The 115,343-nt window shown below is 34.3% G+C and carries 112 protein-coding genes and 1 tRNA gene (2 of these 113 cut by a window edge); 68 read left to right on the forward strand and 45 right to left on the reverse strand.

The window, feature by feature from the left end:
- The 3 genes from csgH to BW983_RS19840 all read right to left on the reverse strand — a co-directional run.
- Window positions 1-472 carry the 5' portion of a curli-like amyloid fiber formation chaperone CsgH gene (gene csgH / locus BW983_RS19830; protein WP_076553547.1) on the reverse strand. It extends 260 nt beyond the left edge of the window, so only the first 472 of its 732 coding nucleotides appear in the window; its start codon is at window positions 470-472; its stop codon lies beyond the left edge, outside the window.
- A gap of 10 nt (window positions 473-482) precedes the next feature.
- Window positions 483-881: a hypothetical protein gene (locus BW983_RS19835; protein ID WP_076553548.1), complete on the reverse strand. Its 399-nt coding sequence runs from the start codon at window positions 879-881 to the stop codon at window positions 483-485.
- A 175-nt stretch (window positions 882-1,056) separates the two neighbouring features.
- Window positions 1,057-1,875: an RIP homotypic interaction motif-containing protein gene (locus tag BW983_RS19840; protein ID WP_076553549.1), complete on the reverse strand. Its 819-nt coding sequence runs from the start codon at window positions 1,873-1,875 to the stop codon at window positions 1,057-1,059.
- Between the two features lie 411 nt (window positions 1,876-2,286).
- Here BW983_RS19840 and BW983_RS19850 point away from each other — a divergent pair, with 411 nt between their 5' ends.
- The 4 genes from BW983_RS19850 to BW983_RS19865 are packed head-to-tail and all read left to right on the forward strand — an operon-like array spanning window position 2,287 to window position 5,547.
- Window positions 2,287-2,916, forward strand: coding sequence for an NUDIX hydrolase (locus BW983_RS19850; RefSeq protein ID WP_076553551.1), 630 nt, complete (start codon window positions 2,287-2,289; stop codon window positions 2,914-2,916).
- A gap of 27 nt (window positions 2,917-2,943) precedes the next feature.
- Window positions 2,944-3,750 (forward strand): lysophospholipid acyltransferase family protein, encoded by an 807-nt coding sequence (locus BW983_RS19855; RefSeq protein WP_045493822.1) that lies wholly within the window; start codon window positions 2,944-2,946, stop codon window positions 3,748-3,750.
- 15 nt (window positions 3,751-3,765) lie between these two features.
- Window positions 3,766-4,203 (forward strand): hypothetical protein, encoded by a 438-nt coding sequence (locus BW983_RS19860; protein ID WP_076553552.1) that lies wholly within the window; start codon window positions 3,766-3,768, stop codon window positions 4,201-4,203.
- Window positions 4,204-4,209: 6 nt separating this feature from the next.
- A complete protein-coding gene (locus BW983_RS19865) occupies window positions 4,210-5,547 on the forward strand; it encodes a UDP-N-acetylmuramate--L-alanine ligase (protein WP_076553553.1) in 1,338 nt (445 codons plus the stop codon).
- Window positions 5,548-5,651: 104 nt separating this feature from the next.
- On the opposite strand, the gene BW983_RS19870 is transcribed toward BW983_RS19865, so the two are convergent.
- The 4 genes from BW983_RS19870 to BW983_RS19885 form a co-directional block, all read right to left on the reverse strand.
- Window positions 5,652-6,086, reverse strand: a complete 435-nt coding sequence (locus BW983_RS19870; protein WP_076553554.1) for a lipocalin family protein — start codon at window positions 6,084-6,086, stop codon at window positions 5,652-5,654.
- Between the two features lie 72 nt (window positions 6,087-6,158).
- Window positions 6,159-6,497 (reverse strand): lipocalin family protein, encoded by a 339-nt coding sequence (locus BW983_RS19875; RefSeq protein WP_394333193.1) that lies wholly within the window; start codon window positions 6,495-6,497, stop codon window positions 6,159-6,161.
- 157 nt (window positions 6,498-6,654) lie between these two features.
- Complete coding sequence (locus BW983_RS19880; RefSeq protein ID WP_076553556.1) at window positions 6,655-7,716, reverse strand: NAD(P)H-dependent flavin oxidoreductase; 1,062 nt, start codon at window positions 7,714-7,716, stop codon at window positions 6,655-6,657.
- A 145-nt stretch (window positions 7,717-7,861) separates the two neighbouring features.
- Window positions 7,862-8,737, reverse strand: a complete 876-nt coding sequence (locus tag BW983_RS19885; RefSeq protein ID WP_076553557.1) for an aldo/keto reductase — start codon at window positions 8,735-8,737, stop codon at window positions 7,862-7,864.
- A 303-nt stretch (window positions 8,738-9,040) separates the two neighbouring features.
- Here BW983_RS19885 and BW983_RS19890 point away from each other — a divergent pair, with 303 nt between their 5' ends.
- Together BW983_RS19890 and BW983_RS19895 are read left to right on the forward strand one after the other, a co-directional pair.
- Window positions 9,041-9,475: a GNAT family N-acetyltransferase gene (locus BW983_RS19890; protein ID WP_076553558.1), complete on the forward strand. Its 435-nt coding sequence runs from the start codon at window positions 9,041-9,043 to the stop codon at window positions 9,473-9,475.
- Window position 9,476: 1 nt separating this feature from the next.
- Window positions 9,477-9,941: a GNAT family N-acetyltransferase gene (locus tag BW983_RS19895; RefSeq protein ID WP_076553559.1), complete on the forward strand. Its 465-nt coding sequence runs from the start codon at window positions 9,477-9,479 to the stop codon at window positions 9,939-9,941.
- On the opposite strand, the gene BW983_RS19900 is transcribed toward BW983_RS19895, so the two are convergent.
- Genes BW983_RS19900 through BW983_RS19910 form a run of 3 tightly spaced genes read right to left on the reverse strand, consistent with a single transcriptional unit; the run spans window position 9,938 to window position 12,154 of the window.
- Entirely contained in the window at window positions 9,938-10,453 is a 516-nt protein-coding gene (locus BW983_RS19900) for a GNAT family N-acetyltransferase (RefSeq protein ID WP_076553560.1), read from the reverse strand. The genes BW983_RS19895 and BW983_RS19900 overlap by 4 nt on opposite strands.
- Window positions 10,454-10,464: 11 nt before the next feature.
- Window positions 10,465-11,367, reverse strand: a complete 903-nt coding sequence (locus BW983_RS19905; protein WP_076553561.1) for a LysR family transcriptional regulator — start codon at window positions 11,365-11,367, stop codon at window positions 10,465-10,467.
- Between the two features lie 40 nt (window positions 11,368-11,407).
- Window positions 11,408-12,154, reverse strand: a complete 747-nt coding sequence (locus BW983_RS19910; protein WP_076553562.1) for a metallophosphoesterase family protein — start codon at window positions 12,152-12,154, stop codon at window positions 11,408-11,410.
- Between the two features lie 289 nt (window positions 12,155-12,443).
- On the opposite strand from BW983_RS19910, the gene BW983_RS19915 reads away from it, so the two are divergent.
- From BW983_RS19915 to BW983_RS19935, 5 genes are all read left to right on the forward strand, one after another.
- On the forward strand, window positions 12,444-13,058 hold the full coding sequence (locus tag BW983_RS19915; protein WP_076553563.1) for an NAD(P)H-dependent oxidoreductase: 615 nt from the start codon (window positions 12,444-12,446) through the stop codon (window positions 13,056-13,058).
- A complete protein-coding gene (locus BW983_RS19920) occupies window positions 13,058-13,345 on the forward strand; it encodes a putative quinol monooxygenase (RefSeq protein ID WP_076553564.1) in 288 nt (95 codons plus the stop codon). Before BW983_RS19915 ends, BW983_RS19920 begins: the two co-directional genes overlap by 1 nt.
- Window positions 13,346-14,098, forward strand: a complete 753-nt coding sequence (locus BW983_RS19925; protein ID WP_084184607.1) for a type 1 glutamine amidotransferase domain-containing protein — start codon at window positions 13,346-13,348, stop codon at window positions 14,096-14,098.
- 26 nt (window positions 14,099-14,124) lie between these two features.
- The gene (locus tag BW983_RS19930) at window positions 14,125-15,108 is read left to right on the forward strand and encodes an aldo/keto reductase (RefSeq protein WP_076553565.1); all 984 of its coding nucleotides are present in this window, start codon (window positions 14,125-14,127) and stop codon (window positions 15,106-15,108) included.
- Window positions 15,109-15,429: 321 nt separating this feature from the next.
- Window positions 15,430-16,398, forward strand: coding sequence for a cyclase family protein (locus BW983_RS19935; protein WP_139329326.1), 969 nt, complete (start codon window positions 15,430-15,432; stop codon window positions 16,396-16,398).
- Between the two features lie 203 nt (window positions 16,399-16,601).
- Here the strand turns inward: BW983_RS19935 and BW983_RS19940 are convergent, their stop codons facing one another.
- The 3 genes from BW983_RS19940 to BW983_RS19950 form a co-directional block, all read right to left on the reverse strand.
- Entirely contained in the window at window positions 16,602-17,045 is a 444-nt protein-coding gene (locus tag BW983_RS19940; protein WP_065396803.1) for a carboxymuconolactone decarboxylase family protein, read from the reverse strand.
- A gap of 5 nt (window positions 17,046-17,050) precedes the next feature.
- Window positions 17,051-17,482 carry a DoxX family protein gene (locus tag BW983_RS19945; protein ID WP_076553566.1) on the reverse strand — a complete coding sequence of 144 codons (432 nt, stop codon included), beginning with the start codon at window positions 17,480-17,482 and terminating at the stop codon, window positions 17,051-17,053.
- 63 nt (window positions 17,483-17,545) lie between these two features.
- Window positions 17,546-18,118, reverse strand: a complete 573-nt coding sequence (locus tag BW983_RS19950; RefSeq protein WP_076553567.1) for a Crp/Fnr family transcriptional regulator — start codon at window positions 18,116-18,118, stop codon at window positions 17,546-17,548.
- Window positions 18,119-18,184: 66 nt separating this feature from the next.
- Between BW983_RS19950 and BW983_RS19955 the strand changes: the two genes are divergently transcribed.
- Window positions 18,185-18,550 (forward strand): DUF1304 domain-containing protein, encoded by a 366-nt coding sequence (locus BW983_RS19955; protein WP_076553568.1) that lies wholly within the window; start codon window positions 18,185-18,187, stop codon window positions 18,548-18,550.
- Between the two features lie 282 nt (window positions 18,551-18,832).
- On the opposite strand, the gene BW983_RS19960 is transcribed toward BW983_RS19955, so the two are convergent.
- Window positions 18,833-19,210 (reverse strand): winged helix-turn-helix transcriptional regulator, encoded by a 378-nt coding sequence (locus BW983_RS19960; protein WP_076553649.1) that lies wholly within the window; start codon window positions 19,208-19,210, stop codon window positions 18,833-18,835.
- 91 nt (window positions 19,211-19,301) lie between these two features.
- On the opposite strand from BW983_RS19960, the gene BW983_RS19965 reads away from it, so the two are divergent.
- Both BW983_RS19965 and BW983_RS19970 read left to right on the forward strand, forming a co-directional pair.
- The gene (locus BW983_RS19965; RefSeq protein ID WP_076553569.1) at window positions 19,302-20,294 is read left to right on the forward strand and encodes an NADP-dependent oxidoreductase; all 993 of its coding nucleotides are present in this window, start codon (window positions 19,302-19,304) and stop codon (window positions 20,292-20,294) included.
- A 1-nt stretch (window position 20,295) separates the two neighbouring features.
- Window positions 20,296-20,721: a cupin domain-containing protein gene (locus tag BW983_RS19970; protein WP_228409045.1), complete on the forward strand. Its 426-nt coding sequence runs from the start codon at window positions 20,296-20,298 to the stop codon at window positions 20,719-20,721.
- A 340-nt stretch (window positions 20,722-21,061) separates the two neighbouring features.
- Here the strand turns inward: BW983_RS19970 and BW983_RS19975 are convergent, their stop codons facing one another.
- Together BW983_RS19975 and BW983_RS19980 are read right to left on the reverse strand one after the other, a co-directional pair.
- Window positions 21,062-21,469 (reverse strand): thioredoxin fold domain-containing protein, encoded by a 408-nt coding sequence (locus BW983_RS19975; protein WP_228409046.1) that lies wholly within the window; start codon window positions 21,467-21,469, stop codon window positions 21,062-21,064.
- 54 nt (window positions 21,470-21,523) lie between these two features.
- Window positions 21,524-23,593: a TonB-dependent receptor plug domain-containing protein gene (locus tag BW983_RS19980; protein ID WP_076553571.1), complete on the reverse strand. Its 2,070-nt coding sequence runs from the start codon at window positions 23,591-23,593 to the stop codon at window positions 21,524-21,526.
- A gap of 122 nt (window positions 23,594-23,715) precedes the next feature.
- Between BW983_RS19980 and BW983_RS19985 the strand changes: the two genes are divergently transcribed.
- The 6 genes from BW983_RS19985 to BW983_RS20010 all read left to right on the forward strand — a co-directional run bounded on the left by BW983_RS19985 (window position 23,716) and on the right by BW983_RS20010 (window position 30,862).
- Window positions 23,716-24,867 (forward strand): homogentisate 1,2-dioxygenase, encoded by a 1,152-nt coding sequence (locus BW983_RS19985; protein WP_076553572.1) that lies wholly within the window; start codon window positions 23,716-23,718, stop codon window positions 24,865-24,867.
- 183 nt (window positions 24,868-25,050) lie between these two features.
- Window positions 25,051-26,562, forward strand: a complete 1,512-nt coding sequence (locus BW983_RS19990; RefSeq protein WP_076553573.1) for a succinate CoA transferase — start codon at window positions 25,051-25,053, stop codon at window positions 26,560-26,562.
- Window positions 26,563-26,774: 212 nt separating this feature from the next.
- Window positions 26,775-28,049, forward strand: a complete 1,275-nt coding sequence (locus tag BW983_RS19995) for an acetyl-CoA hydrolase/transferase family protein (protein WP_076553574.1) — start codon at window positions 26,775-26,777, stop codon at window positions 28,047-28,049.
- A 127-nt stretch (window positions 28,050-28,176) separates the two neighbouring features.
- On the forward strand, window positions 28,177-28,968 hold the full coding sequence (locus BW983_RS20000) for a hypothetical protein (RefSeq protein ID WP_076553575.1): 792 nt from the start codon (window positions 28,177-28,179) through the stop codon (window positions 28,966-28,968).
- A gap of 235 nt (window positions 28,969-29,203) precedes the next feature.
- Window positions 29,204-30,334 carry a 4-hydroxyphenylpyruvate dioxygenase gene (gene hppD / locus BW983_RS20005; protein WP_076553576.1) on the forward strand — a complete coding sequence of 377 codons (1,131 nt, stop codon included), beginning with the start codon at window positions 29,204-29,206 and terminating at the stop codon, window positions 30,332-30,334.
- Between the two features lie 69 nt (window positions 30,335-30,403).
- Entirely contained in the window at window positions 30,404-30,862 is a 459-nt protein-coding gene (locus BW983_RS20010; protein ID WP_076553577.1) for a hypothetical protein, read from the forward strand.
- Between the two features lie 57 nt (window positions 30,863-30,919).
- On the opposite strand, the gene BW983_RS20015 is transcribed toward BW983_RS20010, so the two are convergent.
- Window positions 30,920-32,725, reverse strand: coding sequence for a tetratricopeptide repeat protein (locus tag BW983_RS20015; RefSeq protein WP_076553578.1), 1,806 nt, complete (start codon window positions 32,723-32,725; stop codon window positions 30,920-30,922).
- A gap of 1,445 nt (window positions 32,726-34,170) precedes the next feature.
- On the opposite strand from BW983_RS20015, the gene fahA reads away from it, so the two are divergent.
- Window positions 34,171-35,418, forward strand: coding sequence for a fumarylacetoacetase (gene fahA / locus BW983_RS20020; RefSeq protein WP_076553579.1), 1,248 nt, complete (start codon window positions 34,171-34,173; stop codon window positions 35,416-35,418).
- A gap of 162 nt (window positions 35,419-35,580) precedes the next feature.
- Window positions 35,581-36,405, forward strand: a complete 825-nt coding sequence (locus BW983_RS20025; RefSeq protein ID WP_076553580.1) for a flavin reductase family protein — start codon at window positions 35,581-35,583, stop codon at window positions 36,403-36,405.
- A 67-nt stretch (window positions 36,406-36,472) separates the two neighbouring features.
- Here the strand turns inward: BW983_RS20025 and BW983_RS20030 are convergent, their stop codons facing one another.
- Complete coding sequence (locus BW983_RS20030; protein WP_076553581.1) at window positions 36,473-36,973, reverse strand: hypothetical protein; 501 nt, start codon at window positions 36,971-36,973, stop codon at window positions 36,473-36,475.
- Between the two features lie 56 nt (window positions 36,974-37,029).
- Entirely contained in the window at window positions 37,030-37,872 is an 843-nt protein-coding gene (locus BW983_RS20035; RefSeq protein ID WP_076553582.1) for an alpha/beta hydrolase family protein, read from the reverse strand.
- Window positions 37,873-37,943: 71 nt separating this feature from the next.
- Here BW983_RS20035 and BW983_RS20040 point away from each other — a divergent pair, with 71 nt between their 5' ends.
- Both BW983_RS20040 and BW983_RS20045 read left to right on the forward strand, forming a co-directional pair.
- Complete coding sequence (locus BW983_RS20040; RefSeq protein WP_076553583.1) at window positions 37,944-38,717, forward strand: HipA family kinase; 774 nt, start codon at window positions 37,944-37,946, stop codon at window positions 38,715-38,717.
- Window positions 38,704-39,087, forward strand: coding sequence for a DUF3037 domain-containing protein (locus BW983_RS20045; RefSeq protein WP_076553584.1), 384 nt, complete (start codon window positions 38,704-38,706; stop codon window positions 39,085-39,087). The genes BW983_RS20040 and BW983_RS20045 overlap by 14 nt, the downstream gene beginning before the upstream one ends.
- Before the next feature lie 808 nt (window positions 39,088-39,895).
- Here BW983_RS20045 and BW983_RS20055 read toward each other — a convergent pair.
- Both BW983_RS20055 and BW983_RS20060 read right to left on the reverse strand, forming a co-directional pair.
- Window positions 39,896-40,234 (reverse strand): transposase, encoded by a 339-nt coding sequence (locus tag BW983_RS20055; protein WP_076553586.1) that lies wholly within the window; start codon window positions 40,232-40,234, stop codon window positions 39,896-39,898.
- A gap of 24 nt (window positions 40,235-40,258) precedes the next feature.
- Window positions 40,259-40,684 (reverse strand): transposase, encoded by a 426-nt coding sequence (locus BW983_RS20060; protein WP_076553587.1) that lies wholly within the window; start codon window positions 40,682-40,684, stop codon window positions 40,259-40,261.
- Between the two features lie 380 nt (window positions 40,685-41,064).
- Here BW983_RS20060 and BW983_RS20065 point away from each other — a divergent pair, with 380 nt between their 5' ends.
- The gene (locus BW983_RS20065; protein ID WP_076553650.1) at window positions 41,065-42,096 is read left to right on the forward strand and encodes an alpha/beta hydrolase; all 1,032 of its coding nucleotides are present in this window, start codon (window positions 41,065-41,067) and stop codon (window positions 42,094-42,096) included.
- Between the two features lie 105 nt (window positions 42,097-42,201).
- Here the strand turns inward: BW983_RS20065 and BW983_RS20070 are convergent, their stop codons facing one another.
- The 3 genes from BW983_RS20070 to BW983_RS20080 form a co-directional block, all read right to left on the reverse strand.
- Window positions 42,202-44,151, reverse strand: coding sequence for a hypothetical protein (locus BW983_RS20070; protein ID WP_076553588.1), 1,950 nt, complete (start codon window positions 44,149-44,151; stop codon window positions 42,202-42,204).
- A 188-nt stretch (window positions 44,152-44,339) separates the two neighbouring features.
- A complete protein-coding gene (locus BW983_RS20075) occupies window positions 44,340-47,117 on the reverse strand; it encodes a TonB-dependent receptor plug domain-containing protein (RefSeq protein WP_076553589.1) in 2,778 nt (925 codons plus the stop codon).
- A gap of 236 nt (window positions 47,118-47,353) precedes the next feature.
- Entirely contained in the window at window positions 47,354-49,684 is a 2,331-nt protein-coding gene (locus tag BW983_RS20080) for an ATP-dependent helicase (protein WP_076553590.1), read from the reverse strand.
- A 330-nt stretch (window positions 49,685-50,014) separates the two neighbouring features.
- Between BW983_RS20080 and BW983_RS20085 the strand changes: the two genes are divergently transcribed.
- The 3 genes from BW983_RS20085 (at window position 50,015) to secG (ending at window position 54,022) form a co-directional block, all read left to right on the forward strand.
- Entirely contained in the window at window positions 50,015-51,328 is a 1,314-nt protein-coding gene (locus tag BW983_RS20085) for a M16 family metallopeptidase (protein ID WP_076553591.1), read from the forward strand.
- 7 nt (window positions 51,329-51,335) lie between these two features.
- Entirely contained in the window at window positions 51,336-53,366 is a 2,031-nt protein-coding gene (locus BW983_RS20090; protein ID WP_076553592.1) for a M16 family metallopeptidase, read from the forward strand.
- Window positions 53,367-53,665: 299 nt separating this feature from the next.
- Window positions 53,666-54,022, forward strand: a complete 357-nt coding sequence (secG, locus tag BW983_RS20095; RefSeq protein ID WP_076553593.1) for a preprotein translocase subunit SecG — start codon at window positions 53,666-53,668, stop codon at window positions 54,020-54,022.
- A gap of 87 nt (window positions 54,023-54,109) precedes the next feature.
- Here secG and BW983_RS20100 read toward each other — a convergent pair whose 3' ends face one another.
- Both BW983_RS20100 and recR read right to left on the reverse strand, forming a co-directional pair.
- Window positions 54,110-54,949 (reverse strand): glycosyltransferase family 2 protein, encoded by an 840-nt coding sequence (locus BW983_RS20100; protein ID WP_139329328.1) that lies wholly within the window; start codon window positions 54,947-54,949, stop codon window positions 54,110-54,112.
- Window positions 54,945-55,556 carry a recombination mediator RecR gene (recR, locus tag BW983_RS20105; RefSeq protein WP_076553595.1) on the reverse strand — a complete coding sequence of 204 codons (612 nt, stop codon included), beginning with the start codon at window positions 55,554-55,556 and terminating at the stop codon, window positions 54,945-54,947. Before recR ends, BW983_RS20100 begins: the two co-directional genes overlap by 5 nt.
- A 380-nt stretch (window positions 55,557-55,936) precedes the next feature.
- Between recR and BW983_RS20110 the strand changes: the two genes are divergently transcribed.
- The 5 genes from BW983_RS20110 (at window position 55,937) to BW983_RS20130 (ending at window position 61,636) form a co-directional block, all read left to right on the forward strand.
- The gene (locus BW983_RS20110) at window positions 55,937-56,542 is read left to right on the forward strand and encodes an LURP-one-related/scramblase family protein (RefSeq protein ID WP_065396771.1); all 606 of its coding nucleotides are present in this window, start codon (window positions 55,937-55,939) and stop codon (window positions 56,540-56,542) included.
- A gap of 23 nt (window positions 56,543-56,565) precedes the next feature.
- Window positions 56,566-57,054, forward strand: coding sequence for a hypothetical protein (locus tag BW983_RS20115; protein WP_076553596.1), 489 nt, complete (start codon window positions 56,566-56,568; stop codon window positions 57,052-57,054).
- Window positions 57,055-57,164: 110 nt separating this feature from the next.
- Window positions 57,165-58,607, forward strand: coding sequence for an aminoacyl-histidine dipeptidase (locus BW983_RS20120; RefSeq protein WP_076553597.1), 1,443 nt, complete (start codon window positions 57,165-57,167; stop codon window positions 58,605-58,607).
- A gap of 178 nt (window positions 58,608-58,785) precedes the next feature.
- Complete coding sequence (locus BW983_RS20125) at window positions 58,786-59,367, forward strand: LOG family protein (RefSeq protein WP_076553598.1); 582 nt, start codon at window positions 58,786-58,788, stop codon at window positions 59,365-59,367.
- 118 nt (window positions 59,368-59,485) lie between these two features.
- Window positions 59,486-61,636 carry a prolyl oligopeptidase family serine peptidase gene (locus tag BW983_RS20130; protein WP_076553599.1) on the forward strand — a complete coding sequence of 717 codons (2,151 nt, stop codon included), beginning with the start codon at window positions 59,486-59,488 and terminating at the stop codon, window positions 61,634-61,636.
- A 75-nt stretch (window positions 61,637-61,711) separates the two neighbouring features.
- On the opposite strand, the gene BW983_RS20135 is transcribed toward BW983_RS20130, so the two are convergent.
- Both BW983_RS20135 and BW983_RS20140 read right to left on the reverse strand, forming a co-directional pair.
- Window positions 61,712-62,041: a 2Fe-2S iron-sulfur cluster-binding family protein gene (locus tag BW983_RS20135; RefSeq protein ID WP_065396766.1), complete on the reverse strand. Its 330-nt coding sequence runs from the start codon at window positions 62,039-62,041 to the stop codon at window positions 61,712-61,714.
- A 12-nt stretch (window positions 62,042-62,053) separates the two neighbouring features.
- Window positions 62,054-63,109 (reverse strand): NAD(P)/FAD-dependent oxidoreductase, encoded by a 1,056-nt coding sequence (locus BW983_RS20140; protein WP_076553600.1) that lies wholly within the window; start codon window positions 63,107-63,109, stop codon window positions 62,054-62,056.
- Between the two features lie 150 nt (window positions 63,110-63,259).
- Here BW983_RS20140 and BW983_RS20145 point away from each other — a divergent pair, with 150 nt between their 5' ends.
- Window positions 63,260-64,030 carry a DUF3108 domain-containing protein gene (locus BW983_RS20145; protein ID WP_065396764.1) on the forward strand — a complete coding sequence of 257 codons (771 nt, stop codon included), beginning with the start codon at window positions 63,260-63,262 and terminating at the stop codon, window positions 64,028-64,030.
- Between the two features lie 278 nt (window positions 64,031-64,308).
- Here the strand turns inward: BW983_RS20145 and pheS are convergent, their stop codons facing one another.
- Both pheS and BW983_RS20155 read right to left on the reverse strand, forming a co-directional pair.
- The gene (gene pheS, locus BW983_RS20150) at window positions 64,309-65,319 is read right to left on the reverse strand and encodes a phenylalanine--tRNA ligase subunit alpha (protein ID WP_076553601.1); all 1,011 of its coding nucleotides are present in this window, start codon (window positions 65,317-65,319) and stop codon (window positions 64,309-64,311) included.
- Between the two features lie 127 nt (window positions 65,320-65,446).
- A complete protein-coding gene (locus tag BW983_RS20155) occupies window positions 65,447-66,106 on the reverse strand; it encodes a YceI family protein (RefSeq protein WP_076553602.1) in 660 nt (219 codons plus the stop codon).
- 75 nt (window positions 66,107-66,181) lie between these two features.
- Between BW983_RS20155 and BW983_RS20160 the strand changes: the two genes are divergently transcribed.
- The gene (locus BW983_RS20160) at window positions 66,182-67,117 is read left to right on the forward strand and encodes a sulfate/molybdate ABC transporter ATP-binding protein (RefSeq protein WP_076553603.1); all 936 of its coding nucleotides are present in this window, start codon (window positions 66,182-66,184) and stop codon (window positions 67,115-67,117) included.
- A 273-nt stretch (window positions 67,118-67,390) separates the two neighbouring features.
- On the opposite strand, the gene BW983_RS20165 is transcribed toward BW983_RS20160, so the two are convergent.
- Complete coding sequence (locus tag BW983_RS20165) at window positions 67,391-67,735, reverse strand: zinc ribbon domain-containing protein YjdM (protein ID WP_065396760.1); 345 nt, start codon at window positions 67,733-67,735, stop codon at window positions 67,391-67,393.
- A gap of 651 nt (window positions 67,736-68,386) precedes the next feature.
- Between BW983_RS20165 and BW983_RS20170 the strand changes: the two genes are divergently transcribed.
- The 18 genes from BW983_RS20170 to BW983_RS20255 all read left to right on the forward strand — a co-directional run bounded on the left by BW983_RS20170 (window position 68,387) and on the right by BW983_RS20255 (window position 86,488).
- Window positions 68,387-69,592, forward strand: a complete 1,206-nt coding sequence (locus tag BW983_RS20170; RefSeq protein WP_065396759.1) for an RsmB/NOP family class I SAM-dependent RNA methyltransferase — start codon at window positions 68,387-68,389, stop codon at window positions 69,590-69,592.
- Window positions 69,593-69,775: 183 nt separating this feature from the next.
- Window positions 69,776-71,443 (forward strand): GLPGLI family protein, encoded by a 1,668-nt coding sequence (locus BW983_RS20175; RefSeq protein WP_076553651.1) that lies wholly within the window; start codon window positions 69,776-69,778, stop codon window positions 71,441-71,443.
- 323 nt (window positions 71,444-71,766) lie between these two features.
- On the forward strand, window positions 71,767-73,434 hold the full coding sequence (asnB, locus tag BW983_RS20180; RefSeq protein WP_076553604.1) for an asparagine synthase B: 1,668 nt from the start codon (window positions 71,767-71,769) through the stop codon (window positions 73,432-73,434).
- 439 nt (window positions 73,435-73,873) lie between these two features.
- Window positions 73,874-74,686, forward strand: a complete 813-nt coding sequence (locus tag BW983_RS20185; protein ID WP_084184609.1) for a hypothetical protein — start codon at window positions 73,874-73,876, stop codon at window positions 74,684-74,686.
- 139 nt (window positions 74,687-74,825) lie between these two features.
- Window positions 74,826-76,229: a DHA2 family efflux MFS transporter permease subunit gene (locus BW983_RS20190; protein ID WP_076553606.1), complete on the forward strand. Its 1,404-nt coding sequence runs from the start codon at window positions 74,826-74,828 to the stop codon at window positions 76,227-76,229.
- Window positions 76,230-76,384: 155 nt separating this feature from the next.
- Window positions 76,385-77,260 carry a pirin family protein gene (locus BW983_RS20195; protein WP_076553607.1) on the forward strand — a complete coding sequence of 292 codons (876 nt, stop codon included), beginning with the start codon at window positions 76,385-76,387 and terminating at the stop codon, window positions 77,258-77,260.
- Between the two features lie 171 nt (window positions 77,261-77,431).
- A complete protein-coding gene (locus BW983_RS20200) occupies window positions 77,432-77,743 on the forward strand; it encodes a GNAT family N-acetyltransferase (protein WP_065396755.1) in 312 nt (103 codons plus the stop codon).
- Between the two features lie 44 nt (window positions 77,744-77,787).
- The gene (locus BW983_RS20205) at window positions 77,788-78,687 is read left to right on the forward strand and encodes a pirin family protein (protein WP_076553608.1); all 900 of its coding nucleotides are present in this window, start codon (window positions 77,788-77,790) and stop codon (window positions 78,685-78,687) included.
- 19 nt (window positions 78,688-78,706) lie between these two features.
- Entirely contained in the window at window positions 78,707-79,246 is a 540-nt protein-coding gene (locus tag BW983_RS20210) for an NADPH-dependent FMN reductase (RefSeq protein WP_076553609.1), read from the forward strand.
- Window positions 79,247-79,399: 153 nt separating this feature from the next.
- Entirely contained in the window at window positions 79,400-79,618 is a 219-nt protein-coding gene (locus BW983_RS20215; RefSeq protein ID WP_076553610.1) for a (4Fe-4S)-binding protein, read from the forward strand.
- Entirely contained in the window at window positions 79,618-80,013 is a 396-nt protein-coding gene (locus BW983_RS20220) for an OsmC family protein (protein ID WP_076553611.1), read from the forward strand. The genes BW983_RS20215 and BW983_RS20220 overlap by 1 nt, the downstream gene beginning before the upstream one ends.
- A gap of 3 nt (window positions 80,014-80,016) precedes the next feature.
- On the forward strand, window positions 80,017-80,304 hold the full coding sequence (locus BW983_RS20225; protein ID WP_185116876.1) for a GNAT family N-acetyltransferase: 288 nt from the start codon (window positions 80,017-80,019) through the stop codon (window positions 80,302-80,304).
- Window positions 80,305-80,575: 271 nt separating this feature from the next.
- Complete coding sequence (locus BW983_RS20230) at window positions 80,576-82,135, forward strand: sodium:solute symporter (protein ID WP_076553612.1); 1,560 nt, start codon at window positions 80,576-80,578, stop codon at window positions 82,133-82,135.
- A gap of 27 nt (window positions 82,136-82,162) precedes the next feature.
- Window positions 82,163-82,852 (forward strand): SGNH/GDSL hydrolase family protein, encoded by a 690-nt coding sequence (locus BW983_RS20235; RefSeq protein ID WP_076553613.1) that lies wholly within the window; start codon window positions 82,163-82,165, stop codon window positions 82,850-82,852.
- 23 nt (window positions 82,853-82,875) lie between these two features.
- On the forward strand, window positions 82,876-83,394 hold the full coding sequence (locus BW983_RS20240; protein WP_076553614.1) for a hypothetical protein: 519 nt from the start codon (window positions 82,876-82,878) through the stop codon (window positions 83,392-83,394).
- A 107-nt stretch (window positions 83,395-83,501) separates the two neighbouring features.
- The gene (locus BW983_RS20245) at window positions 83,502-84,356 is read left to right on the forward strand and encodes a transketolase (RefSeq protein WP_262484598.1); all 855 of its coding nucleotides are present in this window, start codon (window positions 83,502-83,504) and stop codon (window positions 84,354-84,356) included.
- 30 nt (window positions 84,357-84,386) lie between these two features.
- Window positions 84,387-85,529, forward strand: coding sequence for a hypothetical protein (locus BW983_RS20250; protein WP_076553616.1), 1,143 nt, complete (start codon window positions 84,387-84,389; stop codon window positions 85,527-85,529).
- Window positions 85,530-85,540: 11 nt separating this feature from the next.
- On the forward strand, window positions 85,541-86,488 hold the full coding sequence (locus tag BW983_RS20255) for a transketolase family protein (protein ID WP_065396745.1): 948 nt from the start codon (window positions 85,541-85,543) through the stop codon (window positions 86,486-86,488).
- Between the two features lie 211 nt (window positions 86,489-86,699).
- On the opposite strand, the gene BW983_RS20260 is transcribed toward BW983_RS20255, so the two are convergent.
- From BW983_RS20260 to BW983_RS20285, 7 genes are all read right to left on the reverse strand, one after another.
- Window positions 86,700-87,212 (reverse strand): hypothetical protein, encoded by a 513-nt coding sequence (locus BW983_RS20260; RefSeq protein WP_228409047.1) that lies wholly within the window; start codon window positions 87,210-87,212, stop codon window positions 86,700-86,702.
- On the reverse strand, window positions 87,190-87,669 hold the full coding sequence (locus tag BW983_RS20265; protein ID WP_076553617.1) for a hypothetical protein: 480 nt from the start codon (window positions 87,667-87,669) through the stop codon (window positions 87,190-87,192). The genes BW983_RS20260 and BW983_RS20265 overlap by 23 nt, the downstream gene beginning before the upstream one ends.
- Before the next feature lie 243 nt (window positions 87,670-87,912).
- Entirely contained in the window at window positions 87,913-88,446 is a 534-nt protein-coding gene (locus BW983_RS20270; RefSeq protein WP_084184611.1) for a DUF4303 domain-containing protein, read from the reverse strand.
- Between the two features lie 89 nt (window positions 88,447-88,535).
- Window positions 88,536-88,712 (reverse strand): hypothetical protein, encoded by a 177-nt coding sequence (locus BW983_RS24200; protein ID WP_167370018.1) that lies wholly within the window; start codon window positions 88,710-88,712, stop codon window positions 88,536-88,538.
- Between the two features lie 22 nt (window positions 88,713-88,734).
- Window positions 88,735-89,688 carry a YiiG family protein gene (locus BW983_RS20275; protein WP_076553619.1) on the reverse strand — a complete coding sequence of 318 codons (954 nt, stop codon included), beginning with the start codon at window positions 89,686-89,688 and terminating at the stop codon, window positions 88,735-88,737.
- Between the two features lie 25 nt (window positions 89,689-89,713).
- Window positions 89,714-90,172, reverse strand: a complete 459-nt coding sequence (locus tag BW983_RS20280) for a hypothetical protein (protein WP_076553620.1) — start codon at window positions 90,170-90,172, stop codon at window positions 89,714-89,716.
- A gap of 20 nt (window positions 90,173-90,192) precedes the next feature.
- Window positions 90,193-90,513 (reverse strand): magnetosome magnetite crystal formation protein family, encoded by a 321-nt coding sequence (locus BW983_RS20285; protein WP_076553621.1) that lies wholly within the window; start codon window positions 90,511-90,513, stop codon window positions 90,193-90,195.
- A gap of 241 nt (window positions 90,514-90,754) precedes the next feature.
- Between BW983_RS20285 and BW983_RS20290 the strand changes: the two genes are divergently transcribed.
- From BW983_RS20290 to gwsS, 5 genes are all read left to right on the forward strand, one after another.
- Complete coding sequence (locus BW983_RS20290) at window positions 90,755-92,605, forward strand: helix-turn-helix transcriptional regulator (protein WP_076553622.1); 1,851 nt, start codon at window positions 90,755-90,757, stop codon at window positions 92,603-92,605.
- Between the two features lie 486 nt (window positions 92,606-93,091).
- Entirely contained in the window at window positions 93,092-93,292 is a 201-nt protein-coding gene (locus tag BW983_RS20295; RefSeq protein ID WP_076553623.1) for a grasp-with-spasm system A modified peptide, read from the forward strand.
- A gap of 60 nt (window positions 93,293-93,352) precedes the next feature.
- Window positions 93,353-94,243 (forward strand): hypothetical protein, encoded by an 891-nt coding sequence (locus BW983_RS20300; RefSeq protein WP_076553624.1) that lies wholly within the window; start codon window positions 93,353-93,355, stop codon window positions 94,241-94,243.
- 47 nt (window positions 94,244-94,290) lie between these two features.
- Window positions 94,291-95,193, forward strand: a complete 903-nt coding sequence (gwsG, locus tag BW983_RS20305) for a grasp-with-spasm system ATP-grasp peptide maturase (RefSeq protein ID WP_076553625.1) — start codon at window positions 94,291-94,293, stop codon at window positions 95,191-95,193.
- A gap of 319 nt (window positions 95,194-95,512) precedes the next feature.
- Window positions 95,513-96,583 carry a grasp-with-spasm system SPASM domain peptide maturase gene (gene gwsS, locus BW983_RS20310; protein ID WP_076553626.1) on the forward strand — a complete coding sequence of 357 codons (1,071 nt, stop codon included), beginning with the start codon at window positions 95,513-95,515 and terminating at the stop codon, window positions 96,581-96,583.
- Window positions 96,584-96,668: 85 nt separating this feature from the next.
- Here gwsS and BW983_RS20315 read toward each other — a convergent pair whose 3' ends face one another.
- The 3 genes from BW983_RS20315 to BW983_RS20325 form a co-directional block, all read right to left on the reverse strand.
- A complete protein-coding gene (locus BW983_RS20315) occupies window positions 96,669-97,046 on the reverse strand; it encodes a hypothetical protein (protein ID WP_076553627.1) in 378 nt (125 codons plus the stop codon).
- 69 nt (window positions 97,047-97,115) lie between these two features.
- Window positions 97,116-97,586: an Lrp/AsnC family transcriptional regulator gene (locus BW983_RS20320; RefSeq protein WP_034682046.1), complete on the reverse strand. Its 471-nt coding sequence runs from the start codon at window positions 97,584-97,586 to the stop codon at window positions 97,116-97,118.
- Between the two features lie 134 nt (window positions 97,587-97,720).
- The gene (locus BW983_RS20325) at window positions 97,721-102,529 is read right to left on the reverse strand and encodes a translocation/assembly module TamB domain-containing protein (RefSeq protein ID WP_076553628.1); all 4,809 of its coding nucleotides are present in this window, start codon (window positions 102,527-102,529) and stop codon (window positions 97,721-97,723) included.
- A 4-nt stretch (window positions 102,530-102,533) separates the two neighbouring features.
- On the opposite strand from BW983_RS20325, the gene tsaD reads away from it, so the two are divergent.
- The 3 genes from tsaD to BW983_RS20340 are packed head-to-tail and all read left to right on the forward strand — an operon-like array spanning window position 102,534 to window position 104,634.
- Window positions 102,534-103,550 (forward strand): tRNA (adenosine(37)-N6)-threonylcarbamoyltransferase complex transferase subunit TsaD, encoded by a 1,017-nt coding sequence (gene tsaD / locus BW983_RS20330; RefSeq protein WP_076553629.1) that lies wholly within the window; start codon window positions 102,534-102,536, stop codon window positions 103,548-103,550.
- The gene (locus BW983_RS20335; RefSeq protein ID WP_076553630.1) at window positions 103,547-103,942 is read left to right on the forward strand and encodes a hypothetical protein; all 396 of its coding nucleotides are present in this window, start codon (window positions 103,547-103,549) and stop codon (window positions 103,940-103,942) included. Before tsaD ends, BW983_RS20335 begins: the two co-directional genes overlap by 4 nt.
- Complete coding sequence (locus tag BW983_RS20340; protein WP_076553631.1) at window positions 103,939-104,634, forward strand: RsmE family RNA methyltransferase; 696 nt, start codon at window positions 103,939-103,941, stop codon at window positions 104,632-104,634. Before BW983_RS20335 ends, BW983_RS20340 begins: the two co-directional genes overlap by 4 nt.
- A gap of 81 nt (window positions 104,635-104,715) precedes the next feature.
- Here BW983_RS20340 and BW983_RS20345 read toward each other — a convergent pair whose 3' ends face one another.
- Window positions 104,716-105,396: a TrmH family RNA methyltransferase gene (locus tag BW983_RS20345; RefSeq protein ID WP_076553632.1), complete on the reverse strand. Its 681-nt coding sequence runs from the start codon at window positions 105,394-105,396 to the stop codon at window positions 104,716-104,718.
- 160 nt (window positions 105,397-105,556) lie between these two features.
- On the opposite strand from BW983_RS20345, the gene BW983_RS20350 reads away from it, so the two are divergent.
- The 4 genes from BW983_RS20350 to BW983_RS20365 all read left to right on the forward strand — a co-directional run bounded on the left by BW983_RS20350 (window position 105,557) and on the right by BW983_RS20365 (window position 108,373).
- Window positions 105,557-106,585, forward strand: a complete 1,029-nt coding sequence (locus BW983_RS20350) for an asparaginase (protein WP_076553633.1) — start codon at window positions 105,557-105,559, stop codon at window positions 106,583-106,585.
- Between the two features lie 46 nt (window positions 106,586-106,631).
- Window positions 106,632-106,718 (forward strand) — tRNA-Ser (locus tag BW983_RS20355).
- 375 nt (window positions 106,719-107,093) lie between these two features.
- Window positions 107,094-107,507, forward strand: coding sequence for a hypothetical protein (locus BW983_RS20360; RefSeq protein ID WP_065396730.1), 414 nt, complete (start codon window positions 107,094-107,096; stop codon window positions 107,505-107,507).
- Between the two features lie 131 nt (window positions 107,508-107,638).
- Complete coding sequence (locus BW983_RS20365) at window positions 107,639-108,373, forward strand: hypothetical protein (protein WP_076553634.1); 735 nt, start codon at window positions 107,639-107,641, stop codon at window positions 108,371-108,373.
- 77 nt (window positions 108,374-108,450) lie between these two features.
- Here BW983_RS20365 and BW983_RS20370 read toward each other — a convergent pair whose 3' ends face one another.
- Entirely contained in the window at window positions 108,451-110,922 is a 2,472-nt protein-coding gene (locus BW983_RS20370) for a TonB-dependent receptor domain-containing protein (protein ID WP_076553635.1), read from the reverse strand.
- 358 nt (window positions 110,923-111,280) lie between these two features.
- Between BW983_RS20370 and BW983_RS20375 the strand changes: the two genes are divergently transcribed.
- From BW983_RS20375 to BW983_RS20385, 3 genes are all read left to right on the forward strand, one after another.
- Window positions 111,281-111,823, forward strand: coding sequence for a helix-turn-helix domain-containing protein (locus BW983_RS20375; RefSeq protein ID WP_076553636.1), 543 nt, complete (start codon window positions 111,281-111,283; stop codon window positions 111,821-111,823).
- A gap of 87 nt (window positions 111,824-111,910) precedes the next feature.
- A complete protein-coding gene (locus tag BW983_RS20380; protein WP_076553637.1) occupies window positions 111,911-112,825 on the forward strand; it encodes a hypothetical protein in 915 nt (304 codons plus the stop codon).
- A gap of 197 nt (window positions 112,826-113,022) precedes the next feature.
- Window positions 113,023-113,850, forward strand: a complete 828-nt coding sequence (locus BW983_RS20385) for a porin family protein (protein ID WP_084184613.1) — start codon at window positions 113,023-113,025, stop codon at window positions 113,848-113,850.
- Between the two features lie 100 nt (window positions 113,851-113,950).
- Here BW983_RS20385 and BW983_RS20390 read toward each other — a convergent pair whose 3' ends face one another.
- Both BW983_RS20390 and BW983_RS20395 read right to left on the reverse strand, forming a co-directional pair.
- The gene (locus BW983_RS20390; protein WP_076553639.1) at window positions 113,951-114,646 is read right to left on the reverse strand and encodes a hypothetical protein; all 696 of its coding nucleotides are present in this window, start codon (window positions 114,644-114,646) and stop codon (window positions 113,951-113,953) included.
- A gap of 401 nt (window positions 114,647-115,047) precedes the next feature.
- On the reverse strand, window positions 115,048-115,343 hold the final stretch of the coding sequence (locus BW983_RS20395; protein WP_076553640.1) for a M20/M25/M40 family metallo-hydrolase. The gene runs 1,237 nt beyond the window's last position; the window shows 296 of its 1,533 coding nt (coding positions 1,238-1,533); its start codon lies off the right edge, out of view; its stop codon occupies window positions 115,048-115,050.

Raw genomic sequence — 115,343 nt, forward strand, 5'->3', positions numbered from 1 at the left:
CCTTTGTTTTAGTTTCATCGATTGTAAGTCCTTTAAGCTCATAAACTGCATCTTCTTCTATTTTTGCTGCTTTCTTTTTAAAAAGATCATTATTAAGCTCAAGGCTGTCTTTTGCCACTAAAGTCCGGGTTTCTTCATCTCTGATATAAAGGAAAGCTTTCAGGGCATCTTTGGGTTCAAGATTTACACTTATTTCTGATAATGCTTTCACCTCATTAGGGTTTACAGAAAACTTACCACTCTGCTGATTGTTGGAAAGGTTTCCTCCATCGCCCTTTTTTATAGATACCAAAAGATAATTAAGTTCTTTGTAAACAGCGGTATTATTGATGACAATAGCTTTTAACTTTATTTGGTTTTCAATGTGGCTGCTTTCTATTTTTGCGGTTACTTTTTTATCCTCCTGCCCATAAGCCAGTACAGACAGGAAGATAAATAAAGCACCCAGACTAAGGGAATATAAAATTTTCATCACCCGTGTTTTAATAATTTCTCATGAAGACTGTTTTATTATCTCCCTTTACATTAACCTGAATTCCATCTGAAATACTGTTGCTTCCCGTAATATCAATGATATTATTACTTCCTTGTGTAGTAATCGCAGTTTTGGTTTCTTTATCCGTAAATGAATTATTAAAATAAAGGGCATTAAAGTCACCGAACTGCTTTACAGCAATATTACTTTTGTTATTAAGAGAAAGTTCAGCATTATTATAATCACCTATCTGAATGATAGTGGAATGATAGGCATTCTGATCAATATCCTGTCTGGTTATAAGATTAAAGACTGTATTACTGTTTACCTTATTCCAGTCTATTTCCTGAGCATACAATGGCAGTACTGCAAAAAGAGCCAAAACACTCCATCTCAAGTTAAGCATGGCATTATATTTTTATTAAAGGTACATCAATAGAGTATTGAATAAAACACGCCCAGTAGGTAGTCATGTAAAATCACGGTTTCTGGGTATATTTGATCTTTAAGATGAAAAAAGGAGAAACCACAACCTGTAGCTTCTCCCTTCCATTTTAAAGATTACAGTATAATTACAGGGCTTAGTTAGACTGATTCACAATCATTGAGTTTCCGTTACCTATTTGAGTTCCTATGTGAATATGAGAATCACCGGACTGAGATACCCAGGTAAAGTTTCCGTTACCCATCTGAAGATCAAGGGCTGTATTTGAATTTCCTGCCTGAAGTTGATACAATTGGTTATTACTTCCTACTTGTAGTCCCATAGCGTTGTTGTCATCACCTACCTGAGCAGAGACCGCTAAGTTACCACTACCTACTTGTGTATGATCTGCATTGTTATCATCACCAGCCTGGAATTGAACAAGTACGTTGTTTGCACCTATCTGAACACCGTTGGCATCATTTCTTCTTCCAACCTGAATTTGATAAGCTTCATTACCACTTCCTAACTGTAAAGCTGAAGCTTCATTTCTTCTTCCGTCCTGATATTGATAAACAGAGTTACCTAGACCTATCTGAATTGAAGAAGCATCGTTTCGTCTTCCGATCTGAGTTTGTTCAGTAGAGTTTAAAACTCCTAATTGCCAGGTTGAAGCAGAGTTTCTGTTTCCAGTCTGAGTCACAACATTAGAGTTAGCAATACCTACCTGATCTACATCTATCGAGTTTCTGTTTCCATTGCTTACTGCAGTATTCATATTTAAGATCCCTACCTGATCAATGTCTGCAGTATTACGGTTCCCATTCTGTGTTAAAGAATTAATGTTCAAAAGACCTGTCTGGTCTACTGTAGCTACATTTAAGTTTCCTGTTTGTGTAGTCACATCAATGTTTAATTGAGCGAAACTGAAACTCATGGCGATTAGTGTAAACACACCTGCAAGTAAATTTTTCATCTTAGTAAAAATTAATTGGTTAATAGTAAGACAAAGGTATACCCTACATCAAAATGAAAAACCACCGCCAAAGTGTAAATTATAAAAATCATGGTATACAGTTTCTAAAGTCACCATTTGTGGTATCTATAGGGTCATGGATTTCCGTTACGTAGAAATACGGTATCCATTGCGTAAAGTAAGTGTTAATGGTAAACGGCGTTTGTCAATTAAATCCAATGTCCTGAGTTTGACGTTCAATGTTTTGGGTTCAATATTTAATGTTATGGCAGATAATTCACTTTCGGAGCAAAATTTACGATTCATTTTACAAAGCAAAAATTGTTCAAAGGATTTCTCTCAATCAGTACTTCATAGGTTAATTAATGTTAAGGCATTTATTTCTTCAAGATATATTGTTAAATTTGAACTATGGAAAGTTTTGGAAAAGATTTATTACGGAAAATAAAAAGTGTAGAACTTCCCGGCGAACATGCCCATGGAATATTTTCTCCTCCCTACCGTCCCGTTTTTACGTATGATGAAGTACTCGCAAAAAATCCCAAGTTTGCAGCAGTGAATATTGTATTATATTTAAAAAATAACGAGTGGTATTTCCCTTTGATCCAAAGAACCATCAATGAGCATGACAGACATAGCGGGCAAATCTCATTGCCAGGAGGAAAACGTGAGGAAATGGATCGTGATTTTGCAGAAACAGCTGTACGAGAAACTTCTGAAGAAATTGGGATAGATAAACATTATGTAAGAGTTATCAGAGAAATGTCTCCTATTTATATTCCACCAAGTAATTTTTACGTATATCCTTATATTTCGTATACTAAAAAGAATCCTCTCTTCGTTCTTCAGCAGAGTGAAGCGGTAGAAACCATTGAATTTCCTATCACTTCTTTCTTGAACCTATCTGATACCCCAGAAATCATGGCACTTCCAACCGCAGGAGGTCATGAAGTTCCTGTAATCAATTTCAACGGATACATTATTTGGGGTGCCACAGCAATGATATTAAGTGAATTCAGCCAGTTGCTGAAAAAAATGTAACTTTGCACAACCGTGTTTAATTGAAAAATGGCGAAGAAAAATATTTTCACCGATGCATTCGGAACACCTTATTTTTTGAAAAGGTTTATTATTTTTATTTTAGGAGTTGTATCATACAGAAGATTCAACGGCTTTAATAAGTTAAAAATAACCGGAACTGAGCATCTTGTGGATCTTCCGGACTCTAACGTACTCTTTGTATCTAATCATCAGACCTATTTTGCGGATGTAGCAGCCATGTATCATGCTTTCTGTGCCGTAAATAATGGATATTTAAATACGATCAAAAATCCGATCTATCTATTGAATCCAAAGATTGATTTTTACTATGTAGCAGCAGAAGAAACCATGAATAAAGGTATTCTTCCTAAAATCTTCAAAATTGCAGGAGCTGTAACGGTAAAAAGAACATGGAGAGCAGAAGGAAAAAATGTCAACAGAATGGTAGACATGAGTGAGGTAGATAATATCATGAAGGCACTGGACAACGGCTGGGTAGCAACCTTCCCACAGGGAACCACATCTGCTTTTGCACAGGGAAGAAGAGGAACTGCTAAATTGGTAAAGAACCAACGCCCTATTGTAATCCCGATCAAGATCAACGGATTCAGAAGAGCATTCGATAAAAAAGGACTCCGTGTAAAGGTAACCGGTGTAAAACCTACGATGGAGTTCAAAGCACCTTTAGACATCGATTATGATAATGAAAAAGCACCGGAAATCCTATTGAAGATCATGACTGCCATTGAGCAGACAGAAGACTTCAATGTCCTACACAATTATGATGAAGAACTTAAAGCTAAAAAATTAGAACAAAAGGACTCAAATAATTAAAGTACATTAAAAATTATGAACAGAATAATTGGAATCTTATTCGCTATCATAGTATTAGTTTCGTGCAACAGCCAAAAGGTATATTCGGATTTCGATATCAGCTATTCGAAAAGCGGTGGCTACGCTCCTATATATGAAAACCTGCTAATCAAAGGGAATAATGTTCACTATTCTTTTGAAGGACAAGGGAAAAAGCACAAACAGGATTTTAAAATTTCCAATGAAGATTTAAAGAAACTGGATCAGGTTCTTTCCCAGAATAATTTCAGAAGAATTCAGGAAGACCGTAAAAAACTGTACGATAACGTTTCGACTTCCATCAATGTGAAGAGAGGTCCTAATGAAGGCAGCAAAACTGATGCTAGTCTTATCATTCCAAATTACCAGACCAATTGGAATAATATTCTTGAAGCATTCCAGAACATCATTAATACTAATGTTAAAAAACAGTAAATACAATTGAAAACCCACTTCATTGCTATAGGCGGAAGCGCCATGCACAATCTTGCCATCGCATTAAAAGATAAAGGATATCAGGTTACAGGTTCAGATGATGCTATTTTTGAGCCTTCAAAATCCAGATTAGAAAAAAAAGGAATTCTACCTATGGAAATGGGCTGGTTTCCGGAAAAAATCACCTCGGATATTGATGCTGTCATTCTTGGAATGCATGCCCACCAGGACAACCCGGAATTGGCAAGAGCAAAAGAATTAGGGTTAAAAATATATTCTTACCCGGAATTCCTGTACGAACAGTCTAAAAATAAAACAAGAGTTGTTATTGCAGGATCACATGGTAAAACTACCATCACTTCAATGATCCTCCATGTACTGAATTTCCATCAGAAAGATGTAGATTTCATGGTAGGTGCTCAGCTGGAAGGTTTTGACTGTATGGTAAAGCTTACTCAGGATAATGACTTTATGGTTTTGGAAGGTGATGAATACCTTTCCTCTCCTATTGATCTACGTTCCAAGTTTTTATTATACCAACCGAACATCGCTCTAATGAGTGGAATCGCATGGGATCATATCAATGTTTTTAAAACATTTGATGATTATATTGAACAGTTTAGAAAATTTGTGGCAAGCATTACAGCCGGTGGTGTTTTAGTATACAATGAAGAAGATCCTGAAGTAGTAAAAGTGGTGGAAAACGCTGAAAATTATTTCAGAAAAATCCCTTACAAAACTCCTGAATATGAGATCAACAACGGAAAAGTATATTTAAAAACTGAAATGGGTGATGTTCCCCTTTCTGTTTTTGGAGCATACAACCTGTTGAATCTGGAAGGAGCAAGACACATCTGCCTGCAGCTTGGTATTATGGATGAAGACTTCTATGAAGCAATCATGAGCTTTAAAGGAGCCTCCAAACGTCTTGAAAAAGTAGAAAGAGAAGATAAAGGAACATTATATAAAGACTTTGCTCACGCACCAAGCAAGGTAAAGGCGGCTGTAAAAGCATTTGTTGAGCAGTTTAAAAATGAAAAGAAATACGGATTCCTTGAACTTCATACTTATTCAAGCTTAAATCCTGCCTTTTTGGAGCAATACGACCACGCAATGGACGGATTGGATGAAGCAGTTGTATTCTATTCTGAAGATGCTTTAAAAATCAAAAGAATGGAACCTATTTCTCCAGAATTTATTAAGGAAAAATTCAAGAATGAAAATCTGAGAGTTTTCACCAACGCAGAAGACCTTCATGCCTACTGGAATACTTTAGATAAAACCAACGGTGTTTATCTGATGATGAGCTCTGGAAACTTTGGCGGGCTGGATCTGACGAAATAAATTGAATTTGAAAATGGGTTAATTTGAGAATTTGAAAATAATCATACCTCAAATTCCATAATAAAATAAAAATTCCTTTCATATTTTTGAAAGGAATTTTTATTTTATTTGACTTTGGTAAAGTAGGTCTTGATAATATCTGGAACACCATCCATATCTATATCTAAGCGTTCTTCAATAACCATATTCATTTTAGTTAACTCTATAACCGTATTAGAAATATTCATATCATCCTCAAGCTTCATCTTCTTTGTCTGAGGATTATAGCTATACTTCATAGTAACAGCAAAATCTTCAACACATTTGTTATCTTTAGCAGCATACCTTACTAATCTTGCCTCATACTCACTGAAATCAATCGTATTGAGTACATTACAACCGTTTGGTTCCTGAGTTATCGTTTTTTCTGTACTGGTTTGATAAGTTATTGACTTTCCTATTCTCCATGTTCCAACAATCGTTGGTTCTGGAGCAACATCATCATCACTACAAGAAACTATAGCAGAAAATATGGCAAGAGATAGAAAAAAAATTTTCATAGTTATTTTTAAATGTAAAGGAGAAAGTAATCTATAATCTATATGTAGATGCCATTCTTTTTCTTCAAGTTTTTATTTGATTCTTCTAAAATAGAATTTGATAACATCTTTTATTCCGTCACCATCTACATCCGCGAGATGATCTTCAAACACCATATCCGTTTGGGTTAATTGAGAAATGATATAAGAAAAATCTTGTTCTGCCTCATACCAAAACTTTTTAGATACCGGATCATAGGTGTAATTTCGGGTAACAACATCCGTCTGTACACAGTTATTGTTTTCAGGAGCGAAAGTAATGGATGTCATATCCTTTTCTCTAAATTCGTGAGTACTCTTTTTCTCACACTCACTGAAAACCTGAACCTCCGTTTGTTTATTTCCTGATGTATATTTTTCAGCTTTATCTATATATCATTTTCCAACAATAGAAGCATTATTGGCTTGTGTTTCATCATCTTTGCTACTGCAGGATACCATTGCTGAAAACACAGCAAATGGAAGAAATAATTTTTTCATGATTATAATTTAAAATTGTATTTAAAGCCCTAAAGTAATACAATTTTATTTACTTCTCCATTGTTTGAAGTATGAGATTTCTCAGAATATCTTCCGTAGAAAGTTCACTGTACTTATGAATAGACTGCCCCGCCCAGATTCCTACAAAGTCCAGATTCTGCTGAGATTTTGCTGCTTTGCGTAATGCATTTGTCAGTTTATTCTGATACGGGTAAGGTAAAATATAGTCTGAATTTTCCACAATCTCAGTATATTTATTTTGAATCCCTCTTGCATATCGCCCGGAAAAGCTTTTCATTAAAATAATCTCATCTTCATTTATCTTTTTAAGTTTATCTTTTTCAAAAGGCTCTAAAGCACTTTCCTGAGAAGCTAATAATAGATTTCCAACTTGAAATCCTTGTGCCCCCAGCTCTTTTACCGCCTGTAGAGTTTTCGCATTATAAATTCCACCTGCATAAATCAATGGAACCTTTGTATGATCATAAACCTGTGATAATAAAGACAATCCTCCTATCTGCGGAACATAATCAGGATCAAAAGTTCCTCTGTGTCCTCCGGCTTCCGTTCCTTGTACACAAATGATATCAATTCCTGATTTTTCGAGAATTACAGCCTCTTTTACAGAAGTGCAGGTTCCGATAAGCGTTACTTCATTTTCCTTTAATTTCTGAATGCTCTGGTCGTCAAGATTTCCAAAAGTAAAGCTTACAATTTTACATTCCTCTTCTATAATTACATCGATCAATTCATGATACCCATTTATGGTAAGAGCTGATAAATCAGGAAGTTTAACCTCAATATTATTTTCTTTGGCTAATTGTTCAAGGAAATTCTTTGTTTTAAAAAATTGATCTTTTAAAGCATCTGTGATTTCAGGAATATAATGAGCAAAAATATTGACTGCGAAAGGTTTATCTGTCAGTTTTTTTGTTGCCCGAATCAATTCAGTAGATTCATTCGATGAAAGATCTCCCAATGCCAATGAACCTAAACAATCTGCTCTCGCAGCCGCTGCTACCATCTGTATCGTACTCACGCCAAACATCGGAGCCTGAATGACAGGATATTTTACGCCTACTCTTTTACTAATTGTATCTGACCAAAACATAACAAATTATTTTAATTAAAAAGGTACAAAAAATAGGACGATCTCAGTTTCAACAGAATATGACATTCCTCACCATTACATAAAATAAAAATCCCGCAGATCTCACAATATGTGTAATCTACGGGAAATATTTAATTAATTAAGCTTAAATATCTGCTACAGCATTCAGCATTTTCTGCTCCCATTCAGGATCTTTCGGATCAAAGAACAATCGTTTTCCTGTATCTAAAGAACGAACGATATTCATTTCATCTTCTGTCAGTTCAAAATCAAATACATTAAAGTTTTCTTCAATTCTTGACGGAGTTACAGATTTTGGAATTACAACAAAGCCTTCCTGCAAATGCCATCTCAGAATTACCTGAGCTACTGTTTTACCATATTTTTCAGCAATTGCTTTTAATTCTTCATTGGATAAAAGGTTTGCATTTCCGTTTCCAAGTGGGCTCCAAGGCTGAGTAATGATATTATTTTCTCTATCATAAACCTGCAACTCTTTTTGCTGGAATACCGGATGTAACTCAATTTGATTGATCACCGGAAGAACTGTAGAATTTGCTTTCAATTCCTCTAGTTTTTCAACTGTAAAATTACAAACACCAATTGCTTTGATTTTTCCTTCGTTATAAAGTTCCTCTAAAGCTTTCCATGTTCCCAGAAAATCTCCGTAAGGCCAGTGGATAAGATACATATCCAGGTAATCCATCTGCAATCTGTCTAATGTTCTTTGAAAAGCACTTTTTGCCTTTTCATACCCATGATCCTGAACCCAAACTTTTGAAGTAATAAACAATTCATCTCTATTCACCCCACTATTTTTCACCGCTGCCCCTACCGCAGTTTCATTCTGGTAAATAGCTGCCGTATCAATCATTCTGTATCCAGTTTGAATTGCTTTGATAACTGCATTTTCACATTCTTTCAGATCTTCCATCTGCCATACTCCAAAGCCTAAAGCAGGAATATCTACTCCATTATTTAAGGTAACTACAGGCTGCCCTGCATATATTTTCTTTTGCATAAATCTTTATTTTAATGATTAATATAAAGTGATTAAACAAATTTGCAACAAAAAATCGGAAGTTGCGCTTACCAATTTTACTGTTTCCTGTTAAAAGTTGCTTTTAAACTGCCACTAATGCACGAATATTTTTTTTAACAGTTAAAAAATAATCAATCATTTATTAATGCATTCGTGGCAAAAAATCAATTGTATATTAAAATCCATCATTATTGCTTTTTTAAAACTAAAAAATCTTCTATACTATCCCTAATCTCTGACTTCAACACCTTATTTTCGTTATTTTTGTAAAAATTTAAAATCATGTCACATCAATTCAGACTCGCCAATACAGAAGACTATCCAAAAATCATGGAGATTTGGGAATCTGCAGTAAAAGCCACTCACGACTTCCTTGCCCAAGAAGATTTCAATGAGTTCAAAGAAGCTATTCCAAGAGATTATCTTCCCCATCTGGAAGTTTACTTAATTACAGAAAATAATGATCCAAAGGGTTTTGCTTCCGTAGCTGAAGGCAATCTTGAAATGCTTTTCATTCATGATGACATGCGTGGAAAAGGATATGGTAAAAGGCTTTATCAATTTATGAAAGAGCAAACCGGGCTTACAAAAGTAGATGTTAACGAACAAAATCCTCTAGCAATTGGGTTTTATGAAAAGATGGGCTTCAAAAAGGTAGGAAGATCAGAAAAAGACGGCTCAGGGAAAGATTATCCGCTTATCCATATGAGTTTGTAATATGGAAGAGTTTAGCTTTAATAAAATCGATAAAGACTCGGGAATCCCTTATGAACTGTTGTTGTTAGCAGATGAAACAAGAGATGCTATTGATCAGTATATTTTTAAATGTGATATCTATTTGCTCTACGACGGAACGGAAAGTATTGCTGTAATGGCTTTATATAAGAACGGTGATTCTGAGCTTGAAATTAAAAACATTGCCGTTATTGAAAGTTATAGAAGTAAAGGAATAGGAAGCATTTTAATCAAAAAAGCGAAAGAAATTGCCCTTGACAGTCATTACAAAATTCTGAGTGTCGGGACTTCCGATACCGGATTTCAGCAGATCAGGTTTTATGAAAAAAATAGTTTCAAAAAAACAGGGATACGTAAAGATTTCTTTATTGAAAATTACCCATCCCCGATTTATGAAAACGGTTTGCAGATGCGGGATATGATTATTTTAGAATTTTCTTTATCTTAAACTTGCCAATCTGCCTGTTGAATCGCATAAATTAAACCTTTATGCCCATCAAAATCGAATTCTTTATTAAAAGTCAGCCCTAGCTTCTGCAATACCATTATAGAAGCTATATTTTCAGACATAACCCTTCCAATAACTTTTTCAAGACGCAACTGTTCAAATCCATATTTCAAACAGGCAGTAGCACTTTCTGTGGCTAATCCTTTATTCCAATGCTCCTCAAAGAATCTAAAGCCAATATCCGTTTCATTCTTAGAACGGTCATATTTCAACCCACACCATCCTAAAAATTCATGACTTAATTGATCAATTACAGCCCACCTTCCATACCCATTGACTTTATAATCTTTATAATTTTTCAAAAAAGTATAGGCATCTTCAATATTTTTAAAAGATGAATCTCCGGTATATCTTATAACATTCGGATTTTCATTCAGTTTACAAAAATTAATCGCATCTTCAACCGTTAATTCCCTTAGCAGAAGTCGATCTGTTTCCAAAATTTTCTTCATTTCAAACTGTATTAATTTTTACCCATCATCTTACGGAATAATCCTTTTATATGATCTATTTCTGTTTGATAATTAGTCTTTTTTCTGGAACCAAAATATAAGGTATTTTCCAGTTTTTTCTTGCCTTCCCAGATTAATTTTACTTCTCCGTTATCTATCTCATTTTTACATAAAAAATCGGGAACTACAGCCAATCCAGCACCTCCTTTCAGACAACGGATGATTGAATTTAAGTTAGGAACGATATAATTCGGGCGGAAGTTTGGTTTGTGACCAAAATTCAAGGTCCAGAATTGAAAAAGATGTTCCATATCTCCTGTGGTTCCGTACCATTTCTCATTCTTCAGCCACTCTTCAATCTGTTCTGCATCTTTTGTTTTTAAAACCTTTTTGAATGCATCCGTATCCACATCTTTTCCGCCTACCAGAATGATCTGCTCAGAAGAAAACGCTTCATGTTCTATATTGGGCGAAGAGCCTTTTTTAGGAGTAATGATAAGGTCCAAAATCCCTTTATCCAACTGATCCAACATTTCAGGATATTCTCCAAAACTAATGATAAGGTTGAAGGGTAATGAAGATACATATTGCTCCAAAGTCGTCTGGAAGGTTTCAAAGCACATTCCCACACTGATCGTAGGTGTATGCTTTTCCGTAGATTTCTGAAAATTCTTTTCTACATCTTCCAATTTCGTAAGAGGTTCTGCTACGGCATTAAATAATACCTTTCCTCTTTCCGTAGGAATCATTTTTCTCCCGGTTCTGTCAAACAGCTTATATCCGACATATGCTTCCAGTGAGCTTAAATGCAAACTCACACCCGGTTGTGAAATAAATAAAGAATCTGCCGCTCCCGTCAATGTCCCGGTTTTATAGATCGCCTTAAAAGTACGATACCATTCTAAATTAACCATGACTTAATTATTAATATTATGATACAAAGTTACAAAATAATTATAATATTAATACATTATCATTTTTCAGAAAGGAAGCGTAATAATCTGGAATCTCACTTTCTTTAATCTTTTGTATCACTTCCTCAATCGGATAGCTTAGTTGTATAATTTCCGGGATAATCTTTTCTTCAGTTAAGTACAATATTAAATAAGATGCCAGTCGGTTCTCTTCCTTAGATCTACCCACAGAACCACAATTGACAGCCCATTTTTTATTTTCAAACTGCTTTTGGAATGATAAATGAGTGTGTCCCATTACAATCAGATCTGCTTTTGAATCTTCCAGCATACTCAGAAATACTTCATCAGTTTCAGATTCATATAAATAAGTATCATTACTTGTCAGACTGGAGTGTACCAACTGAATATCCCAGTGTCTTTTTCCTACTTTATAATTTAATTTTAAATGAAAAGGAAGTTCAGACAGGAAAATTTTATTTTCAGCGTTGATGTATTTTTTAGAATGATCTATTGCAATAAATCTTGCTTCTGTTTCTTCTTGAGAATGTTTAGACAAGGGAAAAACAGGTATATCAAAAGCAATTCTTTCATCATGATTTCCCATCAGGCAAGGAGTATTTAAACTCTTAATCCTTTCTATAACTTCGTTTCCCCAAGGGGCAAAATCCACAAGATCTCCCAAACAGAATTTCTGATGAATTCCCCTTTGTTCAATATCTTTCAACACCGCTTCCAACGCAGGAAGATTTCCATGTACATCACTGAAAATCGCTATCTGTATCATTCTCTGTCAATTTGTTAATCAAATGTACAAGACGAATGGGAATTACGGTTCAAATATAACATGACATTTTACCATGAAATAACGAATAATTATAGTGAGTTTTTGCTTCTCAAAGTGAATTATCAATTGGCACAAATCATAAAAATTGATAAGTGAAGCGAATTCACTATTCTCCTTATATAAAATTTTAAATATAAATATTCTGATACATTACTATAATTTATATTATTTTAATTATACAATACTCTAATGTAACTTTGCAGAGTAAAATTTAAACAATCATAAAGAAATGAAAAAAGTACTTATCATCAACGGAGGACAAAATTTCGGACATTCCGGAGGAAAATATAATCAGACTATCGCAGAAAATACATTAGCTGTTCTTAAAGAATTTGAGAATGTAGAGGTAAAGATAACAAACGTAAGTGAAAATTATGACAAACATGAAGAAGTAGAAAAGTTTGTCTGGGCAGATTATATTATTTACCATACCCCAATCTGGTGGTTCCAGCTTCCGAACGGACTTAAAAAATACATTGATGAAGTTTTCACGGCTGGTCACGCTAAAGGTATCTATAAAAGTGATGGAAGAAATGCTGAGAATCCTGAAATCAATTACGGTACAGGAGGAATGCTTGGTGGTAGAAAATATATGTTGACTACAAGCTGGAATGCTCCGGCAACAGCATTTACTCTTCCTGGGGAATTTTTTAATGAAAAAAGTGTAGATGAAGGACCTTTATTTGGGTTCCATAGAATGAACGCCTTTGTATCCTTAGAAAAAATGGAAAGTTTCCACTTCCATGATGTAGAAAAGAATGCCAATATAGAGCGCGATATGAAACTCTACAGAGAGCACGTTAAAAATGTATTTGAAAAAGAATTAACACATGAATTAGTATAATGAAAATTCACCTTACCGCAGTTATTAAAGCCAAAGAAGAACATCAGGCAGAAGTTTTGGAAGTTCTTCAGAATATGGTAAAAGAAACAAGAAAAGAAGAAGCTTGCGAACTGTATAACCTTCATCAGGGAATTGAAGACAAAAATCATTTTGTATTTTATGAAATCTGGAAAAATAAAGAGGGATTAGCACAGCATAATGAACAACCATATATTAAAGCTTTCGGTGCTTTGATTGATGAAAAGCTTCAGGAAACACCTCAGATTTACACTACAAATCTTATTTAAATGAAAAAACTAACACTTTTATTTCTTAGCCTTTTCACCATAGGATTTATTCAGGCACAGCAACAAAAATCCCATGCTATGAAAAAGAAAATCTTATTCGTTGTCACCAGCCATGATAAAAAAGGCAGTACAGGTGAAAACACTGGATATTACTTAGGAGAAGTTTCTCATCCGTGGGAAGTTCTTCACAAAGCAGGATATGAAATTGATTTTGTAAGTCCAAAAGGCGGAACTCCTCCGATAGACGGATTTGATTTAAAAGATCCTGTTAACAAAGAGTTTTGGGAAAACAAAGAATACAGATATAAAATCGATCATTCTTTAAAACCATCACAAGTAAACTCAAAAGATTATTCAACGATCTTTTATGCCGGCGGACACGGAGCTATGTGGGATTTCGCTGATAATACAGAACTGTCAGCTATCGCTTCCAAAATCTATGAGAATGGAGGTATTGTCGCAGGAGTATGTCACGGTCCGGCTGGTTTGGTAAACATCAAGCTGAGTAATGGAAAGTATCTGGTAGATGGCAAAAAAATCAATGCTTTCACTAATGAAGAGGAATCAGCAGTAAAATTAACAGATGTTGTTCCTTTCTTATTAGAAGATAAATTAATAGAAAGAGGAGCAAAATTTGAAAAATCAGGGCTTTGGCAGAATCATGTGGTAACTGACCAAAGAGTGATTACCGGACAGAATCCGCAATCTGCAAAAAGTGTGGGAGAAGCTATTTTAAAAGTATTAAATAAATAATCACAATCAATTTTAAAAATAAAAAAATGGAATATAGAAAATTAGGAAACACAGATTTGGAATTATCAACAATTACTCACGGAGCTTTTGCCATTGGCGGAAATATGTGGGGAGGTAATGAAAAACGGGATTCTATCAACTCTATTCATGCATCATTAGATCACGGAGTAACTTCTATTGATACGGCTCCTTTTTACGGTTTCGGATTAAGTGAAGAAATGATTGGTGAAGCAATTAAAGGAAAAGACCGTTCTAAAATTCAATTATTAACAAAATTCGGATTGGTATGGGACGGAAGTAATAACGGAAAAGGAGAATTTTTCTTTGACGCTGAAGATGAAGGAAAAGTAATTCCTGTTTATAAATTCGCTTCTAAAGAGAACATCATCAAAGAGGTTGAAGAAAGTTTACAAAGACTAGGAACTGATTATATTGATCTCTTACAGCTTCACTGGCCAGACAGCACAACAGCTATCAGCGAAACAATGGAGGCTATGGAGCTATTGATTCAACAAGGAAAAGTTCGTGCTGCCGGAGTAAGTAACTATAGTGTTTCACAAATGGAAGAAGCTAACAGAACTTTACAATTAGCGAGCAACCAGGTTTCTTACAGTATGCTAAACCGCGCTATTGAAAGCGATCTTGTTCCTTATTCGTTGGAAAATAATTCAGGGATCATCGTATACAGCCCAATGGAAAGAGGTCTGTTAACAGGTAAATATTTCAAGGATAATAAATTAAAAGACAACGATCACAGAAATGGTTATTTCTCACAATTTGATCTGAATAAAGTAAAAACTTTCTTAGAAAAAATTGAGCCGATCGCTCAGGAAAAAGGAGCAAGCCTTTCTCAATTGGTATTAAGGTGGACTACACTACAGCCGGCAATTACAGTAGTATTGGCAGGTGCAAGAAATGCAGAGCAAGCCATTGATAACGCAAAAGCAATGGATATCAACCTTTCTCAGGAAGAACTGAACTTTATCAATGTAGCTTTAAGCGAGATTTAATATAAAAGCTGGGAGATGGAAGCTGGAGGATTGAAGTACTGTCAGGATATTGATAAATTTCAATCTTTTGATTCAAATTATCAGACTGTAAGGAGAAAATATGAAGATGCAAGCACTAGCGTGTATGATAAACTTACAATCTGTTATATCTAATCAATAAAATACCAATTATTGTAAGACTTCAAAAACATCCAACTCCCATCTTCCATTCTTTCATCAACCGGAAGCTTCATTTCAATAAACGGAATCCCAGTTGTAAAACGACATCAACAACTCCCCTCTTCCAGCTTCCCTTCTTATTCAACTCATAAATCGTAAAAAATGAAAAATAATCTGATCAAAATGTTCGGGTTAACAACCCTATTGACTATAAACAGCATTGTATTAAATGCTCAAACTCTTGTCAATCCTGAAGACAAATCATGGTATCCATCAGCTTATGGAGCTCAGGATGAGATTGGAGCGGCTAATTTATTAACTCCTGAAGTTGTAAAACAGGCACTTGGATTGGTAAAACAAGGCAAAACATTAGCACTCGCTGTTCCTATTGATAAAAACTTACCGGCTTTCAGACACAGAAGCTTTAATTTATATAATATCCAACCCGGTGAACAAGGCGGAAAAAGCATCGGTCCCAATAAATTTACATTCAATGACGAATTGGTAAACGGATGGACCGGAGTAGGAACCCAGCTTAATGGTATCGGGCACATCGGAATTGATAATGTTTACTACAACGGAAATAAAGCTACTGATTTTGTAACAGTAGAAGGTGTAAAAAAACTTGGTGTTGAAAAAGTACCACCATTTGTTACCCGTGGTGTAGTCCTTGACATGGTCGCTCATTACGGAAAAGCAATTGTATCCGGAGGAACTGAGTTTGCTGTTGAAGACATCAAGGCTGTTTTAAAGAAACAAGGGCTTACGCTGAGAAAAGGAGATGTAATTCTTTTCAATACAGGATGGCTTGAACTGGTAGGTAAAGACAATAAACAATTCTTAGAAACCGAGCCGGGAATCGGGATGGATGCGGCAAAATGGCTGGCTGATCAAGGCATTGTTGCTTTTGGTGGCGATACCTGGGCTTCCGAAGTGTATCCGAATCCAAAAAGTAAGGAAGAGTTTCCTATCAACCAATATATGCTTGCAAAAAAAGGAATTTATAACTTAGAACTGATTGACAGCCGCCCATTGGTAAAACAAAAAATATGGGAATTCCTATTTGTATTGGGACAGCCTTTATATGTAGGATCTACACAGGTAAATGTAAATCCTGTGGCTATTTATTAATTATAATTTTTTATAACAATTAATACCTTGGGAAAGCAAAACAAACGAAGAATTCTCCGTAATAAACTTAATAATTACCATTAAGATTTATTTTAGAATTAATATAAACGGAATCTTCTCATTTTGCAATTCACAACAATATAAAAAGAGCTTTTCTACTTTGAAAAGCTCTTTTTGGTATGCTTAGTATTACTTACTTTCTTCTACTTAGCTATCGGTAAATGTGTACTCACAGCAATTCTGTTCCATGCATTAATGGTGATAATTGCCATAATGATCTGTGCAATCTGCGCCTCATCAAAGAATGATTTAGCTTTCTGGTAAGTTTCCTCCGTTAAGCCTTTTTGGCTGATCAAAGTAATTTCTTCCGTCATTGCCAAAAGTACTTGTTCTTCTTCTGTAAAAAATTCCTTTGCTTCCGTCCATCCATCAAGAATGAAGATTCTCTGAGGAGTTTCCCCATATTTAATGGCATCTTTAGTATGCATATCAAGACAGAAAGCACATTTATTGATCTGGGAAGCCCTGATTTTGATTAATTCCTTTTGAATATGGGTTAAAGATGTATTCTGTAAATACCCTTCCAGTCCCAGCATTGCTTTATAAGCTGCGGCATCAGTAGTTGCCATGTTAAATCTTGCACTCATTATATTTATTTTTTGGTTAATTGATCTATACTAAAAGAATATTGTTGCTGAACAGCCAGTAAAAGAGCCGCCGCACTTCCCACCCAAACCGAATAATTGAGTGGAGCCTTAGAACCTAACGCAACTGTCATTGATACAGCAAAAATCAACAATAAGATACTGCTTCCGTAGGCTGCAATTTTAGTTTTAAAGCCAACAATCAGCATTAGTGGAAAAAGTATTTCTAACAAAGTAGCGGCATATGCTGAACATGTACTCAGAGTTTCAGGAAGGAAAAAAGTAAGTGATCTTGTATATTCTTCAAAGCTCTTCATATTTCCCCAAGAAGAATTTTCCGCGCTCCACCATCCGAATCTATCGGCAACTGCAGAAAGCATAGTCACAGAAAGAGCAAGTCTTAAAAATAACTGCGGAAATTGATTTTTTGTATCTGTCATTGCATTCGCTTTTAATTACTTGACAAATTTCCGACTTCTGATCCGTAAAAAACTTAAACTGGTTTAAGAACGTAATTTTGCTTTAATTTCGCTCAAATATTCCGGAGTAAAACCAAGAAAAGAAGCGATAAGATACTGAGGAATCCTCTGAATAAACCAAGGATATAATGTACTGAAATGTACATACAATTCTTCTCTTGAATATTCAGTCAGATAACGTAATTTTCTTTCGGAAGCTGCGTATGCCCTCTGATAGATAATTCTAAAATATTTTTCCATGACAGGATGTTTCTCCAACAATAACTCCTGATTTTTAAAATCAATGACAAGAATAGTAGACTTTTCCACAGACTGGATATTGAAATCTGTCTGCAATTGTCTCTCATAAGCAAATGTATCAGTAATCCACCAGTTTTCAATAGCAAACTGAGTGGTATGCTCTACTCCTTTTTCATTAATAAAATATTTTCTCAGGCAGCCTTCCACTACAAAATACATATTTCTGCAAATCTCACCATCCAGCATCAGGGTTTGCTTCTTCTTCACCTTCAATACTTCAAAGAATGAAAAAATTGAAACATACTCTTCCTCATTTACCGTAATGAATTTATTTAAATGTGCCTTGAAATTATCCATCTTTAGAATTGATTACTCAAACTTAACTTTATTTTTTTAGTTTTACAATGTCAAAAACATTAAATCATGGAAGTCATTGCCAAAATTCTGATCGCTATTGTTGCACTTGAGCACCTTTATATTCTTTGGATGGAAATGTTTGCCTGGGAAACCAAAGGCAAGGAAGTTTTCAAAGCTGCATTACCAGCAGAGATGTTTAAGCCTACAAAAGGATTAGCAGCCAACCAGGGATTATACAATGGTTTTCTTGCGGCTGGGTTAATCTGGTCTTTCCTTATTAAAGATCCACAATGGCAGGATAATATTGCCTTATTCTTTTTAGGATGTGTAGCTGTGGCGGGTATTTACGGAGCTATTTCTGCTACGAAGAAGATATTTTTTGTTCAGGCATTGCCTGCGATATTGGCTATCATTGCTGTTTTACTGAAATAGTCTGCTGAAAATGTGTTGGAAAATGCTAAGATGCAATTTCTTTATTTTAATGCTTCAGAGTTAAGGCGCAAAGATTTTATTTGCGATAAAATTTTATACCGATTCTTTTGCCACGAATGCACTAATAAAATGATGCGTATGTAATTTCACATAGAATTTTGTGGAAAGTAAACGTTTTTTATTCGTGTATCCGTGGCAAAATAATAGCAGTCTATTTAAGGCTCTCGCAGATTTTTTGCATCTGTGAGATTTGTGGGAAGTAACTTTTAATCTTAAAATATATTACCCCATTGAAGCTTTAATCTTCTCTCTATGGAGTATTCCCCAGTTCACCAGTGTTTCTGTTACTGGAAATACAGATTTCCCATATTCCGTCACTGCATAGGTGACAGTAATAGGTTTCGTATCCTGAATGGTTCTTGTGATCAGAAGATTTGTTTCTAATTCTTTCAGCTCTTTGCTCAACATTTTAGCGGAAATTCCCTCAATACCACGTTCCAGCTTTTTAAAATGAATCTGTTGATCCGTTCTGTTAGTCAGATAACGTAAAATCATCAGCTTCCATTTTCCACCCAATACATCAAGACTGTCGCGCATTGCGAACAATTCTTCAGTACAGCTTGCCTCTCTTTCTACACCGTTTTCAATAATTTTTGCCATAATAGTTTCATGGAGGTAACTAGTTACCATTTGTTAACTAGTAGCAAATATAAACTATTCACTCTTTACATTTGTACATCAAATCAATCGTATGAAAGTAGTTATTTTAAATCAGAATTTTGAACTTGAGGATGGTTTTACAGAAAAGCCTAAACCTAAGAATAATGAAGTATTAATTCAGATCAAAGCAAGTGGTTTTAATCCTATAGATTATCAGATGTTAGAAAATGAATTGGAACGAAAACTAATCAGCTCTCCTATATTGGGTCGGGAATTATCGGGAATTGTTGTAGAAAAAGGCAGCAATGTGACGGAATTTAATATTGGTGATGAAGTTTTCTGCGGAAGTGGTTCTATGGGAAGTAACGGAACTTATGCAGAATATATTTCAGTTCCTGATACTATTGTTTCATTAAAACCTAAAAATATTTCCTTTGAACAGGCAGCCGCTATTCCATCCGCAGGACTTACTTCTCTTCAAATCTTTAAAAGGTTACAACTACAACCGGAACAGACTATTCTTATCACAGGAGCTTCCGGAGGTGTAGGTTCTTTTTTATTAAGAATTTTACGGGCTCATCATATTCATAATTTCATTGTAACTGTAGGGAGTGAAGAAAATAAACAAATGCTTCTTAAAATAGGTTTAAAAGACCATCAGATTATCAATTACAGGCATGAAAATCTTGTACAAAATCTTTTAAAAGCGAATAACAATCAGCCTTTTGACGTAGGAATTGATCTGGTTGGAAATTATATGGCTGAAGTAACCGCTGAAGTTTTAAAACTTAACGGAACTTACGTAGACGTAACTGCTCTTGTTACTAAAGATGCTCATGAAATTCTTTTTAATAAAGGAACTTTAATAATGAATATCTCTAATTATGCATACAGTATGATTAAAAAGTATGATTATTATAAAAATAGTTTGGAAGAAATATCAAGAATGATTGAAAATGGAAATCTTATTCCTTCCCAGTACAAAACCATAGGTAATCTTTCTCTGAAAACTGTTCTACAGGCACATGATTTACTTAAAAACAATAAGACACAAGGTCATAAACTCATCATGAAACATTCATAAAATGAACAATATACCAAGACGTATCGTAACAGGTATCAAAGACGGGAAATCAGTAATTACAGAAGACCAACAGGTAGAAAATGCTGTAGAGCATTTCCCGGGTTTGATCATTTCAGATATCTGGAACACTCAAAAAACCCCAGCAACCCTAGATTTTGAAAAAAGAATTCCCAATACAGGATTTCCACAAACACCTAAAAACGGGACTTACTTCAGATATGTCGTTATTCCTCCAGATAAGGATTTAGGTGTGGAATTAAAAAAAGGGGAACCTCATCCCATGATGCATAAAACCCTGACATTGGATTATATCATTATTCTTTCCGGTGAGCTTCATCTTATTATGGATGAAGGCGAAACCCTTCTAAGACCGGGAGATATTGTTATCCAAAGAGGAACCAATCATGCATTCAACTGGCTGTTTTAATAGACGCTGAAGTTAAATAGTAAAAGATGCCCCACAGATCATATAAATTTCACAGATGCAAAAAGATCTGCGAAATCTGTTCAATCTGCGAGAGCTTTAAATAAACTGCTACTATTTTGCCACGAATGCACGCATAAAATACGTTTACTTTCCACAAAATTCTCTGTAACGATATGATTTAATTTTTTGAACCACATAGAGATAGATTGTATACGCGAAATTACATATGCATCATTTTATTAGTGCATTCGTAGCATTAAAATAATCAATATTTAATTGTATCATAGATAAAAGACGTGCCGAAAAGAAAAGACTTTATGCGTTAGCAGTTTTCAACCAATCACAAAGCCAAAATCTCCAGCAATTTCTGTTTCATTTTTTCAGGATTCAATAATCCTTCATGATAATACACCAGATTCTGATTCTTATCTAAGAAAATCCACAACGGATAAACCGGTTGTTCTTTATTTTTAGACAATGCCAACGCCAACTCATGAATTCCGGAACTTCCGTTAGATAAATACTCAAAATCCCGTCCCTGAAATCTAATTTTTTCCTTTGTCTTTTCAGCTTCAAAATTGATAAGATAAAAATTCTCATTCATGATCTTCACCAAATCTTTATCCTTATTTAGATGGAAGGATTCTATTTTACAGACCGAACACCAATCTGTATAAATATGAATAACAATAGGTTTTGAAGACTCTTTTTGTTGAAGTTCCAATTCAGAAAAAGTCCCTGTCTTCATCTGAGACAGATAAAAACAGGGCACTAACATTAAAAATAAAGCAAAAATTTTCATTTACTTCAAAGTATATTTTACTCCCAAGAACCCTCTGATTCCTTGCATAGGTGCATAGCCATATGCGGTATCGAAAGTATAATGGTTTGGATTATTGAAAGGATCATCAACATGTTTATCAAACGGGTCAAAAGGTCTCATCAAGGGATCTTTAGGAGTAAAGTTGAATAAGTTTTTCACACCTCCATACACTTCAAAACCGGATTTAAAACTCTTCGACACCTGAATATTGGCAAGAGAGTAAAACGGTGAATATTCCGGACGGAAGTCATTCGGTAAAACAGGAAGTCTCATTGGTCCGTAAAATTGTCCGGTAAAATCTACAGTCAGATTGTGAGGAAATTTATACGTCAGATTATAAGTTCCACTCCATTTGGGAGCATGAAGTTGCTGTGTTTTTTGATTTTCATTATCATACTTTTGGTATACATCAAGATAAGTTACTCCGAGATTTACACTTAATGGAAACTGAAAAGTAAAATCAACATTCAGAGAAGCTCCTCTGGAAATACCATACCCATGAAGATTATCATAAATAATTTTATTTGGATCAGATTCAAAATCACCTACAATTTTATTACTGAAATAGGTATAAAATGCAGAAGCATCAAGATGTAACATTCGGGTTCCTACAGGAATTTTCCAGATATAATTCAGATTTCCGTTCACTGATCTTTCAGGTTCCAGGTTAGATTTTACAACTACTTCTCTTGAACCCGTCAAAGCCGCATGATCTTCTGTAAAAAGATTCACAACTCTGAATCCGGTCCCAAAATTGAAACGTAAAGTATGATAAGGATTCGGTGAAAACTTCCATGCTAATCTTGGAGAATGTACGGAATGATGTACCTTATCATAATCATAACGATAGCCAAGTAACAACGTATTCTTTTCATTGATCTCCCATTGATCCTGAATAAACGCTCCCCATATCGGAGACTTCATCGGTGCATTGGAGATTCCGTCAGAAGCCAGTGTTCCCGGAGTATTGTCATCATAAAAGGTTCTTTTAAAAGTAAATCCAGCGGTGATATCATGCTTTCCAAAACTTCGGTCCCAATAGGTTTGCACAAAAGCTACTTTCTGAAGAGCATTAAAAGGATTTGATCCATAAAAAGAATTCTGATCATGATAATTATAAGAAAACTGAGTGACAATATGCTCCCTCATTGGCCATTCATACAAACCAAAAACTTCCGCTCTGTTGGTATAAATACTTTCACCATATACCTCATCACTGCCACGAAAAGATTTATTCCACTGCATTTCACCACCAAAACGATCCTCATACAAATACCTCATTGCAAAACTTGCCTGTCTGTTTTCCTTTCTTTTAAAGTTCCATTTATTAAAAACCGAAATCCTGCTCTGTAAAGTTGTATCCGTAAAATTGTCTTTATTCTGATCTATTCTTTCTTTAAAACTGAAATAGTTTAAACTTAATAATGAAGCAGCATTCTTTCCAAGATTAAATTTTGTGGAAAGGTCAAGATTATTTTCAGCCCACGAGCTGGTCATCATATCTACACTTAATTTTGGAGCCGTCAAAGCATTTTTTGTGATAATATTAATCACCCCTCCCATCGCTTCTGAACCATAAATGGAAGATGCAGGACCTTTTACGACTTCTATCCTATCCACAAGACTATTAGGAATACCACTCAATCCATATACTGTAGAAAGTGAACTTACAATCGGCATTCCGTCAATAAGTATCATCGTATACGGACCTTCCAACCCATTGATATGAATATCTCCGGTATTACAAACGGAGCAATTCAGTTGAGGTTTTACCCCATTTACCATTCCGATGGCTTCAAAGATACTGGGTGTAGGATTTTTCTGGAAAAATTTCTGGCTATAGATCTCTACCGCTACCGGACTTTTCGATCTGCTCATAGGTTTTATGGTTCCCGTCACCACTACATCCTCAATATTACTCGTTTTGATCTCTTTATTGAAAACCCTTGCAGAATCAATATTTTTTGGTTGATTTAAACGTAAACTGTCGGTCTCCTGGGCAAAACAATACGAGGATAAAAAAGTAATAGAAAATAATATTCGCTTCATGAAATTAAAATTGTTAGACAAATCTAACAATTATTTTTGATATACAAAACTTGTGCGTTTTTTTTTGATTAAGCCAATTCATGAAAAATGATTAAATTTGAGAAACTACATATGAAAGTAAAATGAGATATCATCTAGCGGGAAATATCCCACAAAAAAGACATACAGTCTTTAAATCTCCGGAAGATAAATTTTACTATGAACAGCTTTTCGGAACGGAAGGTTTTCACGGTATTTCTTCTCTGCTCTACCATATTCACCGCCCTACACAGATCAAATCAATCGGAGAACCGAAAGATGTGACTCCCAAAATAGCGGTAGAAAAAAACATTACACCAAGAATGTTCAAAGGAATGAATGTAACTCCTGAGGACGATTTCATGGACAGCCGTAAGATTCTTTTGATGAACAACGACCTGAAAATGGGATTGGCAAAACCTAGAAAATCAATGGATTATTTCTACAAAAATGCGGAGTGTGATGAACTTTTATTTGTTCATAAAGGAACAGGAATTTTAAAAACATTTGTAGGAGACCTTGAATTTGGGGTTGGCGATTACCTTATCATTCCAAGAGGAACTATTTACCAGGTAGAACTAACATCTGAAAATACAGTATTCTTCGTATTGGAAAGCCACTCTCCTATCTATACCCCAAAAAGATACAGAAATGAATTCGGGCAGCTACTGGAACACTCTCCGTTCTGCGAAAGAGACATGATTGCTCCTGTTTTCAAAGAACCTGTAGACGAAAAAGGAGAATTTTTAATTAAAGTAAAGAAAGAAAATCAGATCACAGACTTCATTTATGCAACACATCCGTTTGATGTTGTTGGCTGGGACGGATATTTCTATCCTTATAAATTCAATATCAAAAACTTTGAACCGATTACAGGAAGAATTCACCAACCACCACCGGTTCACCAGAATTTTGAGGCACATAACTTTGTAGTATGCTCATTCTGTGCAAGAATGTACGATTATCATCCACAGGCTATTCCTGCACCTTATAACCACTCCAATATTGATTCCGATGAGGTATTGTTCTATACCGAAGGAGATTTTATGAGTCGTAACCATATTGATCTTATGGACTTTACCCTTCACCCGGGAGGAATTGTACACGGACCTCATCCAGGTGCTATGGAAAGGAGTATTGGTAAAAAATTCACAGAAGAATATGCCGTAATGGTAGATCCTTTCCGCCCTTTAAAAATCACGGAAGAAGCTCTAAAAGTGGAAGATCCGTCCTACAAAACTTCTTGGTTAGAATAAAACAGTAAAAATCTTTTTCATCATAGAGAAAAACTATTACTGAATACATACAAAAGACGCTTTAAATCCTTTATTTAAAGCGTCTTTTTTTGTAAATTTGTAAGGTATGGTTCACATATATTACCATCATTATTTTTCATAACGCATCCTAAGTAATGGTGGTTTAATAAAAATCAATATTACATGTTAGAAAGAATCAGATTAGAAAGTTTACACGAAAAGGTAACTACAGCCGAGAACGCTGTAAAAATGATTAAAGACGGTATGACCATAGGGTCAAGCGGCTTTACAAAAGCAGGTGACAGCAAAGCAATTTTGCCGGCACTGGCAGAAAGAGGAAAAACAGAAGACCTTAAAGTCACTTTAATGACCGGAGCTTCACTGGGACATGGTACCGACGGAAAACTAGCAGAAGCGAATGTTCTTAAAAAAAGAATGCCATTTCAGGTAGATCCTATTTTGAGGAACAAAATCAATAATGGTGAAATTCTTTTCATCGATCAGCATTTGAGTGAAAGCGCCGAGCTTCTTCATACCAAAAATCTTCAAAGCATCGACGTAGCAGTTATCGAAGCTGCTTATATTGAAAGAGACGGAAGCATTGTTCCTACAACATCAGTAGGAAATTCTGTTACTTTTGCTGCTTTAGCTAAAAAAATCATCATTGAAATCAATACCGAAGTTCCGGAAGAAGTTTACGGAATTCACGATATCTATCAGGCAGAAGATTACCCTTACAGAAATGTTATTCCAATTGTTGCGCCTTGGAACAAAATCGGTAGAAAAAGCATTCCAGTAGATCCTAATAAAATTGAAGCCATTGTTTTCACCAATCTTAAAGACAGCCCTGCAGACATTGCTGAACCAGACGAAAAAACAACAGCCATCGCAAAACACCTTCTTGAATTCTTTGAAAATGAAGTTCGTTTAGGACGTCTTACAGACAGATTACTTCCTCTTCAGGCGGGTATTGGTAAAGTTGCCAACGCTGTACTTACAGGATTTAAGGATAGTAACTTCTATGATTTAACGATGTTCTCTGAGGTTCTTCAGGACAGTACATTTGATTTAATAGATTCAGGTAAACTAAGTTTTGCTTCTGCATCATCAATCACTGTTTCAAAAGAATGTTATGAAAGAGTCTTAGGAAACCTTTCAAAATATAAAGATAAATTCGTTTTAAGACCTCAAAATATTTCCAATACTCCTGGATTGATCAGAAGATTAGGAGTAATAGCCATCAATACAGCCATTGAATTCGATATCTATGGAAACGTAAACTCCACACATATTGGAGGAACAAAAATTATGAATGGAATCGGTGGTTCCGGTGACTTTGCCAGAAATGCATACTTAAGTATTTTCGTAACTCAGGCTGCTTCAAAAGGGAACAATATTTCACACGTTCTTCCAATGGTTTCTCACACAGACCACACAGAGCATGACGTTGATATTTTGGTTACTGATGTAGGATTGGCTGATTTAAGAGGCTTAGCTCCAAGAGAAAGAGCCGAGAAAATTATTGATAACTGTGTTCACCCGGAATATAAAGAAGAATTACAGTCTTATTTCGACAGAGCTTGTGAAAGAGGTGGACACACTCCTCATTTACTGGAAGAAGCATTCAGTTGGCATTTACGTTTCTCCGAAACAGGAAGCATGAAACAGGCAGCAGCCGTGGAAATTTCCAACTAAAAATTTTACAAATATCTAATATTAAAGACCGGATGTAATGCATTCGGTCTTTATTTTTTATTAAATTTATATAATTCATTCATATGATAAAAGTCTTTTAATATCATTTAAAATATTTGAAATAAATAATGATATAAAAGTTATCTTTGAGAAAGGTTAGGCATTTTATGAAATAAAAATAAGTCAGAAACATTATAATAAAAAGATAAAATATGCATAATTATATCAGCGCTGAAGAAGCAATGTATACTATAAAAAGCGGTAACCGTGTATTTTTTCACGGAAGCGCATGTACTCCTAATTACCTGATTGATGAGCTTGCAAGACAGGCTCACAGATTGGAAAATGTAGAAATGGTTTCTATTACCCAACAGGGAAATATAGAAATCGCAAAACCTGAGTATAAAGATAATTTTTTTGTCAATTCTTTATTTGTTTCTACACCAGTACGGGATGCTGTAAATTCAGACAGAGGTGACTTCGTACCTGTATTTTTAAGTGAGATTCCCATCTTATTCAGAAAAAATATACTTCCGTTGGATGTAGCTCTTATAACCGTTTCTCCACCGGACAGACATGGTTTTTGTACATTGGGAACTTCAGTAGATATCGCAAGAGCAGCCGTAGATACTGCAAAAACCATCGTTGCAATGGTTAATCCAAGAATGCCAAGAACACATGGAGACGGTATGATTCATATTAGTAGGATCCATAAACTGGTATGGCATGAAGAAGAGCTTCACACCGTAGATTATGGCTCAAAAGTAGGTCATGAAGAAATGCTTGTAGGTAAAAATGTAGCCGAGCTTATTGAGGACAAATCTACCCTTCAAATGGGTATTGGTACTATTCCGGATGCCGTTCTGCAATGCCTTCACAGTCACAAAGACCTTGGAATTCACACCGAGATGTTAAGTGATGGAGTTATTGATCTTATTCAAAATGATGTAATCAATAATAAATACAAAGGTTATAATGACAATAAAACGATCACCAGTTTCTGCTTCGGAACCAGAAAATTATACGATTATGTAGATGACAATACTGTTTTTGCCTTTAGGGATGTAAGTGAGGTTAATTTCCCCATCAACATCATGAAGAATAAGAAAATGGTAGCCATCAATTCCGCTATTGAAATAGACCTTACCGGGCAGGTATGCGCTGACTCCATCGGAACCTTACAGTATAGCGGTATCGGAGGACAAATGGACTTTATGAGAGGCGCTGCATTAAGTGATGATGGAAAACCTATTATTGCTATTACTTCAAGAACCAAAAAAGGGATATCCAGAATTGTTCCCTATCTTAAACAAGGAGCTGGAGTGGTTACAACAAGAGGACATATTCACTATGTTGTTACCGAATACGGAACTGCCTATTTATATGGAAAAAACCTTCGTCAGAGGGCACAGGAGCTCATCAGCATAGCACACCCGGATGACAGAGAAATGTTGGAGCGAGCCGCTTTTGAAAGATTTAAACACTGATAATCAGTTCTTAACATTTTAAAAAAGTTATTTTTATTAAGAATTTAAAAAAAGTTTTGTCATTCAGGCTAAAAAACTTTAACATTTTGGCAGTATTTTTGATAAAACTCTTTCTAAAACGAGGAAATTGAAGACTATATATAATTCGATACGAGAGGAAGTTGTAAAGCATTCGAAGGTAAGGAATTCTGTTTTGGGGAATGTGAATGAATGGAAGAGAAGCCATTATATTATTCTTTCCGAAATCATTAAAGAAGAACTATCTGAAGCTGAAGAACTTAAAGGAGGTAAAAAATTCGAGATTGGAACCACCATTTCTCATGTTACCTTACAGCGTTTCTTTGAAAACGACTATCAGGACAAAACCCACAGTGATTTAAGATTCTTAAAAACCCTGGATAAAATATGTATTTTCCTGGGCTATAAAGATCTGAATGATTATATTCTTTCAGCCAGACAAAAAAAACAGAATCATAAAGAAACTGACAGCCATTCATTCCTGACGCAAATGGTTTATGACTATTGTGCTACAGCATTTGAATTCTGTAAACAATTTCCAACCCACAATACAGAGATTTTTAAAGATTTCGTATTTGATGATTCTCCATTTTTGGAAAGAGTATCACAATTCAGTAAAGAACTGTGTGACAAAGACTTTCATTTGGTAACAAAAAATAACCGTTCCAATTATGAAGTTTTTGATATTCATATTGTTACTGATGAACCGGACAAAAAAATACTAGAATCCCAGGAATTCTGGAACCTTTTATTTAAAGTAGGAGAAACCGGAGAAGAACATTTTGTGAATCAACTCAGTACACAGATTTATTTTATTAAAAAAATAGATGATACCTGGAAGATCTGGGACAATTATAACCCGGATGCCGGAACCTTAAACAGGAAAATAGAAACACAATAAATAAGAAAGCCGCAGAGATGATCTGCGGCTTTCATGTTCGAAATATTTTTTTCTCACTTGTTTTTGTAATACAAATGTACTCCGCTTATTTCAAATTTAAGAAACTTAAATATACTTAAGTGAACACTTCTTGAACTTTATGTTAAATATATTCAATGAATCAGCGGTAATATTTTCGCTATATCCAAGAATTTTGTAATTTGCATACCAATAAAATAAAAGTAAAAGAGAAAATATGTCAACACTTACATTTGCCGAGAAGATTGCTCAAGCAGAAAATTTCTTACCAATTAATGGTACAGATTATATTGAGTTTTACGTAGGAAATGCAAAACAGGCTGCCCATTATTATAAGACCGCTTTCGGTTTTCAGTCTGTAGCTTATGCTGGTCCTGAAACAGGAGTAAGAGACCGTGCATCTTATGTGCTTCAACAGGGAAAGATCAGATTAGTACTTACAACTGGACTTAAGTCTGATTCTCCTATCAACGAACACGTAAAAAAACATGGTGACGGAGTAAAAATCTTAGCACTTTGGGTAGATGACGCCTACGCAGCATTTGAAGAAACTACGAAAAGAGGTGGAAAACCATATTTAGAGCCAGTAACTTTAACTGATGAGCAAGGTGAAGTAAGAATGTCCGGAATTTATACTTACGGAGAAACAATTCACATGTTTATCGAAAGAAAAAACTATAACGGAGCTTTTATGCCAGGATATGAAAAGTGGGAAAGCGCTTATAATCCTGAAGAAGCAGGTTTATTATACGTAGACCACTGTGTAGGAAACGTAGACTGGAACAGAATGATTCCTACTGTAGAATGGTATGAAAAAGTAATGGGATTTGTAAACATCCTTTCTTTTGATGACAAGCAGATCAATACAGAATATTCTGCATTGATGTCCAAAGTAATGTCAAACGGAAACGGATATGCAAAATTCCCGATCAACGAGCCTGCAGAAGGTAAAAAGAAATCTCAGGTAGAAGAATACCTTGATTTCTACGAAGGAGAAGGTGTACAGCACATTGCTGTTGCAACAAAAGATATTATCCACACAGTTACTGAACTTAAAAAGCGTGGTGTAGAGTTCCTTTCTGCTCCACCGGAAGCATATTATGACATGGTTCCTGAAAGAGTAGGTCATATTGATGAAGATCTTAAAAAATTACAAGACTTAGGTATACTTATTGATCATGATGAAGAAGGATATCTATTACAGATCTTTACCAAACCTGTAGAAGACCGTCCTACCCTATTCTTCGAAATCATTGAAAGACATGGTGCACAGAGTTTTGGTGCCGGAAATTTCAAAGCTTTATTCGAAGCATTAGAAAGAGAACAAGAAAGAAGAGGTAATCTTTAATTTTACATAAAATATTAAGTTTTGTCAGGATATTAATTCTGGCAAAACTTTTTTTATAAAACACAGCATATGAGAAAATTTTTAATCGGAATGTTATTATTCGGAGCCTTAGGCTTAAAAGCACAATATGGAACTCTGAATGCCATTCTGGACAAACTTGAAGCAAGAAAAGGTATCAATCAAAATCTTGAAGCCGTAAACATTGATAACAAAAAGTTTATATTCATTAAAGACGAAGCAGACCACACGGAAAGAGATTTTATTGTTATCAAAGGAAACAACGCTACCTATGTAGAGATTTTTGATGACAAAGCTACAGGAGAAAGCAGCTCCAATGTATTCTCCGGTGATATTATAAGAAAAAAGAATATCGTTTCTTTAAGAGCAGACGTGCTTGAAGGCAAAAAAATCCCAATGCCTGTAACAAAAACATTATTACTTACCAAACAGGATAATATCCTCTACCTCATCGACGTCAATACAAGAGACAGATGGATTGATGAAGCTTCTTATGCTAAGAAAAAATAAAAAAACGAGAATTTATCCTCGTTTTTTTACATATATCTAAATGAATCGATTAATGATTTAAAGCTTAAGATTTTGTATAAAATTTTTCAGATCATCATTTTTATCAAGACCTAATTTCTGCTTTAATCTATATTTAGTCATTCTGACAGCCATAGGACTGGATTTTAAAATATTGGATATCTGTTGATTATCCATATTAAGATAAATATATGAGGCATATCTTAGATCTTGATTAGTAAGCTTAGTTACCGCTATTTCCTGAAGACGTTTAAAAAAATCAGGATGTACATCCTGCACCATTTTCTGCATTACGTTAAAGTCATGATCGATAAGTTGTTCTTCTTTTAAAGCACGGCTGATACTGGTATTTTTATCCCCCTTTGCCTTCTCTTTTATTTCATTAATAAAAGTATTTTTCTGATCCAGCTGTAATGAAGTTGCCATAGCATGTTTCTGAAGCTGCTCTTGTTGTATTTCCAGAAGCTCCTGTTCTGCTTTCAGTCGTTCCTGCTCTTTTTGAGTCAATTGTAATAACAAATTGGCTTCACTTTTTTCAGCTTCAAGGAGGCTTATCTTTTGTTTACTAAGCTTTTGTCTGTAACGAAGCATATAAAAAAGGAAGATAACCCCAACTATTGAAAGTAAGATAATAAATAAAGAAAGCAATTTATATTTATTGTACATCTTATCTTTTTCCTCCAACTGTCTGATCTGATTATCTTTCTTTTCCGTCTCATAAAATAATTCCAGAGATTTTGTACTATTTTCAAATTTCTCTAAATATCCCTGTTTTTCAAAACTTCTTGCTTCTTTCAAATATTTCAGCTCTTTCTCAGGCTGATGCATCTTTTCATAAAAATTAGCAAATTTCTCTAAAAATGAAACAATTTTGACAGTAGAAAATTCATAATTATTGGCTACTTTACTTTTAGGAATTAACTCATATGCTTTAAGATAATACTCTTCTGCAAGCTTATTCTTATTTTCATTTTCATATAATATAGCAATATTATTATAGGTAGCGCATCTTAATTCTTTAAAAGAATCGTCATTTTCAGTTAAATCTAATATTTTATCATAAAGCTTTAGACTTTCCGAAACACTTTCAGTAGAACTATCAGCAAGACTATTAAGATTAAAATAGTAGGTTATCAAAGCCCTTTTATTGGCTGTTTTATCTTTTAGGTTTTGAATATGGGAATACGTTTTTTGGATATAAATAACTGCAGAATCACGATATTTTTTAGAATCAGCACCACTCATTGTAAGATGTTGATAGGCATAATAAGCACAAACATTATTAGCACTTTGAAAGATCAGAAAATCATTTTTAGACTTCAAAGCATAATTGTACGCCGAGATACAAGCCATTTTGGTATATTTCTCATCTCTATTTAATTTATTTTTAGACAAATACAAAAATTTACTTGTGAACAGAGCACTAAGAATGAAATTTTCCTTCGGAAATTTACTGAATGTACTGATACTTTCGTTGACGGTTTTTACAAAAAAATCATTCTTTTCTAAATAAGCATAGTACAAAGCGTAACCATACTTAACATATGCCATATCGATTTCATTTCGTGTTTTCAATGCTATTTTTTTAGCATTTTCTAAAGCCTCAATCTTTTTACTTTCATCTTTTGGTTTGTCATAACATCTTGATAAATATACATAGCCGATTACTTTTCGCGAGTTGTCATCTGATTTTAGTAATCTGGATTCGACTATTTCTTTAGCTTTGATAAAATTTTTAGCAAATAATAAGAGAGAGATTTGATGTTGATCTTCATCTACATCACTTTGTGCGAAACCAAAGCAAGGAAGGAAAAATAAAATTAGTAATAAAAATATTTTATTCAATCTGATTAGTTTAAATGGTTAGGTAATAAATATAGAAATATATACTACATAATTTTAATTAATTAATAAATAATTTTCAATTCATTTCTATACCAACATACAATTTTCACTACAAAACCATCTACAGTACATTTTTAGAAAATCATTCATTTATATTTTTAAAATGGTTTGCAAAACTCATAAAAAAAAGAACTAACAAGCAAATTAATAACATTTCAAAACGTATACATAAAGTAACAATACATATACAAATAAAATTAAAATACTATTAATCAGTTGTTTAAAAAAAATAACTAAAAATATAAATAAGACAAATCAAAGAATAAAACTTATAAAAATATATTTCAAGTATAGAAAATCAACATAAACAAATAAAACATTAATAACCAGATAATTATAAATCGTAAATAATTTAAAACACAAATAAAACCTTCTCGAAAACAATATAAGTATTTGATAAACAAATAATTATATAACATGTATATATTCTACACTCCTCTATCTATAAAATGTAAACAAAGTGAAACGACACATATTCTTATGATAACACAATTTTCATTCAACTTTGCAACATCAAAAAAACACAATTTAAATAAAGATAGGTCAAGGTATAATATCTCTAACCTATTAAAAAAATGAAAGGTGTTATGGATTCAAATTATTTCGAGACATTACGCCTTTCTTTTTATTTATTTCGATACTAAGAAAGATGACATATAAAACAAAATGATAAAAAACGAAGTGTAACAGTTCCAATTTGTTATTAAATTTTTATGATCATATTACAACAAAAGCATTGCTGAAAAATAATATCTAAAGGATTAATTAAGCTCTATAGCCAATAATTAAAATGGGATCTCAACGCGCAGTATTTATTAATGCAAGATCCAAAAATAGAAACAGTAATAGGTTACAAGTATGGGAATGGTACTGAAATCTGGAAATAAAATCATGATATTGTCCAAAATTAACAATCTACCAAAAACTATAGCAAAATCCAGCCGGAATATAATTGTATATAACCTGAACAATAATTATATCACAACATTCAATACCATCCAGTGAACGTTCTGAAAATTAAAACTGGAAGGAGATAATTTTAATACAATTTCTTATTTAACATCATATTAAAGTTGGTGTGTTTTTTCCTGTAGAACTGAAATCCGAGATTTCAGTTCTACTTTTTTATATAAAAATAAATTTCTAACATTTATTATTTAGGGCTACAATACATTCATAATAAACGTAATTAAATCAAATAATTCCAATTTCATTTCCTTTTCTTCATGTAGTAAATATTATAAATAAATTTTAAGTATTTTTGGAAGGAAAACATTTGAATTTTATTATATTAACATCATATTAATAAATCGGGTTTTCAGAACGTAAACGATTAGTTTTAAATCTATATAAAAAGTATAATTCATATTAATAATTCCAGACTTATGAAATCATTTGTAGACTATTCCTCAAATTCAGATTTTTCTATACATAATATTCCTTTCGGAGTAGCAGTTTTTAATAAAGAATATATCGGATGCTGTACGAGAATCGGAGATCAGGTTGTTGATCTTGCCACGTTGTATGACCTTGGTTATTTTGAAGATATTGAAGGATTAGACGACAATGTTTTTGAGGCTTATACCATCAACGAATTTATTGAACTGGGTAAACCTGTTACCAATGCTGTCCGTACAAAACTTCAGACATTGTTACAGGAAGGGTCTGCCCTTTCAAAAGATCAGAAGACCATTGAAGAAGCATTTTATGATCTGGATAAGGTCAAAATGATGATGCCTGTTCACATTCCAAACTATACTGATTTTTACAGCAGTATTGATCATGCTACCAACGTTGGAAAGATGCTCCGAGATCCTGCTAATGCGTTATTTCCAAACTGGAAGCATCTTCCTGTAGGATATCACGGTAGAGCATCATCTATTGTAGTTTCGGGAACGGAAATCAATCGCCCGAAAGGTCAGATGAAACCTGCTGATGCTGACAAACCTATTTTCGGTCCATGTAAACAACTGGATTTTGAATTGGAGATGGCTTTCATCGTTAATAAAAATACTGAGATGGGTGAAAGTATTTCTACAAAGGACGCAGAAGATGCCATTTTCGGAATGGTAGTTTTCAACGACTGGTCTGCAAGAGATATCCAAGCTTGGGAATATGTTCCACTGGGACCATTCCTTGCGAAAAACTTTGGTTCTTCTATATCTCCATGGGTGGTTACTCTGGAAGCTCTGGAACCATTCAGAACAACTTCTCCTAATCAGGATCCTGAAGTTTTAGATTATTTAAAATTTGAAGGAGACAAAAACTATGATATCAACCTTGAAGTGTATATCCAACCGGAAAATGGTGATCAAAACCTGATCTGTGAAAGCAATTACAAACATATGTACTGGAATATGAACCAGCAATTGGCTCATCATACTATAAATGGATGTAATGTAGAAGTTGGTGACATGTATGCCAGCGGAACTATTTCAGGAACAGATCCAAAATCTTTTGGCTCTATGATGGAATTAACATGGAGAGGTCAAAATCCTTTATCATTAAACAATGGTGAAGAAAGAAAATTCATTGAAGATAATGATACCGTTACCATGAAGGCATGGGCTGAAAAAGATGGAATAAGAGTAGGTTTCGGTGAAGTTTCCGGTAAAATTATTCCAACGCTTTAAGATAAAAAATAAACGTTAGATGCTTCGACTTCGCTAGCATGACATCCCTAGAAATATGCTGTAAAATAACAGTTAGTATTAGATTTGTCATGCTGAACGTAGCCGAAGCATCTTTTTTAATATAAATTGAATACTTAAATGTAATTAAGTACCAAATAAAATATGAAAACAGTAATACCTTCCGATCTAACCTCCGTACAACTCCAAACCATTATGCAGACTGCCGTTTCACCACGTCCAATTGCATTGGCTTCTACGGTGGATAAAGACGGTAATAATAATTTATCTCCTTTTAGTTTTTTCAATATGTTCAGTACGGTTCCTCCGATTCTGATCTTTTCACCATCAAGAAGGGTACGTGATAATACTACAAAACACACGTTGGAAAATGTATTGGAAGTTCCGGAAGTTGTGATTGGAACAGTAAATTTTCCAATTGTACAGCAGATTTCATTAGCTTCTACAGAATATGGAACAGGCGTAAATGAGTTTATCAAATCTGGGCTTACCATGAAAGACGCGGATCTTGTAAAGCCTAAACTTATCGAAGAATGCCCAGTAAACTTTGAATGTAAGGTTTTAGAGGTAAAATCTTTAGGTGATCAAGGTGGTGCTGGTAATCTGGTAATCTGTGAAGTTCAGAAAATTCACATCAGGGAAGAATATCTGAATGAGACAGGAAATCTTGATCAGAAAAAACTGGACATGGTAGCACGTTTAGGTAGCAACTGGTATTCAAGAAGTAATGAAAATAGCCTTTTTGAAGTTCCAAAACCTTTAGTAACCAAAGGTATCGGATTTGATCTGTTGCCAGATTCTATTAAATACAGCAAAGTATTCACCGGAAATGATCTTGGGATGCTTGCCAATGTCGAAGTACTTCCAGCAGAAAACTTCCATGTAGATGAAAATATTCATCTTGATGCTCAAAAACTGCTTCTGGAAAGTAAAGTGGAAGAAGCATGGACCTTACTTACCATTAAGTAATCCTATAAAAATAAAAAACAGCCTGAATATTTCAGGCTGTTTTTGTTTTATACTTATATATCTTCTACTACTCATTCAAAGCTTCAGTACCAGCAATCTTCCCTTTTTCATTAAAATCAGAGATTTTACCATTATTGTCAATGGAAACATTCAGGTTATCATTTTTAGAATCATAATAGATTTTGGTAGAATATCCCGGGCAGTCATGTTGTTTACATCCTGTAAGTTTATAAACATTATGTTCTGAGGATATTGGAGATGTAACATCAAAATATTTCACCATTTCATCATATTGGCTTCCTACTAGTTTTTTCAATCTTTCTGTAATGTTTTTATCTTCGAAGAATTTGATGTCATGAGGATATTTTCCTACGTTTTTGGTAATAATATTCTCACTAACAGCAGTAGTTGCAGCAGAATCTGTTTTTGGAGCTACTGTAGAATCTTTAGGCATAACTGTAGCCAAGGTATCTTTACTTACTGAAGATTGTGTTTGAGTTTCTTTTTTACAGGAAACAACCATTGTCAATAGGGTAAGTGCCAATGCACCATAAATCATTTTTTTCATAATTATATCATATAGAGGTTAATATAGAATAACGACATTAAAATAACATTATTCTCTTAGTTCATTTTATCATTAATAAATTTAATACACTTCTCAGTAACTGTATTAAGATCATTTGGCAGTTTAAGTTCTGTCCAGGGTTCTTTCGCTCCAAAGGTATGGTTTCCATTTTCAATAAGAAAAAGGTCAGATCCTGGATTAAGGATATGAAGGTGTTCTGCATGCTTTATATCTACAGCTTCATCCTTTGTACCGTGAATGATCAGCATATGAGCTTTAGCCATTTCTGCAGCCCGTTCTACATCAAAACGATGAATATTATGTTCATAATCTTCATAAAATTGATAATAATGTGGCATTTCTTGTTTGGTTCGACCATTTAAAGCGTAATAGACCCCTTCTTTTTTCCAGGTTTCAAATAGCTCTCCTTTAGGAAAACGATCCAAAGTGTCTACGCTTGCCAGAGTAATCAATCCATTAATTCTTTCGTCTTCAAAAGTTTTAATAATAGAAAGCCCTCCTCCTCTACTATGACCGATAAGAATAATCTTTTCCGCATCTACATTGGGTGCTTGGATAAAATGATCAATAACGAACCCAAGATCGGAAAGTTCTTTAGAATAATTATTATTTCCGAATGCTTCCAGATCTGCAAAGTTATTAGGATCTTCTATAGTAGTTCCATTATGGGAGAAGTTAAATTTCACAAAGAAAAATCCGGCTTCAGCGAATTTTTCAGCCATTAAATCCCATGCTCCCCAGTCTTTATATCCTTTATATCCATGAACGAAAATGATCAATGGCAATTTTTCTTCTGTTTCAGTATAGTATGCATCTGCAAGAAAACTTTTTGTTTCATTATTTTTCAGATGTATATTCTTTTTAATAATCAAGCTCATAAAACATAGTCATTTAATTTAAATCGAAATTTATGAAAAAAACTATCAAAAAATAACCTTAATTTTGCTTTATGCAGAATTTAAGAACGGTAACTGTAATACGTTACATTCTGCCTTTGAGAGAGGGAGGTTCTCTTCCCGCTTTGGCAGAAGCTGATGATGATTTTAAATATGTTTTAAAATTCCGTGGCGCAGGTCATGGAGTAAAAATGCTGATCTCTGAACTTTTAGGAGGAAAGATTACGGAAGCTTTGGGATTAAAAATTCCCGAACTGGTTTTTATAAATCTTGATGCTGATTTTGGAAGAACTGAAGCAGATGAGGAAATTCAGGACTTACTGAAATTTTCAGAGGGATTGAATCTTGGGTTACATTATCTTTCTGAGGCTATTACTTATGATCCGGGAGTAAATGTTGATCCTCTTCTGGCTTCAAAGATTGTTTGGCTTGATGCTTTCATTACGAATATTGACCGTACTTATAAGAATACAAATATGCTGATGTGGCATAAAGAGCTTTGGATCATTGATAACGGAGCGTCATTCTATTTCCATCACTCCTGGCAAAACTTTGATACTGCTGCAAAAACGCCTTTCAAGTATGTAAAGGACCACGTACTATTACCGAAGGCTACAAAATTGGATGAAGCGGATAAATTTGCCCATGAAGTACTGAATGAAACACTTTTCAGGGATATTGTCAATTCAATTCCTGAAGACTGGTTACATTGGAATGATGCTGATGAAACTCCTGAAGAAATTCGTGAGATTTACTTTCAGTTTTTGAAAACCCGATTCGAAAATTCACAAATCTTTGTAAACGAAGCTAAAAATGCAAGAGGATAAAATATATGAATATGCGGTAATACGCTTGGTGCCAAAAGTTGAAAGAGAGGAATTTTTCAATATAGGATTGGTTATGTTTTCCAAAAAGGAAAAGTTCATCCGGGTAGAATTTTATTTATGTCCCGACAAATTTAAACTGATGCGCAGCAAACTGGATTACGAGGATGTCGTTCAAAATCTGCAAAGTTTCCAGAAAATTGCCAATGGTGATAAAAGTGGTGGTCCTATTGCTTTGTTTGAAATCCCCGAACGTTTCCGATGGCTTACTGCTGTAAGAAGTGCGGTTATACAAACTTCCAGACCTCATCCAGGAAAATCCAAGGACCTGAATATCACTTTTGATAAGCTTTTTGAGGAGCTTGTAAAATAGTTCATCATATAAAAAAAGAATCTACAGATTATTGTAGATTCTTTTTTATAAAATTTCAGTCTTGGTTAGTATAAGATCAATTAATATAAAATTTAGCGAAAACATATGTCATAATTTATAAGTAATAAAAATAAATTATATGGACATATTTTTTGTGTTTATTTTTTATTCTCTACTTTTTCTAAAGTTTTTTACGATTAAAATAAGTGAACTTATTATAAAGATAGATGCTGGTATTATAAAAGACATTGGTAAAATTCGCTTGTAATAGTTATAAGAGTTTAAAATTCCTGTTAGAATAATTATAGAAAGAAACAACGCAATAATACATACTAACTCAATATATCGATCTTTATATTGAGCACACTTATAAAATGTAATTAATGTTCCAATAATAAGAATAGGAAAAATAATTCCTTCCCAGAAAATATCATCAATATTTCCATAATAGAATAATTCTTGAAAGGCAACAAAAGAATAAATTATTAGTGTTATCAATATTGGAAATCCTTTCTGATCAATTGAACAAATTAACAAAAAAGAAATTATGACTATTACTTTAAGAATTTTTATATTCATTATTTACAATTTCTTTTTATTTGGGGTATTGCCATTCGTACTGGTAATAATTATATAGTATTTGCAAAGGTAGTAGGGAGTATCAACACCTATAAGGGTAAACTTTTTTCTACATAATCTAATACAGTTAAAGTAAAATCAACACAATTACTAAAACCAACATCATAAATACTATCCGAATTTATTGATTGTTTAAAAATTTTATTTCATTTACGATTTAAATTCCTACTTAGTGTACAAAAACATCTTTCCATTTTTTAACCGTATTTCGGCTTAATTTAAAGTGTCTTGCTATTTCAGAGTTATTCAATTTATTTTTTCTTTGATAGTCTAATATCTGAAGTATGTCTGATTTTAGGTATGAACGATATTTCTGGTTCGAATTAGATTCTGACTCTTCTGTTCTCTCTTGTTTTCCGAAAAGATCTTCATTAAGCTTTATCACATCCAGTGCAGATAGCTCTTCTTTCTGAAACATAGTATGATATTTTTCAATTTTATCCGGAAATTTCTTCGTCATCATGTCCAAATAAATCCTTTTATAATAAGGTCGCGAACTGTTTTCCATATTTTAGTGTTTTTTTATTTATGATTATTTTCTATACTTCTCAATCCACTTATATAAAGTTGTTTTAGGGATACGATAATCCTTAATCACTTCTGATTTTGTTTTCTCACCTGTCTTTATTAGGTCCAACAGAAAATCTATAATTTCCTTAGTATAAATATTCTTTCTGAACTTAGGAAGTTCCGAAACATTTGAATTTTTCACACTGTATATAGCTTCTCTTTGAGGAGAAAATAGAATCAAATGATGTGAATAAATTCTAAAAAAATCATATTCAAGAAGTTTACTCCATTTTAGAACGATATCTGTTGGCAAATTGCTTTGGGTATACATCTCCTCAACCTCATCTTCCGTACATTTCATAAACTTGGAAATTCTCTCCAAATCTATATTGGTTTCATCAACTCTGGTTTTTATGATCTGCCCGATATGAATATCTTTAAAATTCATTTTCAAATAAATAACATTGTTAAAACTAAATAACAAAGCTAAAGACAACACTACTTTAATAAATTTATACCATGACTATATTTTGTATACAAAATTTTTTTCCCGTGTATACAAAACATATACTTACTATCAATAAAAACAACACAAAATACTGTATAACAATAAATTAATTAAAAAACACAAACAATAAACTATTTTTTTTAAAAAACATGAATCTAAAATACTTCTGGAAATAATTTTATTAAATGAAAATAAGATTATAAAGATTAAAATTAATATCCATAGAGACTTTTGTAGTCTGAAAAATCACATTCATAGATAGGAATTTGGTAAGCTTTTTGAGGTATAAACAATCAACACAATACTTAAAAAGTTCCATTATGAAAGCATATCTCGATATATCAATTTACAAGTTATTCACAAAACTATTTTTTGTTTTATTTTTAAGTTCTTCTCCTTTATTTTTTTCGCAGTCCTTTTCACAATCGCCGGTCAAAGCACCAAGGGTAAAAAGCACTTTACTTCCTGAGATCGCTTCCGTTACTGAAAATATTGTTTATAAAACCAGTAAAAAAGGTGATTCAATTTCTCTTGACCTTTATTCTCCTAAAAATATATCAACAGAAAAGTTTCCGGTTTTAATCTATGTACACGGCGGGGGCTGGGTAGAAGGAGATAAAGTGATTCTTGCCGATGATTACGTAGAAAACACCATCAAAAAATTAATTGCAAAACAATATGCCGTGATTAGTATCAATTATACACTTCTGAATGAGACCACTCACTTCCCACTGCCTTTGGAGGATACTAAAGATGCGATAAAATGGGTGAGAAAAAATGCTGAAAAATATAATTTTGATACAAATAACATCGGACTTTTTGGAGCTTCGGCAGGGACACATCTTTCTTTGCTTGCCGCTTATACACCTGAAGATACGTTCAAGGGAAGCTCAGAACTCTTACCTTACTCTGCAAAGGTAAATTATGTGATTGATCATTACGGTCCGGCTGATTTAAATAAGCTTTTCCATACCAGAGCGGGCACCATTCCTGTTTCTATGATTGGATTAATTTCAAAAAAGATCATCACTCTGCAACAAAATCTGGTAAAGGGACTTTCCGGACTGGATGTTAATAAAGATCAGGACAGAGTAATAGAATATTTTAAAACGATCTCTCCTGTAAGCTTTACTTCAAGTGGTGTTCCCACTCTTATTGTACAGGGTAATGCAGATAAAGTAGTTCCTTTAAACCAATCTAAAAAGCTTTACAGAAGATTGAAAAGAGCAAAAGTGGAAACATCATTAATTATTATTGACAAAGGTGTTCACAGCTTTTCAACAACGGATAAGGATCGTCTTGATAAAATGACGGATCAGATGGTGGATTTTGTTGTTTCACAGAAAAAGTAAAAAAGAGCCTGTTTAGATGTCTAAACAGGCTTTTAAAATAAGATAACAAGATGTTTATTATCTTTACATATCAATTGTCTATCATTTAATGTATGCCAATAGAAATTAAATAGTTTGCCAGTTATTAAGTTCTTTAAAAACTTCAAATAATTTATTATCTCTATTGAACCTTACTTCTCCTAAAAATCCATGGTACTTTCTTGTAGCTGTAGTATGACTGCCACTAATGGAGATCATATCCTCATTGCTAACCGTACCAAGAACATTAATAAGAATATTATCATTCGCAAAATCAAATCCTGTAATATTCTCAATTGCAGCGCGGAAAGCTACCTGAAGCGGATCTGTTGATTTAAATATATTTGTTGAAATTCTTACATTATTACAATAAGGTACTTTTAAAGAATCATCGTTACCATTAAGTTCATCTTCATGAATATAAGGATCTGTATCAATAGAATGATGTTTAAACTTTAAATCGTTGTTCTGAATGATCACATTATCATTTTGAGCAACTAAAAATATATTTCTGTACTGAACACTTTCAAGCTTATTTCCTTCTATAATAACATTAGCGGTCTTATGACCACCACATATAATATTCTGTTCACCAGGTATATCAACCTTAGAATAATTATTTATGATTTTCACATCACTAGCCCATCCAACTTCAGCCAAAATATATTCTCCATCTCTTTCTACAGGTGAAGTCTTTTGAAGAGTAAGGTTTTTAACTCTATAAAATCCGGTAGCATTTAAAACTGAACCACATTTTACTTTATTATTAAAGCAGTACACATCTTCTATAATTCCATATCCTGCCACTAAATTAATTGCATGTCCATCCCTATTTTCAGAACATATCAATGTATTATTTGTAATACTTATCCCTTTTACCCCATCCAAGACACCTAAACAAGATATTGCATGATTACATGCAGGTGCGTATACATAGTTTTTATCTACAAAAATATTTCTCATCATTAGCCCCGGAGTTATCCACGGATCCATTTCCAAATCAATTGGAGCTACAAAATCATTTGCTTTTTCCATATGATTGCGTTCAATAATAATATCGATACCAGAAATTACTGCGACATTACTTCTACGAGGATTGAGCAAAACATTATCATAGATATGAATATCTTTATTATACTCCTGTGAATGTTTATTTTCTGTGTGAAGCAACTGAATACAATCTCCAAGAACATTTTCCATTCTGTTCTTGAATATTTTAATATTATTGGAAGATTGAATACCAATAAGAGCCTGTTGCTCACTTTCATTGGTTATACCATCCCATGAACCATCAAGATGTAGACCACTTATTTCGATATATTCTTTACTTGTCTTTTTAGTAATATAGAATATACTATAAGTAAAATAACCCAATTCTGTAATACTCTTACTATTAATTTCTTCCGTGACTTTTAATTTTGGAAGCCCATGTCCTATCGCAGAATGATATAATGTTACTTTTCCAAAAAACTTATAGTAAGAATCAGAATTAACATTACGAATAGATAATGGTAATTTTAAATTGGCTGCTCTCTGAAAAATAGGAGTATTATTGGTAGTTCCATCCTGCTTTGCACCAAAATAGACTACATCCACTTCTTTAATAAACTGATGAAATAATCTAATTGTTCCCACTGTTACTAAACTTCCGTCATCATCCGGTTCTGTACTGTCAGATACATAATAATGAATAGGATCAGGGGTATCTCCTTTGATATAATATCCACTAAGCCTTACTCCCTTATAAACTTTCATCTTCAGTAACAGAACTTCAGTATTGCTCAGAGATTTCATTTCTGCCATAGTATCCTTTTCCAGGTACTCATTTTCATTGGAGGAAATTCTAACATAATAGTCATTCCCTTTTTTTCTGTAAATAACACCATCTGTTTTAGAGTCATCCATTACCGTGTTATCATACCATTGTGTTACTTTTTTAAAGTTTACATTTCTATACGTATTGCTATCGACCAATTGAACAATATTGTCATTTGGAAAGTTACTGTTCAAGGCGAAAAATTCGTCTGTAAAAATCATAATAATATTTTTTCTTAAGGTTTACATTGCGAAGATAATGGCTGTGCACGACAGAACTTGACGTATAATATATAATCTGAAATTTTTGAAATATTTTTTTTGGAAACTTTCCGAAAGATGTATGGATAAGCATAAAAAAAACAGCCTGAAAATTTCAGGCTGTTTTTATGGAATATATTGATATCAATTTAAAAATTGAAATTCAATCTTGAGAAAACATATCTTCCGTTCTGTCCAAATTGTGAAGTAGAACGTGAATAAACGAACTGATCATTATTGCTGGACGCAGGCAGGTTTTTAGTAGGATAAATATCAAACAGATTGTTTACACCTAAAGTCAGCCCAATATTTTTGGTAAACTGATAGGCAATGGAAATATCTGTAATAATCTTATCTCCTATTTTCTGGTGTTCATTGAATTCTATGATTCCGTCTCCGTTGGCATCAAGAACATCAGCTCCCGTTACTTTTCCGAAATAAGTGTTTCTAAGATAGAAACTAAGGTCTTTCCATGTCAATGTATGAGATAAACTTGCTTTTACTCTCGGGACTGCTTCTTCCAGATATACTCTAGATTTTTCTGAGAAATAAATTTTTTCCAGTGTTGGAGATTTTAGCATTCCTGCTGAATGGATATCTCCGACTTGTTTTGTCTGGTTCAGATTAATTGCAAAATTATTATCAAGCTTGATACCTGAGAATCTTGCATTATGGGAAATAACTATATCTATTCCTTTGGTTTCCGTATCAATGGCATTGGTAAAAAACTGAGCGCCATTGATATTTAATTTTTCAAATTCCAATTGTGCTTCCACAGGCACATCTTTCTTTAAAAACTGATCTGTAAGAATGATTCTGTTGTCAATTTTTGTAAAGTATCCATCGGCTGTAAATGTCAGATTCACAGATGGTATTTTATATGTAAATCCAATACTTGCCGATTTAGAAGTTTCCTGCTTCAACTTAGGCATATTTAATTGTTCAGCCAGTTTGGAATCATTACTGAATGTCCCTACTTCCATAAGCTGATTATTTGTATATAAAGTAGAAGTTACATTATAATAAATCTGGTGAATAGACGGTGCTCTGAATCCTGTAGATCCCGCTAATCTTACATTGAAATTAGGAGCTATCTTAATCCTTGAAGCTAATTTATAATTGAACGTAGATCCGAAATCTGAATAATTTTCATATCTCGCGGCTGCGTCTACCAGTAACCAATCGGTAAAGTTTAATTCTACATCTGCATAAGCTGCCAATGACTGTCTGTTTTTATTGACTGCATTTTCCGGTCTAAATCCGTTAAAAACCTGTGAACCTCCTGGTAAAGCCTGTCCAAAGAAGTCTGTAGCTCTTATGTTAGGATTTCCGTTCCATATATTTCCATACTGATCATAAGTCTGATAAGAATCTCTTTCTCCTTCAGTTATTTTAAAATTCTCAAAACGATGCTCTCCTCCAAATGCCACATTCATTCCTTCCAGTATATCATATTTTTTAGAGAAATCTAAATTGATTGTGTTTTGTGTAAATCGTAATCCTCCGGCATCAAATTCACTTGGAGAGGCAAAACGCATTGAAGTATTTCCAGTATTTCCGATATTGTAAGTAAAGGAATTCTGCCCAAATGTATTACTGAAATCAATATGCCAGCCCTCCCATTTTCCTTTAATTCCCGCAGATAATGAAATATCCTGAATATCTGTTCCTATCTGTGGTAGATATCCGTTAGGATACAATGCAGTAAATGTTCTGCTTTCTCTTGGTTTTCTGTAAAATCCTCCGGAAGTACCGTGTCTCAAGCTGTAACCGCCAAAAGTATATACTTTCCAATCATCACTTACAGGAATCTCAGCATTGATAAAAAGCTGATGATTATTAAGCTTAGACTGCCCTACCTGCATATTGAAATCTTTTCTTGTTAACCCTCTGTAGGCAAGCTCCTGATCAGTAACATCGGCACTTAATAAAGACCAGAGTCCTTTTTGAGGATTTCCAGCTCCGTCTGTAAAATCTGTAAATGTATTGGCATTCTGAATGTCTGATAACTGGGTTGCACTAAAATAATTTACGCCCTGAGCATATTGATGTACATAATCAATGATCTGCTGAGAATTGGGAGTATCTTTTATATTGGTAAAAAGAGAAGACAGATTTACTCCGTCCTGCATAGCTCTTTGTTCAATAGCATTATAGGCATTGAAAATAGGACCTTTCTCTGTTCCCGCTCTGTAAGTAGGATTTCTGAACTGTGAAGACCAGGTAATATTGAAGAAACCACCTTTGGTCCCGATTTTAGTCCCATAGTTTAAATCCAGCTGAATATTCTGTCCGTCAAAATTTCCTGTATGATCATTTGCTGTAGGCGTTAAATTTCCACCATAACTGATCTGCCCGGCTAATTTTCCTGTATCTCTTTTGAGTTCAAGGTTCATTACTCCGGCAATTGCATCAGAACCATATTGTGCAGCCGCTCCATCCCTAAGAACTTCAATTCTGTTCAATGCAAAGGAAGGGATAGCATTAAGGTCTGTACCCACTGTTCCTCTTCCCGGTGTACCGTTTACGTTCACCAAAGCTGAAGTGTGTCTTCTTTTTCCATTCACCAAAACCAATACCTGATCTGGTCCCAATCCTCTAAGCTGAGCAGGATCCAGATGGTCTGTTCCATCCGAATTGGTCTGAACTGTAGAAGTAAATGAAGGTGCAATAGCATTCAGGATCTGTCCTATATTCGATTGCGGAAGAATTACCGAAGCTTCCTTTAGATTGAATACATCTACAGGAACAGGACTATCTGTCTTTGATCGTGCTCCGGCTCTTGACCCCAGAATAACGACTTCCTCTACATTATTTGTTATTACGCTGTCTTTTTTTGTTGAAGCACTGTCTTTTTCCTGCCCGTAAGTAAAAACACCCAGAAAAAATAGAACAGAAGCGGAAAGAATAGTTTTTTTATTTCTCATATCATTTGATCAATTTGATTAAACATTTATGTTTTTTGCAGGTGCAAATGTAAAGTTTATTTATTAGTCCACAAAAACAATAGACTTTGTTTTTGTAAAAAATGTTAATCGTTTCTATCTATCCCTTATTAAAAGTACTAATTTTTAAAACAAATTATAAAAAATCCAATAAAAAAAACGAATCCAAAAAATTGAATCCGTTTTTATGTTGTATTAAAACATCTAAAGTTTTTACCTTAAATCTTTGTAAGCTTAGCGTATTTCAAGATCAGGTTTTTTTCTCCTTCATGAATGAAAATAACTTTTGCCTTGATGTTCTGAGGATCTGTCCCATCCAGGAAAGTAACTTCTCCTATTCCAAAACGATCATGTCTTACTTTATCTCCCACTTCAATATCCTGAGAGGAAGCGCCACTTGGATTAATAATTTTCGCTGTACTTACCGGTTTCAGCTTTCTTGTTTCCGGAGCTGGTTTTGAAGCATCACCTCTATCAATTGTCTTTTTCTCTACTTTTTTGTAAGATCTTACCTCGGACGGATGTTCATCAAAGATATTAGACTTTACTCCAGAATTATTGATAAATCTTTTTTCTAATGCCGGATTAAGGAATTCTATATATTCATCATCAATCTCACTAAGGAATCTTGATGGTTCTGCATCTGTAATTTTTCCCCATTGGAAACGTGAAACTGCATAGGAGAAGAACACTTGTTTTTCGGCTCTGGTTAATGCCACATAGAACAGTCGTCTTTCTTCTTCAAGATCTTCTCTTGTTGCGGAACTCATAAAACTTGGGAAAAGGTTTTCTTCAAGACCTACAAGATGTACAACCGGAAACTCAAGTCCTTTGGAAAGGTGAATCGTCATCAAAGAAACCATATCATCTTCAAGTTCTTTATCCTGAGTATCTGCCGAAAGAGCAATATTTTCAAGGAAATTAGAAAGGCTAGGATCTCCGTCTTCCAGCTGCATCTGTTCTTCAATGAAACCTTGCATAGAGTTCATCAATTCCTGTACGTTTTCTACTCTGGAAATACCTTCGGGAGTTTGATCATCTTTTAAAAACTTGATGAGCCCGCTGCGTTTTGCCACTTCCATTGCAACACTGTATGCTGTTTCTGTCTTCAATAGCACCTGGAATGCTTTGATCATGGACCAGAAGTCATTCAGTTTGTTTAAAACCCCGTTATTAAGTCCTAATTGAGGGGCATACATTGGTAAATTATCCAAAACTTTTGATACAGCAATGTTCTGGGCATCAGCAAAAACGATTAGTTTATTCTGAGTTGTATCTCCAATACCTCTTGCAGGATAATTAATGATTCTCATTAAAGCCTCTGAGTCATTTTCATTGATCAAAAGACGCAGGTAACCTATTAAATCTTTAACTTCTTTTCTTTGATAGAAAGAAAGTCCACCATATACCTTGTAAGGGATATTTTTACGTCTAAGGGCATCTTCAAATGCTCTGGTCTGAGAGTTTGTTCTGTATAAAATAGCAAAATCACTGTATTTTCTCTGATCGCGGTTACGAAGTTCCCAGATATTTCCCGCAACAAAGTTCGCTTCATCCGCATCGGAAAGAGAACGGTAAATTTTGATCTTATCTCCTTCTTCATTATCACTGAAAACATTTTTCTTGAACTGCTGTAAATTCTTCGCAATAACAACATTCGCTGCGTTTACGATATTTTGTGTAGAGCGGTAATTTTGTTCCAATGATACAGTGATTGCATCCGGATAATCCTTTTTAAAGTTCAGGATGTTATAAATATTCGCTCCACGGAAAGAGTAAATAGACTGTGCATCATCTCCTACCACACAAATATTTTCAAACTTGGAAGCCAGTGCTTTCACAATAAGATACTGAGAATGGTTGGTATCCTGGTACTCATCTACCATGATATATCTGAACCTGTCCTGATATTTAGCTAACACTTCAGGAAAACGCGTCAACAATTCATTGGTTTTCAACAATAAATCATCAAAATCCATTGATCCATTTCTGAAACATGCATCTACATATCTCTGATAGATTTGCCCGATGAATTTCATATTTGCCTTTTCATCCGCCTCCATCAATTCAGGATTGTTGAAATAAGCTTTCACCGTAATCAGGTTGTTTTTATAGGTTGAAATTCTTGCCTGAACTTTTTTTGGTTTATAAAGATCAGCATCAATGTTCATATCCTTCAATACCTTTTTGATGACATTCAGTGCATCCTGTTGGTCATAAATGGTAAAATTGGAAGGATAGCCTAATAAATGAGCTTCAATTCTTAAAATTCTTGCAAACACCGAGTGAAAAGTTCCCATCCAAAGACTTCTTGCATTGCTGTCTCCTACTACCTTTGCAATACGTTCTTTCATCTCACGAGCTGCTTTATTGGTAAAGGTAAGTGCCAGAATATTGAAAGGGTCTATTCCATTATGGATAAGGTGAGCTATACGCATGGTAAGCACACGTGTTTTTCCGGAACCTGCTCCTGCAAGTACCATCAGAGGTCCCTGTAGTGAGGTAACGGCTTCATATTGTGATTCATTGAGTCCTTTCAAATAGTCCATACTGCAAAAAATTTTGGGAACACAAAATTAATGTATTCAGAGGAGAATTCAAATTATGAAATGTCAATAGTCAATTTTGCATTGCAAATAAATAGTGAATGGCTGCTGTTTATATAAGTAGAGAAGTTCGTTGAAAGAAACATTTATCTTATTTTCAATCTATTTTAAATGTGAGCGGTCAATTTGCTTTGCAATTGAATAGTGAATGCGTGGATGACAAAATTGACAAGCGAAGCCAATTAACCATTCACCATTGACTAATCATCTCCTTAAGATTTCTGTAACATTTAATTCACTTTTCCTACTAATTGAGAAACAATTTCTAACTTTATGAAAAAGCGACTTATTTCTGCTGCTGCCGTAGCTTTCTTCGGGCTAATGCTGAACGCACAGCAAATCAAATTCGAAGAGTATGATCTTCCCAACGGTCTTCATGTAATTCTTCATCAGGATAATTCGGCTCCTGTAGTAACAACGGGCGTAATGTATCATGTAGGAGCAAAGGATGAAGTAAAGGGCAGAACAGGTTTTGCTCACTTCTTTGAACATCTTTTATTCGAAGGAACTCCCAATATTAAAAGAGGCGAATGGTTTAAGATCGTTTCATCCAACGGAGGACAAAATAATGCCAACACCACCAACGACAGAACATATTACTACGAAACTTTCCCTTCCAATAATGAACAACTTGGATTGTGGATGGAAGCCGAAAGAATGCGTCATGCCGTAATCAATCAGGTTGGTGTAGACACACAGAGAGAAGTGGTAAAGGAAGAAAAAAGACTGAGAATGGATAATCAACCTTACGGAAATCTTTTCTCAACTATTCAGAAAAACCTGTTTACCAATCACCCATATAACTGGCCTACAATTGGTTCTATGGAAGATCTTAATGCGGCAAAGCTTGAAGAATTCCAGGCGTTCTACAAGAAATTTTATGTACCAAACAATGCAACTTTAGTGGTCGCAGGAGACATTAAACCTGATCAGACTAAAAAATGGATTGAAGAGTATTACGGAGGTATTCCGAAGGGAACAATTTACCCTAAGGATTTCCCTAAAGATGCTCCTATCACTCAGGAAAAAGAAGTTACAGCTACTGATCCGAACATCCAGCTTCCGGCATATGTTTTTGCTTACAGAACACCTGCCAATAAAGAAAAGGACGCATATGTTTTAGATATGCTTTCTTCTTATTTAAGTAATGGTAAATCTTCTGTTTTATATAAGAAACTAGTGGATCAGGAGAAAAAAGCGCTTCAGGTAGCGGCTTTCAATCAGGGACTTGAGGATTACAGTATTTTTGCATTCTTTGCTATTCCGATGGGACAGACGACTAAGCAAACTTTACAGGCTGATATTGATGCTGAGATCAAAAAACTTCAGACGACTTTAATTTCTGATGAGGATTATCAAAAAATTCAGAATCAGTTTGAAAACCAATTTGTAAATCAGAATTCAAGCATTCAGGGGATTGCTGCTTCTTTAGCAACCAACCATGTATTGATGGGAAATACAAATCTTATCAATAAGGAAATCGACATTTACAGATCTATCACTAAACAGGATATTCAAAATGCGGCTAAAAAGTATCTGAATTCCAACCAAAGAATCATCATCAACTACGTTCCTGAGAAAAAATAATTTACCCATGAAAAAGCAATTTACATATATAGCAGCGGCATTTTTATTTGCAGGAATGCTTTCTGCCCAAAAAATAGATCTTAATGCAATGCCTAAACCGGGACCTACTCCTGCCATCAACATTGCGAAACCAAAAACTTTTCAGCTAAGCAACGGATTAACCGTAATGGTAGTTGAAAACAATAAACTGCCAAGAGTAAACACTACTCTTTCTATGGACAGACCTCCATATTATGAAGGAAATATCTCCGGAGTAAGCCAGGTAATGGCAGAACAGCTTGATAACGGAACAACTAATCTAAGTAAGGATGAATTCAACAAAAAAGTAGACTTTTTAGGGGCAAACTTAAGCTTTTCATCTAATGGAGCGTCATCAAATTCATTGTCAAAATATTTCCCTGAAGTATTGGGTTTAATGGCGGATGCTATTGTGAATCCGAAGTTTTCTGCTCAAGAAATTCAGAATGCAAAGGAAAGAATCATTGAAGGATTAAAAGCTGATGAAAAAAATGCTTCTTCTATTGCTGAAAGAGTATCAAATGCATTGATGTACGGAAAAAACACTTCGAGAGGAGAATTTGAAACCGTAGAATCAATCAGTAAAATACAGCTAGCGGATGTTCAGAATGTTTACAATAAATATTATGCTCCTGATAATGCTTATTTAGTTATTGTAGGAGATGTAAAGTTCGATCAGATCAAGCCTTTAGTTGAAAAAGCTTTTGGAAACTGGAAAAAATCAAATACGAAATTTGCAGCATTAGAACCCGCTTCTAATGTTTCAAAAACTGAAATCAATGTAGTGGATGTACCATCTGCAGTACAATCTGTATTGGCAGTTGGAAATCTGAACACGCTTAAGATGAAAGATCCGAATTACTTCCCTGCTACAATTGCCAACTATATCTTAGGCGGTGGTGGTGAAGCAAGGCTTTTCATGAACCTTAGAGAAAAGAACGGATTTACTTATGGCGCTTACTCAAGTATGAATGCAAGCAAGTATTCACCAGATTTTTCAGCTGAAACCAGCGTAAGAAATGAAGTTACAGATAAAGCCATTAAGGAATTAATGAACGAGCTTAATGCTATTTCTACTGTAAAACCTGATGAGCTAGACAATGCCAAAGCAAAGCTGAAAGGTTCTTTCATTATGTCTTTGGAAAAGCCTGAAACGATTGCAAAATTTGCATTAAATCAAAAGGTTCAGGATCTTCCGGGAGATTTCTATACCAATTATTTAAAATCTATTGACAAAGTAAGTGCTGCCGATGTTTCTAATGCTGTAAAAGCAACAATTCTTCCCAACCAAAGCAGAATTTTTGTTGCAGGTAAGGCGTCTGATATTTCTGAAAGTTTAGAGAAATTGGGATATCCGGTAAAATACTTCGATAAGGAAGCTAATCCGGTAGCAAAGCCAGCTGCACAAAAGGTTGATGCGAATGTTACTATTGCTTCTGTTGCGGATAAATACATCAATGCAATCGGAGGTTTAGCAGCTGTTCAAAAAGTAACTTCTATTACCGCTAATGCAACTACCAAAGTTCAGAAAATGGATATGACCATGAAGCTGATTCAGGGCAAAGGTGGAAAAATGCTGATGGAAATGAAAATGATGGGTAATACACTTCAAAAAATTGTTTTCGACGGTAAAGATGGCTATATGGAAGGACAAGGACAGAAAATACCTCTGAATGATCAACAAAAAGCATCCATGACAGAGCCTGAACTTTTCCCGGAGCTTACTTTTGCCAAAGCAACAGATATAAAATTAGCAGGAATTGAAAAGTATAACAATGAAGATTGTTATGTTGTAAAAGGTCCGAAACAAACATATTACTACAGTATAAAAACAGGTTTAAAAACCGGAGAAGTAAAAGCTGGAGAAGGTGGTTCTATCCCTACAAGCTATGCTGATTACAAAGAGGTATCAGGAGTAAAACTTCCATTTACCATTATCCAGAATATGGGTGGAATGGATATTAATCTTGCTGTACAATCTTATCAGATTAATCAGGCTAAAGACTCTGATTTTAAATAAAAAGTATTTTTTTATAATAGAAAGCTGTCTCACTTTGAGGCAGCTTTTTTTTGCCACTAATGCAAGAATTGATTATTCCTGGTCTCTATGCATTTTATTTTATACACAAAACTGCGCGCATTTTATTCGCGAATTCGTGGCTTTTAAACAAGTACAAAGTTCTCTTTTCACCTTATTTTTAGTCTAAAATCATTATCTGATCTTTAAACTTTCGGTATTGTTTCATATTTCTCCTCATCTTTTTTTGTTGTTCAGTAAAAAAAGATTAAATTTGCCCATTCAAAAAGATATCAGAATTAATGGATACTATATTTACACTATTGATGGTTCTTATTATGATTGCCAGTGTTTTATTGGTAATTGTCGTTATGGCTCAAAACCCTAAAGGTGGAGGTCTTTCCAGTACTTTCGGAGGGGCATCATCTGCACAGTTTGGAGTACAGAGAACCAATGATTTCATGGAAAAAGCAACATGGACTCTAGGCGGAACTATCATCGTTCTTATCCTTTTAAGCGTTGTTATTACAGGTAAACCGTCACAATCTGCGGCTACTCAACAACAACCAGCTAAAAAAGAAGCTCCGGCAAAACAATCTGCTCCTGCTTCTTCTACAACTACCACTCCGGCACCAGCACCAGTTGCACCGGCTAAATAAGAAGATTATTTTTCTACATATAACAAAAGCAACTCAAATTGAGTTGCTTTTTTATTTTATTATTTTTCAACAATTTCTCTGACTTTTCTACTTCAGCCTGATCTTTTCTATCTGGTGACGCAGCTTTAATCCAGCCTTTAAGAAAGAATACTGCATTGGTTTCGACTCTTTATAATATTTATCAATAAAGATCTGCATAGCACCATAAAATCGATTCAGGTAAACTTCATCTTTCACCGTACTTTCTCCTTTATGGTGAAGAAGGGAAGCTTTTCCATAATAATAATTTTTGTATCCTTTTCTTAATAAAGTATAGCAAAGATCAATGTCTTCACCATACATAAAATAAGATTCATCTAACCCTCCAATTTCTTCATAAACTTTCTTTTTAACCAATAAAAAAGCTCCTGTCATAACTTCTATCTCAGCAATAGCATCTTCCCCTATATCATTTCTGTAATATGACTTGGAATTATTCTTTTTTAAGTTAGTAAATAATTTTTCAAAGGAATTGAACATATCCGGTACTGAACGCTTGCTTTCCGGGAGAAAATTCCCTTCTGCGTCATGCATTCTCACTCCAAGACATCCAAAATCCTTTTTAGAGTCAGAAAAATCAAGGAGTTCTTTCATATAAAAACCTTCCAATTCTGTATCAGGATTTAGAAGCAATATATATTCTCCATTAGCTGTTTGTATAGCTTTATTGTTTGCCTTTGAAAACCCTCCGTTAATGTCCGAGGAAATAAAATGTACAGTTGAAAATTCAAGAATAAGATCTTTCCAGGAAGTGTCTGTAGAAGCATTGTCAATGACTATCACTTCATAATCCACATCTTTTATATATTTCTGAAGAGATAAAAGACAGTTTCTGAGTAATTGGGTAACATTATAATTAACAATAATAACAGACAGCTTCATATTAATCCTTTTCGTTGTATGGTAATCTATTAATGATGGATCTTCCGAGTGAAACTTCATCAGCATATTCCAGTTCATCACCTACAGAGATCCCCCTTGCAATGCTTGAAAAATTCACATTAAAATTCTTAAACTTCTTATAAATATAATAAGCCGTTGTATCTCCTTCCATAGTGGCACTCAAAGCAAAAATAAATTCTTTCACTTTGCCATCAGTCAGTTTCCTTTCAATACTTGGGATATTCAACTGGCTTGGTCCCACTCCTTCCATTGGAGAAATTTTTCCGCCTAAAATCAAATACTTCCCTGTATATTTCCCTGTGTTTTCAATAGCAATAACGTCCCGAACATCTTCTACAATACAAATCAGTTCCCCGTTTCTCTTTTCATTGCTGCAAATCTCACAGACGTCAAAATCAGAAAAATTATGACACTCTTTACAGTATTTTATTTCATTAACAAGGTTGATCAGAGAGTTCCCAAGACTTACCGCTCTGGAACTAGGTTGTTTCAATAAATGCAATGCCAATCTCAAAGCTGTTTTCCTTCCGATTCCAGGTAATCCTGAAATCTCATCCACTGCCTTTGCCAAAACTTTACTTGGGTAATCCATAGCCACAAAAATAAGGATTATTTGAGGAAAATGATCTATTACCAAGTGGAGTTTTTAAGCTTTAAAATGCAGGAAAGTGAATGATCAATTGTCAATTCGCTTTGCCAGTCAATTTGGATATTTAAAGTTCAAAGTTTAATGTTATTACAGTCTTATCAATTCAATATTCACATTTAGAATTAAAAAACTACAATTGTTATTACTACACCCAATGTCAATTATCCTTCATCTATTATCTAGCTTTCTCCAATTTCTTACTTGTAATTTTCGCCAACCCAATGTCTCATTTTGATATTTTAAATATCACTCCTATCCTTATTTATTATAACTCTAAAAAAACAGCTATATTTGCGGCTTAAATATGAGAAAAATAAACTAACATGGTACTTAAAAATTTAAATTATCCTCTGGATTTCAAATTCAAAATCTCTACATTAGCTAGTGATTTTAACATTACTGACAAAAATGGAAGCTACGTAGCATACGTACGTCAGAAAATGTTCAAATTAAAAGAGGATGTGATTGTTTTCAATGATGAAACCAAATCTAAAGAACTTTTCAGAATCAGAGCTAATAAATGGATTGATTTCAATGCTTCTTATTCTTTAAATGACATTGTTGACAATAAAAATTATGGTAGATTAGCAAGAAAAGGGATGCGTTCTCTTTGGAAATCAAGCTATGATATTCTAGATGCTAATGACCAGCCTAAATTCAAAGTACAGGAAGATAATGCATGGGTAAGATTTTGGGATAGCTTTGTAGGTGAACTTCCTATTATTGGAATGTTTACAGGATATTTCCTTAATCCATCTTATACGGTTACCGGTATTGATGGTAAAGCTTACTTTAAACTGAAAAAAATGCCTTCATTCTTTGGAAGAAGATTCCAATTGGATAGATTGATTGACATTGATGATGAGGAAGAAAGTTTAGTAATTCTTTCACTATTAATGATGACCCTTCTTGAGAGAGCAAGAGGCTAAAAAAATAATAAAACCACAAACAAATGAAATACCTAATCATTTTCTTTTCCGCATTTCTATTGGTTGCCTGTAAAAAGGACAAAGAAACAGTTTCAGAACCATCTTCCGATTCTTTAAGCGTAGTAAAAGATTCTGCTACAGCAAGCATTCCTTCTGGAAAAATTCAGATTGAAACCATTTCATTCCCTGAAGAAATCAAGGAATGTTCATGTTATTTCGCCAGAAATAAAGCTGATTTTGAAGCGGAAAAATATATCTACGCAGATGATGCCGGAAAAACCGCCTATATGAAACTGGACGGTAAAAGACTGGCAATGAATCTTATTTCCTCAAGTGATATGGAAGTTGAAGACGAACTGACTAAGGAAATAGAAAGTAATGATTATAAAATCTCTGTAAAGGGTAAAAAAATAAAAGGTGAAGAAGCTTTGTTATTTGAAGGTACACTTACCATTGAAAAACCGGACGGCTCTGTTATTTCAACACCTATCTACGGAGAATGTGGATGTTAATAAAAAGGATAAGCTAATTTGCCTTTTCACTTTTTAGCGATCAATAAAAAATGCTTCTGTATCCCACGGAAGCATTTTTTATTTCGTAAATTTGAGAAAAATAAATTTCAATGGCATTATCTAATATAGAACCGCAGATAATCTGGAAAAACTTCTCCAAATTAAATGCTGTTCCAAGACCATCTAAAAAAGAGGAAAAAGTAATTGCTTTCATCAAAGGATTTGGTGAAGATTTGGGACTTGAAACTACTGTAGATGAGGTAGGAAACGTAATTATCAAAAAGCCTGCAACTGCAGGAATGGAAAACAAAAAATCCATCGTTCTTCAATCACACCTGGATATGGTTTGCCAGAAGAACAACGATGTTAATTTCGATTTTGAGACAGAAGGGATTAAAATGGAGATTGATGGTGACTGGGTAAAGGCAAAAGGAACAACTTTAGGAGCTGATAACGGTTTAGGAGTTGCGACTATCATGTCTATCCTTGAAAGTTCAGATATTCCTCATCCTGCTCTGGAAGCCTTACTCACTATTGATGAAGAAACAGGAATGACGGGAGCTATTGGTTTAAAACCAGGACAGCTTACAGGAGAAATTTTATTAAACCTAGATACAGAAGAAGATGATGAAATTGACATAGGCTGTGCCGGAGGTGTAGACGTTACCATCACCCAAAACTATGCTGTAGAAGCTCCGAAAGGACAGGTTGTAAGAATTGAAGTAAAAGGTTTACAAGGTGGACACTCAGGAATGGATATCCATAAAGGTTTCGGAAACGCAAACATTATCTTAGGAAGACTTCTTTACACTGGATTGGCTAAGCAGAACCTTGAAGTAATTTCAATTGATGGTGGTGGATTAAGAAACGCTATTCCAAGAGAAGGTGTTGCAATTATTGCGGTAAGAAATGCTCACGAATTCATCGCAGAAGCGACAAATCTTAAAAAAGAGATTCTTGAAGAGTTTGCTTCTGTAGAACCAGGTCTTCAGATCAATATTGAAAACTCTACGTCTTCTGACAAAGCTATTTCAGAAGCAGATTCTAAAAAAGTAATTCTTACTTTAAAAGCTCTTCACAACGGAGTATACAGAATGAGCCCTGATGTAGCAAACCTTGTTGAAGCATCTAATAATGTTGCAAGAGTAGAATTAAAAGGAGGTGAACTTAAAATCTTAAACCTTACAAGATCATCCGTAGATTCTTCTAAATATTCTACAGCAGAGCAACTGAAGTCTGTAGCAGAATTAGCAGGAATGAATATAGTATTCAGCGGTTCATACCCAGGATGGAAACCAAAGCCAGGTTCTGAAATTGTACAGATCATGGAAAAAATCTATACTGAAAAGTTCAATGAAAAGCCTCATGTAGTAGCTTGTCACGCAGGTTTAGAATGTGGTATCATTGGAGCTAATTATCCTGAAATGGAAATGGTAAGTTTTGGACCTACCATCAGAGGAGCACACTCACCTGATGAAAAAGCAAACATCCCATCTACACAGAAATTCTGGAGCTTCCTAAAAGATATTTTAGCGAATATTCCTCAGAAATAGAACATTAAAATAATGATATTGAATATCCAAAGTCTTATGATTTTGGATATTTTTAATTTTTATGAAGATTAAGATTCTATAGATAGATTAAATAAGCGTAACAATTAAGATAATTATAAATATTTTCTTATCTTTTTTAATCACTTAAATATCTTAATGATTCCAAAAACATTTAAATATGAAAAGTATAACTGTATTCTGCGGCTCAAGTTTTGGCACAGATAAAATTTATGAAGAACAGGCTTTCCTACTTGGTAAAACTCTAGCCAAACAAAGTATACAATTAATTTACGGTGGTTCACAAACAGGTTTAATGGGAACCATTGCAGATGGTACCTTAAGTGAAAATGGTAAAGTGACCGGAGTTCTCCCCCATTTTTTACAGTCAAAAGAAATTGCTCATAAAAATCTTACTGAACTGATTTTGGTAGAAACCATGCACGAAAGAAAAACCAAAATGAATGATCTTTGTGATGGTGTGATTGTTCTTCCTGGTGGATACGGAACTTTAGAAGAATTCTTTGAAATGATTACCTGGGCACAACTCGGACTTCATAAAAAGCCCATCGGTATTTTAAATATTGATGGATTTTACAATGATCTGATCAGTCTTGTTCAGAATATGGTTGATAAAGGATTTTTAAAGTCTGTAAATCGTGATATGCTTCTCATCAGTGACAATATTGATGATCTGCTTGAGAAAATGAGGAATTATCAGGCTCCTACGGTTGGAAAATGGATTTCTAAAGAAGAAATTTAATCATAAAAAGAAGGAATATTTTCAGAATATTCCTTCTTTTCATATATATCACCATTTGTTATACATAGTTTAGTACTTTTGTAAGTAAAACTTTATCACTATTAAAAGAAATAATACTATGAAAAATATATTTCTAACAAGCTGCCTATTTTTGAGTCAGATCAGCTATGCTCAATATAATTATCCAAAAACTCCGGAAATACCTGTAACGAATGATTATTTTGGAACAAAGATTGCCGACAATTATCAATGGCTGGAAGACCTGAAAAGTCCTGAAGTACAAACATGGTTTAAAGCAGAATCAGACTACAGCCATATTATTATTGATAAAATCCCTAATCGCGAAACTCTTTATAATCGTATGAAGCAGGTTCAGGAAATGGGCGGTGACTCCTACAGCTATGCAAAACAAAGAGGAAACTTGTATTTCTATATTAAAACAAAAAAGAACGAGAAACTTTCCAAACTATACACAAGGGACATTTCTACAGGAAAAGAAACATTGATATTTGATCCCGAAACCTATAAGAAGAATGCTCAGATCACTAATTTTTCAATAGATTCCAAAGGCAATAAAGTAGCATTACTATTTTCCCAATCCGGTGGCGAAATTTGTGAGCTTAAGATTTTAAACTTACAGACAAAGAAAATACTTGACGATACTCTTACTCCTATTTGGAGTGAGTTCAACTTTGAATTTACCCCGGATGATCAATCTATTATTTACACTAAGATGAGTACCGGAGATCCCAACAGCAATATGCTCCTTAAAGAAATGAAAGCAATGCTGCACAAGATAGGAACCCATTCTGACCAGGATATTGTACTGGCATCAAGAGAGGCAAATCCTGAAATCAATATGCTAACGGAACAGTTTCCAATGGTTGAGTTTTCTGAAGATTATCAATACATCTTATTGGATATAGGTTCTACCAAATCGGAAAGTCCTCTATTTTATGCTCCTTATTCAGCTCTAAAGGATAAAAAAATTACGTGGAAACAGTTTGTAAAAACTTCAGACGATATTACTCAAACCTTTATTAAAGGAGATCAGCTATTTTTCCTTAGTCATAAAAATGCTCCAAATTACAAAATAGGAGTTACAAGCCTGTCAAACCCTGACTTTGATAATGCTAAAATCATCGTTCCGGAAGGTAATGCTGTAATCAGATCAATACACAATTCTAAAAATTATTTATTCTATGCTTTAAACAATGGTATTACTCAGGAGAAATATCAGATTGACCTTAAAACATTAGCTATAAAAAAGGTTCCTTTACCTGACGGAGTAAATAGTTCCGCCTCCCTTAACTCCCGTGAAAACGATCATCTACAGTGCAATAACAGCAACTGGCTTACCCCAAATACATTCTACGAATATACCCCTCAGGATGGGAAAGTTGTTAAAAGTAAATATTTCAATGGGGATAGCAATTACCCAGATTATTATGCATCCTATGAGGTAAAAGAAGTGGAAGTTAAAAGTCACGACGGTGCTATGGTTCCTCTTTCTATTATCTATCCTAAAAACATGAAAATGGATGGCAGTACTCCTGCTTACATCACCGGATATGGCGGCTACGGAATCTCTTCTACTCCACGTTTTTCCAACAGGCTGTCTGTACTGCTTGAGCAAGGCGTAGTTGTTGCTATTGCTCATGTGAGAGGAGGTGGAGAAAAAGGTGAAAACTGGCATAAAGACGGAATGAAAGCTAAAAAACCCAATACATGGAAAGATTTCATTGCCTGCTCAGAATATCTCGTTGACCAAAAATACACTTCTCCTTCAAAATTAATTGGTAACGGAGTAAGCATGGGAGGTGTTCTTATCGGAAGAGCCATCACGGAAAGACCAGATTTATTTGCGGTTGCTATCGCTGAAGTGGGAATGACTAATGCTCTTCGTTCTCAAAACTCAGCCAATGGGGATAATCAGATTCCAGAAATAGGAAGTATAAAAAATGCTGTGGATATTAAAAGTCTGATCGAAATGGATGCACAAAGCAAAGTTAAAAAAGGAGTAAAATATCCTGCTGTCATTGTCCGTACCGGAATGAATGATTCCAGAATTACCCCTTGGGAGCCAGCCAAATTTGCAGCAGCACTACAAAATAGCACAGCATCTGAAAAACCTGTTTTGTTGTATGTCAATTACGAAAACGGTCATTTCACAAGTGATCTGGATGTAGTTTTCAAAGAATATTCTGATATTTTTGCTTTTGCATTATGGCAAGTAGGACACCCGAAATTCCAGCCAGCTAAGAAATAGAGTAAAGAATTCATAAAAACAAAAACCCGTTCGAAAAACTCGAACGGGTTTCTTATTAAGATTAAAAAATATTTTCTAAGGATAAGGAGCAATTTCCACTTCAAGTCCCTCCATTTCATTAACCATGTGCAGCTGGCATCCTAATCTGCTGTTATCTTTCACATGGAAAGCTTCAGCAAGCATTGCATCTTCTTCATCGCCCATTGGCTCCAATCCAGGATCATTAATTACATAAACCTGACATGATGCACACATCGCCATTCCGCCGCATACACCAATAGTACCTTCTTCAGCCAATTCATAGGAACGGATAATTTCCATTAAGTTCATGGACATATCCGTAGGAGCTACGACATCATGGGTTACCCCTTCTCTGTCGGTGATTTTAATATTAATATCTGACATAATTCTGCAAAATTAGTCAATTTTTTTCACAACAGCCTTCTCTGCTTCTTTACGGCTTCCATCAAATCCGTCTACTCCACTTACAGTTGTATATTTCAATACGAATTTTTTACCAGGATTCAGTCTGTTATAAACACTCTGACACATTAAAGTAGCCTCGTGGAAACCACAAAGAATCAACTTCAATTTCCCTGGATAGGTATTGATATCTCCGATTGCGTAGATACCATCAATGTTTGTCTGATAATCAAGAGCATTGTTTACAACAATAGCATTCTTTTCAATATTTAACCCCCAGTTTCCGATCTCACCCAACTTAGGAGTCAATCCGAATAATGGAATAAAATAATCAGTTTCAATTTCAAAAGCATCCTCACCATCCTTCTGTACAGTGATTGCCTCTACTTTTCCATCACCTCTGATACCGGTAACTTCAGCAGGAGTAATTAATTTAATTTTCCCTGCATTTTTCAGATCCTGAACTTTTTCTACAGAATCCAAAGCTCCTCTGAATTCATTTCTTCTGTGAATCAAAGTCACTTCACTTGCTACATTAGAAAGGAAAATACTCCAGTCAAGGGCAGAATCTCCACCTCCGGCAATTACTACTTTTTTATTTCTGAAGTGCTCAGGTTCTTTAACGAAATACTCAAGTCCTTTTTCTTCATAATCAGCTACATTCTCGAAAGTAGGTTTTCTAGGTTCAAAAGTACCCAATCCTCCTGCAATAGCAATAGCCTTACATCTGTGAACAGTTCCTTTGTTCGTTACTACTTCAAACCATTCATCATCTACCTTTGTGTAAGAAACAGCGGTTTCTCCTAAAGTAAATCCAGGCTGGAACTGCTTAATCTGCTCCATCAAATTATCCACCAATTCTCCAGCGTTCACTGAAGGATACCCCGGAATATCGAAAATAGGTTTTTTAGGATAAAGTTCTGCCAATTGCCCTCCCGGCTGTGGAAGCGCATCAATAATGTGGCACTTCATTTTTAAAAGACCTGCTTCAAAAACTGCAAAAAGTCCTGTAGGACCTGCTCCTATGATCAATATATCAGTGGTTATCATAATTTAGATAATTTAATTATACATGTAGCTGCAAATTTACTAATTTTAATGCGAAGCATATTTAATTGATTCTAAATAAAAACCTGAGATTTGTCAAATATCTATCAATTAAGATTTTAAATTTGGCAATGTATTTGTAAATGACATATTATGAAGAAAATTTTAAACCTATTAGCAGTCTTTGTATTTTTTCTAGGCTCGGCACAGATTGATAACGTTGCAGACGGAGAATCAATCACTCTTAGAATTCACTACGGATTCTTAAATGCCGGAACAGCCAATCTTACCACCAAAAAAACAACGTATAAAGGTACCCCTCATTTATATGTAAAAGGCACAGGTGAAACCACTGGTGCTGTAAAAGCATTCTTCAAAGTAGAAGATTTATATGAAAGCTTCATTGATACTGCTACTGGTTTACCAAGCTTCTATGTTCGAAATGTACGTGAGGGAAGTTATCGTCAGCATCTTGAAACAGCCTTCAATCATGATAATAATACATTAATACTAACAGACAAAAAAACGCCTGCAAATGGCTCTAAAGTCATAAAATCTGTAAAAGGTGTACAGGATATGCTTTCATGTTTCTATTATCTGCGAAGCAAAAGCCCGGATGAATTAAAAGTAGGAACCATTATTAATATGAATGTATGGATAGATGACGAAATGTTCCCTTTCCAATTAAAAGTAGCAGGAACAGAAAACCTTAAGACTAAATTTGGTACAATCAATTGCTTGAAGATTATTCCTTCTGTAAAAAGCGGAAGAGTATTTAAAGAAAAAGAAGGAGTTACCATGTGGGTTTCCAATGATGCCAATCATATTCCTATGCTTTTGAAAGCTGAGCTTGCTGTAGGCTCACTGAAAGCAAGTATTGATAGCTATAAAAACGTAAAATATCCTTTAAAGTTTAGTAAGTAAACGATGAAGTTTTTTCAATAATATAATGTCTGTAATTTTTACAGACATTTTTTTATGTTGAATGTAATAGATAAAGAGCACCGATTGTCTTTATAATAGAAGCAGCAAGAAGGCTGCAATGTCAATACTTTACTCGGTTCCTCGGATTTGAACTGAAGTATGGACATAAGAGACAGACACGTGTAAATTTTTCAATAAGATCAGTTTTTAATTGCGTTTTGTTTCTTAGGTCAGTAATTAAAAACAAAAACCTCCGGAGCTCCGGAGGTTTGATTTTTTTATAAAGTCTTGAATTGCTCCAAGGTTCTGATGTCATTTTCAAAAAACATTCTGATGTCACTCATTTGGTAAAGAAGCATTGTTATTCTTTCAATCCCCATTCCGAATGCATATCCTGAATATTTCTCAGAATCAATGTTTACATTCTTTAATACGGCAGGATCTACCATTCCACAACCCATGATTTCTAACCAACCTGTTCCTTTTGTAATTCTGTAGTCAGTTTCAGAGTTTAATCCCCAATATACATCAATCTCAGCACTTGGCTCAGTGAACGGGAAATAAGAAGGTCTCATTCTGATTTTAGACTTTCCGAAAAGTTCAGTAGTAAAGAACTGGATCGTCTGCTTTAAATCTGCAAAGCTTACATTCTCATCAATATATAATCCTTCAATCTGGTGGAAGATACAGTGAGAACGTGAAGAGATCGCTTCATTTCTAAATACTCTTCCCGGAGATAAAATTCTGATAGGCGGCTGATTTTCTTCCATAAAACGAGTCTGTACAGAAGAAGTATGCGTTCTCAAAAGAATATCCGGATTTTGCTCAATAAAGAATGTATCCTGCATATCTCTTGCCGGGTGATATTCCGGAAGATTCAGTGCAGTAAAGTTATGCCAGTCATCTTCAATCTCAGGACCATCTGCAACCGCAAACCCAATTGATTTAAAGATTTCAATAATTCTGTTTTTAACCAGATTAATCGGATGTCTTGATCCTAAATCCAATGGAAAAGCAGGTCTTGTAAGATCTTCTTTTTCTACGATAATAGAAGATGCAGAAGCATTTTTCAAATCTTCTAATTTCACAGCCACAGCCTGCTTCAGAGTATTGATCTTCTGTCCGAATTCTTTCTTCTGGTCGTTAGGAACTTCTTTAAATTTTTCAAAAAAATCATTCAGAACTCCTTTTTTACCGTTGTACTTGATACGGAAGTTTTCTATCTCTTCCTTAGAGCTAGCATTGAAGCCGTTTACTTCGATCAGTAGTTCTTCTATCTTTTCTATCATTATTTTACCCTTTCAAAATGTTTTGCAAAAATACGACTTTTAAGTTGAATATTAAGTCCGTCATAAAAAAATCTGCCCCTTTTTCTGGAGGCAGACTTCAATCACTTATTTCACTTAAATAAAAAAATTATTTCTTTTCTAAAGCTTTAACGTTGATCTGAAGAGTTACCTCATCTTTAATTACCCCGTTTTCAGCAGGAGCCTGAAACTTCACTCCAAACTCTTCTCTTTTAATGTCTTTCGGCTCAGTAGCTACACTTACCTCTCCTTCTTTCACAGAAACATTAGCTTTAAACTGAACTGGTTTTGTAATTCCTTTAATTGTTAAATTACCATCCAAAAGAGTATTATAATCACCTTCCGTAACAGGAGTAACCTTTGTAATTTCATAAGAAGCCGTTGGGAATTTCTCTACTTCAAAGAAATCACCACTTTTAAGGTGACCATTTAATTTCCCCATATCCTCAGGACTGTCTTTCAAGTCTACAGAAGTAAGAGAGTTCATATCAGCAACGAATTTACCGCTTTCCAGTTTTCCATCCTTCACCGTTACATCTCCACTTTCAAACTTAATTGTTCCAAAATGGCTTGTATTTTCTGATTTAAATACTTTGTATCCCTTCCATTCAACCTTACTGTTTAGCGTATCCAAAGTGTACTGGCTACCATCTTTGGTAGTTGTCACCTCATTACTTTCACTGCTAAGCGGTTTATCTTTTTTACAAGAAACCATTACAGCAGCAATAAATAAAGCAGGAATAGCTAGTGAAAACAGTTTTTTTCTCATTTTTGATATATTTTTATTACTTCCGCTAATATAATAAAAAAAATTATTTTTTCATAAAAACCTTACATTTGTAATATGCTACTAGAAATAAACAATTTATTTTTCTCTCACACCAAAGACAAACCGTTGTTTCAGAACCTTAATTTAAGATTTGAAGCCAATAAAATCATTGCTCTTGCCGGAGAAAGCGGATGTGGAAAGTCTACCCTTTTAAGCTTGATGTACGGGCTCCTTGATTGGGAAAGTGGAGACATTATTTTTGATGGAATCAGACTTCTTGGTCCCAAAGGAAATCTTGTTCCCGGAGAATCTGAAATGAAGTTTGTAGCTCAGAATTTTGATCTTATGCCTTATGCTACTGTGGCAGAAAATGTAGGTAAATTTATTTCAAATATCAATCTAACAAAGAAAAGAGAAACCGTTATGGAACTTCTTGAAGTAGTAGGACTTCAGGAGTTTGCTAATGTTCTTCCTAAATACTTAAGCGGAGGACAGCAGCAAAGAGTAGCCATTGCAAGAGCGCTTTCCGTTTTACCAAAACTGCTTATTTTAGATGAACCATTCAGTAATCTGGATTTTCCAAGAAAAATAGAACTTAGGGAAAGACTTTTTAAGTATGTAAAAGAACATCAGGTTTCCCTCATTATTTCCACTCATGAACTTCAGGATATCATGCCTTGGCTGGATCAGATTGTTATTCTTCAGGATGGAAGGTTAATTCAGAATGAAACCCCTGAAGAAACCTATCGAAATCCATACAATCCCTATGTTGCCAAATTATTTGGAGAAGTAAATATTTTCAACGAGACAGAAATGGCAGATTTCCAGCTTCCAAAATTCTCTTATTATCCGAAAGAAATAAAAATTTCAGAAAACGGACTTGAAGCAGAAGTACTGGAAAGCAGATTTGCAGGAAATTATTATTGGAATAAAATCAGAGTAAAAAATAAAGAATTGGTAATGTTCACTGATGAAAAACTAAACGACTCAATTAATATTTCGTTTGTTTAAATCAAAAATGAATTCCTCAAATTTCTGATGTCAAAGCCTTAGCTGCTTCAGGTTTCTCAGCTTTCACAAAAAAAACATAACTCATACATTCACTTATACTTATAAATAAAAAAAACACAAACATAAGAAATTGTTGTAAAACTTTTTCTTACATTTGTATTTCCACAGCATAAGGAAATTTTTGGTTAATTCTCTTTCTGCCTTCTAGACGGACATTAGCAATCTTGCAATTAGGTCTATTGAAAGATTACACTGTCCAATTTTTTCCTTTTTTTATGCTTTCTTCACAAATTCGGACTTTAAAGCCATTGCTCCGAAACCATCTATTTTACAATCAATGTTGTGATCACTTCCTGGTCTTAAGCGGATATTTTTCACTTTAGTTCCTGCTTTCACTGGTTTTGGAGCTCCTTTTACAGGAAGATCTTTTACTACAACTACAGAGTCACCATCCTGAAGTTCATTTCCGTTAGAGTCCAATATCTTACCCTCGTTTGCTGATTCAGCGGCAACTTCTTCCGGATTCCATTCGTAGAAACACTGAGAACATACCATCATATTATCGCTCGGGTATGTAAACTCGGAGCTACATTTCGGACAAAGTACTGTATCACTCATATTTTAATTTTTCACAAAGGTAGTTTTTTTTAAAGGTTAAAGTCAAGAGATAAAGATCAGTATAGTAGACAATAAGCAGGTTTTGTTTTTACACTAGTAAGTGAATTAAATAAAATGAATTAAGCTAAACGTAAAGAAAATAAAGGATATTGGTAAACCATGTATATTTTGTTTGTCATTTTTCTTCATTTAAGCAAAAAAAGGAGTTCCATCATCTCTGAATGAAAAGCCACCATTACCGAATAAAAAAATTAAATTTTCAGAAAAAATCTTTAAAAATTCAGTAAAATTTATTCAGATCATTTACCTCACAAATTAAATGTTATGTATAATTCTTCTTCAATCGATACCATTAAACTTTAAACGCTAATGTTCGAAAGGGAGGATATTCATATTATATATTATTTGTCCGCAAAGGCGCTTCACTCAGCCAAGGTAAATGAGTCACCCTTCCCTGAGCGAAGCGCCCTTGCGAACTCTGTGTTGAAATTTATTAATGTAAAAAAAACTCACAGACAAAACAGATACGAAATTCTTTGTTTGCCAGTATTCATAAACTCTACACCCTCCTCTTCTCAAACTCTCCCATTCAAATCCACAACTCTCAACTTTAATTCGTATTTTTGCAGATTCAAACAGCGAAGCAAATTTATGGAACTTATTCACAGAAACCTGGCTATCGGAATTCACGATGCCTTACAAGAAACATTTTTTGAGAAAAACAAGTATGCTGATAAAGTTATTGAAAGACTTTTGAAAGCAAACAGAAAATGGGGAAGCCAGGACAGAGCCGTTGTTTCTGAGATCTTCTACAATATTATCCGTTGGAAAAAACGCCTTGAATATTATATGGGCGAAGGGGTAAAACCTAACAACATCTATAAACTTATCATTGCTTACCTTCTTTGGAGCAAGACTAATTATAAAAAGTTTGAAGAATTTGATGGAATCAAGATTGCAGACATTCTTACCAAACTTAAAAAGAACACGGTTCCTACAAAAGCAATAGAGCACTCTATTCCGGACTGGTTAGCAGAAACTCTTGAAAAAGAGCTTGGAGCAAATTGGGAAAGAGAAATGATTGCTTTAAACGAGCAGGCTCCTACAGTTTTAAGAACCAACTCTCTGAAAACAACTACAAAAGAACTTATTTCTGATCTTTCAGACGAAGGAGTAGTATCCTTCTCTATCAAAAATTATCCGGATGCAGTACAGCTTGAGGAAAAAAAGAATGTTTTCCTTACCACAGCTTTCAAAGAAGGATTATTTGAAGTTCAGGATGCTTCTTCTCAAAAAATCGGGTATTTCCTTGATGTAAAAGAAGGACAAAGAGTTATAGATGCATGTGCCGGTGCCGGTGGAAAAACACTTCACCTGGCTGCATTGATGAAAAACAAAGGACAGATTATTGCTTTAGATATTTTCGAATGGAAGCTTGCCGAGTTGAAGCGTCGTGCAAAAAGAGCCGGTGCTCACAATATTGAAACTCGTATGATTGCTGATAATAAAGTAATCAAGCGTCTTCATGAAAAAGCAGACAGATTATTGATCGATGCACCATGTTCAGGTCTTGGAGTTTTGAAAAGAAACCCGGACAGCAAATGGAAAATTGATCAGGACTTCATTGACAGAATCAAGAAAGAGCAACAACAAATCCTTCAGGACTATTCAAAAATGGTAAAAAAAGGAGGAAAAATGGTGTATGCAACATGTTCTATTCTTCCATCTGAAAACAACTTACAAGTTGAAGAATTTATCAAGAACAATCCTGGATTCAAAATGATTAAAGATGAGAAAGTTATGCCTAGTCAAGGATACGATGGATTCTACATGGCATTGATTGAAAGAGTATCTTAATCTCTCTTAAAATATAATATAAAAACTACTCTATGGGGTAGTTTTTTTGTTTTTAACTGTTAATTTTTAAAAATAAAGTGTAACATTTTACATCCATTCCCTACTAACTCTATAGATTAAACCCGTTTTGAACCGTAAAGTTAGTTTATAAAATTAAATAACTCTATGGTAAACTTATCCGATATGTATAAAAGAATTGTATTAAGCATAGTATTCATTTTCTCTGTATGTCTGTTTTCTGCACAGACCTATGAAATTCAATACACCAGTTCTTATAACGGAAAAGTAGTATCTGATCAGCCTGCAACTATTGCCTGGGTCAGTGAAAAAGACAATTTTATACTCAATAATACCATTAAAGAACAAAAAAGCTCCTTCCCTTTTGAAATTACTAAAGTGGAAAAGCCATCGAATACTGTTCTTTCCTATGCTTTTTTAAAACCTGGTGAAATCATTTCCAGCACAGATTCCGAGTCTGTAGGAAAACAAAATTTTGAGCTTACAAATGAAACAAAGAAAATCCTGGGTTATACCTGTAAAAAAGCGGTTACGAAAGTAAATTCCAACACTATTGAAGTTTGGTATACCAATGATCTGAAATTACAGGGAGGACCGTCTGTTTTAGGACAGAATTTAGGATTGGTTTTAGAAATTGAAAGAAATAAAAACTCTTTGGTCACAGCGAGTTCAATTAAAAAGGTTAAAAATACAGGAATCGAGAATATTATCAAAGGTTCCGTTCAGTCAGTAGATCTTTTAAGCTATAAGGATCTTTTATGGAAAAGCAGATTTATTACGTTAAAAGTTTTCGATAATGAAATCATTAATTTTTCTGATGCTTCAAAGTCTGATGATCAGGTAAAAAGATATGCCAACGGAACTATTATTCTAAAAAAAATTAAATTTCCAACTATAGCAGAAGGTGAAAATATCTTTGTAGAGTTAAAACAACAATCCAATGGTGACGCTTATGACAGAACCGGCACTGTATTTTTCATTCCTCAGGATAAAGAAAAATCTTTTTTTGATGGATTGGAAAAGGGAGCAAAAACCCTTCCTGTGTTTGAAAATGGCAACGGAAAACAGTATTACGGAATAACAGCTACAGAAAAGTATGCTCCGGCAACGGAAATGATGAGATTCTTTACAGCCTTTGGAACTCATAAGTTCAATCATATCCAGCTTAAAGATAAAAACTGGCAGACTATTAGCCCTTTCCGACAAGATATTACAGAATTGAAACCTTCACTATCAAATAAAGAACTTTGGGTGGGGACATTCATTGGTAATTATGATAAAGGCGGGCACAAAGTAAGTCTGGAAATCACAATCCACAAAAGCGATCAAACGGTTCATAAAAATAATGTATCTATTCCTTTATTCAATACTTTAAATATTATGGAAATGGCTGGACAGGATTATTCAACGATGTTCAATCAGGATAAAGGACTTCTTGTAGACTTTACTTTGGACAAAGATTTAAAAAATGCTCAGCTAAGATATACTACAACCGGACATGGAGGTTGGGAAAATGGGGATGAATTTCTTCCTAAGCCTAATTCTATTTTTGTAGATGGAAAATCTGTATTTTCTTTTATTCCATGGAGAACAGATTGCGGTTCATATCGTTTGTACAACCCAGCTTCGGGAAATTTTCAGGATGGACTTTCTTCTTCAGACCTCAGCAGATCAAACTGGTGCCCGGGAACAGTGACCAATCCAAACTTTATTCCTCTGGGGGATTTAAAAGCAGGAAAACATACCGTTCAAATAAAGATTCCACAAGGACCAACAGAAGGAACAAGTTTCAGTTCATGGAATGTTTCAGGAATTTTACTAGGAACCCAATAAAAACAAAACCTTCTTGCATGAGAATTGCAAGAAGGTAAAAACACAAATGATGAAAAAAAATTATTTCGAGCCACAAAGTAAGGGCTAAAATTCATATAATAAATTACCATAGATTAATAAATATGTCATTTTTATTTCGTATGGAAATCATCATTTTTTTAGGCTAACGAAAAAAATCAATCAAAAACATACTAATTCTAATAAATAGTTAATAATTTTCTTTAAATAAAACTAATTAATGAAAATTATTAACTTATTTAAATTTTTAATTGTTATTTATAAACATCACTTATATTTTTGTTCCATAAATAAATAATAAAAATATGTGTGGAATTGTATGTCTATTTGACGCCAAACAGAAAACCGATATATTAAGACCTCAGGTTTTGGAAATGTCAAAAAAAATCCGTCATAGAGGACCGGATTGGAGCGGGGTTTTTCAGGATGAAAAAGTAGTTTTCTCTCATGAAAGACTTGCTATTGTAGATCCTACTTCAGGAAAGCAACCCTTATTTACCAAAGATGGAAAAATTGTATTAGCCGTAAACGGTGAAATTTACAACCATAGAGAATTAAAAGAAGAATTTCCTGATTATGAGTTTCAGACTCAATCTGACTGTGAGGTAATCCTTGCTCTTTACCAAAAATATGGAAAAGATTTTGTTGAAAAACTGAATGGTATTTTCGCATTCTCATTATATGATACTGAAAATGATGTATACCTTATTGCCAGAGATCATATGGGAATCTGCCCCCTTTATCAAGGTTGGGACAAAAACGGAAACTATTACGTTGCCTCTGAATTAAAGGCACTGGAAGGTATATGCAAAACTATTGAAACATTTTTACCAGGGCACCTTGTTTACAGCAAAGATGGTAGCGAACTTCAACAATGGTATGCAAGAGAATGGGATAGTTTTGATCATGTAAAAGAAAATCAAACTGATATTGCTGCTTTAAGAAAAGGGCTTGAAGATGCTGTTCACAGACAATTGATGAGTGATGTACCATACGGAGTTTTACTTTCCGGAGGTCTGGATTCTTCTGTTATTTCAGCTATCACAGCGAAGTTTGCCAGACAGAGAATTGAAAGCGGTGACACTCAGGAAGCATGGTATCCGAGACTTCACAGTTTTGCTGTAGGGCTTGTGGGATCACCTGACTTGGCTGCAGCACAAAAAGCAGCGGAGCACATCGGATCTGTTCACCATGAGGTTAACTTTACAGTTCAGGAAGGACTGGATGCTGTACGCGACGTAATCTATCATTTGGAAACATATGATGTAACGACAATCAGAGCTTCTACTCCAATGTATCTTTTGGCAAGAGTAATCAAATCTATGGGAATCAAAATGGTTCTTTCCGGAGAAGGTTCAGATGAGCTGTTTGGAGGATATTTATATTTCCACAAAGCTCCTAACGCCAAAGAATTCCATGATGAAACGGTAAGAAAGCTTGGAAAACTTCACCTTTATGATTGTTTAAGAGCTAACAAGGCATTAATGAGTTGGGGAATAGAAGGAAGAGTTCCTTTCCTAGACAAAGAATTTATGGATATCGCCATGACTATTAACCCACAGGATAAGATGATCAACGTTTCTGAAGGCAAAATTGAGAAATGGGTATTAAGAAAAGCCTTTGAAGATCTTCTTCCTGAATCTATTGTATGGAGACAGAAAGAACAGTTTTCAGATGGTGTAGGTTATTCATGGATTGATACTTTAAAAGAAGTTGCAGAAAAAGAAGTTACGGACGAGATGATGATAAATGCAAGATTCCGATTTCCTCTAAACACTCCGCAAAACAAGGAAGAATACAGATACAGAACTATTTTTGAAGAGCATTTCCCAAGTGAAACTGCAGCAGCAACAGTTCCGTCAGTTCCATCCGTGGCTTGTTCCACTCCTATTGCCCTTGAGTGGGATGAAGCTTTCAAAAAAATGAATGATCCGAGCGGAAGAGCTGTAAAAGTGCATGAGACATCATATTAAAGATATGAGATTCACCTTAATAGATAAATAGTGAATGATCAATTTTAGATGAATAAATTTTAACGCTGGATTTGCAGGGATTTTCTTAAAATTTGCATTTTTTAAGATCTTCAGGGCGTATCACTCAGCAAAGTATATATATTCTGAATAAAGGTAAAATATTTCTGAAAACACTGCGTTTAATTTATACATTCAGGTAATTATCGAATAATATTAATTGACAATTGTGTATCAAAGCTTTGAGTTTAAAATTCAAATTGCATAATAGATAGTGTAAATTTCAGTTTCAAAATTCCACCACAATAATTTATTAATCCTGTAGTAATACGGGATTATTTTTTGAATTAACAATAACAATATGGGATAATTTAACTGACAATCAAAAATAATATCTAATAAATAATTATATTTGGAAATCGAAAATATCAATTATAAAAAAATGAGAAGAAACCTTACTGTTTTATTTGCCTTATTAACCATCAGTTTTGCTTTTGGACAGGGAAAATATGGCAAATACCTGAACTCAAAAAAGCTTGCTTTGGCTTATAAAACTGTGAAAGACGCTGATAAAGACGATTACTATCAACAATTTTACTGGTTGGTAACAGCTGAGCAACTTAAAACGTATCCTCACCTTAAGGACATCAAGCCTATCGTTTTATATGAATTTGTAAAATATGTAAATCCTCAGAATCCTACAAAAAAATTAGACAGCAGAGGAAAAGAGCTTAGAGCAACTGCAGAATTATCTTTAAATCAATATTTTAAAAACAAGAAGTTTGAAAATAACTCTGTTTTAATGTATAACCTCGAAACGTATGTTGACCCTTCAAAAGGACAGTATTACACAAAGGTTGATCCTGAAAAAATCAAAGAATTGGTTCCGAAAGAATTATTTGCGTTCAATTCTTTTAATAGAAACATGGGGGAAGAAAAGACGTATTACCTTTGGATTGATAAGAAAAAAGATGATTTAAATATTGTTGATATCATTCCTAGCGAGAAAGATGATAAAGCATTTTACACAAGGTTAAAACAATATCTTCCAAGTTATAAATTCTCTAAATATGTTCCTTCTGTGAAAAAAGGAAACAAATCTGATAAAACAGACTTAGAATATTACTACATTATGCCTTTCGAACAGAATACCGATAATATTGAATATAAAACCAAGGATTTCAAAAATTTCACTTTAAGCCAGTATAGAAAAGCCGGTGATGAATGGAAAGGAGTAGAAAAGCCTAGAAAATAAATTAAAAAGTCCTGTGATATTTCACAGGACTTTTTTAATTTTATAAGGATTTCTTTATGTAAGAATCAAGATGCTTAAAGCAAGTATTTTTTCAAATTAAATAAGTCTGGAAATTTTTAAATATTTCAGCCTACACAAAATGATAGAAACAAATCCTCAACAGAATTCAGTAAAGAAAATTCTACCACTCATTCTGGCTACTGCTATTTTTATGCAAATGCTGGATTCTACGATTCTGAACACTTCTCTTCCTTCCATCGCAAAGGACCTTCATGAGTCTCCTTTAAATATGCAGAATGCTATTATCAGTTATGTTCTGACATTAGCCGTTTTTATGCCCGCAAGTGGATTCCTTGCTGATAGATTCGGGACTAAAAAAGTATTTATCTTCTCATTGATATTATTCAGTTTAGGTTCATTGTTTTGTTCTTTATCACAAAACCTTACTCATTTGGTAATCTCAAGGGTTATTCAGGGGGTAGGAGGAAGTCTGATGACTCCGGTTGGAAAATTGGCACTCATCAAGACCTTTGATAAAAGTGAATTACTGAAAGCTATGAACTTTGCTATTATTCCTGCGCTTATAGGTCCCGTTCTCGGTCCATTGGTAGGAGGTTATATGGTAGATTATCTTTCATGGCACTGGATATTCCTGATCAATATTCCGATTGGGATTTTAGGGATTGTTTTAGGATTAAAGTTTATGCCTGATTATAAATCTGACGATGTAGATTTTGATTTTAAAGGATTTTTAATCTTTGCAGCGGCCTCTCTCCTACTTTCTGTTTCATTAGAACTTTTCGGAGACATGCAAAATATAACACCAGTCCTCATAGTATTCATCCTTGGATTTCTATTTCTCTATTACTACTATAAACATGCAAAAAAGGAAGGGCACCCTATTTTTCCATTGAATCTGTTTCAAGTAAGAACTTTCCGTGTAGGAATTGTAGGAAATCTAGCCACAAGATTAGGGATCAGCTCTGTTCCTTTATTGCTTCCTTTGATGATCCAGATCGCCTATAAACAATCAGCTGTAACTTCAGGCTGGATTATCGCGCCTATGGCTTTAACGGCTATATTCGGAAAATCTTCTGTTATTAAAATCCTTGATAAATACGGATACCGTCAGACATTAATGATCAATACCTTTATCATTGGAACATTGATCTGTATGCTGGCAATTCCTGACATTCACACCTCTTTATATTGGTTTATTCCAATTATTGCTGTTTTGGGCTTCTTCAACTCTATACAGTTTACTTCTATGAACACTATTTCTATTGCTGATCTTCGAAATTTCCAAACCAGCAGTGGTAATTCATTAATTTCTGTAAATCAGCAGCTAGCCATCGGATTCGGAATCGCATTCGGATTGATTGTTTTAAAAATATTTGAAAATTCGGATCTCATCAAAGGAGAAACTCATAATGCTTTCCGATATACTTTTCTAACTGTAGGAATACTGACAATTTTATCAGGATTAGTCTTTAAAAGGTTACATATTTCGGATGGAAAGAACATGAAATCTAAGGAAGAATAATGATATTTTAATATAAGTTTAAACAGATGCTTTTAAAAATTCATTTACTTTTCGCATTCATACTTTTCACTTTCAGCCCCCTATCGATCTTATCACAGATCAATGTTTTTTCCTCTTAGCTGTGGTATTTTTGTGTATATAAAATCAACAATATGATGACAACTAAAAAAGTACAAACAGTAGTAGCACCAAGACCTGCACATTTTGTAGGCGATGGATTTAGAGTTCATAATTTTATCCCTGGAGTACCTGGATTAGATATGAAAAGAATGGACCCATTCATTATGCTTGACTATAATTCAAAATTCCACTTCAATGGTTCGGACAGACCAAAAGGTGTAGGTGTTCATCCACACAGAGGTTTTGAAACAGTAACGATAGCATATAACGGAAAAGTAGAACACCATGACAGCGCTGGCGGAGGAGGAATCATCGGACAGGGTGATGTACAGTGGATGACTGCCGCAAAGGGAATTCTTCACAAAGAGTATCATGAAACAGAATGGGCAAAAGAAGGCGGAATCTTTCAAATGGTTCAGCTTTGGGTAAATCTTCCTGCAAAAGACAAAATGAGCAATCCAAAATACCAGGCAATTGAAAATTCAAATATGGAAAGAATTGACCTTGGCGAAAACGGATTCATAGAGCTTATTGCTGGAGAATATGATGGGCATAAGGGTCCTGCATTTACTTTTACTCCCGTTCACATGATGAATGCAAAGCTTAAAGCAGGAGGTAAAGCAGAATTTAATTTCCCTGCTCACTTCAATACAGCAGCTTTGATTATTGAGGGAAGTATCACAATTAACGGAGAAGAACATGTAAAAGCTGATCATTTTGCTTTGTTTAAAAATGAAGGTGAGACATTCACTATTCAGGCAAATGAAGATGCCGTAGTTTTAATCATCAGTGGTGAGCCTATCAATGAGCCTATATTCCCTCACGGACCATTTGTAATGAACTCCAGAGAGGAAATTATGCAAGCTTTTGAGGACTTCAACACCGGGAAATTTGGTTATTTAGAAGATTAAAAAGTTAGAATTAAATTTATCTTAATCTTTAATTATTCCTTTTTTACTAACTTTATAATATACAATTATAACGGATTAAATATAAGAGATCAGAGTTTAATATTGTAAACAATAAACTACAATTACAAATTCTGATCTCTTATAAAAATCCAAACTTTTAATACATAAATTATGAAAACTGAATTTGAAAACATTCCACTTGTAAAAACTGAGAAAAGATTTGAAATAGAATTCAATGGGCATTATGCCTTTATTGATTATCATGAAACATCTCATCAGATTTCCTTAATACATACTGAAGCAGAGCCTGAACTGGCTGGAACCGGTGCAGCGGCGGCAGTAGTGGAAAAAACTCTTCATTACATTGAAGAAAGTGGCAAAAAGCTTCTTCCATTCTGTCCTTATGTTTTTGCCTTCATTAAAAAACACCCTGAATGGAAACGTATCGTTGATGAAAAATTTAATGCGTACGATAAACTTTAGACTTTTATATACACTTAATTAAACTTTAAAAGCATTACATCATTATGTCAAATATTGGACTTATCATCGAAGAAAAGGCAGCAGATATAGGAAATTTTCTTGTAGGAAGACTTCTTCCGTTTCGTGAAAAAAGAGCTGTTGGTCCTTTTGTTTTTATTGATCATATGGGACCTTCGGAATTAAAGGATTATCAAAACCTTGATGTTCCCCCACATCCACATGTAGGATTATCCACACTGACTTATCTGCTTGAAGGATCTATTTTCCACAGAGACAGTATTGGAAATGCCATAGAAATAAAACCGGGTGCTGTAAACTGGATGACTGCCGGTAAAGGAGTGGTACACTCTGAAAGAACACCAGAATATTTAAGACACAGCGATAAAAGACTTCACGGATTTCAGATCTGGGTAGGTCTTCCCAAGCATCTTGAGCAATCCGAACCCACTTTTCATCATATTGAAGCTGATGATATTCCTGTTTGGGAAGAAGACGGAGTTCAGTATAAGCTCATTGCAGGAGAAGCATTTGGCAAAAAATCTCTTGTTCCGGTACACAGTAAATTATTCTTTATTGAAATTAAAACTAAAGAACCGAAGAAAATAAGTATTGGTAAAGACCTTTATGGCGAAGCTGCAATGTATGTTTTGGAAGGAACAGTAACTACGGATGGTAACTCTTATGGTTCAAAACAGTTGATGATTGCCAAGGACACAAAACTTTGTGAATTTGACATGAGTGAAAACGGTACGGTTTATCTTTTTGGAGGAGAACCTTTTGATGAAGAACGATTTATATTCTGGAATTTTGTGAATTCCGATAAGGAAATCATTGATCAGGCAAAGGTAAACTGGCATGACCAGAACCATGATGCGTTTCCTTTGGTTCCTGGTGATGATCAGGAATATGTTCCATTACCAAAAGCAGTTTTAAACAAAAAGTAGTTTTACTTATAGAAAAATCATGAAAATATTAGCATTTGCAGGAAGTACTTCATCTACTTCCATTAACAGAGAACTTGTAAAATTTGTTTTAAAAGATTTTAAAGAAGAAGAAATCAACCTTATTGACCTCAACGATTTTACTATGCCTGTTTTCTCTGTAGACCTGGAGAAGAAAGGATTTCCGGACGAAGCTCACAAATTTTTAAAGGTTATTGAAGAATGTTATGTCATTATCTGCTCGCTTGCAGAGCACAACAGATCTTACAGTGCTGCTTTTAAAAACGTTTTCGATTGGGCATCAAGGATCAATGTAAAAGTATTTCAAAACAAGTCTATGCTTCTTATGAGCACTTCTCCCGGCGGTTATGGTGGTGGCAATGTCATGAACACGGCAAAAACATTCTTTCCTCAATTCGGAGCTGACATCAAGGAAACTTTTTCATTGTCTAAGTTTTATGAAAATTTTGACCTTGAAAGCGGAGTGATCAATCCTGAAATGCTAAACGACTTAAAAACAAAAATTGAAAACTTTAAAAAACTAGTTAAAACAGAAGATTAAAGAAAAGTATAGTCTTCAATGTTCCTTTATATTTTATATTAAGGAACTGCTATTTCTTTTTTTTATCCTTATATTGCCATAGGTTTTTATTATATCGTGGCTCTTAGTATGACTCGTTTTCTAAAGAATCATAATCATTAAAAGACAATTGATATGGAAATACACGAATACCAGAATGGTGACATTACTGTTATCTGGCAGCCAAAAAAATGCATTCACTCGGCTGTATGCGTAAAATTATTACCCAAAGTCTATAATCCCAAAAACAGACCTTGGATAAAAGCAGAAAATGCAACACCTGAAGAACTTAAAAATCAAATAGATCAATGCCCTTCAGGAGCATTAAGTTATAAATTCAATACAGAAATATAATGGCGATAACGGTAAAAGCAAGTTTAGGAAAAACGAAATATTATACTGAGGTAACAGCAGGAGAAAACAAGATCATTACCGATGAGCCTTTAGATAAAGGCGGACAAAACAAAGGGTTTAATCCTATGGAAATTCTTGCTACCTCTTTAGCAAGCTGTACAGCAGCTACATTAAGAATGTACATCGAAAGAAAAGAATGGGATGTAGAAAACATCAATGTGGAAGTGGAACTTGAAAATTATCCATTGACCAAAAGAGCAATTTTCAAAAGAGATATTACTTTTGATGGGGTATTAGATACTGAACAAATGAAAAGACTTCACACGATTGCAGATGCCTGTCCTATTCATAAAATATTAACAAACGACATAGAAATACTAACTAAATTCTCATAAAATATGATCGAAGTAAAACAAAACAACGACGAAAAACACGGAAGTTTTGAAGCTTTCATAGATGGAAGACGCGCAGGAATGATGACTTACACCTGGGCAGGAGAAGAAAGATTTATTATAGACCACACGGAGGTGGAAGAAGCCTACAACGGAAAAGGTGTAGGTAAGGAAATGCTTCTGGCTGCTGTAAATTTTGCAAGGAAAAACGGGAAGAAAATTATTCCTCTTTGTCCGTTCGCGAAAGCCAGTTTCCAGAAGAGTGAGGAATTGCAGGATGTTTTGGTAAATTAATTACTGCTTCCACCCTTACAATACAAGCCTTTCAGAGTAAATCTGGAAGGTTTTTTTATGCGTATTTTTTATTCTGTAACACTGCGGTCCCAAAGATTTTTTGAGTAAAATACCGTAACGAGGTCACTAAGGCGTTTCACTCAGCAAAGTTTAAATTATATTCAATTTTTAATAACTTCTCTAAAGTAATTGTATAAAAATCTCCTCTGAACAAAATTCACGATTCACGATAGTTCTTTTTTATATATTTGCTAAAATTTAAAATTTAAGCATGAATCCAGGAACTATCCTTTTGCTATTCGTTTTTATCTACTTTATCGGTCTTTTGGTGATCTCTTATTTCACCAGCCGAAATTCTGATAACCAGTCATTCTTTATTGGTAATAAAAAAAGTAAATGGTGGCTTGTGGCATTCGGGATGATCGGAACCAGTTTAAGTGGGGTGACCTTCATTTCAGTTCCGGGAACAGTAGGAAAAATGACCGGCTCTGAATATATTTATGGAGGTTTCGAATATTATATGATGGTGATTGGTTTTTTCATTGGATATTTTATTGTCGCAGCCATACTGCTTCCGTTGTATTATAAAATGAATCTGACTTCTATTTATACCTATTTAGGGAAAAGATTCAATGTGGAAGCGCATAAAATCGGTTCAATATTTTTTATTATTTCGAGAGCTATTGGAGCTACAGCGAGATTATATCTGGTAGTGAATGTTTTACAGATATTCCTGTTGGAAGGACTGGGAGTGCCGTTTTGGGTTACTTCTCTTGTACTTTTACTGATGGTACTTCTTTATACTTTTGAAGGAGGGGTGAAAACTATTGTGATCACGGATACTTTACAGACTTCTTTTATGATCATCAGTTTGGTAGCTTGTATCGTTTATATTTTATCCAATCTGAATCTGTCTTTCGGGGAAGCTTATACTATTTTAGAGCAGAAAAATTATACTCACTTTATCAATTTTGATCCAAATTCCAAAACCTTCTTCCTTAAAACCATCTTGGGAGGAATCTTCATTACAATCGCCATGACTGGATTGGATCAGGAAATGATGCAGAAAAATATTTCCGTGGATAACCTTAAGAATTCAAAGAAAAACATGCTGACGTTTGCAGGAACTCTTCTTTTGGTCAACCTTGCTTTTCTATTTTTAGGCGGGTTACTTTATCTTTTCGCATTACAGCATGGTGCAGGATACGGAACTACAGGAACTGATCCTGTGACTAATATCTTTGGTTTCAAAGATGCTGCAGGAAATATTAAGAACGTTATGGGAGATGACCTTTTCCCTGCTTTATCACTTCAGGGATATTTCCCGATGACAATTTCCGTTATTTTCATCATCGGATTAATCTCGGCATTATTCCCTTCTGCTGATGGAGCTTTGACAGCGGTTACAAGTTCTTATTGTGTAGATTTATTAAACCTAAATGAAGATAAAACCAAAACAGAAAAAGAAAAGAAAAGGCTTCGTATGAAAGTGCATTTAACATTCACTGTAGTTTTCTTCATCCTGATCATGGTTTTTAAGGCATTAAATGACAAATCAATTGTTTATCTGATCATGGAAGTTGCAGGTTACACTTACGGACCGTTATTAGGGCTTTTTGCTTTTGGAATTTTCACCAAGTTCCAGATTTCAAAGAAGTATTCTATTCTTACAGTGACAATCCTGGCTCCGATATTCACATATCTCATCAACTATGCAGTAACAACTTATACAGACTACAGAATTGGTGTAGAACTTATTGTTCTTAACGGGTTATTGACCTTTATTGGGCTATGGCTGGTAAAAAACAAGCAACATTTGAGAGTTGTATAATTAAGCATAACCATAAAATTATCAGTTATGAAATTATTCATTTTTATAGCCTTTAATCTGTTTTCCTGCATATTTATAAATGCACAAAGCGCAGTTGATTTTGCCAATCTTACAAGGTATAAGGATGAAAATACAAACATTTTAAGTTCCAAGAAAAAAGTGGATGTTGTCTTTATGGGTAATTCCATTACGGAAGGTTGGGTAAAGAGTCATCCTGAGTTTTTCTCTGAAAACAATTATACAGGCAGAGGGATCAGTGGGCAAACTACATCACAGATGTTGCTTCGTTTTCAGAATGATGTTGTTGCTTTACACCCCAAGCTGGTCATCATTAATGCAGGAATCAATGATATTGCTCAGAATACGGGCATATATGAACCTTATTTCACTTTTAACAACATCAAAGCTATGGCTGATATTGCTCAAAAAAACGGAATTAAAGTAATTATTACTTCCGTATTGCCTGCAGCAGAATTTCCATGGCGTAAAGAAATAACAGATGCTCCTCAAAAAGTAGATGCACTGAATAAAAGATTAAAGCAATATGCAGACAACAATAAACTCATATTTGTAGATTATAATACCGCAATGAGGGATTCAAAAGGCGGAATGCGTGAAGGGCTTTCAAAAGATGGCATACATCCGGTTCCTGTAGGATATACAATCATGGAACCAATGATTAAAAATGCAATCAATAAAACATTAGGAAAAAAATAAAATTTAAAAAACATTTACTAACTATGAAAAAAATTATTTCACTTTTCATTTTCGTACTGACATTTGGATCTATGAGTGCTCAGGAGAATTTTGAAATATCCACTTTAAGAATTGGTCCTTACAAGATCTTTATGGAAAAAAGTGAGGCAGAAAAAATTGCAGGTATAAAACTGAAAACTTCTGATAGCGAAAGTAAGAATGTTGTGAAATACAATGGAGAGATCATTAATATTGAAATCTTTCAGGGTTATGGTGGAGCAGCAAAACCTGATGCCGTTACCATTGCAGGAATGACAACTACCAGTAAAAAATTCAGAACAAAAAGCGGAATGGGTGTTGGAAGTACCAGAGATGAGCTTATCAATGCTTACAGGAATTATCCTATATTCAGTGTTCACCCCGAAGTTGATGATAATGGCAAACGTATTAAAGATGCAGGATACTTTAACATTGAGGATTATGATGCAGGAACACAACTTACCTTTAAATTTGTTAATAATATTGTGACTGAAATTACAGTTTACATCAACGAAGGCTGCTAAAAGAGGGAAAATATTCAAATAATTAAAAATCCGGGTTTTTATATCCGGATTTTTGCATTTCCATAAGCCGGTAAAAAATTGTAAATTCGCGTGCAAATAAATCAGATATAATGAGTAAAAGTATTGAAGAGTTAAAATCTCTTACTACGCAGATCAGAAGAGACATTTTAAGAATGGTTCACGCTGTAAATTCAGGACACCCGGGTGGTAGCTTAGGTTGTACAGAGTATTTCACAGCACTTTACGGAAAGGTAATGAACTATAATCTTCCTTTCACTATGGAGGGCAAAAATGAAGATCATTTTTATCTATCAAACGGGCACATTTCACCGGTATTCTATTCTACTTTGGCGAGATTCAACTTCTTCCCGGTAGAGGAACTGAAAACTTTCAGAAAACTTGATTCAAGATTACAAGGACACCCTACTACTCACGAAGGACTTCCTGGAATCAGAATCGCTTCAGGTTCTCTTGGGCAAGGTCTTTCTGTAGCACTTGGTGTGGCTCAAGGTAAAAAATTGGATGGAGATCAGTCTCTTGTTTACTCTCTTCACGGAGATGGTGAGCTTCAGGAAGGTCAAGTCTGGGAAGCATTGATGTATGCTGCTGCTAAAAAAGTAGACAATATTATTTCTACAATCGATTACAACGGACGTCAGATCGATGGAGATACTGATGATGTATTAAGCCTAGGAAATCTTCATGCTAAGCTTGAAGCTTTCGGATGGATTGTTTTAGAAGAGAAAAACGGTAACGATCTTGAAGCTGTAATCGCAATCCTTGAGAAAGCTAAAACAGAGACAGGAAAAGGTAAGCCGGTAGCAATCATTCTTCACACAGAAATGGGTGCAGGAGTAGACTTTATGATGGGAAGTCATGCTTGGCATGGTAAAGCTCCTAATGATGAGCAATTGGAAACAGCATTCAAACAATTGTATTTAGAAGCTCCTGCTGACTACTAATATCTTTAAAAAATCAGTCATCAAATTTTCATGAAAAAATTCATTTTAATCTGCTTTCTTACCAGTTTTATTCTTGGTATTGCTCAGGAAAAGAAGGTTTCTTTTGCAAAGGAACTTACCTATCAGATGATGGGAAATCAACTGTCCAATTCTCAGGTGAAAATGTATGTTAGCAATAATAATGAATTTTTCACCAATGTTACCTTCAAGGATATTCCGATGTATTTCTTTACGGATGCATTGGCTACAAGCCCTGTAAGTCTGGAAATAAACAACCGTCTTACCGGTGAAGGTATGGGAAAGCATTTTTGGAGTTCTATACAAAGTTCTTACTCAGAAAATACTGATAAGGAATATGTTTTTGAAACGAAAAAGCTGAATACCAAAGAAACCATCTTAGGGATTCCATGCAACCATTATCTGGTTAATTTCAAACCCAAAAAGGACCCGCAATATACTCGTAAGGATGATTTCTTAAAGGTATGTATTGATGAAACTTCTCCTTATAACAGTTTTACTGTTTTCAACGGATTAGTGAAGCAATACCTTACAATACCTAAGCTTGAAAAATCCGGGTTAAAGGGACTTATTCTGAAAGTAGCACCTGAAAAGGATTATGATCGTGAGTATCTTGTCATGAAATCTATAGCAGATTCTAAAGATTTTATTTCTGTAGATCATAAGAAAATTATTACAGATCAGCAGAGAAGACGGGATTCTATAATGCTTGCTTATCAAAAAGAGCTGGATGAATATAATACAACCAGTGCAGACTCGGCAGTTGTGGCAGCTGATTCCGCAGCAGTAGAATTTGAAGAATATTCATTCGTCATTGATTATGTCTCTGACTATAAGAAAAAGCTTTCTTCAGAAGACGGTTTAGCAATTCATAATATCCATAATGATAAGCTTTGGAAAGGATTACCTCAACACTGCGTTAATTTTGAGAAAAATATTCCTCAATTCAAGAATAAAGAATTAAAGGAACACTTGAGAAATTATACAGGACAAACGTGCGACATGTATCTTTCACAGTTTGAACCACATTCTGTAGGTATTAAAGCAACATTGGATGAAATAAGACGGGAAGTTTTATACTTCAACGAAATTCAGGAAAAACTTGATCCGGCTGATAAAAAGAAATTAAACAACTATTTAAACAATCTCGATTAATAAAAATAAAAATGAAATATACATATACAGAAAAAAAGGACACTCGTTCAGGATTCGGAGCCGGATTAGCGGAACTTGCTGACAAAAATCCTAATGTAGTAGCACTTTGTGCAGACCTTATCGGTTCTTTGAAAATGGAGAAATTCATTGAAAAAGCTCCTGAAAGATTCTTCCAGGTAGGTATTGCAGAAGCAAACATGATGGGACTTGCTGCAGGTCTTAGCATCACTGGAAAAATTCCTTTCACAGGAACTTTTGCTAACTTCTCTACTTCAAGAGTATATGACCAAATCCGTCAGTCTATCGCTTACTCTGGTAAGAATGTAAAAATCTGTGCATCTCACGCAGGTCTTACTTTAGGAGAAGATGGAGCTACTCACCAGGTATTGGAAGATATCGGGATGATGAAAATGCTTCCTGGAATGACAGTAATCAACCCTTGTGACTACAACCAGACAAAAGCGGCTACAATCGCTATTGCTGAGCACGAAGGTCCTGTATATTTAAGATTCGGTAGACCAACTGTTCCTGTATTCATCCCTGAAGATATGCCTTTCGAAATTGGAAAAGGAATCATGCTTCAGGAAGGTACTGATGTAACGATTGTTGCAACAGGACACCTTGTATGGGAATCTCTTGTAGCTGCTGATGAGCTTGAGAAAGAAGGTATTTCTTGTGAGGTGATCAACATCCACACGATTAAGCCTCTTGATGAAGAGATCATCTTAAAATCTGTAGAAAAAACAGGTAAGATTGTAACGGCTGAGGAGCACAACTACCTTGGTGGTTTAGGAGAATCTGTTGCGGGAATGCTTGCAAGAAGAAGACCTACAAGACAGGAATTTGTAGCTGTAAATGATACTTTCGGAGAGTCTGCAACACCTGCTGAACTGATGAAGAAGTATAAGATTGATGCTGCTGCAGTGAAAGAAGCTGTAAAAAGAATTTTAGCTAACTAATCAGCTTTCTTTAATAATATAACTTGGGGCTGTTTCTTCGAAACAGCCCCAAGTCTTTTTTGAATGATTCAATGTTGAAGATTTGTACAAAGCTTTAACCACCCCGTCAAAAATTCTTTGAATTTTTGCCACCCCTCCAGCGAAGAGGAATGGTTATACTTATAGTTGTCATGGTTGTAGCTTCTACCCTACTTATCGTTTTTGTTTATAATTACCGTTCGTTGAAAGGAATTCCTACAGCGATCAGAATTGGGCATAATATTTCTTTTATATATTCATCTTCTCTCTCAACGGATTTCTTAGATCCTGAAAAGTAATTGCTGATCCTATAATTTTTCACAAACTGATTTCTTTTTTTCCCGATGGAATAGTAATATCCGCCTCTTTCTTCATTGATAAAATAAGCCATTTCATCAAAGGTCATGATCTTCCTGGACAACATCCATTTTTTATAAATACACCGCTCGGATTTATCAAAGATAAACTTCACAGGAACCCTGAAAAACAGATCAAAGAGTAAATATCCCATACAGACAATCCAAATTGCAAAAACAACCCTAAAGGCATCCCCGGACATTTGATCCATAAAGTAATACATGATCGCAGGAAGCACAATGATACCCAATACCAGCCACCCTATTAAAGTACTTAAGGAACTATAATTAGGCATAAAGCTTATTTCGCTTCCGTTCTCTTCAAACTTATAACGGTCTGTTATATTCATTGCCCTGCTCATTCAGTTTCATAATATCTTCGGTTTCATTTACCATTTCCTGTATTCCTCTTTGTGTAAGAGACTGCCCAATAGTAAGCTGCTTCTCCTTTCCATCTACCTCAAAGTAAATAGACAACACAACATTAGTGGTAATAAAGCCCATATACTTTGTAGCCAATACATGAAAGTTGGTAAAATCCTTTATATCGTACGTTCTTTCCGGAACGAAGATGGTATGCTTTCCTGTAATGGTTTTCCGGTCCATATCAATGATAAATTTCTTCGTAAAGAAATTAACAGCAATAAGCACTACCAATGCAATGAGAATAAGACTAAGAATTCTTACATCCTTAAAGATCAGTCCTGCTATTATTAAAAAGAAAAGACATAAAACAGAGACAAAAACCGGTTGATTTTTAAAGATATATTGGTTTCCTTCCTGTTTGTAAAATTTATATGAGTTCATAAAGATTTGGGTTTATATATTTGATTTAGGTTTATAAAAATTCAATGTTGAGCTTTTTTAAATCTTCCATAGACTGAATCTTTTTACATGATTACATAATCTGTTGATTTTCCGTTCAATGAAGTTTTCCAATGTTAAAAATCACATTAAGAGTATTATTACTCTTGTAAGATGTATCTGAGACAATTATTTTATCCTGCTTCATACGATATATTTAAGTGTGTTTTTTTGTTTTACATCCTTTTAATTGCCCCAGGTTTCCATCCAATCCAGATATTCACTTTTATATTCATTATCATTAAGCCTGATAATAATATTCTTCAGATCGTGTTTCTCAAATTCATAATCTGAAACGGTGAAAATCAGGAAAATATCTTTCCCTATAATATTTTTGAAAAAGTTCTCATTTTTAAGTTTTTCAAGTACTTCAATGCAGGTTGCATAAAGTTTAGCCTGAAATCTCTGAAACCACTCATCATCTTCCTCATTTTTCTCAAGCTCTGTTCTCAGAATTGTACAAATGTCATTAAATTCTTTATCTGCTCCTTCCATTTCATACGTCCATTCTGCAGGCTCATATTTATAATACATTGTATCATCTTCATCTACCTCTTTAAGCATTTCCTGTGTATTAGAAGAAGGACATACCGTCATTGCTCCTTCATCACTGTATAAAGCAAAGCTGTAAATTCCTTCAGCACCGTGCTTTTCATACATTTCTAAAAAAGCTTTTCTTGCCGCTGATTCTATCTGTTGTTTCAACGTTTCAAAATCCATACTTATTTTTCTTCTTTAAAATGGGCGGTAAAATTACCCTTATCCGGCTATTATATTCTTTTAAAGTATAGCCAATTTCATGAATATAGCTATCTGTTTTTATTATACATAATCATCCCAGGGATCAAAATTGCGGCTCCCGCGAGTATAGGGGGTAATTCTCCATATTTGAATAACCATGATGTTTCTTTGGATGGTCCTATTTTAATGATTACCACCAAACAGAACCCGATAATGATCAGAATAATTCCTAATATTTTTTTCATAATGTCAAATTTTAATTATAGATCAATCAACAAAATAATTATAACGGTCTAGAATATATCCGGATTCTCTCTCCAGATCATCAAGATTACGATTAAGTTCTGGACTGTCTTCATTCAGACTTCGCTGTACAATTCTCATTTTTCCAAGGAAGTCATTTACAGAATTATTAAAAGCTGTATAGCTGCTTTCCTTCTGTTTTTCGGATGAAGGAATACTTTCGTCCATATTTCTTTTATACAGCTTTTCCATTTGTACATATTGTTGGGAGAATTTCTGTTTGTAAGCATTAAGGTCTTTCACATCATAAGAATCATCAATGATTTTCTGAGCAAACTCCATTGTTTCTCTGGATTGGAGGATCTGTTTTTTCAATGGATGATCTTTAAGAGCTTCTGTTTCTGCCTTTTCAGCTCTTGGTGCCAGCTTTGCAAATAGTTCATCAGCAGCTTTTCTGTTTTCCTTAATAAGTTTACTTGCTTTTTCACTGATTTCCGTTACTTTTTTACCTTTATCATCCTTCCAGTCTTCTGCATCTTTATAAGCTTCCAGTTCTTTTTTCAAGGTCTGTAATTGTGAAGCGGTTTCTTTCATTTTATCTACAGAAGTCTGGTATTCTTTTCCCAGGACATCCGGAGCTTTAATCTCCTGATTTGCCCACATCATAACAACTGGGGTAAATATCGGAGGGATCCCGGAAAACTGTGGATTTACAGCTACATTCTTTACATAAGCGTCCATTTGTTCCAATGAGTTCTGAAAGTTCTTAATGAAATCTGAGTGGGCATCATCCATCTTTACCACCTTATTATTAAAAGCGATAATATCTCTCGTTTCATCTCCTGAATTAACACTAAAAGGATTTGCCTGCTTGGTATTATTCTGTGATAATTTATCTTTAATCTTCTCAAGTTTGTCACAAGAGATTACGGACAAACCCAGAATAAGCATTCCTGCAATAATCAATGGTCTTTTCATAATATAATATTAATGTTAGGTGTTCTTACTGTGTTTTTTTAAGATCTTCAAGTTCATTGATAATTTCCTGCATCTTCTTTTTACTGAAAGACTGGGATATTACAGGACGTTTAAAATGTGAAACATTTTTAAAATCTGCATAGAGAAAACATCCTAAAGGAATGATAGCGAAGCGTATTGTCTGTAACCCAAATCCTTCAAAATCATTAAGCTCGTATGTAAATTTTCTGCGATTTAATCCTCTATTGGCGACAGTAAGATTTTTAGATATAAAATTAAAGGAAACTCTGGGAGGCATAAAAGCAACAAACGTCAGCAGAAGTGAAAATATCAGCATGATAATCCCTGTTTTCAGATAGCTTGTATTGATGATCACAACGATTGAGATCAATGCCCAAATCATTACAATAATATGCTGTAAAGACACATACTGTTTCACTATATAATCTGTACCTTCTCTTTCTAAATGCTTAAAACCTTCCATAGCTGCAACTATATTTATTTTTATCCGATAAATGAAAACTTACCTTCAAACATTTTTCCGATCAAAGGCAAAGGTTTCTCCACGTCATTCGCTACATTTATAATTCCAATAATGGATAATATTAATGGAAGAACTCCGAAAAAGGTAAATACGCCCATGTGGGTAACGGCGAGTACAATTCTAATAGCAATTGATAAAAGAGCCGTAAAAATTACTAAACCTAAAGACTGCTTAAGATGATATTTCAAAAAGCCGCTAGGTTTGTCTTTTCCCAATACATAGGAAATTATCCACCCAAAAACTGTAATATAGGATACGATAGATAATGTTTTGTTGTCCATGATAGATAGTTTTTTAAATTAATATTTTCTGTTTTTTTTCTTGTTTCAAAATTGCTACAGAAAAACAAAACTTCCATTTTTCATATTACTACAAAACAACCTCAACTCAAAAAACAAGTGACTACAAAACGACTACAACATAAACTAATTATTTAATTTACAGTAAATTAAAAACGAACCACCCTTTCCCTTTTTTATACAGATAATTGATAAGTGTCTACAATTTTTGTACTTTCACTTCATGAAACTGAAGTACTCTTTTTTATACTTAATAATTTTCATCTGCACGCTTTGTCCAGCCCAAAATGCCTTTATTGATAACCTTAAAAATCAGTTGAACCAAGACAATACTTCGGTAGCAGAAAAGTTTCAAATTTATAATGACCTTACAGAATACTATAGAATCAGTGATCAGTACCCTACTGCTGAAAAATATATCCAACAGCAATTAAAGCTTGCGAAAAATGAACATAATAATACTGAAGAAGTAAAAGCATTAGTACAGGACGGAATTATTAAATTGAACAAAACTGAATATAATAAAGTCCCTCCGATCATAGATGCAGCTAATGCTATAGCACAAAAAAGCAAAGATAAAACGGCTCTTCTTTATGCTGATTATTTGAATATTTATTATAATAATACACTCGGTGAATCTGAGAACACCATTAAGCTTATCCAAAAAACATTGCCTCAAGTAGAAAAACTACCTGCAGAAATTTTATTAAATGCTAAGCTTAACTACCTGCTTTACGGAATTCACTCGGAGCGGGATGATGCTGAAAACGCTACAAAATATGCTCAAAAAGCTGTAGATCTTGCACAAAAATCAGGGAATAAAAATATGTTGAGCTCTGCTTATTCTGCTTTAGCAGTGTGCTACTCATTCCGATATGAAAAAACAAAAGACCTGAAAGACCTAAATGCTGTCATAGAAATGTGTAAAAAAGCGGTTGCGCTTTATCAGCAGTTTCCCGGTCATGTTTCTCCGCACGCTCAGTCATTGGCTTTGCTTAATCTCAATAACTATTATTTAAGCTACCCAACCATCACACCGGAGATTCGTAAAGAAATTCATAATAATACCAACGAAATTCTTACGCTTACTCAGCATACCACTTATAATCAAAGTATTCAGGCTGGAGCTCTTGGTATTCTAAGCAATCTTGCTACCCGTGATCAGAATCATATTCAGGCGGAGCAATATCTTCTAAAAGCCGAACAACTTCTTCTTACTCAAACCCCGGTCTATTACCATGTGATGATCAATGTTGTAAGTGATCTTGCCCAATTATATGAAAGGCAAAAAAACTATCAAAAAGCGTATGAATATCAGGCAAAAGTAACTGAATATAACAACATTCTTTACAATGAAGGTCAGGCAGAAACTGTAAAAAGACTAGAAGCGCAATTTCAATCACAGAAAAGAGATGCTGAACTGAAAGTCCTAACTGAAAAAACATCCAGTTTAAAGAAAGAAAAGCTTCTTTATATTGGATTAGGAATTATAGGATTGATCGGAGCATTTTTTATGTTTCGTTCTTATCATTACAAATTGCGATATTCTATTGAAAGAGAGAAAAAACTGAATACTGAAAAACATGATGCTGAAATACAGGTAAAACTACAGGAAGAAGAGCAGGCAAGATTAAAGGCAGAACAGGAATTACTTACTTTACAGCAGCAAAGACTTCAAAGTGAGGTCTTAGCCAGCCAGCTTCATATTCAGCATAAAAATGAGGTTCTTCAGCAGCTTCAGACAAAACTTTCTGATACAGACATTAATATTCATCAGGTTGTAAAAGAAGAAAACCGTGTGGATAATGATTTTGAGAAGATTAAATTCACCATTCAGGAGCTACATCCTGATTTCTTTAAGAAAATCAATGATAAAGCCAGACAAAAGCTTACTGCACTAGATCTGAAATACTGTGCCTACCTCTACCTAGGAATGGATACCAAGCAGATTGCCAACCTTCTGAACGTAGAACCCAAAAGTGTAAGAATGACCAAATACCGACTAAAAAAGAAGTTTAAGCTAGATGAGAACACTGCGTTAGATACTTTTTTCCAAGGTATATTTTCTGAATAATTCTTTTATTTTCAAAATATTTTAATTCTTAAGCTATTTTAAGAGATCCCTTTTTGAAAGTCATTTTTGAAACTTCATGCAAATTCTCGTACAAATCAAGGGAAGTACATTTTTTTGTACAAAAGAATGTGATTTTAACTTTCGTTATATTCATTTGATATTTTACTTCTATTCTACAAAACAACAATTTATACTTTTGGAGATTTCTGTCGCATGATTAAATAATTCTTCATTTTTCATCATTATTTTTCTGTACAAATTCAGCTGTTAGTTATGGCAAACAGTAAAGAAATACACATGTAATTCACAATATTTATCACCTTAAAGTGACGTATTATTTTTTAGTTTTGAAACCATCAACGTTGATGAAATATTTTTCACTTTTGGATTGTATGTGTACAGTACAAGATAAATATGAGAATAATGCGCCCACAATGTCAGGGATTATATGACACAAATGATTTATTAAATTAAAAATTTACCATCATGAAAAAATTAAATGGAATGAAGAGTGATTTCTCTTCTTTAGAAAACAAAAAGTTAGCAAATACAAAAAGTATTATTGGTGGAGGATCCACAAACGAAAAAACAACTTCTGAAACTGGACCTAGTGGTAAGCCAGGGAATACTGGTGATACTGTAATTTGTGTTGATGGAAAACAGGTAGCTGTACTATCAATTGATTAAAAAATGACAGGAGGGGACAATCCCCTCCTATCTTCATAAGACAGGAATACAAATTCAACCATGAAAATAAAAATAAACGTCATACTGCTTATACTGCTGTTTTTCTTTTCCTGTAAAAGTAAAAAGCTAAACTATATTGAATATTATCACGAAGTATATACTATAGACAGTATTCATAGGGTAAATAAGGATACTCTGGCTACAATAAAAAAGTATAAAAGGTTATTTAGAAAATATTCCCCTGTTCAAAATGAAAGAATAGAAGAATATGAAAACTATATCAAATATGCTGACCGATATAATAAAAACTTCGGTGGACAAAAAAGTCTGGACAAATTAATAGCACAGGTAGCCCCCTATTGGAAATACAAAAGAGAAGATGCCGAATTTTTTAAGCTCTATAAAAAATATGGTATTGATAGTATGACTGTAGAACAGAAAGTGAGTGAATGGAAGAAAGGTTTAAATAAAAAATTGATTGATTCTTTCAGTGTTGCATTTGAAAGAGATCAATATAATGAACGACGTGGACCAACAGTTGAAATCAATGATAGAAAAAATGCAAGTCTCCTCTTATGGACATTTAAAAATTATGGGTATCCATCAAAGCAAAAAATCGGATTAACAGGGAATAATAACAGCTTTATGCCAATGGGTGTCTTATTTAATCATATGGCAGGCTCTCAGAACTATGAATATTTTAAAATAAAGTTACTGGAGTATGTAAGATCCGGGGAATGCACTCCCAGAGATTATATAGAGATGGTAGATAAACATCAATATATTAACTATTCCGAATCTATTTATGGAATATTCAACCATTATTCTACTCCTGATTTTAATGCTTCGGACTCAGCACGCATCAATAGAAACCGGAAAGCTATTGGGTTTCCAAGCTTAAAACAATCTTCAAATATTACCAAAGATTTTCAAAAGAAGATCACACAGTAATATACCTATCACCTGTAATTTACTCTATTTTTTTAAGAAAAACACCTATGATACTTATTATCTCTCAAAAAAATGAAACAGCTACAATAGATGTAATCAGGCATTTGATGATTCTGAAAAAAAAATTTATCCGGGTTCATGAAGATGAAGTATTTGAGATAAAAACTATAAAAAAAAGAATCCTAATTGAAAGCAGCCGCAATAGATTTTTTATTGATGAAATTGAAAGCGTTTGGTACAGGAGAGGTGGATTAAACTTCAGCAGATTAAAATACAGCAATCATTCAATTCTTCTTCATATGAATGAAACTCAATATTGGCTTGAAGATTATATACAGAAAACGCTTGAATCTAAAAGACATATCAATAAAGAAAGCACTTCACTTATCAATAAACTTATTGTACTTGATAAAGCCAGAGAACTAGGCTTCGACATCCCTGAATATTTTTTGGCAGAGAATACAGATCAGGTGAAGCTCAATAAAACTATTCTAAAAACAATTAATGGAAATGTGACTTTGGATGAAATTAAAAAAGATTTCAGCGGATTCATGTATACAACATTAGTTGAAGAGCGCGAAAGTCAGGATTTTTTCATCACTTTTTTTCAAGAAAAAATTGAAAAAGACTTTGAAATAAGAACTTTTTATTTGAATGACCACTGTTGGTCTATGGCTATTTTCTCGCAGAATGATGAACAAACAAAAACAGACTTTAGAAAATACAATAAAAAGAATCCCAATAGAAACGTACCGTATGTTCTTCCAAAATATATAGAAGAAAAAATCAACTTATTAATGAAGTCTTTAGATATCAATTGTGGTTCTTTAGATTTTATAAAGAAAGGAGAAAAATATTATTTTTTAGAAATCAATCCAATTGGTCAGTTTTCAAGCTTATCTCATACATGTAATTATGCATTGGAACAAAAATTAGCTGAATATTTATGAAAAGATTATATAAAGAAAAGAATAAATTACCATTAACATTTAAATATCTTGATCTATTTAAAACAAAGAATACCGGCAAATTAAATAGTGACTCTTTATACTATTTAAATTCAGACAAATTTCAAACGGTCTTTTATCCTAGAGAAAAACCCTTTAAATCGTTACATCGATTATTATAAAATATTTTCTAGTGTCAGATTGAGATGAACCTATTGAAAACAATCTGCAAAGCTGAACACAGGTATACCCCCATTGAATTCAGTCACAAAATTGAGCATAAATAACTTTAAGATCATTCTTTATATAAAATTATTACCTAATGACCTATTTCAATCTATTCAGCAACATTCTACCCACTAAAGGTCCAACGCGTATACTTATCTCAGATTTGCAGAGAAACACGTCAGAATTACATCCTTTGGAGCTGTATGAGATTATTGTGGAATTAAAATCCCATTCTATTGAAGACATGATGAAAAATTATGATGAAGCGTCTAAAGAAATTGTTCAGGAATACCTCAACCTTTTGTTAGAAAAAGAATATGGATTCATCAGTAAAAATGATTGGGACCGTAATTTTCCTCCCCTTTCTCATGAATATCATGAACCCAGTACCATAAACCATATCTTTATAGAACTGGAAGAAATAGGATTACTCAATAAGATAAAATCCTCTATAGAAAACCTAGGAATCAGACATTTGGTTATTTATTGTTTAAAACCACTCACTGCAAAGGAATTGATCGAGATTGATAATACCTTTAAAACCTCCGTTTTATCCGGTATAGAAATATTTTCCCCTTTTCATAAGGATGTGGATCTTTCTTTTATACAGGCTATTCATCAGAATACAGTGAGAATATACAGTCTCATTTTCTACAATTGTTCCCAACCACCTTTCAAAGCTAAAAATGAATTCAGATTTTCATTAAGATTCCTCAAAGATGAGCTACAACTATCTGCCTGTGGAAAAGTGGAACTGAAATATTTTAATACCAACATCAGTAAAGTATTGGAAGCTATCAATCACAATTCCTGCCTTCACAAGAAAATCGGTATTGATAAAAACGGAAATATTAAAAACTGTCCTTTAATGCTGGAAAGCTTTGGTAATATCCAAACAACAAGTCTTGAAACAGCACTGAATCAACCTGGTTTCAAAAAATATTGGAACTTAACCAAAGACAGCGTAGAGATCTGTAAAGACTGTGAATTCCGATATGTATGTACAGATTGCAGAGCCTATACGGAAGGCAGCGATAAAAACAAAGCAGGTCTTGATATCTCAAAGCCTCTGAAATGCGGCTATAATCCTTATACAGGAAAATGGAAAGATTGGACAAAAAATCCTTTAAAGAAGAAAATATTCAATTCGTTGAAGATCAGATAATGTTCTTTACTCCTTTTATTATTCACAAACCGCTTTTAAATAGAATTTAAAAGCGGTTCGTTATATTTATAATATCGGTTATTTTTTATTTAAAAAATTTCCATTTAGGAATAATGGCAAGCATTCCAAAGCCTGTAAAAAGGAAAAGGTTTGTCACATCCGTATACAGGAAAGTAGAAAGGTAATAATTATGCATAAAGAAATGCAGTACCAATAACACCGGGAACATAATGATCCCTACTTTTCTGTAAAAGAACATCAGTACCAATCCTATCATCATCAACGCATCAATTGAAAAGATAATGTAAAAGTACCATCTCGGTATATCAAGATATTCATGCTGAAGATATTCATCAACATCAATTCCCAAGCCCATTACGGTAAACAACATTAAGGCAGCAAATGCCAGTACAAATCCCCATCCTTTTTTAGGATCTTCGTCAAAATAGCTGTATTCTTCCATAGGTACAAAAATAAAGAACTTATGAGAGATTTCATAAGTTCTTTTATAGTTATTCGTTTAAAATTTGAATTAAATAGAGATAGCGTTGATCAGTCTATTTTTGTCACTTAAGTACTCTTCCATAGAAATCATACTTTCAGTTCTCATTACATCCTGAATGTCATCGATCTGATAAATAATTCTTTTTGCGTCATCAGTGTTTTTCGCTCTTACTTTACAGAAAATATTATATTTTCCGGAAATAACACTAGCTTCGATTACGTTAGGAATAGTTGACAATTCTTTCAATACTTCCTGAGTACGGTTTGATTTTGTCAAAAGGATTCCGATGAAAGCTGTAAAGTGATAGTCCAGCTTACCATAATCGATGTTAAGAGATGATCCCAAAATAATACCTGCATCTTCCATCTTTTTCACTCTTACGTGAATTGTTCCAGCAGAAACATCCATCTGCTTAGCAATTTCAGTAAAAGGCATTCTTGTGTTTTCTACTAAGAAATCAAGAATCTTCTTGTCTATTTCGTCCAGTTGATAGTTCATATTAGTTAAATTACAATTTCTTTAAAAAATCTATGTATTTTTTGCAAATTTACAAAAAATAATTTAACTAAAAAAAATATATCAAATATTAACAATAATTAACACGGATGATAAAAATCATTAAAATATTCAAATTATTTACTGTTTGATTTTATAGAATCTGTTTTTATTTCGGTCTTGGCATCTACAGGTTTTTTGTCTTTTTTCTTCTTTTTAAACAAAGAATTGAAGCTTTTGCTCCACATCACCCCTACTCCATAGGCTTGATTTGCAGAACCGTTAGTACTTGCCATTCCCATCCCAATATTGGTAGGTTTAGAGTAACCACGAACCAATAAAGTACCGTCATTCTTTTTGGATAGATCATATTCAATAGATCCTTCACCAGACAGATAATTGTTTTGTGCACCGCTATTATTCGCGTCAGTTTTAGACAAGGGAATCCCTAATCCTGTTTTAATATTTACTCTAGGTGAAACGGCTACACTGAACCCGGCATTCGCTCTGTCTCCAATGTTAGCATTCTGATCACCTTTTACATAATTAAGGTCAATCTGGAATTCATTACTCATTGTATTCAATACAGAACCTAACTGTTTCAGAAGCATATTATATCCGGAAGATTCCGCTACGTTTCCTACATTCACATCCACTCCACCGCTATTCGATACATTGAATGTACTTAATAAAAGAACGGAACCAAACTGAAGTACTTTCTCTCCTTCCTGGCTCATTTTTGCAGCTAAGGTTTCCCTTACCTGGCTGGATACATCTAAAGCTGTTACATTAAGTTCTACTTTAGGATCTGTAAGAGATTGGGTAATATTAGCCTGTAATAAAATACTGATAGGCTGTAGTTTTCCCATACTCAGGTATTCACCGGCATTAGAAACCATTCTTACATAGTTTGCTGTAATATCCAGAGCTGGCTTCATCGCGTCACCATCCCATCTTATACTACTGTTTCTTTCAATCTGGAATGTTTTATTAAGAATTGCCTTGGAAACGAATGTTCCGTTATCTACTTTATATGTTCCGCTCATGGCAATATTTCCCTGTCTGTTCATCTGGAACTTCAGCGGATCTGCGACCCCCTGCACCGTAATATTTCCAACATCATCTCCTACAAGTACATTTACAGTTGTTCCTTTATCTACAGCCAAATTGAAATCAATATTCATATTGGCACCGGTCTTTTTCTTTTCATCTAAAGTAACCAAACCGTCTTTTCCTTCTTTCAGGAACCTCAGCATCTTGAATTCTTCAACATTTGAGGTCGAACTCGAATTAAAGGTGAAAGTACTTCCGTTAAGTGCCTTCATATTTGGTGTGGTTATACTTAATCCTGAAACCGGACCATCCACATACAGATCTCCCTGTCCGTAAACTCTTCCCCAGAAAAGATCAAAATCTTTTTGAGAGGTATTAAGCATTAATAGATTATCAGCTCTCATTACGAGCGACACCCCCATGGAAGAAAGGGTTTCAAACTGAATCGCCCCGGAAATATTCCCTTTTGAATTGGATCTTCCATCATGTACTTCAATATTATTCAGGATCGCAAGTCCTCTTGTCAGCTGAATTACCGTATCATCAAATGAATAATCTACTCCCGTAAATAAAAGTTTTAATCCAAAATCTTTTAAAGCAATATCTCCACTATAATCAAGGTCGTTAATCTTCCCGTTAATCTTAAGATCACCCGTTGCTTTTCCTCTCATATTTCCAAAGATCGTCTGAACAAACTGCTGTGTGAAAGATAAATCAAAATCACGCATTTCTGCTGTAAGATCAATTACAGGTGAAGATGTATTGTTATTTACTGTTCCGGTAAGGTTCAGGCTGTTATTTCCTAAAACGCCGGCAGAATGTACTTTTACATCAATATCATATACATTAAGAGAGAAGCCGTTGGTTGCTGAAATGGAAATATCTCCCATATCATTACCATTCATTTTGATATCATCCACAGTAAGATCTACAAGTGGCTGTAAAGTGCTTTTATCCATTTTGATCTTTACACTTCCGTTGGCAAGCCCCTGGATATTCATACCATTTCCTCCGGACTGCATTTCCAATAGTTTTTCTATAGCAAAGTCATTGATATCAGCATCTACATAAAAGTCTTTTGCAGATTTAAATTGAGCTTCCTTAATAAACAAAGCACTTTTATCTGAATAAACCCTTAGATTCCGAATATCAAAATCTCCGGTATTTTTTCTGTAAGTAATGGAATGATTCAATTCCGGACTGGTATCTATTGCCCATGTTACTTCATTGAATTTAACCTCAGTAGGTTCAAACCTAAAAACATAATCACCTGCAGCATCTGTAGACTGATCAACATTGATCGCATATTCTTTAAGTTTTTCATTGATCTCGTCATCCGGGCTTCCGTGTTTAAATACAGTTGCAAGATGAAGGGTATTTCCGTTTTCGTTATTCCCTTTAAGTTCGAAATCTTTGATAATATTTTTATTGTATTCTAATCTGTTGATTCGTGCATATATCTGCTGATCAAGATTAGCCGTATTTATCCTTACCTTCACACTGTCTACCATAGCACTATCACGGCTAAGGTTTTTCCTTTCATTCACCTTATAATCAGGATTGGAATCTGCTAAAGCCTTATCAGCATCAGTAATTTCTTCCTCTTTGGTCATAAGATATTTCAATGCTGCAGCATCAAGGTTCAGAATCAGATTATTGGAATTACCATCATATTCTCCGTCTACCAAAGCACCATTAGGAAGCTTAAGATCGGGTAAAAAATAATTAACCAATCCTTGCTGAACATCAAATTTCATGGCAAAATTCTGCCCTCTGTATAATTTTCTAGGTGGTGGTCCTACAAGAATTTTTCCAATTCCGTTTTCTACCATTCCCGCAAGGTCGGCAAGACTATATCTTCCGGATATTTTTCCTGTTGCAGCTCCCGGTGCATCTACATCAATGACACGACCTCCGCCATCTACAAATGTTTTTAATTTAGCATTCGGAATATTATATTTTTGAGTCGCGGTAGCAAAGTTCAGATTATTAGCATTCACATCCAATGTAAGATCATTAATGGATGACATAGACATTTTCCCTTCTACCTGTCCGCTCACGATCTGACTTCCTGGTTTATTGGTGAAGTAATTCATGTTCAGATATCTTACATCTGCGTTTACATCCATTGCTATTTTGGAGGTACTGAAATCAATCAGCCCTTTAATAGTAGCTTTTGCCTGTTCATCGTCTACTGTTATAAGTCCGTTATATTTTTTATGATCAAGCAATCCGTCCAGATAAAGATTATTAATCTCCTTATCCATAATTTCAATGCTGGCGATCTGGGATTTTGTAGTAAGACGCATGGTATTTACATCAAAGCTCTGTCCGTTAAGATCAAATTTCCCTGAGATCAGCCCTACTGCTTTATTTTTGGTAATTACAGAAGTATTTAGATCTTTCACTTCAAGATAACCTGAATATTTTGGCATTGCCGTACTGTAACCTGTCAGAGAAAGCTTTGAAATTTTTGCCTGTCCTATTCCTGTGATCAGATTTCCGTTATCCACATACACCTGATTAGGATTTACTTTTGCTGTTCCATTATATTTCAGCTTTCCAAAATCATCCGCAAAATTTTTCATTTTTTTGGAAATAAAGGAAGGCATCATCGCCTTTAAATCTTTATAGGTAAAATCTGCAGAGAGATCCTTCGTTTCTATGGAGAAATTTCCTTTCAGCAGGTTATCAACCTTCATCGTTTTGGTAGCAATATTTACATCAGGATTTCGGATGAGAAAGTTTTCCAAATGAAACTTATTCAATGGTCCTGTCATTACTCCTGAAAGGTTAAATGGCTTAATATTGTCCCAGTTAGTTACAAAATAGCTGATATCATAACCGCTTACCTGGCTTCCCTGTTCAATATTCATATCCCAGCGGACTTTATCCGCAAAATCTGCCCATGAACCATCGTGAAGATTAAATTTAATATCTCCCTGAAGTAAAGTATGATCTGTATTTAAAGTAAGGTCTTTTAATGATAAAAACTGCTTGGTTAAAGACAGTTCCGTTGAAAACGTGTCTACAATATGAGATTTCCCCCATCTTGTCGTCACAAAAGACATATTGTTAATTAAAGCAGAAATATTCGGTCCGTTGACCTTAACATTGGGTGCTTTTAAATTAAATTTTGTTGCGGTAAGCCACTTCCCCTGCTCGCCTGGAGAATTTTCGTTGACAATGGAAACTTTAGAATCAAGAATCTGAACTCTTGAATTCAATTGAAAAGGTGGTTTTTTAGGATCTCTTTTTTTACCGTCATCAAAAAGTTCAGTAAATCGTACAAAGTTGGAAATACTATCACCTTTATAAGTAATGACTTTTACATCAGCATTAACAAGGGTAAGGGAATTGAAGCTTAAAGAATTACTTTTTCCTGAAATAGCATTCACTGCAAGGGAAATCCAGTCTGAGTCTGCACGGAACTCACGTGCCTGAATAAAGTCTAATCCTTTGTAATCTTTTACTTTTAATCCTTTTATCGTTACATCTCCGAAATAGTTTACATCTACACTCTCTGTAGAAAATCCGGACTTAAAATCATTATTTACAAGTTTTAAAGCCTGATCTGCTGCCCATTGTTTCGTAACCGGAAGATTGACCGTTATAAGAATTCCTGCTACAAGAAAAAGACCTAGCCAAAATAGAATAAGAAGAAGCTTTGCCCACCAGCTATAGCTGGTAACATCTTTAATTGCCTGTTTTCCGAATTCTTCTGCTGTTTCTACAGGATGATTAATAGCGTCCGAAGCCAGTTCGGATGCTTCTTTCACTGTTTCCCGTACCTTTCCCTCTACATTCTCCACAGTTTTCTGTACCTGATCCCCTAGGTTTTCAGCTACTGATTTTTTATTCTCATTCTCGTTATTATTCTCTAACTTTGCCATTATTATGAGCGACTCTATAATTTTAGGTATTGAATCGTCTTGCGACGACACCTCAGCAGCTATCATCAAGGGGAATTCTATTCTTTCAAACATTGCTGCGAATCAGGCTATCCATAAAGAATATGGAGGTGTGGTTCCTGAATTGGCTTCGCGAGCCCATCAACAAAATATAATTCCCGTTGTTGAAAAATCTTTTACCAAAGCAAATATACAACAAAATGCAATTTCCGCTATAGGATTTACACGTGGACCCGGACTTCTGGGATCTCTTCTTGTAGGAACATCATTTGCTAAGTCTTTGGCTATGAGCCTTAATGTTCCATTAATTGAAGTAAATCACCTTCAAGCGCACATTCTTGCCCATTTCATCGAGGATGCAAATCCTGTGCCGCCTACTTTTCCGTTCCTTTGCCTTACTGTAAGTGGAGGACATACGATGATCGTCCTTGTTAAAGACTATTTCGACATGGAAATTATCGGGAAAACTATTGATGATGCAGCAGGTGAAGCTTTTGATAAAATCGGAAAGATTTTTGACCTTGATTATCCTGCGGGACCTATTATCGACAGGCTTGCTAAAGAAGGAAATCCTGATGCTTTTAAATTTAATAAACCTAAGTTAGAAAATTACGATTATTCTTTCAGTGGTATTAAAACATCTGTTTTATATTTCATCCAGAAAGAGGTAAGAAAAAATCCTGATTTTATTAAAGAAAACCTTAATGATCTTTGTGCTTCTGTACAAAAAACGATCATTGAAATCCTGATGAATAAGCTTGAAAAAGCTGCAAAAGAACTTAATGTAAAAGAAGTTGCTATTGCCGGAGGAGTTTCTGCCAATTCTGCACTGAGAAAAGCAATGGAAGATAATAAGGAAAAATTAGGATGGAATATTTACATTCCAAAATTTGAATATACAACGGATAATGCTGCGATGATTGCTATGGTAGCACAACTGAAGTTTGAAAGAGGTGAATTTACCGATCTGAGAACGACAGCAACAGCAAAATACGACTTATGAAAATACTCTTAGAAGAAAAAATACTGGGAACTCACTCTAAAAAGAACTCCAAATATTACTGGGTTCTGGAAACAGTGACTGGTAAAAATGAAGATTCAGACAATCCTATGGATTATTTTCCAGCAAGTTCTGAAACAGGATACATCCAGGATATAAAAGAAGAAATTCTTGAAAAAATAAACACAGAACATCTTTTTAGCTTTCCTTATACTCCTAAAGAAGGTGATTATCTATCCATAAAGAATAACTTGAGAAAACAGGAATATTTAAACCTGATTTTCCTGAATGATAAATGGATAGAAGAAATATACATGTGCAGCTACCGTGAATGTGATACGGATGTTTATACAACAATCAAAACAGGAGTTGCATTTTTAACGCAGGATATATGAAATTATTTTACGGAGAGATAGCAGATGATAAAGTCATCATCAATGACGAGGAACAGCAGCACATCGTAAAAGTTCTTCGTATGAAGGATGGTGAAGAAATTCATGTAACGGATGGAAATGGAGCTCTGGCTTCAGGGAAACTGGTTATAGAAGGGAAAAAAGCTGGTATTGAGGTTTCAGAAATTAAAAACAATCTTCCGGGGTTCAATCCTAAGCTTCATATCGCTATTGCTCCTACAAAGAATATTGACCGTATAGAGTTTTTCGTGGAGAAAGCTGTGGAAATGGGTATTTCTGAGATCAGTATTATCGTTACAGAAAAAACCGAGCGAAAGAATATCAATATTGATAAGATCAGAAAACAGGCTGTTGCAGCCTCCAAACAGAGCTTAAGATTTCTCTTCCCTGTCATCAATGATTCTGTAAAGCTCCCTGACTTTTTGAAAACCATCAATTCTGAGCATACTTTTGTAGCTCATTGCCACGAAAATCTGGAAAGAATGGAGCTTAAAAATATTCCACAAATGGAAGAGATTACTTTTTTAATTGGTCCTGAAGGAGACTTTTCTGAAAAGGAAATTGCATTTCTGGCTGAGCATAAAATAAAAGCGGTTTCATTAGGAAATCAAAGATTAAGAACAGAAACGGCAGGTGTATTTGTAGCTGCTTGGAATTACTACAATATGATATAGTACAATAAATAGTTTTATTATCTATTTACAACAAAAATAAAGGAGGTTAGTTTACTAGCCTCCTATTTTATTTTGAATTCATTATTTCCAGCCAATATTATTTTCTCTGAGATATTTATCAAAAATCTGCTGTCCGCTTCTGATTGAATTTACCGTCCAAAGGATTTTCATTCTTAAAAGCTTCTCCTCATTCAATTTATAATCGATTTCGGATTTCATCAGCTTTTGTTTTAATTCATACATACAAATGGATGCTGCTACAGAAACATTAAAACTTCTTGTAAAACCATACATAGGAATTGCTAGCGTTTCATCTGCAAAATCCAGAATTTCTTTGGAAACCCCTTCCATTTCAGTCCCAAAAACCAAAGCGATAGGTTCTGTCACTTCATATTCAGGAAGCATTTTAGCGTTTTTTTCCAACGAAACGGCTACAATTTTATATCCTCTGTCTTTTATATTCTGAAAAGATTCCATGTTTCTGGGAAGTTTTTCAACCTCTACCCAGGTATCAGCCCCTTTGGTAACACGAAGATTAGGTTCAAAGCTATATTCTTCTTGCAATGCCACTACTTTATGAAAACCGCACGCTTCTACAGAACGTACAATTGCCGCTGCGTTTCTAAACTGATAGACATCTTCTACAACCGGAAGTACAAAATCAGAACTTTCCTGAGAAAAATGTTCAATTTTTGTAAGTCTTTCTTCTGTTAAAAACTGTTTTAAATATTCATAAGTTTGTGCTAAGTCTTTCATCTGCATTCAGTTATTTTTTCAATAGCTAAGGTAAACGCCTACTATTTTCAGTGTATTCTGATAAAATTTCAGCATAAGCGTTTCATTCATTTTCAAATCTTTGCAAATTAACGTAATTTTGGGCTATGAAGCCTAATCGGGCATAAATTCTTAATACAATTAGTACATGAAGCGAAAAGTCCTACTCATCTATACCGGAGGAACCATTGGTATGGAAAAAGATTATGAAACCGGAAGTCTACGTGCCTTTGATTTTGGAAATATCTTTGAAAAGATGCCTGAAATGAAGCTTATGGAATGTGAAGTTTTCGTACATCCCTTTGCCAAACCATTAGACTCATCGGATATGGGACCTACGGAATGGAGAGTGATTGCTAATTATATCTTTGAAAATTATAACGATTATGATGGCTTCTTAATCCTTCACGGTACAGATACCATGTCTTACACTGCTTCAGCATTGAGTTTTATGTTGAAAGGATTGAAAAAACCTGTGATCATGACGGGTTCTCAGCTTCCGATTGGAGACTTGAGAACGGATGCTAAGGAAAACCTTCTTACGAGTCTGTATTACGCAAGTTTGTATGAAAATGACGAAGCTGTTATTCAGGAAGTTGCTATATATTTTGAATATAAACTGCTAAGAGGAAACAGAACATTGAAGTATTCGGCGGAATATTTTGATGCATATGCCAGTCCAAACTACCCTATTTTAGGACAATCTGGGGTTCATTTAAATATTATTAAAGACAATCTTTTCCGTTGTGATCCTTCTGTAGAGTTTCATGTGGATGAACATATTTCTGAAGACATTCTGTTTTGGAGAATTTTTCCAGGGATGCATTTAAGTCATTTCAGAGAAATCCCTAAGATGAAAGTACTTATCCTTCAGGTTTTCGGTTCAGGAACTATTTTCAGCAGTGAGAAAACTCAGGAAACGCTTCAGGAAATCAGAAATAACGGAACGGAGATCGTAGTGGTAAGTCAGTGTATTTCAGGAGGTATTTCATTCGGGAAATATGAGAACAGTAATATCTTCTCAAGAATCGGTGCCATCAGTGGAAGAGATATGACAGCAGAAACTGCAATTACAAAAGCCATGCACCTGATTGATAATCCTAATTACTCAGGAAGTTTTGCAGATAACTTTACCCAAAGCCTTTGTGGAGAGATTACCGCTGAAAAATTGCATTAAAAAATTTGGTATTTAAAGAAAATATTCTATTTTTGCAGTCTCAAAAAGAAAGGTGTCCGAGTGGTTGAAGGAGCTACCCTGGAAAGGTAGTATACGGGTAACTGTATCGAGGGTTCGAATCCCTTCCTTTCTGCAAAGAAAAGTCTTAGGTTTTATACTTAAGACTTTTTTGTTTTTTATATACTTTTATAGATCTGGTTATCAACAATCTGTAGATTTTAAGTAAACGAAGAAATGCAATTTGTCGCTGAAGAAACTACTTGGTTTCTGTGTCTGCTTAATAAGAATCGACGATGTTAATTTCGTCTTTGCCTCCTAAAATCTATTAAATATAACAGTATCCCCCCCACCTGTATTAAGGTTATTCACGAACTTTTTAAATTAATTTTGAACTTTATATTCTGCTAAGTATTTATACTCAGCTATATAATTGGTTATTTCTACTCTACATCTTCTGCTTTGTTCTTCGTTACTTTGAAATACAAAATAACCACAAAAAACAATTAATATGACATCTACAAGTGTAAACGCAAACTCTACCGGTCAGTTACAACTGGGAGGCGGAGCACAGTTCTGGGTATATCTTTCACCCCAAAATGATACAGCTAAAATGATTACCAAATGGCGTGTAACATTTTCACAAGGAAATTGGAGTGATTCAATTTCAAGCGACAATCCGACAAAACAAATCCAAACTCCTAATCTTTCAGGTATCTTTGAAATAAAAGTAGAATTATTAAGTGGTTCTACGGGTACCTGGAGACAAATTCCTCCACAAACAGGAAGCAACAATGAGATAGGCTGTAATTCTAACTGTGCTTCAATGGTAGGAATTGTGGCAGACAGCACTCATCCTCTGATCGGGGCTATTAATGCACATTTCTGGACTACCTGGGATGCGATGTGCAGAACGGGAGCATAAAAAGACAAAAAATCAATCATTTGAGTTAAGTTTACTGCGGCATTTTTAATACCGCGGTTTTTCTTTGTAAAACTTCACAGGCTATAAATTCTTTTTCCCTAAATTAGCATTATTAATATAATGTAATTACAATGTACAAAGGACGAACAGCATTTTCTTTGCTGTTATTTTTAACTGTTTTTCTTCTTCCTCAACTTACAAAAGCGAGTGCATATTGGATGGAAATTCATGGTTCCGGAAAGGTAAAAGAACAGGTTAAAATTCAGGTTTGCTATGGTTTTATTGATGATCTCAGTGAACGACACAGAACTACAGGTCCTGAATTTCAAAGGATCAAGGATTTCAGTTTTTTTATTCTTAATGCTAAAGGTGAAAAATCAAAGATTCAATTTCAGCCGAAAGAGGATCATTGGGAAGCAACTTTTACTCCTGACAAAGAAGGAACTTACCGAATTTTTGGGTTGAATGATCAACAACCTGTTTTAATTCGATCAAAAAATCAGGAGGATAATGTACGTCCAATAGATTTTATGTGTGGAGCTTATCAGGTAGGAGCTGTCTTTAATAACAATTTACCACTTCAGCAGATGGATATCATTCTTCAGGAAAAGAACAGGATTTATACTGTTTTTCCATATCGTAATATGAAACCTGCGGAGAAAGGAACAATGATTAGAATTTTTAATCCTGAAAACTGGGAAAAAAATATTCCGACAGATGAAAACCACAAGGTTACTTTTAAAGCAACAGTGCCCGGACTTTATGTAATCCGACAGGATTGGCAGGATAAGACAAAGGGGACATTACAGGGAATCCCTTATTCTACGATACGATACCGCAATAATTACTGTCTTTGGATTAATTAAAAAGAAGAAAATATATTAAACAAAAAGCCCTCGATTCGTTGAAATCGAGGGCTTTTTTATGATCAATTATATCATTATTAAAATTTCAGAGAAACACTTCCTAAGAAACGTGCCGGAGCTTGTGGTGTTAAACGTACCGACCACGCCTTTTCATTGGTAATGTTATCAAATTTTAATCCTACTCTGTATTTTGGCTGGTCATAGAAGATTCCCAGATCAAACATTTTATAAGATGGAATAATCACTTTTGCAGTTTGTGTATTGGTCTGATAGGAAGAAGATCCCATATTTCCACCACCTCCTATTCCAAGACCTTTCAGTTTTCCGTCTGAAATCCTGTAGCTGATCCAGAAGTTGAACATATTTGCAGGTCCGGATAACGCGGGTCTTAAGCCATTAACAGAAGGATTTGCGTTGGTAAATTTACTGTCGTTGTAAGCATAACCAGCTACAATATTCAATCCGTCAAAAGGGTTTGCTGTTATTTCTGCTTCAAATCCTTTACTCAACTGTGTTCCATCCTGTATTGAATAATTGATATCATCAGGATTTGTTCTTAAAATATTATCTACACGGATGTTATAATAGCTCAATGTTCCTACAAGTCTGTGATTGAAGATGTCTCCTTTCACTCCAAATTCCCATTGATTTGCATATTCAGGTTTGAAGGTATTTCCATTGATATCAGCTCCACTTACATTATTAAAGCCGTTCATATAATTCCCAAAAAGTGAAACCTTGTTTTTAAGAATTTCATAAACAAGACCCAACTTGGGTGAAAGAGCTGTCTGCCCATACGGACCAGCCTGTGTTCCACTATTGCTTAACCCTCCTTTTATCTCTCCGGTTACAAGATCACGAACTCCTTTAAACTGAAATCTGTCTACTCTTAAACTTGCCATTACCATCAATTGGTCTGTGACATTAAATACATTGGAAACATATGCTGCATAGGTATTATCACTATTATTCTCCTTTCTCATTGTAGAAGTTGCCGTAAGTGCGTTGATAATACTTCTGTTCACTCGGAAATCTGCAGAAGGATGTACAAAATTAAAAACCTTTGTATTGGTATGATAACGGTCAAAATGATTAGAGTTGTTATAGTAATCCAATCCTAATACCATTCTGTTTCTGAAACGTCCGATATGAAAATCTCCGATAAAATTCTGTTGGATATTGGTAGCAATAAATGAAGTGGTACCTACCATCACCTGTGCACTTGCCGTAGAATCTGTTTTTCCGTTGATTGCAGAGATATATCCATTGATGGTAGATCTTGCACGGGAAAGAATAGTCTGTGACGTCCAGTTTTCGGAAACTTTATAGTTCAGCTGAGCGAAGATATTCATCATCTGTGTTTCATAAGCAAGGTCATCACCGAGGAAATTTTTATAATATGGAAACTTCATATCGGCAATCGACTGAATTTTATTACTTCCTGTATACGGGTTAAAACGAACTACGGAAGTTCCTTTTGCCTGGTTGAATTCTACATCCAAAAGAAGCGACATACGATCATTAATCTGATAGGAAAAACTTGGAGCAATCGCCAAAGAATTGGTAAAGCCCAAATCCTGAAAACTTTTTTCAAAAGTCCCGGCTGCATTCAAACGGAACAATGCTGTTCTGTCTTTGTTAACCGGAGTATTCACATCTACCGTCAGCCTGTTATAACTCCAGCTTCCGCCTACATATCCAACTTCACCGCCAAAACTGTTGTAAGGTTTTTTTGTTACACGATTGTAAACGCCTCCATAGCTGCTTGCTACACTTTTTCCAAATAAAGTTGCGGAAGGTCCTTTTATAGCTTCAATACGTTCTAAATTTACAGGATCAATCACTGAAAATGCTGCTCCTGCTACTCCGTTTCTTGCGTTAGGCTCTGTTTCAAAACCTCTTGAACGGAATGTTACTCTTCCCTGATTGGCAATCATTGGTACTCCTGCACCAGGTACATTTTTAGAAATACTTCCTAAATCTACTGCTACTTGTTCCTGAAAAAGTTCTTTGGTAACTGTATTATAAACTTGCGGGTTCTCAAGGTTCTTTAAAGGCAGTCTAGCCACAAAACCACTTTCTTTTTTAGAAAATCTGTTGGTGTTTTTCATGATTACAACTTCCTGAATCGCCTGAATATTTTCTTTTGTAAGCTGATAATCCAATGTTGCTGTTTCTCCCGTCTTTATTTCAACAGGAATGCGAATTTCCTTAGAACCTAAAATCTGTAGTTTTATGGTATAATTCCCTGCATTTACGTGCTCAAATTGATAATTCCCATCATCATCTGTAAGGGTTTGACGATTAGTTTCCAATAGAGAAACAGAGATTGCTCTCAATGGTTGCCCATCTACCATACTCACCTTACCGATTATTTCCGTTTTTATTTCCTGAGCATAGATTTGGGTTATACTGATGAGAGAAAAGAAGAAGATAATAAATGGTTTAGACCATTGAGTTGTTTTACCTGTTACAGCGTCTTCCTGCGCTGCTTGTTTGAAATGAATTTCAGGCTTTACGGGAAGCTCATTTTCACTTGATTGTATCATTTTTTTCAGCCTTATTTAAAATAATTATAAATAGAGGTGCAAAATAAAGGATAAACAAATTTTCCCACAACATTAATTTGAATTATTCTAAATAAAACCCAGCATTCTATTTCCTTACATCTGAAATAAAATGAAAAATTTTCTAACTTATTTTTAAATTATATTCTAATTTAATTCTATCTATCAGCTTATTTCCAATCATTTCATGCAACAGATCCTTGTTCTTACTACATTTTAAAAATTGGAGATATTAGGTTTTCCACAAAATACTAACAAGTTATCCACAATTTAAAAATATAGATATAACCTTCTTTTTTTAAATTAGCAGATTATCGCAGAAAACTATACCTTAAAGATCATGGAAAATCAGGTTAAGATGTTGAGAGAGAAAATGAATTTAACTCAGAGTGAGCTTGCCGAAAGATCGGGGCTATCTCTTCGAACTGTTCAGAGAGTTGAAGCGGGTAATATTCTAAAAGGATTTACATTAAAAGCTCTTGCTAAAGCTTTAGAAATCTCACCGGAAAGCCTGACCATCACCTCGAAAGAACAAGTAGATATTCAAAGAGCAAAAATCATTAATCTTTCTGCACTCACCGGAATCGTTATTCCTTTTGGAGGTGTCATTGTTCCTGCAATATTAACGTATCAGACAAAGGATTTACGAAATAAAGAGCTTGGAAAAGGTATTGTCTGCATTCAGATTATTATATCGGTGATTTTTTCTGTTTTAATGATTATAAGTCCGTTCATTCAAAAGTTTTTCTCGTTTAAATTCCCTCTTTTTCTAGCTATTTTGATTCTATTTTTAATTTTAAAACTATTCATCATCATTAAAAATGGAATCAGCCTGAACCACAACCAGAATTTAAGTATAAAGTTGAAAACCAATTTTTTATAATCAAAGTCACAGAATTGTCGTAAAACTGTCATATCGCTTTTATGCAAAACCAGCATTGGATTTCCGAATCTTGTGCAAAAAATCAGCATGAAAATCATCAAAAAAATTTTAGTATCAATTTTAATTCTAATCGTTCTGACAGCATTCGGTGGATATATTTATTTCAACCAAAAATTCATCCCAGAAAAGAATTACTTAACATTAGAAAATGAAAGCGGAAGAATTCCTATCAAATGGATTGGAAACGATAAAAATGTATTACTCCTCCCTATTCATTTCCAAAAGGATTCTACAACTTATTATCTGCAATTCGATACCGGAGCAACTTATACTGAATTTTACTATAACTCGATTAAGGATATAAAAGGTATTAGCATCAATAATCATCGGGCAACTGCAACATTTTACCTCGGAAATACAAAAGTAACTTCTCACCTCATCAAGGTTTCCAACATAGGAAAAGTGCATGACAAAAATGATTCGGTTAAAATCATTGGAACTCTAGGCGCAGATATCATTGAGAATAGAAAAACAGTAATCAATTTAAAGGAAAATTGTGTCGTTTTCAATCTTTCTCAATGTCCAGCAAAGTTTAAAAATAACCTTATTGATTTTGAATTCAAAAAGAGGAAAATCATTATTCATGCGGACTTAGAGGGAAACAGTGAGAAGTTCCTGTATGATTCCGGAACGAGTGCTTATGAACTTTTAACTTCGAAGGAGATCTGGGAAAGCTTAAAATTACCACGATCAAAAGTTATTATTGAGAAACCACAATCGAGGTCTAATATTTTGACGAGCTATACTGCAAAAAGTAACCGCGTCATTACTTTTAAAAATAAGAATGTACCACTTACAGAAGTTACTTACGTAGAAGGTTTTACTGCAACTCAATATATGCTCATGAAGTTTTCAGGAATGACTGGAATGCTGGGCAATAAAATCTTTTTGAATCATACAATCTACATTGATTGTGCTCAGGAAAAAATAGGAATTGAATAACTTTATTCCTAAATCTTTCCTAAATCAAGTCCCAATTTTGTCATGTTTTTAAACAGTATTTAAGATTTTTGAATAAACAATCTGTTCATAAAGCTTTATAAATTTGTTTTGACAAAATATATTCTCTGTGCATCGCTGATATTTTCATCTAACCTCATGATTTCACAGAGATTAACATTAATAGTAAAGTAGTTTTCATGATGTTTAGTATAAAAAAAATCCTTTTGGTATCAGGTATAATAGGTTGTATGGGAAATGTACAGGCACAGATCAGTCCACCAGGACTTGGAGATGCTAAAACAGCTTTCTGGTCGGCATTTGGAGTGAAGCAACAATTGGATTCTTTAGGTAAAAAACAATCGATGAGTTATATCGCTATTGGTCGTAAAAGCAGCCCGGATAATGATAATTTGTTTTCAAAACAGGCTATTTTTGTTCTGAATCATGAGGTTTATAATTCTTTTGCACCTAACCAGCAATACAGCTATGCCATCAGCTACCGAAGACAGCCTCAATATGAAAGTGATGCGCCTTACGACAAAGAAAATACAGAGCAGGAATTCAGGATTTACGGAAGATATGCTTATACTTTTGATCTTGGTAAAAAGCTTAAATTAAAGAATACGGTTCGTCAGGAATTCAGAAAGTTTTTTGATGCCGATTTTCATAAAGTTGAAGAAGATTTCCAGTTAAGAACACGTCTTAAAAGCCAATTAACATATAATTTATCTCCTAAAAACAATCAGAAACTGGCTTTAAGTGCTGAAGCTTTATTTTCCATTAGCCATCTTAATGAGCACGATCAGCATTGGAATTCTTTTGGATATAGAGAACTGAGACTTGCTGCTTATTATATGTTTAATATTCCTCATTCACCTTTTACAGTAGACATCGGTTATATGAATGATCTGATCAGAGGTAGCAAAAGTATTCACCACGGAGGTGTTCATTATCTTGCTGCAGATCTGGTTTGGAATATTCCTTATAAAAAGAGAGAAACAACGGATCAGGATCATCTTGATTAGAAAGATAAAATTAAAAATCCCAGTCATTGCTGTCTGGGATTTTTGTTGGAAAATATAAGATTCTCCGCAATATAATTAAGTATGAATGTTGGTGTAAAATTTAATTGCATAAGGTCAGAAACTGACGGCTCATCTGTACTTTAAATTTGGCTTCAGCTCTTGAACTCGCATAAATAGTATGCTCAAATGCCTGAATGGTTTTTAACTTCTGATCAATATATTCCGCTATCTGAACAATGGAAAAAATAAAGTCTCTGTACAATGCCATATTTACTGTTTGTCCGTAATAGGGTAAATACGCTTTCAAAAAAGGAATGGTCATTTGATGCCTGTTATAGCTTACACAATATCCTGCTCCTTCTCTTGAGGTCACAATATCATAATCATTGATATAATCCAGAATATTTTTATTGCCGCTGAGTGCATCTTTATTTTTTGAGCAAAAACGATTGATTTTATCCAAAATATGTTGAGCGTATTCCATCATGGAGATCGTTTTCCATTCAAAAACATGGTTCATCCCTTTTTGAGGTGACTTCACGTTTTCACATCCTGTACAGAAAGAAATACCAATCTTTTCATGGTAAGGAAAGAAGCAGTCTTTAATCTCAATGGCAGCATCTGCCTGTAAATTATCTTCTGCAAAATTATAATAGAGATAAGGGCTGTACATCCCTGCAAGTGTTTTCAGATAATCTGCTTCACCTGTATTGTGATATTCTTCAAACCATTTTTCAAGGTTATCATAATAATGGGCTTCAAAGTCTTTAAAGTTTAAGTAAAATGGCAATTCCATAGCTCTGTAATTTTGATGAAACAAAGCTATTGACGTAAAGCGACAAAACTTGACGTGTTTTATTTTTTTGTAAAAAGATATGAAATGTGAGACGATTAAATGTCAATAGTGAATTTTGCTTTTTAAGTGGATCCTAATAGATATTTAAATTAAACGCTGACGTTCGCCAGATCATGTATTATTATCTAATATTTATTCGCAAAAGCATTTCATTCAGCAAAGATGGTATTGCTAATCTAAGAATTAATGAAAAGATTTTTTAATCCAAATAAAAATGTAAACTTAAAATCTAAGTGTTAAAATTATTGTTATTTAAAAACTCACGAGCTCAGCGAATTGATCATTCACTATTGACGTTTCTGCTCTCTACGCAACCCGAATCGCGAACCTCGCAACTACTTTCATTTGTCATAATTTATCATCATATACTCAAAGTAATGAATCATTTTAAGATAGTTCTCGATGCTGATATATTCGTTAGTACTGTGTATGCTTTGCTGTTCGGCGCTATTAATTTTGATAGGCATAAAACGATACACATTCTTGCTGACAATTTCATATTTTCCGGCATCGGTTCCAGCCATCGTAAGGTATGGTGAAACAATTGCTCCGGGATGAATCTCTTTGACAGCAGCTTCGATCAGTTTAAAAGATTTTGTATTGGATGGTGATATTGCCGAGGCTTCTCTTGTGTTAT

Source organism: Chryseobacterium ureilyticum (assembly GCF_900156735.1).
Lineage (GTDB): Bacteria > Bacteroidota > Bacteroidia > Flavobacteriales > Weeksellaceae > Chryseobacterium > Chryseobacterium ureilyticum.

Bases quoted from the DNA above. Each gene is read 5' to 3' on its own strand.
- BW983_RS20390 (WP_076553639.1), bottom strand. From the start codon at position 114,646: ATGGAATTGCCATTTTACTTAAACTTTAAAGACTTTGAAGCCCATTAT.
- hppD (WP_076553576.1), top strand. From the start codon at position 29,204: ATGTCAACACTTACATTTGCCGAGAAGATTGCTCAAGCAGAAAATTTC.
- BW983_RS19935 (WP_139329326.1), top strand. From the start codon at position 15,430: ATGAAAAATAATCTGATCAAAATGTTCGGGTTAACAACCCTATTGACT.
- BW983_RS19940 (WP_065396803.1), bottom strand. From the start codon at position 17,045: ATGAGTGCAAGATTTAACATGGCAACTACTGATGCCGCAGCTTATAAA.
- BW983_RS20070 (WP_076553588.1), bottom strand. From the start codon at position 44,151: ATGATTTTTACAGACGAATTTTTCGCCTTGAACAGTAACTTTCCAAAT.
- BW983_RS20085 (WP_076553591.1), top strand. From the start codon at position 50,015: ATGAAAAAGCGACTTATTTCTGCTGCTGCCGTAGCTTTCTTCGGGCTA.
- BW983_RS19885 (WP_076553557.1), bottom strand. From the start codon at position 8,737: ATGCAAAAGAAAATATATGCAGGGCAGCCTGTAGTTACCTTAAATAAT.
- BW983_RS20260 (WP_228409047.1), bottom strand. From the start codon at position 87,212: ATGAATATAACAGACCGTTATAAGTTTGAAGAGAACGGAAGCGAAATA.
- BW983_RS19895 (WP_076553559.1), top strand. From the start codon at position 9,477: ATGGAAGAGTTTAGCTTTAATAAAATCGATAAAGACTCGGGAATCCCT.
- BW983_RS20235 (WP_076553613.1), top strand. From the start codon at position 82,163: ATGAAATTATTCATTTTTATAGCCTTTAATCTGTTTTCCTGCATATTT.
- BW983_RS20130 (WP_076553599.1), top strand. From the start codon at position 59,486: ATGAAAAATATATTTCTAACAAGCTGCCTATTTTTGAGTCAGATCAGC.
- BW983_RS20270 (WP_084184611.1), bottom strand. From the start codon at position 88,446: ATGGATTTTGAAACGTTGAAACAACAGATAGAATCAGCGGCAAGAAAA.
- BW983_RS20215 (WP_076553610.1), top strand. From the start codon at position 79,400: ATGGAAATACACGAATACCAGAATGGTGACATTACTGTTATCTGGCAG.
- gwsG (WP_076553625.1), top strand. From the start codon at position 94,291: ATGATACTTATTATCTCTCAAAAAAATGAAACAGCTACAATAGATGTA.
- BW983_RS19840 (WP_076553549.1), bottom strand. From the start codon at position 1,875: ATGAAAAATTTACTTGCAGGTGTGTTTACACTAATCGCCATGAGTTTC.
- secG (WP_076553593.1), top strand. From the start codon at position 53,666: ATGGATACTATATTTACACTATTGATGGTTCTTATTATGATTGCCAGT.
- BW983_RS20250 (WP_076553616.1), top strand. From the start codon at position 84,387: ATGAAAAAATTCATTTTAATCTGCTTTCTTACCAGTTTTATTCTTGGT.
- BW983_RS20115 (WP_076553596.1), top strand. From the start codon at position 56,566: ATGAAATACCTAATCATTTTCTTTTCCGCATTTCTATTGGTTGCCTGT.
- BW983_RS19975 (WP_228409046.1), bottom strand. From the start codon at position 21,469: ATGAAGACAGGGACTTTTTCTGAATTGGAACTTCAACAAAAAGAGTCT.
- BW983_RS20145 (WP_065396764.1), top strand. From the start codon at position 63,260: ATGAAGAAAATTTTAAACCTATTAGCAGTCTTTGTATTTTTTCTAGGC.
- BW983_RS20335 (WP_076553630.1), top strand. From the start codon at position 103,547: ATGAAAATACTCTTAGAAGAAAAAATACTGGGAACTCACTCTAAAAAG.
- BW983_RS20185 (WP_084184609.1), top strand. From the start codon at position 73,874: ATGAGAAGAAACCTTACTGTTTTATTTGCCTTATTAACCATCAGTTTT.
- BW983_RS20125 (WP_076553598.1), top strand. From the start codon at position 58,786: ATGAAAAGTATAACTGTATTCTGCGGCTCAAGTTTTGGCACAGATAAA.
- BW983_RS20275 (WP_076553619.1), bottom strand. From the start codon at position 89,688: ATGAAAAGACCATTGATTATTGCAGGAATGCTTATTCTGGGTTTGTCC.
- BW983_RS19835 (WP_076553548.1), bottom strand. From the start codon at position 881: ATGCTTAACTTGAGATGGAGTGTTTTGGCTCTTTTTGCAGTACTGCCA.
- BW983_RS19880 (WP_076553556.1), bottom strand. From the start codon at position 7,716: ATGTTTTGGTCAGATACAATTAGTAAAAGAGTAGGCGTAAAATATCCT.
- BW983_RS20365 (WP_076553634.1), top strand. From the start codon at position 107,639: ATGTACAAAGGACGAACAGCATTTTCTTTGCTGTTATTTTTAACTGTT.
- BW983_RS20170 (WP_065396759.1), top strand. From the start codon at position 68,387: ATGGAACTTATTCACAGAAACCTGGCTATCGGAATTCACGATGCCTTA.
- BW983_RS20160 (WP_076553603.1), top strand. From the start codon at position 66,182: ATGCTACTAGAAATAAACAATTTATTTTTCTCTCACACCAAAGACAAA.
- BW983_RS20340 (WP_076553631.1), top strand. From the start codon at position 103,939: ATGAAATTATTTTACGGAGAGATAGCAGATGATAAAGTCATCATCAAT.
- BW983_RS20030 (WP_076553581.1), bottom strand. From the start codon at position 36,973: ATGAAAAAAATGATTTATGGTGCATTGGCACTTACCCTATTGACAATG.
- BW983_RS20300 (WP_076553624.1), top strand. From the start codon at position 93,353: ATGAAAATAAAAATAAACGTCATACTGCTTATACTGCTGTTTTTCTTT.
- BW983_RS20380 (WP_076553637.1), top strand. From the start codon at position 111,911: ATGAAAATCATCAAAAAAATTTTAGTATCAATTTTAATTCTAATCGTT.
- pheS (WP_076553601.1), bottom strand. From the start codon at position 65,319: ATGATAGAAAAGATAGAAGAACTACTGATCGAAGTAAACGGCTTCAAT.
- BW983_RS20025 (WP_076553580.1), top strand. From the start codon at position 35,581: ATGAAAACAGTAATACCTTCCGATCTAACCTCCGTACAACTCCAAACC.
- BW983_RS20055 (WP_076553586.1), bottom strand. From the start codon at position 40,234: ATGGAAAACAGTTCGCGACCTTATTATAAAAGGATTTATTTGGACATG.
- BW983_RS20200 (WP_065396755.1), top strand. From the start codon at position 77,432: ATGAAAACTGAATTTGAAAACATTCCACTTGTAAAAACTGAGAAAAGA.
- BW983_RS20090 (WP_076553592.1), top strand. From the start codon at position 51,336: ATGAAAAAGCAATTTACATATATAGCAGCGGCATTTTTATTTGCAGGA.
- BW983_RS20320 (WP_034682046.1), bottom strand. From the start codon at position 97,586: ATGAACTATCAACTGGACGAAATAGACAAGAAGATTCTTGATTTCTTA.
- BW983_RS19965 (WP_076553569.1), top strand. From the start codon at position 19,302: ATGAAAGTAGTTATTTTAAATCAGAATTTTGAACTTGAGGATGGTTTT.
- BW983_RS20040 (WP_076553583.1), top strand. From the start codon at position 37,944: ATGCAGAATTTAAGAACGGTAACTGTAATACGTTACATTCTGCCTTTG.
- asnB (WP_076553604.1), top strand. From the start codon at position 71,767: ATGTGTGGAATTGTATGTCTATTTGACGCCAAACAGAAAACCGATATA.
- BW983_RS19855 (WP_045493822.1), top strand. From the start codon at position 2,944: ATGGCGAAGAAAAATATTTTCACCGATGCATTCGGAACACCTTATTTT.
- tsaD (WP_076553629.1), top strand. From the start codon at position 102,534: ATGAGCGACTCTATAATTTTAGGTATTGAATCGTCTTGCGACGACACC.
- BW983_RS19955 (WP_076553568.1), top strand. From the start codon at position 18,185: ATGGAAGTCATTGCCAAAATTCTGATCGCTATTGTTGCACTTGAGCAC.
- BW983_RS20220 (WP_076553611.1), top strand. From the start codon at position 79,618: ATGGCGATAACGGTAAAAGCAAGTTTAGGAAAAACGAAATATTATACT.
- BW983_RS20350 (WP_076553633.1), top strand. From the start codon at position 105,557: ATGAAGCGAAAAGTCCTACTCATCTATACCGGAGGAACCATTGGTATG.
- BW983_RS19920 (WP_076553564.1), top strand. From the start codon at position 13,058: ATGAAAATTCACCTTACCGCAGTTATTAAAGCCAAAGAAGAACATCAG.
- BW983_RS20225 (WP_185116876.1), top strand. From the start codon at position 80,017: ATGATCGAAGTAAAACAAAACAACGACGAAAAACACGGAAGTTTTGAA.
- BW983_RS19990 (WP_076553573.1), top strand. From the start codon at position 25,051: ATGTTAGAAAGAATCAGATTAGAAAGTTTACACGAAAAGGTAACTACA.
- BW983_RS20325 (WP_076553628.1), bottom strand. From the start codon at position 102,529: ATGGCAAAGTTAGAGAATAATAACGAGAATGAGAATAAAAAATCAGTA.
- BW983_RS20175 (WP_076553651.1), top strand. From the start codon at position 69,776: ATGTATAAAAGAATTGTATTAAGCATAGTATTCATTTTCTCTGTATGT.
- BW983_RS20140 (WP_076553600.1), bottom strand. From the start codon at position 63,109: ATGATAACCACTGATATATTGATCATAGGAGCAGGTCCTACAGGACTT.
- BW983_RS20155 (WP_076553602.1), bottom strand. From the start codon at position 66,106: ATGAGAAAAAAACTGTTTTCACTAGCTATTCCTGCTTTATTTATTGCT.
- BW983_RS20075 (WP_076553589.1), bottom strand. From the start codon at position 47,117: ATGAGAAATAAAAAAACTATTCTTTCCGCTTCTGTTCTATTTTTTCTG.
- BW983_RS19995 (WP_076553574.1), top strand. From the start codon at position 26,775: ATGCATAATTATATCAGCGCTGAAGAAGCAATGTATACTATAAAAAGC.
- BW983_RS20210 (WP_076553609.1), top strand. From the start codon at position 78,707: ATGAAAATATTAGCATTTGCAGGAAGTACTTCATCTACTTCCATTAAC.
- BW983_RS20010 (WP_076553577.1), top strand. From the start codon at position 30,404: ATGAGAAAATTTTTAATCGGAATGTTATTATTCGGAGCCTTAGGCTTA.
- BW983_RS19900 (WP_076553560.1), bottom strand. From the start codon at position 10,453: ATGAAGAAAATTTTGGAAACAGATCGACTTCTGCTAAGGGAATTAACG.
- BW983_RS20065 (WP_076553650.1), top strand. From the start codon at position 41,065: ATGAAAGCATATCTCGATATATCAATTTACAAGTTATTCACAAAACTA.
- BW983_RS19950 (WP_076553567.1), bottom strand. From the start codon at position 18,118: ATGGATAATTTCAAGGCACATTTAAATAAATTCATTACGGTAAATGAG.
- BW983_RS20080 (WP_076553590.1), bottom strand. From the start codon at position 49,684: ATGGACTATTTGAAAGGACTCAATGAATCACAATATGAAGCCGTTACC.
- BW983_RS20045 (WP_076553584.1), top strand. From the start codon at position 38,704: ATGCAAGAGGATAAAATATATGAATATGCGGTAATACGCTTGGTGCCA.
- BW983_RS20205 (WP_076553608.1), top strand. From the start codon at position 77,788: ATGTCAAATATTGGACTTATCATCGAAGAAAAGGCAGCAGATATAGGA.
- BW983_RS19890 (WP_076553558.1), top strand. From the start codon at position 9,041: ATGTCACATCAATTCAGACTCGCCAATACAGAAGACTATCCAAAAATC.
- BW983_RS19970 (WP_228409045.1), top strand. From the start codon at position 20,296: ATGAACAATATACCAAGACGTATCGTAACAGGTATCAAAGACGGGAAA.
- fahA (WP_076553579.1), top strand. From the start codon at position 34,171: ATGAAATCATTTGTAGACTATTCCTCAAATTCAGATTTTTCTATACAT.
- BW983_RS19860 (WP_076553552.1), top strand. From the start codon at position 3,766: ATGAACAGAATAATTGGAATCTTATTCGCTATCATAGTATTAGTTTCG.
- BW983_RS20295 (WP_076553623.1), top strand. From the start codon at position 93,092: ATGAAAAAATTAAATGGAATGAAGAGTGATTTCTCTTCTTTAGAAAAC.
- BW983_RS19930 (WP_076553565.1), top strand. From the start codon at position 14,125: ATGGAATATAGAAAATTAGGAAACACAGATTTGGAATTATCAACAATT.
- BW983_RS20240 (WP_076553614.1), top strand. From the start codon at position 82,876: ATGAAAAAAATTATTTCACTTTTCATTTTCGTACTGACATTTGGATCT.
- BW983_RS20230 (WP_076553612.1), top strand. From the start codon at position 80,576: ATGAATCCAGGAACTATCCTTTTGCTATTCGTTTTTATCTACTTTATC.
- BW983_RS20060 (WP_076553587.1), bottom strand. From the start codon at position 40,684: ATGAATTTTAAAGATATTCATATCGGGCAGATCATAAAAACCAGAGTT.
- BW983_RS20255 (WP_065396745.1), top strand. From the start codon at position 85,541: ATGAAATATACATATACAGAAAAAAAGGACACTCGTTCAGGATTCGGA.
- BW983_RS20375 (WP_076553636.1), top strand. From the start codon at position 111,281: ATGGAAAATCAGGTTAAGATGTTGAGAGAGAAAATGAATTTAACTCAG.
- BW983_RS19870 (WP_076553554.1), bottom strand. From the start codon at position 6,086: ATGAAAATTTTTTTTCTATCTCTTGCCATATTTTCTGCTATAGTTTCT.
- BW983_RS19910 (WP_076553562.1), bottom strand. From the start codon at position 12,154: ATGATACAGATAGCGATTTTCAGTGATGTACATGGAAATCTTCCTGCG.
- BW983_RS20035 (WP_076553582.1), bottom strand. From the start codon at position 37,872: ATGAGCTTGATTATTAAAAAGAATATACATCTGAAAAATAATGAAACA.
- BW983_RS24200 (WP_167370018.1), bottom strand. From the start codon at position 88,712: ATGAAAAAAATATTAGGAATTATTCTGATCATTATCGGGTTCTGTTTG.
- BW983_RS19985 (WP_076553572.1), top strand. From the start codon at position 23,716: ATGAGATATCATCTAGCGGGAAATATCCCACAAAAAAGACATACAGTC.
- BW983_RS19945 (WP_076553566.1), bottom strand. From the start codon at position 17,482: ATGACAGATACAAAAAATCAATTTCCGCAGTTATTTTTAAGACTTGCT.
- BW983_RS20165 (WP_065396760.1), bottom strand. From the start codon at position 67,735: ATGAGTGATACAGTACTTTGTCCGAAATGTAGCTCCGAGTTTACATAC.
- BW983_RS19960 (WP_076553649.1), bottom strand. From the start codon at position 19,210: ATGGCAAAAATTATTGAAAACGGTGTAGAAAGAGAGGCAAGCTGTACT.
- BW983_RS20120 (WP_076553597.1), top strand. From the start codon at position 57,165: ATGGCATTATCTAATATAGAACCGCAGATAATCTGGAAAAACTTCTCC.
- recR (WP_076553595.1), bottom strand. From the start codon at position 55,556: ATGGATTACCCAAGTAAAGTTTTGGCAAAGGCAGTGGATGAGATTTCA.
- BW983_RS19850 (WP_076553551.1), top strand. From the start codon at position 2,287: ATGGAAAGTTTTGGAAAAGATTTATTACGGAAAATAAAAAGTGTAGAA.
- BW983_RS20190 (WP_076553606.1), top strand. From the start codon at position 74,826: ATGATAGAAACAAATCCTCAACAGAATTCAGTAAAGAAAATTCTACCA.
- BW983_RS19915 (WP_076553563.1), top strand. From the start codon at position 12,444: ATGAAAAAAGTACTTATCATCAACGGAGGACAAAATTTCGGACATTCC.
- BW983_RS20370 (WP_076553635.1), bottom strand. From the start codon at position 110,922: ATGATACAATCAAGTGAAAATGAGCTTCCCGTAAAGCCTGAAATTCAT.
- BW983_RS20285 (WP_076553621.1), bottom strand. From the start codon at position 90,513: ATGGACAACAAAACATTATCTATCGTATCCTATATTACAGTTTTTGGG.
- BW983_RS20135 (WP_065396766.1), bottom strand. From the start codon at position 62,041: ATGTCAGATATTAATATTAAAATCACCGACAGAGAAGGGGTAACCCAT.
- BW983_RS20315 (WP_076553627.1), bottom strand. From the start codon at position 97,046: ATGGAAGAATACAGCTATTTTGACGAAGATCCTAAAAAAGGATGGGGA.
- BW983_RS20290 (WP_076553622.1), top strand. From the start codon at position 90,755: ATGAAACTGAAGTACTCTTTTTTATACTTAATAATTTTCATCTGCACG.
- BW983_RS20265 (WP_076553617.1), bottom strand. From the start codon at position 87,669: ATGAACTCATATAAATTTTACAAACAGGAAGGAAACCAATATATCTTT.
- gwsS (WP_076553626.1), top strand. From the start codon at position 95,513: ATGACCTATTTCAATCTATTCAGCAACATTCTACCCACTAAAGGTCCA.
- BW983_RS20345 (WP_076553632.1), bottom strand. From the start codon at position 105,396: ATGCAGATGAAAGACTTAGCACAAACTTATGAATATTTAAAACAGTTT.
- BW983_RS20385 (WP_084184613.1), top strand. From the start codon at position 113,023: ATGATGTTTAGTATAAAAAAAATCCTTTTGGTATCAGGTATAATAGGT.
- BW983_RS20360 (WP_065396730.1), top strand. From the start codon at position 107,094: ATGACATCTACAAGTGTAAACGCAAACTCTACCGGTCAGTTACAACTG.
- BW983_RS19925 (WP_084184607.1), top strand. From the start codon at position 13,346: ATGAAAAAACTAACACTTTTATTTCTTAGCCTTTTCACCATAGGATTT.
- BW983_RS20195 (WP_076553607.1), top strand. From the start codon at position 76,385: ATGACAACTAAAAAAGTACAAACAGTAGTAGCACCAAGACCTGCACAT.
- BW983_RS20280 (WP_076553620.1), bottom strand. From the start codon at position 90,172: ATGGAAGGTTTTAAGCATTTAGAAAGAGAAGGTACAGATTATATAGTG.
- BW983_RS19905 (WP_076553561.1), bottom strand. From the start codon at position 11,367: ATGGTTAATTTAGAATGGTATCGTACTTTTAAGGCGATCTATAAAACC.
- BW983_RS19980 (WP_076553571.1), bottom strand. From the start codon at position 23,593: ATGAAGCGAATATTATTTTCTATTACTTTTTTATCCTCGTATTGTTTT.
- BW983_RS20110 (WP_065396771.1), top strand. From the start codon at position 55,937: ATGGTACTTAAAAATTTAAATTATCCTCTGGATTTCAAATTCAAAATC.